Annotated in this window: 116 protein-coding genes, 1 tRNA gene and 2 pseudogenes (1 of these 119 running past the window's edge); 77 read left to right on the forward strand and 42 right to left on the reverse strand. The window is 43.0% G+C overall.

Annotated features, from left to right (window positions below):
- The coding region (locus ABTQ23_RS10665; RefSeq protein WP_408615903.1) for an IS3 family transposase at nt 1-118 on the forward strand (118 nt) is incomplete at its 5' end.
- Here the strand turns inward: ABTQ23_RS10665 and ABTQ23_RS10670 are convergent.
- The 5 genes from ABTQ23_RS10670 to rpsU form a co-directional block, all read right to left on the reverse strand.
- Nucleotides 79-507 (reverse strand): DEAD/DEAH box helicase family protein, encoded by a 429-nt coding sequence (locus ABTQ23_RS10670; protein ID WP_408615709.1) that lies wholly within the window; start codon nt 505-507, stop codon nt 79-81. The two genes, ABTQ23_RS10665 and ABTQ23_RS10670, sit on opposite strands and share 40 nt — an antisense overlap.
- Nucleotides 508-1996: 1489 nt before the next feature.
- Nucleotides 1997-3841 (reverse strand): RNA polymerase sigma factor RpoD, encoded by a 1845-nt coding sequence (rpoD, locus tag ABTQ23_RS10675; RefSeq protein WP_408615710.1) that lies wholly within the window; start codon nt 3839-3841, stop codon nt 1997-1999.
- A 133-nt stretch (nt 3842-3974) separates the two neighbouring features.
- Nucleotides 3975-5759 (reverse strand): DNA primase, encoded by a 1785-nt coding sequence (gene dnaG / locus ABTQ23_RS10680; protein WP_408615711.1) that lies wholly within the window; start codon nt 5757-5759, stop codon nt 3975-3977.
- A 106-nt stretch (nt 5760-5865) separates the two neighbouring features.
- Complete coding sequence (locus ABTQ23_RS10685) at nt 5866-6309, reverse strand: GatB/YqeY domain-containing protein (protein ID WP_408615712.1); 444 nt, start codon at nt 6307-6309, stop codon at nt 5866-5868.
- A gap of 54 nt (nt 6310-6363) precedes the next feature.
- Nucleotides 6364-6579 carry a 30S ribosomal protein S21 gene (gene rpsU / locus ABTQ23_RS10690; protein ID WP_131912597.1) on the reverse strand — a complete coding sequence of 72 codons (216 nt, stop codon included), beginning with the start codon at nt 6577-6579 and terminating at the stop codon, nt 6364-6366.
- 183 nt (nt 6580-6762) lie between these two features.
- On the opposite strand from rpsU, the gene tsaD reads away from it, so the two are divergent.
- Nucleotides 6763-7776 carry a tRNA (adenosine(37)-N6)-threonylcarbamoyltransferase complex transferase subunit TsaD gene (tsaD, locus tag ABTQ23_RS10695; RefSeq protein WP_408615713.1) on the forward strand — a complete coding sequence of 338 codons (1014 nt, stop codon included), beginning with the start codon at nt 6763-6765 and terminating at the stop codon, nt 7774-7776.
- Between the two features lie 167 nt (nt 7777-7943).
- Here tsaD and plsY read toward each other — a convergent pair whose 3' ends face one another.
- Nucleotides 7944-8543, reverse strand: coding sequence for a glycerol-3-phosphate 1-O-acyltransferase PlsY (gene plsY / locus ABTQ23_RS10700; RefSeq protein WP_408615714.1), 600 nt, complete (start codon nt 8541-8543; stop codon nt 7944-7946).
- A 156-nt stretch (nt 8544-8699) separates the two neighbouring features.
- On the opposite strand from plsY, the gene folB reads away from it, so the two are divergent.
- The 15 genes from folB (at nt 8700) to ABTQ23_RS10775 (ending at nt 20864) form a co-directional block, all read left to right on the forward strand.
- Nucleotides 8700-9059, forward strand: coding sequence for a dihydroneopterin aldolase (folB, locus tag ABTQ23_RS10705; protein ID WP_408615715.1), 360 nt, complete (start codon nt 8700-8702; stop codon nt 9057-9059).
- Complete coding sequence (gene folK, locus ABTQ23_RS10710; protein ID WP_408615716.1) at nt 9059-9613, forward strand: 2-amino-4-hydroxy-6-hydroxymethyldihydropteridine diphosphokinase; 555 nt, start codon at nt 9059-9061, stop codon at nt 9611-9613. The genes folB and folK overlap by 1 nt, the downstream gene beginning before the upstream one ends.
- Nucleotides 9564-10361, forward strand: a complete 798-nt coding sequence (locus tag ABTQ23_RS10715) for an undecaprenyl-diphosphate phosphatase (RefSeq protein ID WP_408615718.1) — start codon at nt 9564-9566, stop codon at nt 10359-10361. Before folK ends, ABTQ23_RS10715 begins: the two co-directional genes overlap by 50 nt.
- A gap of 272 nt (nt 10362-10633) precedes the next feature.
- The gene (locus ABTQ23_RS10720) at nt 10634-11020 is read left to right on the forward strand and encodes an SEN1984 family lipoprotein (RefSeq protein WP_408615719.1); all 387 of its coding nucleotides are present in this window, start codon (nt 10634-10636) and stop codon (nt 11018-11020) included.
- 809 nt (nt 11021-11829) lie between these two features.
- Nucleotides 11830-12918: a glycine cleavage system aminomethyltransferase GcvT gene (gene gcvT, locus ABTQ23_RS10725; RefSeq protein WP_408615720.1), complete on the forward strand. Its 1089-nt coding sequence runs from the start codon at nt 11830-11832 to the stop codon at nt 12916-12918.
- A 21-nt stretch (nt 12919-12939) separates the two neighbouring features.
- Nucleotides 12940-13335 (forward strand): glycine cleavage system protein GcvH, encoded by a 396-nt coding sequence (gene gcvH / locus ABTQ23_RS10730; protein ID WP_408615721.1) that lies wholly within the window; start codon nt 12940-12942, stop codon nt 13333-13335.
- A 96-nt stretch (nt 13336-13431) separates the two neighbouring features.
- Nucleotides 13432-16302 (forward strand): aminomethyl-transferring glycine dehydrogenase, encoded by a 2871-nt coding sequence (gene gcvP, locus ABTQ23_RS10735; RefSeq protein WP_408615722.1) that lies wholly within the window; start codon nt 13432-13434, stop codon nt 16300-16302.
- 505 nt (nt 16303-16807) lie between these two features.
- Complete coding sequence (locus ABTQ23_RS10740; RefSeq protein ID WP_408615723.1) at nt 16808-17137, forward strand: DUF2314 domain-containing protein; 330 nt, start codon at nt 16808-16810, stop codon at nt 17135-17137.
- A gap of 91 nt (nt 17138-17228) precedes the next feature.
- Entirely contained in the window at nt 17229-17498 is a 270-nt protein-coding gene (locus tag ABTQ23_RS10745; RefSeq protein ID WP_408615724.1) for a hypothetical protein, read from the forward strand.
- 473 nt (nt 17499-17971) lie between these two features.
- Nucleotides 17972-18376, forward strand: a complete 405-nt coding sequence (locus tag ABTQ23_RS10750) for a hypothetical protein (RefSeq protein ID WP_408615725.1) — start codon at nt 17972-17974, stop codon at nt 18374-18376.
- A 106-nt stretch (nt 18377-18482) separates the two neighbouring features.
- A complete protein-coding gene (locus ABTQ23_RS10755) occupies nt 18483-18812 on the forward strand; it encodes an SMI1/KNR4 family protein (protein ID WP_408615726.1) in 330 nt (109 codons plus the stop codon).
- 37 nt (nt 18813-18849) lie between these two features.
- A complete protein-coding gene (locus ABTQ23_RS10760; protein WP_408615727.1) occupies nt 18850-19365 on the forward strand; it encodes a hypothetical protein in 516 nt (171 codons plus the stop codon).
- An 82-nt stretch (nt 19366-19447) separates the two neighbouring features.
- Nucleotides 19448-19828: a nuclear transport factor 2 family protein gene (locus tag ABTQ23_RS10765; RefSeq protein ID WP_408615728.1), complete on the forward strand. Its 381-nt coding sequence runs from the start codon at nt 19448-19450 to the stop codon at nt 19826-19828.
- A 130-nt stretch (nt 19829-19958) separates the two neighbouring features.
- Nucleotides 19959-20318 (forward strand): hypothetical protein, encoded by a 360-nt coding sequence (locus tag ABTQ23_RS10770; RefSeq protein ID WP_408615729.1) that lies wholly within the window; start codon nt 19959-19961, stop codon nt 20316-20318.
- Between the two features lie 117 nt (nt 20319-20435).
- Nucleotides 20436-20864: an ester cyclase gene (locus ABTQ23_RS10775; RefSeq protein WP_408615730.1), complete on the forward strand. Its 429-nt coding sequence runs from the start codon at nt 20436-20438 to the stop codon at nt 20862-20864.
- Nucleotides 20865-20945: 81 nt separating this feature from the next.
- Here ABTQ23_RS10775 and ABTQ23_RS10780 read toward each other — a convergent pair whose 3' ends face one another.
- Entirely contained in the window at nt 20946-21440 is a 495-nt protein-coding gene (locus ABTQ23_RS10780) for a GNAT family N-acetyltransferase (protein ID WP_408615731.1), read from the reverse strand.
- The gene (locus tag ABTQ23_RS10785; RefSeq protein ID WP_408615732.1) at nt 21437-21712 is read right to left on the reverse strand and encodes a type II toxin-antitoxin system TacA family antitoxin; all 276 of its coding nucleotides are present in this window, start codon (nt 21710-21712) and stop codon (nt 21437-21439) included. Before ABTQ23_RS10785 ends, ABTQ23_RS10780 begins: the two co-directional genes overlap by 4 nt.
- Before the next feature lie 924 nt (nt 21713-22636).
- Between ABTQ23_RS10785 and gad the strand changes: the two genes are divergently transcribed.
- The 3 genes from gad to ABTQ23_RS10800 are packed head-to-tail and all read left to right on the forward strand — an operon-like array spanning nt 22637 to nt 26449.
- Entirely contained in the window at nt 22637-23878 is a 1242-nt protein-coding gene (gad, locus tag ABTQ23_RS10790) for a glutamate decarboxylase (protein ID WP_408615733.1), read from the forward strand.
- Nucleotides 23868-25313 (forward strand): PDC sensor domain-containing protein, encoded by a 1446-nt coding sequence (locus ABTQ23_RS10795; protein WP_408615734.1) that lies wholly within the window; start codon nt 23868-23870, stop codon nt 25311-25313. Before gad ends, ABTQ23_RS10795 begins: the two co-directional genes overlap by 11 nt.
- A complete protein-coding gene (locus ABTQ23_RS10800) occupies nt 25310-26449 on the forward strand; it encodes an MFS transporter (RefSeq protein ID WP_408615735.1) in 1140 nt (379 codons plus the stop codon). Before ABTQ23_RS10795 ends, ABTQ23_RS10800 begins: the two co-directional genes overlap by 4 nt.
- A 195-nt stretch (nt 26450-26644) precedes the next feature.
- Here the strand turns inward: ABTQ23_RS10800 and ABTQ23_RS10805 are convergent.
- Nucleotides 26645-26806: pseudogene (locus ABTQ23_RS10805) on the reverse strand (phage integrase N-terminal SAM-like domain-containing protein); the annotation flags it as partial.
- 318 nt (nt 26807-27124) lie between these two features.
- On the opposite strand from ABTQ23_RS10805, the gene ABTQ23_RS10810 reads away from it, so the two are divergent.
- From ABTQ23_RS10810 to ABTQ23_RS10825, 4 genes are all read left to right on the forward strand, one after another.
- Nucleotides 27125-27544 carry a hypothetical protein gene (locus tag ABTQ23_RS10810; RefSeq protein WP_408615736.1) on the forward strand — a complete coding sequence of 140 codons (420 nt, stop codon included), beginning with the start codon at nt 27125-27127 and terminating at the stop codon, nt 27542-27544.
- A gap of 109 nt (nt 27545-27653) precedes the next feature.
- A complete protein-coding gene (locus ABTQ23_RS10815; RefSeq protein ID WP_408615737.1) occupies nt 27654-28193 on the forward strand; it encodes an SMI1/KNR4 family protein in 540 nt (179 codons plus the stop codon).
- 514 nt (nt 28194-28707) lie between these two features.
- The gene (locus ABTQ23_RS10820; RefSeq protein WP_408615738.1) at nt 28708-29172 is read left to right on the forward strand and encodes a hypothetical protein; all 465 of its coding nucleotides are present in this window, start codon (nt 28708-28710) and stop codon (nt 29170-29172) included.
- Between the two features lie 125 nt (nt 29173-29297).
- Nucleotides 29298-29975 (forward strand): hypothetical protein, encoded by a 678-nt coding sequence (locus ABTQ23_RS10825; RefSeq protein ID WP_408615739.1) that lies wholly within the window; start codon nt 29298-29300, stop codon nt 29973-29975.
- Nucleotides 29976-30369: 394 nt separating this feature from the next.
- Here ABTQ23_RS10825 and ABTQ23_RS10830 read toward each other — a convergent pair whose 3' ends face one another.
- Nucleotides 30370-32400, reverse strand: coding sequence for a methyl-accepting chemotaxis protein (locus ABTQ23_RS10830; protein WP_408615740.1), 2031 nt, complete (start codon nt 32398-32400; stop codon nt 30370-30372).
- A 616-nt stretch (nt 32401-33016) separates the two neighbouring features.
- Here ABTQ23_RS10830 and ABTQ23_RS10835 point away from each other — a divergent pair.
- A complete protein-coding gene (locus tag ABTQ23_RS10835) occupies nt 33017-33637 on the forward strand; it encodes a hypothetical protein (protein ID WP_408615742.1) in 621 nt (206 codons plus the stop codon).
- A gap of 151 nt (nt 33638-33788) precedes the next feature.
- Nucleotides 33789-34253, forward strand: coding sequence for a hypothetical protein (locus ABTQ23_RS10840; RefSeq protein ID WP_408615743.1), 465 nt, complete (start codon nt 33789-33791; stop codon nt 34251-34253).
- 67 nt (nt 34254-34320) lie between these two features.
- Here ABTQ23_RS10840 and ABTQ23_RS10845 read toward each other — a convergent pair whose 3' ends face one another.
- Nucleotides 34321-34728 carry a winged helix-turn-helix transcriptional regulator gene (locus ABTQ23_RS10845; protein ID WP_408615744.1) on the reverse strand — a complete coding sequence of 136 codons (408 nt, stop codon included), beginning with the start codon at nt 34726-34728 and terminating at the stop codon, nt 34321-34323.
- Between the two features lie 175 nt (nt 34729-34903).
- Between ABTQ23_RS10845 and ABTQ23_RS10850 the strand changes: the two genes are divergently transcribed.
- From ABTQ23_RS10850 to ABTQ23_RS10885, 8 genes are all read left to right on the forward strand, one after another.
- On the forward strand, nt 34904-35860 hold the full coding sequence (locus ABTQ23_RS10850) for an MBL fold metallo-hydrolase (RefSeq protein WP_408615745.1): 957 nt from the start codon (nt 34904-34906) through the stop codon (nt 35858-35860).
- 60 nt (nt 35861-35920) lie between these two features.
- On the forward strand, nt 35921-37102 hold the full coding sequence (locus tag ABTQ23_RS10855; RefSeq protein WP_408615746.1) for a multidrug effflux MFS transporter: 1182 nt from the start codon (nt 35921-35923) through the stop codon (nt 37100-37102).
- Between the two features lie 352 nt (nt 37103-37454).
- Nucleotides 37455-38525, forward strand: coding sequence for a mannonate dehydratase (gene uxuA / locus ABTQ23_RS10860; protein ID WP_408615747.1), 1071 nt, complete (start codon nt 37455-37457; stop codon nt 38523-38525).
- 193 nt (nt 38526-38718) lie between these two features.
- The gene (locus tag ABTQ23_RS10865) at nt 38719-38940 is read left to right on the forward strand and encodes an FCD domain-containing protein (protein WP_408615904.1); all 222 of its coding nucleotides are present in this window, start codon (nt 38719-38721) and stop codon (nt 38938-38940) included.
- Between the two features lie 299 nt (nt 38941-39239).
- Entirely contained in the window at nt 39240-41156 is a 1917-nt protein-coding gene (locus ABTQ23_RS10870) for a methyl-accepting chemotaxis protein (protein WP_408615748.1), read from the forward strand.
- Between the two features lie 160 nt (nt 41157-41316).
- Entirely contained in the window at nt 41317-41754 is a 438-nt protein-coding gene (locus ABTQ23_RS10875; protein ID WP_408615749.1) for a hypothetical protein, read from the forward strand.
- A 35-nt stretch (nt 41755-41789) separates the two neighbouring features.
- Nucleotides 41790-42110, forward strand: coding sequence for a hypothetical protein (locus ABTQ23_RS10880; RefSeq protein WP_408615750.1), 321 nt, complete (start codon nt 41790-41792; stop codon nt 42108-42110).
- Between the two features lie 530 nt (nt 42111-42640).
- A complete protein-coding gene (locus ABTQ23_RS10885; RefSeq protein WP_408615751.1) occupies nt 42641-43078 on the forward strand; it encodes a GNAT family N-acetyltransferase in 438 nt (145 codons plus the stop codon).
- A gap of 281 nt (nt 43079-43359) precedes the next feature.
- Here ABTQ23_RS10885 and rtcR read toward each other — a convergent pair whose 3' ends face one another.
- Nucleotides 43360-44964 (reverse strand): RNA repair transcriptional activator RtcR, encoded by a 1605-nt coding sequence (rtcR, locus tag ABTQ23_RS10890; RefSeq protein ID WP_408615752.1) that lies wholly within the window; start codon nt 44962-44964, stop codon nt 43360-43362.
- A 310-nt stretch (nt 44965-45274) separates the two neighbouring features.
- On the opposite strand from rtcR, the gene ABTQ23_RS10895 reads away from it, so the two are divergent.
- The 6 genes from ABTQ23_RS10895 (at nt 45275) to ABTQ23_RS10920 (ending at nt 50762) form a co-directional block, all read left to right on the forward strand.
- Nucleotides 45275-45347 (forward strand) — tRNA-Cys (locus ABTQ23_RS10895).
- A 165-nt stretch (nt 45348-45512) separates the two neighbouring features.
- Nucleotides 45513-46667, forward strand: coding sequence for a slipin family protein (locus ABTQ23_RS10900; RefSeq protein ID WP_408615753.1), 1155 nt, complete (start codon nt 45513-45515; stop codon nt 46665-46667).
- Nucleotides 46668-46714: 47 nt separating this feature from the next.
- Nucleotides 46715-47941 carry an RtcB family protein gene (locus ABTQ23_RS10905; protein ID WP_408615754.1) on the forward strand — a complete coding sequence of 409 codons (1227 nt, stop codon included), beginning with the start codon at nt 46715-46717 and terminating at the stop codon, nt 47939-47941.
- 95 nt (nt 47942-48036) lie between these two features.
- Nucleotides 48037-48849: a nucleotidyltransferase domain-containing protein gene (locus ABTQ23_RS10910; protein WP_408615755.1), complete on the forward strand. Its 813-nt coding sequence runs from the start codon at nt 48037-48039 to the stop codon at nt 48847-48849.
- Between the two features lie 99 nt (nt 48850-48948).
- Nucleotides 48949-49542, forward strand: a complete 594-nt coding sequence (locus tag ABTQ23_RS10915) for a 3'-5' exonuclease (protein ID WP_408615756.1) — start codon at nt 48949-48951, stop codon at nt 49540-49542.
- A gap of 233 nt (nt 49543-49775) precedes the next feature.
- A complete protein-coding gene (locus ABTQ23_RS10920) occupies nt 49776-50762 on the forward strand; it encodes an L-lactate dehydrogenase (protein WP_408615757.1) in 987 nt (328 codons plus the stop codon).
- A 99-nt stretch (nt 50763-50861) separates the two neighbouring features.
- Here ABTQ23_RS10920 and ABTQ23_RS10925 read toward each other — a convergent pair whose 3' ends face one another.
- The gene (locus ABTQ23_RS10925; protein ID WP_408615758.1) at nt 50862-51866 is read right to left on the reverse strand and encodes an alpha/beta hydrolase family protein; all 1005 of its coding nucleotides are present in this window, start codon (nt 51864-51866) and stop codon (nt 50862-50864) included.
- A 175-nt stretch (nt 51867-52041) separates the two neighbouring features.
- Between ABTQ23_RS10925 and ABTQ23_RS10930 the strand changes: the two genes are divergently transcribed.
- From ABTQ23_RS10930 to ABTQ23_RS11000, 15 genes are all read left to right on the forward strand, one after another.
- Entirely contained in the window at nt 52042-52788 is a 747-nt protein-coding gene (locus ABTQ23_RS10930) for a metallophosphoesterase family protein (RefSeq protein WP_408615759.1), read from the forward strand.
- 169 nt (nt 52789-52957) lie between these two features.
- A complete protein-coding gene (locus ABTQ23_RS10935; RefSeq protein WP_408615760.1) occupies nt 52958-54085 on the forward strand; it encodes a 1-propanol dehydrogenase PduQ in 1128 nt (375 codons plus the stop codon).
- 105 nt (nt 54086-54190) lie between these two features.
- On the forward strand, nt 54191-54883 hold the full coding sequence (pduL, locus tag ABTQ23_RS10940) for a phosphate propanoyltransferase (RefSeq protein WP_408615761.1): 693 nt from the start codon (nt 54191-54193) through the stop codon (nt 54881-54883).
- Entirely contained in the window at nt 54876-55712 is an 837-nt protein-coding gene (eutJ, locus tag ABTQ23_RS10945) for an ethanolamine utilization protein EutJ (protein ID WP_408615762.1), read from the forward strand. Before pduL ends, eutJ begins: the two co-directional genes overlap by 8 nt.
- Nucleotides 55709-56398, forward strand: a complete 690-nt coding sequence (locus ABTQ23_RS10950; protein WP_408615763.1) for an HFCD family protein — start codon at nt 55709-55711, stop codon at nt 56396-56398. Before eutJ ends, ABTQ23_RS10950 begins: the two co-directional genes overlap by 4 nt.
- A 9-nt stretch (nt 56399-56407) precedes the next feature.
- Entirely contained in the window at nt 56408-56680 is a 273-nt protein-coding gene (locus tag ABTQ23_RS10955) for a EutN/CcmL family microcompartment protein (RefSeq protein ID WP_408615764.1), read from the forward strand.
- 33 nt (nt 56681-56713) lie between these two features.
- Nucleotides 56714-57232, forward strand: a complete 519-nt coding sequence (locus ABTQ23_RS10960; RefSeq protein WP_408615765.1) for a GlcG/HbpS family heme-binding protein — start codon at nt 56714-56716, stop codon at nt 57230-57232.
- A gap of 21 nt (nt 57233-57253) precedes the next feature.
- Nucleotides 57254-58462: an acetate/propionate family kinase gene (locus ABTQ23_RS10965; RefSeq protein WP_408615766.1), complete on the forward strand. Its 1209-nt coding sequence runs from the start codon at nt 57254-57256 to the stop codon at nt 58460-58462.
- A gap of 356 nt (nt 58463-58818) precedes the next feature.
- Nucleotides 58819-59100 (forward strand): propanediol utilization system shell hexameric protein GrpH, encoded by a 282-nt coding sequence (gene grpH, locus ABTQ23_RS10970; RefSeq protein WP_408615767.1) that lies wholly within the window; start codon nt 58819-58821, stop codon nt 59098-59100.
- Between the two features lie 21 nt (nt 59101-59121).
- Nucleotides 59122-59907 (forward strand): propanediol utilization microcompartment protein PduB, encoded by a 786-nt coding sequence (pduB, locus tag ABTQ23_RS10975; protein WP_408615768.1) that lies wholly within the window; start codon nt 59122-59124, stop codon nt 59905-59907.
- 46 nt (nt 59908-59953) lie between these two features.
- On the forward strand, nt 59954-61465 hold the full coding sequence (locus ABTQ23_RS10980; RefSeq protein ID WP_408615769.1) for an aldehyde dehydrogenase family protein: 1512 nt from the start codon (nt 59954-59956) through the stop codon (nt 61463-61465).
- Nucleotides 61466-61488: 23 nt separating this feature from the next.
- A complete protein-coding gene (locus ABTQ23_RS10985; protein WP_408615770.1) occupies nt 61489-61788 on the forward strand; it encodes a BMC domain-containing protein in 300 nt (99 codons plus the stop codon).
- An 8-nt stretch (nt 61789-61796) separates the two neighbouring features.
- Complete coding sequence (locus ABTQ23_RS10990) at nt 61797-62405, forward strand: DJ-1/PfpI family protein (protein ID WP_408615771.1); 609 nt, start codon at nt 61797-61799, stop codon at nt 62403-62405.
- Nucleotides 62406-62451: 46 nt separating this feature from the next.
- Nucleotides 62452-65001 carry a glycyl radical diol dehydratase GrpM gene (grpM, locus tag ABTQ23_RS10995; RefSeq protein WP_408615772.1) on the forward strand — a complete coding sequence of 850 codons (2550 nt, stop codon included), beginning with the start codon at nt 62452-62454 and terminating at the stop codon, nt 64999-65001.
- A gap of 63 nt (nt 65002-65064) precedes the next feature.
- Nucleotides 65065-65985, forward strand: a complete 921-nt coding sequence (locus tag ABTQ23_RS11000) for a glycyl-radical enzyme activating protein (RefSeq protein ID WP_408615773.1) — start codon at nt 65065-65067, stop codon at nt 65983-65985.
- Nucleotides 65986-66069: 84 nt separating this feature from the next.
- Here ABTQ23_RS11000 and ABTQ23_RS11005 read toward each other — a convergent pair whose 3' ends face one another.
- From ABTQ23_RS11005 to ABTQ23_RS11020, 4 genes are all read right to left on the reverse strand, one after another.
- The gene (locus tag ABTQ23_RS11005) at nt 66070-66636 is read right to left on the reverse strand and encodes a BMC domain-containing protein (protein ID WP_408615774.1); all 567 of its coding nucleotides are present in this window, start codon (nt 66634-66636) and stop codon (nt 66070-66072) included.
- Nucleotides 66637-66665: 29 nt separating this feature from the next.
- Nucleotides 66666-67832 (reverse strand): methionine adenosyltransferase, encoded by a 1167-nt coding sequence (gene metK, locus ABTQ23_RS11010; RefSeq protein ID WP_408615775.1) that lies wholly within the window; start codon nt 67830-67832, stop codon nt 66666-66668.
- 152 nt (nt 67833-67984) lie between these two features.
- Nucleotides 67985-69037, reverse strand: a complete 1053-nt coding sequence (locus ABTQ23_RS11015; RefSeq protein WP_408615776.1) for a response regulator transcription factor — start codon at nt 69035-69037, stop codon at nt 67985-67987.
- Between the two features lie 32 nt (nt 69038-69069).
- Complete coding sequence (locus ABTQ23_RS11020) at nt 69070-70302, reverse strand: PocR ligand-binding domain-containing protein (RefSeq protein ID WP_408615777.1); 1233 nt, start codon at nt 70300-70302, stop codon at nt 69070-69072.
- 385 nt (nt 70303-70687) lie between these two features.
- On the opposite strand from ABTQ23_RS11020, the gene ABTQ23_RS11025 reads away from it, so the two are divergent.
- The 3 genes from ABTQ23_RS11025 (at nt 70688) to ABTQ23_RS11035 (ending at nt 73030) form a co-directional block, all read left to right on the forward strand.
- The gene (locus ABTQ23_RS11025; RefSeq protein ID WP_408615778.1) at nt 70688-71161 is read left to right on the forward strand and encodes an ASCH domain-containing protein; all 474 of its coding nucleotides are present in this window, start codon (nt 70688-70690) and stop codon (nt 71159-71161) included.
- A 121-nt stretch (nt 71162-71282) separates the two neighbouring features.
- Complete coding sequence (locus ABTQ23_RS11030) at nt 71283-71894, forward strand: hypothetical protein (protein ID WP_408615779.1); 612 nt, start codon at nt 71283-71285, stop codon at nt 71892-71894.
- A gap of 233 nt (nt 71895-72127) precedes the next feature.
- Entirely contained in the window at nt 72128-73030 is a 903-nt protein-coding gene (locus ABTQ23_RS11035; protein ID WP_408615780.1) for a hypothetical protein, read from the forward strand.
- A 138-nt stretch (nt 73031-73168) separates the two neighbouring features.
- Here the strand turns inward: ABTQ23_RS11035 and ABTQ23_RS11040 are convergent, their stop codons facing one another.
- The 3 genes from ABTQ23_RS11040 to lpdA all read right to left on the reverse strand — a co-directional run bounded on the left by ABTQ23_RS11040 (nt 73169) and on the right by lpdA (nt 76012).
- Nucleotides 73169-73762 (reverse strand): TetR/AcrR family transcriptional regulator, encoded by a 594-nt coding sequence (locus ABTQ23_RS11040; protein WP_408615781.1) that lies wholly within the window; start codon nt 73760-73762, stop codon nt 73169-73171.
- An 89-nt stretch (nt 73763-73851) separates the two neighbouring features.
- A complete protein-coding gene (locus ABTQ23_RS11045) occupies nt 73852-74511 on the reverse strand; it encodes an ArsR/SmtB family transcription factor (protein ID WP_408615782.1) in 660 nt (219 codons plus the stop codon).
- 106 nt (nt 74512-74617) lie between these two features.
- On the reverse strand, nt 74618-76012 hold the full coding sequence (lpdA, locus tag ABTQ23_RS11050) for a dihydrolipoyl dehydrogenase (RefSeq protein ID WP_408615783.1): 1395 nt from the start codon (nt 76010-76012) through the stop codon (nt 74618-74620).
- Between the two features lie 249 nt (nt 76013-76261).
- On the opposite strand from lpdA, the gene ABTQ23_RS11055 reads away from it, so the two are divergent.
- Entirely contained in the window at nt 76262-76753 is a 492-nt protein-coding gene (locus ABTQ23_RS11055) for a DUF2938 family protein (RefSeq protein ID WP_408615784.1), read from the forward strand.
- A gap of 20 nt (nt 76754-76773) precedes the next feature.
- The gene (locus ABTQ23_RS11060; RefSeq protein WP_408615785.1) at nt 76774-77382 is read left to right on the forward strand and encodes a thiol:disulfide interchange protein DsbA/DsbL; all 609 of its coding nucleotides are present in this window, start codon (nt 76774-76776) and stop codon (nt 77380-77382) included.
- Between the two features lie 89 nt (nt 77383-77471).
- On the opposite strand, the gene trxB is transcribed toward ABTQ23_RS11060, so the two are convergent.
- The 4 genes from trxB to ABTQ23_RS11080 all read right to left on the reverse strand — a co-directional run bounded on the left by trxB (nt 77472) and on the right by ABTQ23_RS11080 (nt 80511).
- Nucleotides 77472-78416, reverse strand: a complete 945-nt coding sequence (trxB, locus tag ABTQ23_RS11065; RefSeq protein ID WP_408615786.1) for a thioredoxin-disulfide reductase — start codon at nt 78414-78416, stop codon at nt 77472-77474.
- Between the two features lie 25 nt (nt 78417-78441).
- The gene (locus ABTQ23_RS11070) at nt 78442-78765 is read right to left on the reverse strand and encodes a thioredoxin family protein (RefSeq protein ID WP_408615787.1); all 324 of its coding nucleotides are present in this window, start codon (nt 78763-78765) and stop codon (nt 78442-78444) included.
- Between the two features lie 100 nt (nt 78766-78865).
- Nucleotides 78866-79294 carry an OsmC family protein gene (locus tag ABTQ23_RS11075; RefSeq protein WP_408615788.1) on the reverse strand — a complete coding sequence of 143 codons (429 nt, stop codon included), beginning with the start codon at nt 79292-79294 and terminating at the stop codon, nt 78866-78868.
- Nucleotides 79295-79323: 29 nt separating this feature from the next.
- Nucleotides 79324-80511: an MFS transporter gene (locus ABTQ23_RS11080; protein WP_408615789.1), complete on the reverse strand. Its 1188-nt coding sequence runs from the start codon at nt 80509-80511 to the stop codon at nt 79324-79326.
- A gap of 328 nt (nt 80512-80839) precedes the next feature.
- Here ABTQ23_RS11080 and ABTQ23_RS11085 point away from each other — a divergent pair, with 328 nt between their 5' ends.
- Entirely contained in the window at nt 80840-82447 is a 1608-nt protein-coding gene (locus ABTQ23_RS11085; protein ID WP_408615790.1) for a phospholipase effector Tle1 domain-containing protein, read from the forward strand.
- Between the two features lie 40 nt (nt 82448-82487).
- Here ABTQ23_RS11085 and ABTQ23_RS11090 read toward each other — a convergent pair whose 3' ends face one another.
- Nucleotides 82488-82910 carry a MarR family winged helix-turn-helix transcriptional regulator gene (locus ABTQ23_RS11090; RefSeq protein ID WP_408615791.1) on the reverse strand — a complete coding sequence of 141 codons (423 nt, stop codon included), beginning with the start codon at nt 82908-82910 and terminating at the stop codon, nt 82488-82490.
- A 66-nt stretch (nt 82911-82976) separates the two neighbouring features.
- Between ABTQ23_RS11090 and ABTQ23_RS11095 the strand changes: the two genes are divergently transcribed.
- Both ABTQ23_RS11095 and cueO read left to right on the forward strand, forming a co-directional pair.
- Nucleotides 82977-83420: a DUF2798 domain-containing protein gene (locus ABTQ23_RS11095; RefSeq protein WP_408615792.1), complete on the forward strand. Its 444-nt coding sequence runs from the start codon at nt 82977-82979 to the stop codon at nt 83418-83420.
- Nucleotides 83421-83570: 150 nt separating this feature from the next.
- A complete protein-coding gene (gene cueO / locus ABTQ23_RS11100) occupies nt 83571-85106 on the forward strand; it encodes a multicopper oxidase CueO (RefSeq protein ID WP_408615793.1) in 1536 nt (511 codons plus the stop codon).
- A gap of 48 nt (nt 85107-85154) precedes the next feature.
- On the opposite strand, the gene ABTQ23_RS11105 is transcribed toward cueO, so the two are convergent.
- The 3 genes from ABTQ23_RS11105 to ABTQ23_RS11115 form a co-directional block, all read right to left on the reverse strand.
- Nucleotides 85155-85625 carry a DUF3237 domain-containing protein gene (locus ABTQ23_RS11105; RefSeq protein WP_408615794.1) on the reverse strand — a complete coding sequence of 157 codons (471 nt, stop codon included), beginning with the start codon at nt 85623-85625 and terminating at the stop codon, nt 85155-85157.
- A gap of 90 nt (nt 85626-85715) precedes the next feature.
- Nucleotides 85716-86702, reverse strand: coding sequence for a ketopantoate reductase family protein (locus tag ABTQ23_RS11110; RefSeq protein ID WP_408615795.1), 987 nt, complete (start codon nt 86700-86702; stop codon nt 85716-85718).
- A 293-nt stretch (nt 86703-86995) separates the two neighbouring features.
- A complete protein-coding gene (locus ABTQ23_RS11115; protein WP_408615797.1) occupies nt 86996-87895 on the reverse strand; it encodes a LysR substrate-binding domain-containing protein in 900 nt (299 codons plus the stop codon).
- Nucleotides 87896-87999: 104 nt separating this feature from the next.
- Between ABTQ23_RS11115 and ABTQ23_RS11120 the strand changes: the two genes are divergently transcribed.
- From ABTQ23_RS11120 to ABTQ23_RS11130, 3 genes are read left to right on the forward strand one after another with little or no spacing between them, the layout of a single operon-like run.
- Entirely contained in the window at nt 88000-88314 is a 315-nt protein-coding gene (locus ABTQ23_RS11120; RefSeq protein WP_408615798.1) for a carboxymuconolactone decarboxylase family protein, read from the forward strand.
- The gene (locus ABTQ23_RS11125; protein WP_408615799.1) at nt 88314-88706 is read left to right on the forward strand and encodes a tautomerase family protein; all 393 of its coding nucleotides are present in this window, start codon (nt 88314-88316) and stop codon (nt 88704-88706) included. The genes ABTQ23_RS11120 and ABTQ23_RS11125 overlap by 1 nt, the downstream gene beginning before the upstream one ends.
- Nucleotides 88703-89224 (forward strand): DUF4865 family protein, encoded by a 522-nt coding sequence (locus ABTQ23_RS11130; RefSeq protein ID WP_408615800.1) that lies wholly within the window; start codon nt 88703-88705, stop codon nt 89222-89224. The genes ABTQ23_RS11125 and ABTQ23_RS11130 overlap by 4 nt, the downstream gene beginning before the upstream one ends.
- A 46-nt stretch (nt 89225-89270) precedes the next feature.
- On the opposite strand, the gene ABTQ23_RS11135 is transcribed toward ABTQ23_RS11130, so the two are convergent.
- Complete coding sequence (locus tag ABTQ23_RS11135; RefSeq protein ID WP_408615801.1) at nt 89271-89498, reverse strand: hypothetical protein; 228 nt, start codon at nt 89496-89498, stop codon at nt 89271-89273.
- 265 nt (nt 89499-89763) lie between these two features.
- Here ABTQ23_RS11135 and ABTQ23_RS11140 point away from each other — a divergent pair, with 265 nt between their 5' ends.
- Nucleotides 89764-90693, forward strand: coding sequence for a 3-hydroxyacyl-CoA dehydrogenase NAD-binding domain-containing protein (locus ABTQ23_RS11140; RefSeq protein WP_408615802.1), 930 nt, complete (start codon nt 89764-89766; stop codon nt 90691-90693).
- Nucleotides 90694-90894: 201 nt separating this feature from the next.
- Nucleotides 90895-91827, forward strand: a complete 933-nt coding sequence (locus ABTQ23_RS11145; protein ID WP_408615803.1) for a LysR family transcriptional regulator — start codon at nt 90895-90897, stop codon at nt 91825-91827.
- A 349-nt stretch (nt 91828-92176) separates the two neighbouring features.
- Here the strand turns inward: ABTQ23_RS11145 and ABTQ23_RS11150 are convergent.
- Nucleotides 92177-92309, reverse strand: a pseudogene (locus ABTQ23_RS11150) (type II toxin-antitoxin system RelE/ParE family toxin); the annotation flags it as partial.
- Between the two features lie 264 nt (nt 92310-92573).
- On the opposite strand from ABTQ23_RS11150, the gene ABTQ23_RS11155 reads away from it, so the two are divergent.
- From ABTQ23_RS11155 to ABTQ23_RS11165, 3 genes are all read left to right on the forward strand, one after another.
- A complete protein-coding gene (locus tag ABTQ23_RS11155) occupies nt 92574-93044 on the forward strand; it encodes a hypothetical protein (RefSeq protein ID WP_408615804.1) in 471 nt (156 codons plus the stop codon).
- Between the two features lie 44 nt (nt 93045-93088).
- Nucleotides 93089-93346, forward strand: coding sequence for a hypothetical protein (locus ABTQ23_RS11160; RefSeq protein WP_408615805.1), 258 nt, complete (start codon nt 93089-93091; stop codon nt 93344-93346).
- A gap of 75 nt (nt 93347-93421) precedes the next feature.
- Entirely contained in the window at nt 93422-93757 is a 336-nt protein-coding gene (locus ABTQ23_RS11165) for a hypothetical protein (protein ID WP_408615806.1), read from the forward strand.
- Between the two features lie 132 nt (nt 93758-93889).
- Here ABTQ23_RS11165 and mdcH read toward each other — a convergent pair whose 3' ends face one another.
- The 9 genes from mdcH to acnA form a co-directional block, all read right to left on the reverse strand.
- Nucleotides 93890-94822 (reverse strand): malonate decarboxylase subunit epsilon, encoded by a 933-nt coding sequence (gene mdcH / locus ABTQ23_RS11170; protein ID WP_408615807.1) that lies wholly within the window; start codon nt 94820-94822, stop codon nt 93890-93892.
- Nucleotides 94822-95451 (reverse strand): malonate decarboxylase holo-ACP synthase, encoded by a 630-nt coding sequence (locus ABTQ23_RS11175; protein WP_408615808.1) that lies wholly within the window; start codon nt 95449-95451, stop codon nt 94822-94824. Before ABTQ23_RS11175 ends, mdcH begins: the two co-directional genes overlap by 1 nt.
- Before the next feature lie 18 nt (nt 95452-95469).
- Complete coding sequence (locus ABTQ23_RS11180) at nt 95470-96435, reverse strand: AEC family transporter (RefSeq protein ID WP_408615809.1); 966 nt, start codon at nt 96433-96435, stop codon at nt 95470-95472.
- A gap of 87 nt (nt 96436-96522) precedes the next feature.
- Entirely contained in the window at nt 96523-97329 is an 807-nt protein-coding gene (gene mdcE, locus ABTQ23_RS11185; protein WP_408615810.1) for a biotin-independent malonate decarboxylase subunit gamma, read from the reverse strand.
- Nucleotides 97330-97340: 11 nt separating this feature from the next.
- Entirely contained in the window at nt 97341-98159 is an 819-nt protein-coding gene (locus ABTQ23_RS11190; protein WP_408615811.1) for a biotin-independent malonate decarboxylase subunit beta, read from the reverse strand.
- Entirely contained in the window at nt 98152-98451 is a 300-nt protein-coding gene (gene mdcC / locus ABTQ23_RS11195) for a malonate decarboxylase acyl carrier protein (protein ID WP_408615812.1), read from the reverse strand. The genes ABTQ23_RS11190 and mdcC overlap by 8 nt, the downstream gene beginning before the upstream one ends.
- Nucleotides 98452-98458: 7 nt before the next feature.
- Nucleotides 98459-99331, reverse strand: a complete 873-nt coding sequence (locus ABTQ23_RS11200) for a triphosphoribosyl-dephospho-CoA synthase (protein ID WP_408615813.1) — start codon at nt 99329-99331, stop codon at nt 98459-98461.
- On the reverse strand, nt 99331-100992 hold the full coding sequence (gene mdcA / locus ABTQ23_RS11205) for a malonate decarboxylase subunit alpha (RefSeq protein ID WP_408615814.1): 1662 nt from the start codon (nt 100990-100992) through the stop codon (nt 99331-99333). Before mdcA ends, ABTQ23_RS11200 begins: the two co-directional genes overlap by 1 nt.
- Before the next feature lie 451 nt (nt 100993-101443).
- Nucleotides 101444-104140: an aconitate hydratase AcnA gene (gene acnA, locus ABTQ23_RS11210; protein WP_408615815.1), complete on the reverse strand. Its 2697-nt coding sequence runs from the start codon at nt 104138-104140 to the stop codon at nt 101444-101446.
- Nucleotides 104141-104279: 139 nt separating this feature from the next.
- Here acnA and ABTQ23_RS11215 point away from each other — a divergent pair, with 139 nt between their 5' ends.
- Nucleotides 104280-105503 (forward strand): MFS transporter, encoded by a 1224-nt coding sequence (locus ABTQ23_RS11215; protein ID WP_408615817.1) that lies wholly within the window; start codon nt 104280-104282, stop codon nt 105501-105503.
- A gap of 66 nt (nt 105504-105569) precedes the next feature.
- Here the strand turns inward: ABTQ23_RS11215 and ABTQ23_RS11220 are convergent, their stop codons facing one another.
- From ABTQ23_RS11220 to ABTQ23_RS11230, 3 genes are all read right to left on the reverse strand, one after another.
- Nucleotides 105570-107168: an APC family permease gene (locus ABTQ23_RS11220; protein WP_408615818.1), complete on the reverse strand. Its 1599-nt coding sequence runs from the start codon at nt 107166-107168 to the stop codon at nt 105570-105572.
- 292 nt (nt 107169-107460) lie between these two features.
- On the reverse strand, nt 107461-109527 hold the full coding sequence (locus ABTQ23_RS11225; RefSeq protein WP_408615819.1) for an EAL domain-containing protein: 2067 nt from the start codon (nt 109525-109527) through the stop codon (nt 107461-107463).
- A gap of 264 nt (nt 109528-109791) precedes the next feature.
- Nucleotides 109792-110292, reverse strand: coding sequence for a phenolic acid decarboxylase (locus ABTQ23_RS11230; RefSeq protein WP_408615820.1), 501 nt, complete (start codon nt 110290-110292; stop codon nt 109792-109794).
- A 193-nt stretch (nt 110293-110485) separates the two neighbouring features.
- Here ABTQ23_RS11230 and ABTQ23_RS11235 point away from each other — a divergent pair, with 193 nt between their 5' ends.
- The 5 genes from ABTQ23_RS11235 to ABTQ23_RS11255 form a co-directional block, all read left to right on the forward strand.
- Nucleotides 110486-111373, forward strand: coding sequence for a LysR family transcriptional regulator (locus tag ABTQ23_RS11235; RefSeq protein WP_408615821.1), 888 nt, complete (start codon nt 110486-110488; stop codon nt 111371-111373).
- Nucleotides 111374-111743: 370 nt separating this feature from the next.
- On the forward strand, nt 111744-112928 hold the full coding sequence (locus ABTQ23_RS11240; protein ID WP_408615822.1) for a methyl-accepting chemotaxis protein: 1185 nt from the start codon (nt 111744-111746) through the stop codon (nt 112926-112928).
- Nucleotides 112929-112941: 13 nt separating this feature from the next.
- Nucleotides 112942-113304 (forward strand): response regulator, encoded by a 363-nt coding sequence (locus ABTQ23_RS11245; protein ID WP_408615823.1) that lies wholly within the window; start codon nt 112942-112944, stop codon nt 113302-113304.
- Between the two features lie 13 nt (nt 113305-113317).
- The gene (locus ABTQ23_RS11250; protein WP_408615824.1) at nt 113318-113614 is read left to right on the forward strand and encodes an STAS domain-containing protein; all 297 of its coding nucleotides are present in this window, start codon (nt 113318-113320) and stop codon (nt 113612-113614) included.
- A protein-coding gene (locus ABTQ23_RS11255; RefSeq protein ID WP_408615825.1) for a chemotaxis protein CheA crosses the window boundary here: on the forward strand, nt 113607-115343 show its 5' portion. Its footprint extends 327 nt past the window's final position; 1737 of the gene's 2064 nt are visible here — the first part of the coding sequence; its start codon is at nt 113607-113609; its stop codon lies beyond the right edge, outside the window. Before ABTQ23_RS11250 ends, ABTQ23_RS11255 begins: the two co-directional genes overlap by 8 nt.

Below are 115343 nucleotides of genomic sequence, written 5' to 3' on the forward strand. Positions count from 1 at the left end.
TAATTATATTGAGATGTTTTATAACCCGAAACGACAACATAGTTCCAATAATGGGCTATCGCCGTTAGAGTATGAGCGTCAATATTTTAATGAGGCTAAAAGTCGTCTAGTGAAGTAGTGGCGATTCAGTTGTCTTAAAAGACCAAGCTGCACAAATTTATCTTTTGTTTGTTCCCGTAATGGATCTGAAGGTACAACTACTAGAGTTTTTTTGAAATGGCCAGCTACAACGATAGATAGAATTGTCTCCGTCTTTCCGGTTCCTGTTGGCATCACTAGAGTAGCAGCGCTACTGTCGTCCGATCTTTCGAAACCAAGAGCAGCAAAAACCCCACCTATCTGAGGTGGCCTCAATCCTTCAATGCCGTTAGCGACATTTTCTTCCCTAAATAGAAAGTTTGAATTACACCAAGACTCGTATATGTCTTCATGAGAAAGGTGCACATCATCTATCGGTAACCAAGTCAATGTGCTAGAGCCGATTTTGTGTTCGATTTTTTGTGCCACCTAAGCCTCTCAGTTAAAAGTGATTTTTGGGTCAATTTACCATCAATCATACTGTTGTGTTATTTGCACGGTGTTGTGGGGTGGTCCTCACGTTACCAAAGCATCACATGCTGATAGTGCCAACACATCGGTATTATTTACTGTACATCTAGTTCAGTCATCAAGATGTGATGGTGTTAGCAGCCGACAATTGGCTAAGAAAATCACAAATGCAGGCAGAGTTGTTCTGACGCATAATCGTAAACTAGGTACATAGTTAACCATTACCAAAAGTAGGTCAACTAATGACAACAGTATGGAGTCCATATTGTAGAGCTAAGCAACTTTGGGGCAAAAATGAGTCAGACATAATCATCATAAAACATCAAAAATGATCAAACTATATAACTTTGGTCAAATTTTATTATCTGACTCCACTTCTGGAGGGGCGTAAGCATCTTTCGAAACGAAAATTTTGATTGGCGGGGTATTTTCAGGTGATATTGAACTGAAGCCCCCAAATATGACTTTTATCAAATCTATCACCTCATGATGAATCATCAAACCATGATGAGTTTAATGAAAACTAACAACCATAAGAGTGAATATCTGCTTTGACGTACTGGTACTTCTTGCCAGATAGATTCACACCAGTTAATCGATAACTCTCCATTACAGCCCCAAAAAGGACTCATAATCTTCGATGTTATGCCTTTATTTGATATTTCAAATACAACCTTAAATTTGTTCGATTTAAGGAGAGGGGATCTTAATTTTGACCCTAAAAAATGTTGTATTTATATACAGATGTAACTCTGGTGAGGCTGTAATTGAAAGGAAATCAGCAGTTAAAAAAAAAGAAGCCGATAAGCTTCTTTTTCTTCCTAACCAACTGATTTAATTAGGATAAATGTGGTGGCCCCTGACAGACTTGAACTGTCGACCAAGCGATTCAGTCATTCCTATACTTTCGTAAAGGGCTGGACTATATCATCATCCTTGCAATGCAGTAGGATGTCGGACGCTAATGTCGTATTACACAGCAAGATCGTGCTGAACCAACTAGTCTCTGAACCTTCCCTTCACGCCTGAAGGGCTTGGCTGCTGATTGGCATGAGATAGTTATCTATCCTTTAGCTTTCCAGCAATTCATCCGATTTTTCCGTATGTTATTACTAACATAGGTCACAAATAATAATTTATGAGTCGCCTGCTCTAACCACTGAGCTAAGGGGCCATATTGTATTGCTAATACGCAAAAGCGAACTAGGCTTTTTGTCATCATATCAGCTTCTGCTGATAATGAAAAAATTCCATCAATTCGAAGTTCTAAATACAACCTCGAAACAACCCCCCAATAAGAACCAGTGACCAATCGATTATGAGTCGACTGCTCTAACCAACTGAGCTATAGGGCCATTTGATGGCGTTTTATAGAAAACAGGCTGGATTATAAGTAATCCAGCCTGCCGTGTCTATTGCCTAACGTACTGTTTGCGCAATAAATAACCTATTCATCGAGGAAACTGCGCAATTGTTCGCTACGACTTGGATGACGTAGTTTACGCAGCGCTTTGGCTTCAATCTGACGAATACGTTCACGCGTTACATCAAACTGTTTACCAACTTCTTCGAGGGTGTGATCGGTATTCATGCCAATACCAAAACGCATCCGCAATACCTTCGCTTCACGCGGTGTTAGACCTGCTAAGACTTCCTGTGTTGCAAATTTCAGGTTGTCGTTCGTTGCTGCATCAACTGGCAATGACAACGTGGTATCTTCGATAAAGTCCCCTAAGTGCGAATCTTCATCATCACCGATCGGTGTTTCCATCGAAATCGGCTCTTTAGCGATTTTCAGCACTTTACGGATTTTATCTTCAGGCATCATCATCCGTTCTGCCAGTTCATCAGGGTTTGGCTCACGGCCCATTTCCTGAAGCATCTGACGGCTAATCCGGTTCAGTTTGTTGATGGTTTCAATCATGTGTACCGGAATACGAATAGTACGAGCCTGGTCAGCAATTGAACGCGTAATTGCCTGACGGATCCACCATGTTGCATAGGTTGAGAATTTATAACCGCGCCGGTATTCAAATTTATCAACCGCTTTCATCAAGCCAATGTTCCCTTCCTGAATCAGGTCGAGGAACTGCAGGCCACGGTTGGTATATTTTTTGGCAATTGAAATAACCAAACGCAAGTTGGCTTCAACCATCTCTTTTTTCGCCCGGCGGGCTTTTGCTTCACCAATGCTCATTCGACGGTTGATGTCTTTAATGCTCTGGATAGTTAATCCAGTTTCTTCTTCAACCTGATGCAGTTTGCTAATGCTGCGGCGTACTTCTTCTTCCACTTCTTTAAGCGCAGGAGCGTACGATTTAGCAGACGCTAACTGTTCATCTAACCATGCTGCTGATGATTCGTTGCCAGCAAAAGCGTTCACAAATGCTTTTTTCGGCATTTTGCTTTGCTCAACACACATCTTCATGACTAGACGTTCTTGGGTACGAACGCGGTCCATCATTGAGCGCATGCGTGCAACGATTTTATCGAAGACTTTAGGTACCAGACGGAAAGTATGGAACACTTCACTTAACGCTTCGATACTTTCACGAGCTGCTTTGCTGTCACGACCTTTTTCGTTGATGGTGGCCAGAGACTGCTCATACACTTCACGCAGTGCGGTGAAGCGCTCTTTAGCGAGCTCTGGATCGATCCCTACATCTGAATCGTCATCTTCATCATCGTTGTCGTCATCATCGTCATCGTCGTCATCATCGTCGCGATCACTTTCAGCCAGTTCCGAGCCAATATGTGTGGCGGTCGGTGCGGCATCTTCAACTTCGCTCTCATCCAGAAAGCCGGATACAATATCACCAATACGCAGTTCTTCTGCCTGGTACTGGTCATACATATCTAATAACATCGCGATGGTGTCAGGGTATTCAGCAACTGAACACTGAACCTGATTAATCCCATCTTCGATCCGCTTGGCGATATCAATTTCGCCTTCGCGCGTTAACAGTTCCACGGTACCCATTTCGCGCATGTACATCCGCACTGGATCGGTTGTGCGGCCAATTTCCGACTCAACTGAGGCTAGCGCTTGAGCAGCTGCTTCAACCGCATCTTCGTCGGCGGCATTTTCTGCCAGCATCAGTTCATCGGCATCCGGCGCGTTTTCATAGACCGTGATACCCATGTCGTTGATCATTTGAATAATATCTTCAACCTGATCTGAATCGACAATGTCTTCAGGTAAATGATCGTTCACCTGTGAATAGGTGAGATAGCCTTGCTCTTTACCCTTTGCTAAAAGGACTTTGAGTTGTGACTGTGGGGTTGGCTCCATAGAGATCATCCGCTAGTTAAGTTACGCTTGCTACACATCGATAACGTTTCACTTCATTGAGTGAAACATCGTAATATAGCATAAATATGGGCTAAATTTGTGAGTTCAAGTCAAATTGATGAAAAAATATTCATCATCCTGGCTTACCGTCTTGCTTCAATTCAAGCACTAATTTCGACATTTCTAATTTCTCCTTTCGGGTTAAATGAACGCCGGGTTGCTGCGATTTATGCAGCAACTGGTCATAGCGCTGTTGCAGAAGCTGTTCGACAAAACTGGCGAGAATATCATTTAGTTCTTGAGTATAGCCGTTAATACCGATGAGCTCGTCGCCTTCCAGATCAAAACTGGCCATTTTGTTTAATGCGGCTGCCTCAGGTCTATCTCGCCATCGTTCCAGCAACTGTGCTGTGGTTATATCCGTTTTTTGTTGAATCTGTTCAATCAGTTCAACTAATAAATCACTCCCCTTAAGCGGCAAAGCTTTTAAAAAGTGCATGTTTGGTGCACTTAGCGCGGCCTGCGGATATTGCAGGACAATCGCAATGGCTCTGCGCATTGGGGTCAGCTTCACACTCGGAGCTGTATTTTTACGAGCCTGTTTGGGCTCGGAAAAAAATCGTTCAATACGCTGTTCATCCCAGCGCAGCCAACGGGCTAATGTGGTTTTTAACATATCTTGATAAAAACCTGCCTGGACTTGTGTAATCAGTGTCCTAGCTTCGTTCGCTAAGTGGCTTTTCCCGGCATCGGTGCGGGTGTCTATCTCATTGGATAGTTTGCTAAACATAAACTCTGAGAGCGGCTGTGCTTGATGCAAGCGCTGTTCAAAGCCTTCTTTGGCAATTTGGCGCACCAATGTGTCTGGGTCTTCGCCATCAGGTAAAAACATAAACTGCATTTCAATGCCATCGCGCAGCTGTGGCAGGGCGTTTTGAAGTGCTCGCCATGCCGCATCACGTCCAGCACGGTCTCCGTCATAACAGCAAATCACGCGATTGGTCGCGCGAAACAGCATTTGTAGCTGTTCAGATGTGGTCGATGTACCAAGGCTTGCTACAGCGTAATCAACACCAAACTGAGCCAGCGATACCACATCCATATAGCCTTCAACGACTAAGATCTGATCGATGTGTTTATGTTTTTGCCTGACTTCATAAAAGCCGTATAACTCTCGTCCTTTATGAAATATATCCGTTTCTGGAGAATTCAAGTATTTTGGTGTGCCTTCTCCTAAAACACGCCCCCCAAAGCCGATATGGCGGCCTCGGCGATCTCGAATCGGAAACATCAACCGGTCACGGAATCGGTCATAACGATGTTTTTTTTCGTTTTCGATCAACATACCGCAGCGCAGTAGTTGATCGCTTGTAGCGGTGCTTCGACCAAACTGTTTGGCGACACTATCCCATTCATCGGGGGAGTAGCCGATTCCGAATTCTTTAACGATTTCTCCGCTCAGGCCTCGTCCTTTAAGGTAATCGATCACCATCTCTTTGCGCGGGTTATGGCGCAGTTGATACTGATAAAAACGATTTACCTGAGTCATCAGTTCATAAAGGTCACGGCTTTTTGCTTGATTTTGATATGCGCTGTTGGTGTTTGAGTGACCGCTCTCTTCGCGCTCAACTTCAACACCGACCATGGCTGCGAGCTCTTCAACTGCTTCGACAAAATCAAAGCGTTCGTACTCCATTAAAAAGCCAATAGCATTACCATGTGCGCCACAACCAAAGCAGTGATAAAACTGTTTGTCAGGACTGACGGTAAAAGAGGGAGTTTTTTCGTTATGAAATGGACAACAAGCCTGATAGTTTTTGCCGGCTTTTTTTAAATGAACTCGCTGATCAATTAAACTGACGATATCTACTCGAGATAACAGATCATCAATAAATTGCTGCGAAATTCGACCAGCCATACACCCTCAGCTTTGCTTAAACGTTTGCCGATACTGCTTAGACAGAAACAGACAAGCCGCCCACTCAGCCGAGTGTGCGGCTTGTCCGAAAATCACAGGAGATTAATCAGTTTAATTTGCTTCGGACAAGCCCGCTGATTGCTCCCATGTCGGCACGGCCTTGGACCTGTGGTTTCAACACGCCCATTACCTTGCCCATGTCCCCCATGCCGCTAGCGCCTACTTTGTCGATTGCCTGAGTAATTAACTGGGCAACCTCTTCGTCGCTAAGCTGCTGCGGCAAGAATTCCTGTAATACAGGGATTTCTGCCAGTTCATGCTCTGCCAGGTCTTCTCGACCTGCGTCGTGAAACTGCTTAGCAGCATCCTGACGCTGTTTCACCATTTTGGTGATAATGGCAATAATGCGGTCATCGCTAACTTCAATGCGTTCATCAACTTCGAGCTGTTTGATTTCAGCCATGACCATACGCAACGTACTTAAGCGGGCTTTATCTTTGGCCCGCAGTGCGTCCTTCTGAGCGTTTTGCAATTGAACTTTCAGGGACATTTTACTTTAAACTCTTTTGTGAATTGTCTAACTAACTTAATCCAAATAAATCAATTAGTACAGACGAACGCGACGTGCGTTTTCACGAGCCAATTTTTTAGCATGACGTTTAACAGCTGCAGCTTTTGCACGTTTACGAGCAGCAGTTGGTTTTTCATAGAATTCACGACGGCGAACTTCAGAAAGAATACCTGCTTTTTCGCAAGAGCGTTTAAAGCGACGCAGTGCTACGTCAAATGGTTCGTTTTCACGTACTTTAACTACTGGCATATGCCGATCACCTCAGGGGTTTTAGTTAACGGCTGAGTTATTTCAGCCTGACTGTTTAAAAATGGTGCGAAATTTTAATCAAAAGGGGGGGCGCTTGTAAAGCTCAATTTTACTTCAATCTGGTTTCTGTGCGATAACACGAGTAAACTATGCGCCCATCTTGGAGCACTCGGAGCTAAAAACATGCGCGTTCTCGGTATCGAGACCTCTTGTGACGAAACTGGTATCGCTATTTACGATGACCAGTGTGAGTTATTATCTCACCAACTCTACTCACAGATCAAATTACACGCTGATTACGGTGGGGTTGTCCCTGAGCTTGCCTCACGCGATCACATTCGCAAAGTGATCCCGTTAATTGAGCAGGCCCTAAAAGATGCTGACTCAACTAAAGATGATATCGATGCGGTCGCTTACACTGCAGGCCCCGGTTTGGTAGGTGCATTATTAGTTGGTGCAACAACTGCTCGTTCGTTGGCGATGGCTTGGGGAAAACCTGCTGTTGCTGTTCATCATATGGAAGGGCATTTGCTTGCGCCAATGCTAGAAGAACCGGCTCCAGAATTTCCATTTTTAGCGCTTTTGGTCTCAGGTGGCCATACCATGATCGTGCGGGTCGATGGCATTGGTCAGTATCAAATTATGGGCGAGTCGATTGATGACGCTGCCGGTGAAGCCTTTGATAAAACCGCTAAACTAATGGGGCTTGATTACCCAGGCGGGCCGAGATTGTCAAAATTGGCCGAGCAGGGCGTTGCTGGGCGCTTTAAGTTTCCACGACCAATGACAGACCGTCCCGGGCTTGATATGAGCTTTTCTGGGCTTAAAACATTTGCAGCCAATACCATTGCTGACAGTGGTAATGATGAACAAACGCGTTGTGATATCGCTTTGGCTTTTGAGCAAGCGGTGGTTGATACGCTGATTATTAAATGTCGCCGAGCTCTGGATGAAACTGGTTTTAAACGATTAGTGATTGCCGGCGGCGTGAGTGCTAATAAACGACTGCGCGCTGATTTAGGCGATATGATGCATAAACGCGGTGGTGAAGTGTTTTATCCGCGCACTGAATTTTGTACCGATAATGGCGCAATGATAGCGTACGCTGGAATGCAGCGCTTTAAAGCCGGGCAAACGCAGCCACTGGCAATTAGTGCAACACCGCGTTGGCCGCTGGACCAGCTGGCACCGTTATAAAAGACAATCGATAAACTAAGCGTGAGTGATTGTTAGGGGCTGCTGACGTTTAGTGATTCGTTTTGCAGCCTGCTTATTTAGCCCAAAAAGCCACTCAGATTACACTGCATTCAATGTGTTTAATTGAATAAATCAACTACGAAAGGTTAACAGCGCTTTGGCATCACTCATTTTTTTTGGCGGCGATTGACGATTTTCGATTCAGTCTGATTCCACAACCTTAAAATATTGCTGTGGTGGCGCAAAATAATCAAACACGCCAACATTGATACAGGCAACGTATATTCGGGTTTAATCAACCAGGTGAATAGGGGCGCAAGTAATACGGTTAATAGCGCTGCTGCTGATGAATAGCCAGTGACCAACAGTACGATAAACCAAGTCACAATGAGTAGGCCGCCTAAATCAAGGCCAATCGGCAGCACAGCGCCAAATGCTGTGGCAACACCTTTGCCGCCTTCAAAGTGAAAGAATATAGGAAACATGTGGCCAAAACAGACGGCAATGGCAATGCCGCCTAAGATAATCGGTGGCAAGCCAGCGAAATAACCGCCCCAAACAGGAATGACCCCTTTGAGCATATCAAGTAACAGGACTAATACAGCAGGAAAGCGTCCACCAAGGCGATAGACATTTGTAGCTCCGGGGTTTTCAGAGCCGTTGTGGCGAGGGTCGGGTAAATGGAACAGGCGGCTAATGAGCACAGCACTTGAGATTGACCCGATTAGATAGGCCCCGATAATAAATATAAATCCAATAATTCCCATCTTAACCAATCCAATTGCATTCACTGATTCCTAAGTTAAGCGATTTGAGCTATCATCGCCCACTTAAATTACATTATTCACGCGATCACCTAGTAGGTAATCATACGTGGTTTATCCGCGCTACGCTATGGTGAACATCAAGTAGGTTTGACATTAATGGATAAAGTTTTTATTGAGAACCTGTCTATTTTGACCACGATTGGCGTATACGATTGGGAAAAACAAATAAAACAGCAGTTAGTTTTAGATTTGACCATGGATTGGGATAATCGACTGGCTGCATCAGAAGATGAACTCCGTCACGCTTTAAACTATGCTGCAGTGAGTGAAGCTGTCACTGCATTAGTTCAGGGCCAGCCATATGAGCTGATAGAAACCGTTGCTGAGGAAGTTGCGCAACTGATCTTGAATGAATTTGAGGTTTCTTGTGTGGAAGTAACCGTGCGTAAACCTAAGGCCGTTGCAAATGCAGGCTGCGTGGGTGTGAAAATAGTGCGGGAGTGGAGCGGCGCATAATGGCGCGAGTATATATAGGTATTGGTAGTAACTTAAATCGAGAACACTCATTATTAAGAGGCCTTGATTTAATCGAACAATTGGTTGGTCAGTTAACCCGCTCAGAAATCTATCGCTCTGAAGCGGTCGGTTTTAATGGGCCGGATTTTTATAATCTAGTGGCAGGTTTTAATACAACCCTTGAGTTGTCAGAGCTTTGCCAAAAGTTACGTGAGATAGAGTACCATTGTGGCCGACCACAAAATGCTAAAAAATGCTCGTCACGTACGCTTGATATTGATATTTTACTTTATGACCGAGTTGTTTGTGAGTCACCGTGTCTTTTACCTCGCCCTGAAATCTGTTTCAATGCGTTCGTTTTACGACCTCTCGCTGAGATTGCAGGGGCGTTAGTTCATCCGCATACAGGGTTATCACTGGAGCAAATGTGGCAACAATTGGCCGTGAATGCTATCCCTTTGACTCGTGTAGACGATAGTTTTTTGACCAATCTGAGTACTGTTTATGACTACAATGCATGTCATCTTTCTTTCCCTCATCCAGGGATTTACTGAATTTTTACCTATTTCTAGCTCTGCTCATTTAATTCTTCCTTCGCAATTATTCGGCTGGCCGGATCAAGGACCAGTATTTGATGTGACGGTTCATCTTGGTACGTTATTAGCGGTTTTAGTGTACTTTCGCCATGATGTCCGTCGGTTGTTAGTCGCTTGGTTTGCTTCGATTTTTAAACGCAAACACAGCAGTGATAGCAAACTGGCTTGGTTTATTATTCTGGCGACCATTCCGGCAGTTGTGTTTGGTGGATTGTGTAGTGACTGGATTGAAACCTACACTCGCTCGGCGGGTGTTATTGCGGCAACAACGCTGATTTTTGGACTGTTGTTGGGATGGGTTGATTTACAAATGCCGCAGCGCTTTGATAATTCCCATATGAGCTTTAAACATGCCTTATACATTGGGATTGCTCAAGCCATTGCTGTCATTCCTGGTACATCTCGCTCAGGGATCACTATGACCGCTGCCCGCCAATTAGGTTATACCCGTGAGGCTGCGGCTCGCTTCTCCTTTTTGTTGTCTATCCCGATTATTCTCGGTGCTGGCACATTGTTAGGTGTTGAAGTGGCGCACTCATCAGTCACGATGCCATGGCATCAGCTAGGGCTTGGGTTTGTCTTATCATTTGCCAGTGCGCTGGCTTGCATCTATTTCTTCTTAAAATGGATCACCAAGGTCGGGATGCTGCCATTTGTGATTTATCGTCTGCTGCTCGGTGTCGTTCTAGTGTGGATGACGATTTAGCTATCTAATCGATTAAAAATCTATTTTTATCTTTGATTAAACCCTCTTATAGAATATATGAAACTATTGGTTAAATAATGGTTTTATATATTCTACCTTTAGGTTACTTTTATGAAAAAAATGAGTTAAATGAAAAGTAATCTCTCATCTATGTCACTTTTTTATTGATATTCATATTAAGTTAATTTAATTTTCACTGTTGTTGTAATAATAAAAAATTAATTGGAACTTTGAGATAAATAATACATTTGTATGAGTAAAGGAATATATTAATGAAAAAATATATAATGACAGGATGTGTTCTTATTCTATTAGCTTTAACTGGATGTGCTTCTTCTGGAAATCAATCATTAAAAAATGAAACATCAGCGACGGTTCAATCAAAAATCACTAAAGGTGTAACGACTAAAAGTCAGGTTCGACAACTATTTGGTGATCCTGCTAAAACATCGTTTACAGACGCAGGGAACCTGATTTGGGAGTATGATTTAGCTGATGTATCAAGCGATGCGGTAAACTATATTCCGATTGTGAATTGGTTTGGATCATCTGCTTCTGGAACCAAAAAACAGCTTATCGTAATGTTCAAAAAAGATGTCGTTTTCCAATACTCCATGTCCAACTCCCCAGTATCTATTAAAACAGGCTTATATAAATAGTCTGATATAAGCACATAGAAATAAAGTAATTGAATGCCATATCAAATGATATGGCATTTTTATATTTAGTTAAAATAACTAAATTGTATTATGTAATTATAATACTTTTGTGTGAAAAATTAGTATTTAATTATGAGTGCTAGATTTTTATTATCTAGATAATAAAGAAGCTTATCTGCTTTTTAGTTCTAACTACTATTGAGTGTTCTTTTTTCGTTTAACAACGTTTGATCGCATTTTCTCTGTACATTAGAATTTATTGTTTATTTTGAAAATAAACGAGCATCTACCATCGTTCTTTAGTTTTACCTGCCTAAAATCAGCAAATAAAACTGTGTTATTTTTATACAATTGGTAAGTTGTTGAAACTTATGCGTTAGAGATTTATGACGCTTTTACGATCTTTTTCGATTGGTTCTAACAGCGGCCGAAGTCGTACTACACTTTTAGAAGCAATCAGCTCGGTGAGTATGATTTATTCTAATTTTACCAACCATTCGGATAATTAAAACTAATCCGAATGGTTGGGGCGGTTGCAAATGGATTATCTGTTTTATGATTATTTTTTGGTGAAATATTCCTAAATATAGAAAACCATATGATTTTTTCAGACTTATAGGGCTATATTTGTGTGTTTTCTCTGTTTATTTGATTATGTGATAAATGGGTAAGATTGATGGAATGATTATTTAAATTTGGGTTTTGGCGCTTTCATGTGCCTTAGCTCCATGTTTATAATCAGCGTATTCATTCGCCGTATCTGCCCCCAATTTGGATACGGTGAACAGCTATCAAGCAAGGGAAACAACATGGTAAAACAGACTGTGCTGTATGAGCAGCACCTTCGCGCTGGTGCCAAAATGGTCGATTTTCATGGTTGGCTAATGCCTATCCATTATGGCTCTCAGATTGAAGAACATCACAGTGTCAGACGTGATGCGGGAATGTTCGACGTTTCGCATATGACGATTGTGGATATCGAAGGTGCGCAGGCTCAAGCGTTCTTACAGAAGTTGCTCGCTAACAATGTCGGCCGGCTTAAAACACCGGGTAAAGCACTATACAGTGCAATGCTCACTCCTGATGCCGGTGTCATCGACGATCTCATTACCTACTTTTTTAGTGAAACCCACTATCGCATGGTTGTTAACTCAGCCACCCACGATAAAGATCTCGCCTGGTTGAATCAGCAAAGCGCAGCTTTCGATGTCACTGTGACTGAACGCCCTGAGCTTGCGATGATTGCAGTTCAAGGTCCAAATGCGATAGCTAAAACGCAGCAGCTTTTGTCGCCCGAGCAAGTTGCTCAGTTAGATGGAATGAAGCCATTTTTTGGTAAACAAGTCGATGACTTATTCATCGCCACCACCGGTTATACCGGTGAAGCTGGTTACGAAATCGTCGTGCACGAAGATAACGCCAGCCAGCTTTGGCAGCAGTTACTGGATGCTGGTGTCGCACCTTGTGGATTAGGCGCTCGCGATACGTTGCGCCTTGAAGCCGGCATGAATTTATATGGTCAGGATATGGATGAAAGTGTTTCGCCATTAGCTGCCAATATGGGTTGGACGATTGCTTGGGAACCGCAAGAGCGTGATTTTATCGGACGCCAAGCATTAACGGCCCAAAAAGAGCAGGGCACTGACAAGTTGGTCGGCTTAGTTATGGAGCAAAAAGGGGTTATGCGCCAGGGCCAAGAAGTTCTTCTTGAAGAAGGCTCAAATAGCGTGGGTGTGATTACCTCCGGTAGTTTTTCTCCGACATTAGGTTTAAGTATTGCATTGGCTCGCGTAAGCGCAGATGTTCAAGACAGTTGTGTTGTGCAAATGCGTAAAAAAGCCATTAAAGTTAAAGTGGTTCCACCTGTGTTTGTGCGCAATGGCAAACAGGTTTGCTGACAATTTTTAAAGGAATATCTGATGAGTGACATCCCTAGTGATTTAAAATTTACCACCTCGCATGAGTGGGTTCGTAAAGAAGGTGACGGTGTTTACACCATTGGCATTAGCGACCATGCTCAAGAATTATTGGGCGATATGGTTTTCGTTGACCTACCTGATGTTGATGACGAAGTCGCCGGTGGCGATGACTGCGCAGTAGCTGAATCAGTTAAAGCGGCATCTGACATTTATTCACCGTTAAGCGGCACAATTGTGGCGATTAACGAAGAGCTTGAAGACAGTCCAGAGCTTTTAAACTCAGACCCATACGGCGATGGCTGGTTATTCCAGATTAAATCATCTGATGTAGAAGAATATGAACAGTTGCTAAGTGCTGAAGAATATCAGAACTCTCTTGAAGAAGAAGAGGAATAAGCAACCAAATTGTCGCGCCCTGACACTTGTGTCGGGGCGCGTTTCATTATCGAAACGATAATCCCCCCCAAATAAGCAAACTTGCAGGAATTTGTCATGTTGGCGTTACACGAACTGACCCAAACAGAGGATTTTATCCGTCGCCATGTTGGTCCGGGCGAACAAGAGCAAAGTGAAATGCTCAAAGCATTATCACTAGACTCGCTGGATAATCTGATTCACGAAACGGTGCCAGAAGATATCCGTCTTGCGCAACCTTTAACTATTGGCGAGAGCAAACCTGAAGCTCAGGCTTTAAGTGAACTCAAAGCGATTGCTCGGCAAAATAAAGTTTATCGCTCTTATATTGGCATGGGCTATTACGGCACCCATATCCCGAACGTTATTTTACGTAATGTGTTGGAAAATCCTGGTTGGTACACTGCCTACACGCCATATCAGCCTGAAATTGCGCAGGGTCGTTTGGAAGCGCTATTAAACTTCCAGCAGATGACCATGGATTTAACGGGCATGGACTTGGCAAACGCATCATTGCTTGATGAAGCAACTGCCGCCGCGGAAGCCATGGCAATGGCTAAACGGGTTAGTAAAAATAAAAAGTCCAACCTATTTTTTATTGCCAACGACACGCATCCACAAACCATTGATGTGGTTTGCCAGCGTGCGGAATTCTTCGGGTTTGAAACCATTATTGGTGAGCCAGAACAGCTCAGTGAGTTAGATGTTTTTGGAGCACTGCTGCAGTATCCCGGAACAACAGGGCAAGTACGTGATTTAACGCCACTGATTGAAATGGTTCATGCTCGCAAAGGGATAGCCTGTGTTGGGGCAGACCTGATGTCGCTGGTGTTATTAAAAGCACCCGGTGAGATGGGCGCTGACGTAGTATTTGGTTCAACTCAGCGTTTTGGCGTGCCGATGGGCTACGGTGGTCCGCATGCGGCATTTTTTGCCACCCGTGATGCGTATAAACGCTCAACTCCGGGACGAATCATTGGGGTATCCAAAGATCGCCGTGGTAAAAACGCTTTGCGTATGGCGTTGCAGACCCGTGAGCAGCATATTCGCCGTGAAAAAGCTAACTCGAATATCTGTACCGCTCAGGTGCTTTTAGCCAACATCGCATCTTTTTATGCTGTCTTTCATGGCCCTCAAGGGTTAAAAACAATCGCTCAGCGTATTCATCGCATGGCTTCTATTGTTGCTGCCGCAGCGCATGCGCACGGTGTGAGTGTTCGCTTTGATCAGTTCTTTGATACCGTTACGCTTGATGGCATTGATAAAGAGCAAGTGCTTGCTCGTTCCCAGCAAGCTCAAATTAACGTACGCAGTGACCTAGATAATGCGGTTGCCGTAAGCCTTGATGAAACCACAACGGCAGCTGATTTAGCTATTTTGCTAGAAGTTTTATTTGGTAAAAGTGAGCAGATTTCAGTGGACGCGTTAGATGAACAAGTGCGCAGCCAGCCGAATATTGCCACAGAACTGCTGCGAGTGTCAGCGATTTTAACGCATCCAGTATTTCATCTGTATCGCAGTGAAACAGAAGTGCTGCGTTATATTCGCCGCTTGGAAGGACGCGATTTGGCGCTTAATCACTCTATGATTGCGCTAGGCTCGTGCACGATGAAATTAAACGCAACCGCGCAGATGATTCCAATTACTTGGCCAGAATTTGCTAATTTGCACCCATTCTGCCCTAAGGAGCAGGCAGCAGGTTATACCCGGCTTATCGCCCAATTAGAGAAATGGCTGGTTAATATCACCGGTTATGATGCGATTTGCATGCAGCCAAACTCGGGCGCGCAAGGTGAATACGCAGGATTATTGGCTATTCGCCATTATCAAGCGAGCATTAATCAGGCGCAGCGTGATATCTGTTTAATTCCAAGCTCGGCTCATGGGACTAACCCAGCATCAGCACACATGGCTGGCTTAAATGTAGTGGTTGTTGAGTGTGACAAAGCTGGCAACATCGATGTTGAAGATCTTAAAAGCAAAGCGCAAAAATATTCTGAGCAGCTTTCCTGCATCATGGTGACTTATCCTTCAACTCACGGTGTGTATGAACAGAGCATTCGTCAGATCTGCGAGATTATTCACCAATACGGTGGCCAAGTTTATTTAGACGGCGCCAATATGAACGCGCAGGTAGGGCTGACTTCTCCAGGCTTTATTGGTGCTGATGTATCGCATCTGAATCTGCATAAAACCTTTGCCATCCCTCATGGCGGTGGTGGCCCAGGTATGGGACCTATCGGCGTTAAAGCTCATTTGGCTCCGTTTGTTCCAGGCCACAGTGTGGTTAAAGGTGAATCAACCCAACGCGCTGTTTCAGCAGCACCATTTGGGAGTGCTTCGATTTTACCTATTTCTTGGATGTACATTGCGATGCTCGGCTCTAAAGGATTACGCCGCGCCAGTGAAGTTGCAATTTTAAATGCGAACTACATCGCTAAATCGCTTAGCGAGCATTATCCAATTTTGTATACAGGTAATAATGGTCGCGTGGCGCATGAATGTATTATCGATTTGCGGCCATTGAAAGAGCAAAGTGGTATTAGCGAACTAGATATTGCTAAACGCTTAAATGACTATGGTTTCCATGCGCCAACGATGAGTTTCCCAGTGGCTGGAACGTTGATGGTTGAGCCAACTGAAAGTGAGTCAAAAGCTGAATTGGATCGTTTTATCGAAGCGATGATAGCGATTCGTCATGAAGCAGACCAAGTGAGTGCAGGCCAATGGCCAAGTGATGATAATCCGCTGGTGAATGCGCCGCATACTTTGGATGACTTAATCGAAGAGAACTGGACGCATCCATATTCAAAAGATATTGCTGCCTATCCATCAATTGCGGTTCGCGCTAATAAATTCTGGCCTTATGTGAATCGTATTGACGATGTTTATGGCGACAGAAATCTCTTTTGTTCGTGTCTGCCACTTGATGCGTATCGTGAAGAATAAGTGTTTGTGAGGGCGAGGAATGAAGTTGGTTAACGATTTAATGAAGATGGTTATTTTAATTAAGTTGGTTAATCGATCATTCTAGTACTCTTTGATGAAGGCGAGCCGAGAGGTTCGCCTTTTTACTAAGTTGCCTTGCCTAAATTGTTCATGCCCATCAACGTGTCAGCTTGATCTTAGCTGGCACGAAAATGCTCCAAAACGAGTTAACTCGTTGTCTGAGGCGCAGTCAAAAACAGACGTTCTAGTCTAGAAATTTTCGTCCTAACTTCGTGCGCGTTTTCACATTCCAATATGAATAAATGTTCTTAAAATCATGTGATTATAAAATCTATGGGTTAGATAATAGGTGGAAAAACGCGCATACGCGTTTTTCCAGATGGTATATTTAATAGAATGCTGATAAGTTCTTTTTATACAGATAGTTAACTGTGCGCGTTTTTACTGGCCAAACAAGATAAATGCGCATGCGCACTAATAAAATGTTATGCGTACTAGGAAATAAATGGAATTACCTTCATACGAAAAAGATCATTATGAATTAGACAACGGAGAAGAAATTCACCGTGAATATCCTGATTCATTTTGGATCCCTGAGGCGGCCAAAAGAGAATCTCTAAAGCCTGGTGATATTGTTAAGCTTATTTTTCGCTTGGAAGAAACTAAAGGCTCGGATGAAATATCGGTTGAGCGCATGTGGGTGGAAGTAACAGAGGTAACCCCTCCTTTTTATAAAGGTACTTTAGACAATGACCCGATAGACAGTGATTGTGTAGTCTGCGGGCAGTCAGTTACTCTCAATCCATGCCATGTAATTGCAATTTATGAAGAATGAAACACATAACAAGGCAAGGCAGCATCACACCTTTGGTGTTGGACTCGCTAAAGCTCGCCGCTGCTTGCGGCGTTATGTCGCAAGGTGATTTATGGAATGGGCTCTTATCGAGGCTGAATTGATGGCAGCATTCGAATTACTGCCGAGCAATACAGTAGAGTCTGATAACGGCTACAGAAAAGATGATTTCTTAGACCATATCAATGCAAATGAACTGCTGTTAGCTATGGAAGAGCTAGATGGGGTAATCGAAGATAATCCAAGCCCTTCTAAGGAGTTTTGGCATCACTTAATTAGTGCCTCAAAGCTGATGGGCAATATTCATCTAATCAAATATGAGTCCGTATTAAATGCAACATAACAAGCCGCTCAAATTCGTTCCGGCCACAAAAAGCGTGGCCTCCACCGGACTCGCCAACGCTCGCTGTTTAGCGGGGCATTAGAGGTCTTATGGAGATCGTAGAATTTCATGGAGTAAGGTGTCTTGAAAAGCCGCTTGAGGATTGGCAGAAATTTGTATGCAAGCATCTTAAAGATATGGTTACCGACCCAGAGTGTGGAAAGCCATCGTCAGTAAATCGAGTGCTCCAAGATGGCAGTAGAACATCAGAGATTTTCTTAATAGTTAATGGTCCATTGCCAGACATTGAGTCGGGTACAAATTCACCTCTCATTAAAAAATCTGACCATATTGAGTGTGGCCAATGTTGGATTAACGTGTATGCATCAAAAAACCTCTAACAAAGCGTTGAAATCAGTCGCTGCGCTCCTTGGAACCTCCAAAAGCTACGCTTTTCCCGGCCCTTTAACACGGCGTTATATGTTGGAGAGTTAATGCCACAATTAGAACAAATATTGACGGAATGGCTTTCTAATAAATTAAGTGATTCAGAATATTATAAGTATCTTATTGACCATTGTAGTGAATGTGAAAGTAGATTCACACGAGGCAAGTTTTTACAGCTTAAACATTTTAATCGCGTAGTAGCTCGTGAAATTTTAGATGAGCTCGCACCTTGTGATTTTTGTAACAAGGAATTTACGATAGAGAAGCTTTTTTCATTACGCGATAATCCGAATTTTGAACTAATTAACAAACCAGATTTTGTTAATATTAGTTTTCCGTATTCAGGTGTAATGGGTCCAGAGCAATATGCTCGATGTAAAAAATGTGGAAGTATACTTTTGTTTATCGCACCAGAACGGGAATTTAAAGGTTGGTGGGGTAAGGTGGGGTAAAACATATAATAAATCGCTGCAATTGACAAAATAACTGTCACGAATTTTGGTTCCCAAAATGTAGCGCCAGCTATTTTGCAACTGAGCTCAGCGTTAGGGCTCAGATATGAATCGAGCATTTGGGAAAGTATTCAAAAGCGAAAATGGCATTGGGTACGGCGTAATCAGAAAAACCAAGGAGCCATTTCCTGAAGTTTTATCGGCTTCGGAGGTCCTGGCCGAAGACGATTGTGGTAACTATTTGGTTTTACTAAATGATGCCGTTTGCTTCTGGGATCACGAAACAAATGAGATCGAGGTTCTTTCTAATTCAATAGATGAATTCGTTTCAAGGTGCTCGACTCCAGAAGAAGTAGAACTAGAGCCAGGCCAAGTTGAATCGGCTTGGATAGACCCCAAGTTTGCGAAGAAATTCGGCATCACGAGCAAGTCCTAACAAACGCATTAAAGTGGGCGGAGCGTTATAACCCAAAATGATCATTGAGCAAGCGCTAGAATTCCTAGGCAAACATCAGCCTTTGCCATCGGATGAAGAAATATCAGAAGCTGAGATTGATACTTTCAACGAAGTAAGAAAGTTCCTGATTTCAAACCCTGACGAACGTGCAATTCCTCTTGTACTAAATGCGTTTGGCGATGAAGACGGATTTGGCGTCTACCAGGTTTGTGATGACATATTTAGACCATTTAAACCTGAGGTTGTTTTACCTCACTTAAAAAATGAATTGGCAAGTAAACATTACGGGGTTCGCTATTGGGCTGCCCAGTGGGCAATGGAAATCAATTCACTTGATATAGTTCCTGAAATAAACGCTATGCTAGCAACCCCGGAAGATACGGAGGCTCACTATTATTGTGTTGCCGCGCTCATGGATATATGGCAAAAGACAAAAAATCCGTTTGTGTCTAAGTCAATAATTGAATTAGGCGGTAAATCCAAGAATACAGATATCTCAGAGCTAATCGATGAACACAAAACACAAAAATAAGGTTATAACAAAGCAATGTTGCGGACTCGCTCTGCTCGCGCGCAAATTGTGGCGTTAGTTGTTAAAAAGTCCGGAGATATTAATGACGTCAAAAGAGGTAGTGATTTCATTTTGGGAAGCGATGAAATCCAATGATTTTACCAACGCTTGTGAATGGCTTTCCGAAGATTTTGAAGGTTTTTGGCCTCAGAGTTCCGAACTTATTGTTGGACGTAAAAATTTTACAGCAATAAACAGTTATTATCCTGCAAACGGAAAATGGTTATTTGACATCAATTCTATAGTTTGTGAGGACAAAACGGTTGTAACGGATATATCAATCACTGATGGTGAATTCAAAGCACGAGCAATAACATTTCACACAGTCGAAAATGATTTAATTAAGAAGCAAGTAGAATTTTGGCCAGAAGATTATCCAGCACCGGAGTGGCGCTCGAAATGGGTCAAAAGGGTAGAAGTGTGAAATACAACTAACAAAGCAAAACAATGGACGCTTAACGCTTCGGTGCTTGTTGTTTTAGGTTTTAAATGTGCTGTAACATTGGTGAAAGCGCCACTGTTTGCGGCGTTAAGTTTTTCTTGAGTTGAAGTAGATGAGCGAGCCATTTGATAGATCAATTCCTGGATACACAGAGCTGACGGATTGGCCTAAGCCACCGCTATATCCTGAAAAGATAACCGAAATATGTCTTTATCGAAATGGAGCGGTTGTTGTCGTAATACATGGAGGTTTGAGCTTCAATTTTGAGCCAAGTCTTGGGCGCCTCTGTTATGGTGAGAGTCATAGAGACGAAAATGCTGCCTTTATTAAAAAGGACTCACCATTCGAAGCGCAGCTATATGCTTATCTGGAAGCTGCGAGAAAGAAATTGAGTCATGAAGAGTTTTCTGTATCAGATATCAAGCTTTTCAATAATTGTTTTAGCAAAGCCAAGGTTTATTCTAGTGTGTAAAAACAGAACAATACAATCAATACCCGCCAGCAAGTTGGCTCGGATCTCTGTTCCGGCGCGTCGCTCCTTCACTACGGCCCGTTATTGTAGGCGTTAGCAGAATAGAAGGAATATTTGATGTCAGTGGAAGAAGTGGTTAGAGGTTTTATTGAACAAGTAAGGTCTGGGAAAAATCCAGACTTAGTCAGCAAGTATCTAGCCCCAGTAGTTGTAGCGCATCAGATTGTTTCTGGAGTCTCAGAAGCAATTGAAAGAACACCTGAAAACTATCGTGAACATGTAGAAGAATTTTTAGAAGTTTACGGTCATTTCGAGCTCTCAATCGAAGAGTTTTTGGTTCAAGGTCAAAAGGTTTATGTGCGTTGGCGTCAAGACGGTCACCATGAAGGTGTAATTTATGGTTACGAGCCGACAGGTCTAGAACTTTCTACAGTAGGAAGCGCTGTGTACCGAGTTAGTGAAAATCAAATAGTGGAATATTGGATTCAACAAGAGAATCAAGGTTTACGAGAGCAGTTGGAAACCAACCTTAAGAAATTCAGCTAACAAACGAGTATGTGTAGAGGCTTTTGTGTAGCGTCGTTACTCGCACAGTTAATTAGGTGTTAGCTTGCTCCCTTTGTGTAATTAGCTCAAGCTGGCCCGAACATCTGCAATCGTGATAAATAACTTGTTTTCAGCATGTTGAAATGCAGTGAAGCCGTATTTCTCGTAAAAGTGCAATGCGCCATCTTTTGCGTCAACGATAACGACTGGAAAGGCTACAGTGTCACTAGCTGTTAATAATTTACGAAGGGCATCAATGAGTAACCATTCGCCGAATCCTTGGCCTTTGTAGCGTTCATCAACGGCTAAACGGGCAATAAGTCCGCCAGACGTTGATGAATGGTGTTTTTTTTGAAGTTTGCTCGGTAAAGCTTTTAGATCAATTGGTGTCATGGTTAAGGTATAAAACCCAATAACTTTCGAGTTATCGGTTTCATCTTCCAGAACAAAGGTTCTGGTATTATCTTTTTTAGCTTGTTGACTGGCCATAACTTTCAGATAGTTATTGAGCGCGTTGATACCACAGTTGAATCGGTTTCTATCATGTTTAGCCTTGTCGAGAAGTACCGTATTCATTGTTGAGTTTTTCCTTCGTAGCGCTGGGCTGCCACTTTCAGTTTTGTATTCGCTTTTGCTGGTTGGTCGAGAGCATCCATCAGTAACATAGCGTCAATTCTGCTTAGTTTGAGGGTTTCTTCACGCTCGATAACCTGTTTAGCTTTTTCAATGGCAGCGTTCAGTACAAAAGAATTAATGCTAGACATACCGGTAATGGCAGCGGCTGTAGTCAGTAAATCTTGTGTATCAACATCTACTCTGGCAGTGATACGGGGTAATGTAGAGGCCATAGTTTTCTCCTTTGTGTCAAAGTGTCACACAAAACATTATGGTATTAAAGTCAAAATTAATCAATAAAAGTGTCACTTTGGCACATAAATAACAAGTTGTTAAACCGTAATTTGTAACGCGCGGTATTCTTGGTTTGCAGGTAATTTGGTTTTTATAAAGCTGTGTAGCAGCTTCTGTGTAGCGTCGTTACTCGCACAGTTAATTTGGCGTTATGCATAAAAAAGAATAACCAAAATGATTAATGGTATTTTGAAAATTTCAGAAAGCATTTATATCTTGCTTAAATTCAGAACGAGAATTAAAACTGCCTAGTGATATTTTAAAATAATTAATTATTTATAATTAGTACTTTGCTTACGTAAATAAATTCGTTGCTCTCACTTGAGCATTATGGGCAATCAATCAGTGTATTAGCTGATTGTTTTTTATTGATAACAACAATATTAGCAGGATATTTAGCCTGTTACTTCATGCCGTGAAACTATAATGATTCGCCATTTCTCTAATCTAATTCTGAGGGTTAACTCAATATTTATTTCGTGTTGGAAGCATCTAATAGTGGCTATGACAGTAAGCATGAAATACCTGTTGCCACAGCTTTGAAATGAAACTCTAAGCTATACGTAACCTGCCTGTTCGAAGAGGAAAAAAGTGGACAATCAGGAGTTTTAATTAGATTTATATTGATAGATTTGTCTGTATTTAAAGGTTGGCTAAAAAAGAATATAAGTAAAAAACTGCTGAAGATGTTTTTTTCTAGGAATTAGTTATGAACTGGGCAAATAAAGTCTGAATTAAAATTATAAAAGAAAGTATTTCATATAATTGTCTGCATCTGTATATTACACTAATTAGTAGCCAGTCTTGTCATTGTAATATATTATCGAGCTGATTTTTCGTAATGGACTATAACTGAGTTGTATATGGATGACGTTTTATCTTCTTGCCTAAATGCTGAAGGAATGTCAGCACAATGCGTTTATGACAAAATTAATCAAGAGCTAGAAACCGATGGTGATCGGTATAAGGATCTTGGTAGTTTTACTGCTGTACAAATGAATCCTCAAGCCCGTCAGTTGGTGATGGATAATATGGGTATCAACCTCATCAACCAAAACGAGTTTCCGCAAACAACTAAAATTCACCAGATCTTAGTAACCACATTAGCCACGCTACTGCATGCGCCAGATCAACAGCAAGTGACGGGATGTTCGACATCTGGATCGTCTGAAGCTTGTGCGATTGCCATGGTGGCCCATAAAGGTCGCTGGAAAGAACGTGCGGCATTGACGGATAGACCCAATATCGTTTTAGGTTCGAATGCGCATTTATGCTGGCGAAAATTTGCCACTTATTTCGATATTGAAGTTCGGGAAGTGGTATTTAAAGATTTTAATCAGTATCCACTCGAAGATATGTTATCCCTGGTGGACCAAAACACTATCTGTGTTGTTGCCGTTATGGGATCAACCTATACAGGGTTCTGTGAACCGATCAAGGCTATTAATGATGGACTAACTGAGCTTAATCAGCGTCATGGCTGGAATGTTGGTATTCATGTCGATGCTGCTACTGGCGGCTTTATCCGTCCGTTTATAGATGACTCATCTTTACCTGACTGGGATTTTACTTTACCGCTGGTCCAGTCTATTAATTTGTCCGGGCATAAATATGGTTTGGTTTATCCCGGTATAGGCTGGTTAATATTGCGGGACGAGACCATTTTGCCCGACAAAATGAATATGACCGCCAGTTATTTAACTGGGGAGACTCAGTCTTTTGCTATTACTTTTTCTCGTTCATCCGCTTTAGTTATTGCCCAATATTTTAATTTTCTCTTTTATGGCATCGCAGGTTATAAGGCTGTGATAGCAAATTGTCTAAAACATGCCAAACAACTAACGTCAGTGTTGAATAAATTAGATGGCATTAAAGTGATTAGCGAACAGACATTGCCAATAGTTGCTTTTTTACTAGAAGATGATACCGGTGAGTTGTCAGAGACATTTACCGCGCAACTTAAACAAAAAGGTTGGTTGATTCCCTGCTATATGATGCCAAGCAATATTAAACAGAAAGTAATGCGAATTGTCATTCGGGAAGATATGACAAATGCCCGTCTGGACGAATTAATTCAGGATATTTGTGAGGTACATGCCAGATGAATGTTGTTTTGTGTTTGACCAAAGGATTGGGAATTGGGGCATATTGGATATGAAGAGTAACAAAAAAACAAATATGGGAATATTTCGTCCCCACCCAAAAATCGAAGCTATATTGTTGTCTTGCGTAATTGTATCACTGGTCGGATGTTTGTCTTTTCTTATCTATAGTAAGTCCAGTTCGGTATTAAAAAATGAAATTAAATTAGGTTTATTGTCTAATGTTTCAGCTGCGGCAACAACGATTAACGGGGATTTGCACCGAACATTTAATAAAAATACTTCGCGGCAAGATCCTAATTATCTCGCCGTGGCAAACTCATTAGAGAAAATCAGGGAAGCCTCTCATAATGTTCGTTATATCTATACGAATATTTTAAAAGGGGGCAAGGTCTATTTTGTGGTAAATCCTAGTCCACAAAATGATAACGATGGCGATGGTGTACCCGATTTAGCTCCCGCGCTGATGGAACAGTATGAGAACCCTGCTCCGGAATTAGTTCAAGCCCTAAAAGACCATAAAAGTGTAGTGACCAGTCCATATCAGGATAGTTGGGGCCGATTTATCAGTGGTTATGCTCCTTTTTATGATTCTCAGGGGCGTTTTGTTGGCGTGCTGGGGATGGATTTGCAACTAAATGACTTTGATCAGCGGATGCACCCTATCACACTGATTTTTGAGAAAACCGCTATTATTGTCTTTTTTGTTGGCTTGATTGTTGGCCTACTGACTTGGTTTTCAAGACGTTATACGGGCTCTATTCTTTTAGATAATCAAAAACTTACCAGTAATCAAACCCACTTTGAACAGTATTTACAATCAGAAACGGGGCATTACCGTCAAGTCATAGAGGCAATTGGGCAAAAAGTGAAGTCAATGCCTTTAACAGAGACAACTCAGGTTCAAGATATCGAGCAATGGATATCAGCCTGGAATAACTATTTTCAATCTAGCCAAAGCAAGATATTCAGTGAGGACAATTTTCATCTGGATAGTATGCTCAACCATATTGCACTAGCAACGAGTGATGTCGTTGCGCTTGATATCAATCAAGAACCCTCGGTCCCCAATTATTTTTACGGCAGTTCTGCGCAATATGAGACGCTATTAAGCGAATTAGTGAAGGCTCTGCATATTCTTCATGTTGACCGGGAAGTGATGCAACTATTTGTCAGACTAGAAAATGAGCTGGTGGAGGAAGTCAGTTTAGCTATCTCTGTCTGTGTAGCAAAAGATGGGGTATCGAGCTGTCAGGCACCTGTCTTTACGCCCGATTTTTCTTTTGCTGAGACTTATAGTGTCCAGCAGATCCAGTTTTTCAGTACTGTTGCCAGGATAGAAGAATTGGGAGCAAGTATTGATTGGATTGATGACAAGACACAACAAGGATATCAGCTGACCTTTTCTGTCAGTAAATACAGGGAAGTCGAGCAATGAGGAAGATAGCCCCTTTTATTTTGGTACTAGCCGCATTTGGGATACAACTTTCTTCGGGGATCAACTACATCACTTTCCCGTTGATTCTGCAATCGCAAGGGGTGAACAATTCCATGATTGGTTTGATTATGTCCTGTGACATTTTCGCCCTGATCGTGTTTTCACAGCGAATTTCTGTGGTTGTAAAAAAGTTGGGAGTACTGAATTCCATCATTATTTGTTCGGTTGTTCGAAGTGTGGTGGTCTATTTCTTATCTGCAAATCATATGGTTATCGGCTGGGTTTTAGGAATGTTTGCTTATGGCCTGATGACCAATGCATTATTGGTGATAGTGCAAACCTGGCTAAATCTGATGTCTGCAGGAAAAATCAAAGGGCTGATCATGGGCCTGTTTTCATCTTGTTTATCTCTGGGCATTGCGATGGCACCTATTGCAATACGGTTTATCGATATGACCAGTCAACAACCATTTTACCTGAGTAGTGTGATATCGCTTCTGGTGTTAGTGGTGATGATCTCGGTTATCTCGACACGTCCCAGTTTTCATTCAGACAAAAAGGCTCGGATCGTATTTGTATTCAAACATTCAAAAATTATCATGTTATCGGCAGTGGTTGGTGGGTTCTGTTTTTTTGGATTACCGTCGTTTTTAACGATTTACGGGATAAAAAATGGTTTATCACCAGAAAATGCTGCGCTGTTACTGACCATGTTTATGTTGGGTAGTGTCACACTTGGTTTGTTGGTCAGTACATTGTCCGCGTTTATTAATCATTATCAGCTTATTTTTGTTTGTGTATGTTTATCTGTTGTATGTGCATCTTTTCTTTCTTTATCAATTTACGCCAATCTGGGTGTGGCTTTGGGATTGCTCTATCTGTGGGGCGGTTGTATGGGAGGAATATATGCGCTTGGACTTAATGTGGTGGGTGAGCAGTTTCGCCGTGAAGATCAAATGTCAGCCAACATGACTTACACCATGATGGATGCTATCGGTGGTGTGATTGGTTTGTGTATTATTGGCACCAGTATGGATTGGGTGGGTAGTGAAGGGCTTTCTTATACCATTGTTGTGGCATCCATGCTTTATCTGATTTTTGTTTTCCGCCAACTAGCTCAGCGATTTACTTATTAAGTCTGCAACGGTTAAAGAGCACTGCGTTTCAATATCGGTTTGTTGCAATTGGTGATAACTGTTTTAATAAAGCTTGAGTTTTTAATTAAAATTGTGACGGATTGAATAAACAAATTTAAATAAAAAAGCGAACCACATGGTTCGCTTTTTTATTTCGCTTGTCTCAATTTTATTTTTTGGCAAAAAAGTTAACTATTGTATAACATCTTTCGTTTGCATTGTTTCACAGTGATATTTATGGTGAAAGTGAATGAATACCTTAATCCAATATAGGTAGGTTTTTTCTGTTCTAATGCTGTAACCACGCATACGCATTTCTTCCTGAAGACCTTTCAGAAATGGGCTTTTTAGACTCATAATAACTCCTTACCTCATGATGCTGTATATATGCACAGTGTTATTTGAGATTCTCGGATATCAAGGGAAACAGTGAAAAATTTTTGCGCGTTTATACATGAACAAATTCATATTATTTATGTTTATTAACAAGTTATGTGTTTTCGATTTGAGATAATAGGTTCGGAAAACGCGCATGCGCGTTTTCCCAGATAGTATATTTAATAGAATGCTGATAAGTTCTTTTTATACAGATAGTTAACTGTGCGCGTTTTTACTGGTCCAACAAGATAAATGCGCATGCACACTAATAAAATGTTATGTTTCAGGAGAGTTTAAGTGACTCAACAAAAACCAGAAGATTTTGTGAGTGAATATAAAGATATAGATTTTGGGAAACTGAAGTTGTATCGGGTCGAAGGCGCAAATATAACTCCGCCTACGCCATCTAAAAATGTAATTTCAACTGCTCTTTACAGAGGTTATATAGCTGAATACAAACTAACTAAAGATGGGACACTTATCCTTTTGAGTTATAGTTATCCTACAAGCCGTAAAGAGTATAAAACGGATGCTGTAAATGAGATAGTGCATGGCGATTTTTCATTGGAGTTTAGAGAATCATTCTTTGGTACAAAAACCATTGTACCATTTCATAATGGCAAAATAGTTATTGATAAAAGCCAGTGGCGCATTATAGAAAAGTCTGGTTTAAACCCAGTTGAAATGATATTAAATAAATCAGAGAAAAAAACATAACAAATCGCTTCAATTGATAAAATAACTGTTACGAATTTTGCTTCGCAAAATATAGTGCCAGCTATTTTGCAACTGAGCTCAGCGTTAGAAGCAATAGATCAAAGTTAATATGAACTGGCTTGAATTTAAAAAAATATCAGAAAGAGAATTTAAATATATAGAGCTTGAAGGTGGACTTTTCGGATACCAGATGCAGCCTGGAACAAAGTGGAATAAAGGGTTATCTGATGATCAAATTAGAAAGCTAGAAGACAAATTTGGCTTTAAATTATCAAATGATTATCGAGATTTTATTAAAGTGATGAATGGAATTGATACTGAGCTTATATCAATTGATCCGTTTGAATTAGAAGATGATTCATATTCTCAGCTGTACTATGAATACCCGAAAGATTGCGAACGGATATCAGCGTTACTTGAAGAAATTGATAAATTTAAAGAATGTATAGATGAAGTGTTAACTGATGCGGGGTTTAGCGTTAGTGACATCGAGGGATATGTTCCAACTTATGCGCATAGGTCTCTCGTTGTCTTCAAGGACAAGTCGCTATCACCTGTGATTTCAGTTTGGGGTAGCGATGTCGTTGTGTTGGCGGAAAACTTAGAAGAATATTGGATTAAAGAATTGGGATTAGAATATTGTTTCTAACAAATCGCAGCAATTGACAAAAATACATGTCACGAATTTTGGTTCCCAAAATGTAGCGCCATATATTTTTGCAACGATGCTCAGCGTTATACTACTTAGGTAGGCTATGGGATCACAAATAAAAATCTATCACTTATTTGTACATGAAAAATCGGGCAAATATTTTTTGCTTGAAGAGGTCCGTCGTAGTTTCTCGAACGTAAATGAATCAGATTATGTTCGAGTTTGCGATGAGGTTGAAAATAAAGTTGCAAATTTTGTTTCTACTGAACACCTGATACGAGTTGGAATAATGGAATATTTGCCATTGGGCGAGTATTATATTCAGCAAAAAATGGAGATATTCTTGATATTTATTATTGCGTTAATTTGCTGGATGATCGGTACATTATTTTAGGAACAGGAAATAGCGAAAAATTGTTTCTAGAAGAAGCTCTAGAGGAGTATCCAGATGAGGTTGATGCAAAACATATTCACAAGATTTCAGTAGAATATGTGAAAAAGTGAGCATTCTATGACTCTTGATCTTGAAAAATTAATTCTTCTCTATGATGAAAATTTCATGGAGCTTAGTGTTAAAGGAGTGTTCAAAGAGTTCCTGGGTATCCCATTTGGAATAAATTTGAATAGTTGTAAAATTAGTTCATGTAAGTGTTTCACAGATTTTTTGCTTCCAACAATAAAATTCTCTAGATTTGATGAGTGGTTTGTGGATGAAAAAGCAGAGGAAGTTGAATACATCAAAAAGGCCTTATTATTCAACGCGCCTATATCTCTTGATAAAGACTCGATTCGTCTAGAAATAGAGAGTGTAAATCGATACTTGGAAGAAAATAAAATAGAACAAATTATCGAAATTGAAGGTTTTAATGAGTCACTTGAATATGGATATAAGTTCAATTTCAATTGGAACCACTGGTCAATGGTGGGAGTAAGTCAGAACTATTATTTGGCGTATCATTGGTATACAACAGAATAAAATATACGAGGCCATTAAAGTGACGGCTTTCCCGTCAGTTGTTCTGTGGCTTTAGCTACATCGATACAAAACAATCAACTCTAAAGCTGCGTGTTATAACGGCGTTAGGGCTACATGGGTAAGGTATGGATTTAGAAGCAGGTTTTTGGGTTAGAGATTTCGAGGTTGATCAAGTAGATTCGCAAATCATCCCGAAGGTAGGTGAACAGCGCATAGTTTATATTTCGCTAGACTCTGAACCGGAAAAAGGAAAAAAATATTACGTTTTATGGTTTCCTCCCTATTCAGCAATTAATGGCTGGGATGATAATCCCAATGAAATTAAGAGAACGCATGTCGTTGAATGCACATTAACCTACCTTGAAAGCTTCCCATTTACAGATGAACAAATTAATAGTTTCGTTGACAAGTGGATTATTGCTAAAGACAAAAGTAAGTATCAAGCAAATATCTTGAGTGTTACTCCATTTTTAGAATTCTGTGAAAATTACGAGGGGCATGATTATTTCTCCTTTCAGCGATGTGGTTATCCTGATGGGAGCACAAAAATGATATGGGAACTGTCTCGTGAATACCAAAAAGCTAAATTTGGTAGCAACCTTATATACATAACTGGTTGTGTTCCTGAGCAATTTTTCAGTGCTGTGATTGATGTCAGTGATAGCACAAAGTGTCGCGTTAAGTTTCATGAGCATTATGATCCCGGCATAGAACAATGCTTAGTTATTAACTATGAGCTAAAAGGAGATGAACTAAAGTTTTTTAAAGAGGCAATAGAAAATGCTATTGAGCTTAAGCCTTAGAAACATCCCTAATAAGAGTTTCTCGTAAATACCTACCGCGATGCGGCCGAGGTTTTGTGGTTTCGCAGCGCTCATATTAATACCCAAGTCGCTCGTGCTTGTTCGCTGGTGAGGCAGGCGTTATAACTTAGAAAATAATACGAAACTTCATGATTTAGAATATCCGCAACTAAAAGCAATCGTTCCGAAAATTTAGATATTGCCCTTGAGGCCAAGACATTAATTATATCGCAGCCTCGAAAGTTTGGTTAGGTGAAGGTGTCACTGTATCTGAAGCTGTCATTATCGAAGGTGCTTTCGAGTTCTGCTGTTGTATAATGGTCGTTAAAATGGCTCGCAAGCTGCTTTATGGTTTCGATTAAACTGTTTTAGATAAGCGTTACCGGTCAGGATTTCAGTCGATTCTGAATCGATCGATTTTCTCTTTCATCATTCGCATCACCTGCTCAAGTTGGTCTCCAGTATTTTCTAGTTGTCCGGAACGATTTGCCGTTTGAACGGATACATCACTGATGGTGTTCATATTCCTATCAATTTCATTAGCAACCACTCCTAGCTGTTCTGAGGCACTGGCAATTTGTTCATTCATCTGAGTAATGGTGCCTACGGCGGCTTTGATCCCGCTGAGAGATTCATCCACTAAACTGACTTTTTCAACGCTGTTCTGGGCTAATGTTGCGGTACGCCCAATGACATTGACCGCTTGGCTAGAGCCTTCTTGCAGTGCTGAAATAATGTTGTTGATCTGTTGGGTCGATTCCTGTGTTCGTTGCGCCAGAGAGCGTACTTCATCTGCTACAACGGCAAAGCCTCTGCCTTGTTCTCCGGCGCGAGCAGCTTCGATTGCGGCATTCAACGCCAATAGATTGGTTTGTTCAGCAATCGCTCGAATCACTTCTACTACCGAGCCAACCTGTTCACTTTGTCCGTTGAGTGTTTCGATTGCCTGATGGACGTGATTTACTTCATCTGCCAGATTTTGAATGGTATTCACGGTATCTTGAACCAGACGGCGCCCATTTTCTGTAAGGGTGTCGGCCTGTTCTGCTGCATTGGCAGCTTCCTGAGCATTTTGTGCCACATCGTTAACGGTACTGGACATTTCCGTCATAGCCGTTGCTGCTTGTGTCGTTTCAGATTTTTGCAGCTCAATATCCTTTTGTGTTTCTTTCGAAACGTTGATGATGTCAACTACTGCTGTTTGTGCCTGACGGTTAGAAACCGAAACATCGGCAATGAGTGTTTTCAGTTTCAAATTCATTTGATTGAGTGACTGACTGAGTTGACCAATTTCATCTTTACTATTGACGGTGATGACGGTGGTCAGATCCCCCTGAGACACGGTATTTGAAAACGTCAGTGCACGATTAATCTCCGCCACCATTCGTGAGGAAAGCCATATAGCAACCGAGATGCTAATGAGTGCCGAGATGGCGATGAGTATAGAAAGATTCATCATCGCGGAACTTCGCTTGTCATTAATTTCTTGCATAGCTTGCGCCATCGAGGTCTGCACATTGGTTTCCGCTTTATCGGCTTGACTGATAAAGCGCTCAAATGCAGTATCAAAGCCAGCATCGGAGTTGGCGGTATTAATTTTTTGTGTGTTGTAATTATTAAATCGTTTTTCGGTGACAGAAATGAAAGTGGTTATCTGGCGAATGAGTTCAGCTTTATTTATTTGAGAGGTCTCTTGCGCTGTTTGAATCGCTTGGGCTGCATCTTGAAAATTCTTCAGGATATTTTCAATGTGGTTCTCTTCATCACCGGAAAGTAATTCTTCCAAAAACAAATGACCATTTGCCAGCAGGTAACGTGCATTACCTAACTGTTCCAGATTGCGCATCAATCCTTGATTGAGCGATTGATTGGTCCAGGTCATCAGAGCAGACTGAAGCGTTTCATAAAGTTGATCAAACTTCTGATCTTCGCCGCTACCGGCGGACATTGAGTTAGCAAAATTCGAATAACGTTGTTCGGCCATTTGCTTAAACACATCGATATTTTTGATCACTTCGTTGAGGGAGTCTCTGACGTTGGGATCCTGACTGGCAAAAAAGATTCCTTCGTCATTTTTTCCGCCGTCAAGAACGGCTGTGGCATACCAGCGAGATTGTTTTAGTAATGACCAGACTTCATTAATATCTTCAGCTTTGTCGCCACTGACAATTTCTTCAAATTTCAGGTGTGCCTCTGTCGCCAGTAATTTTATTTCCATCGTTGCATCTACTTGTGGTGCAAACACGACACCGGCTTGCTTGCCTGCTTCACCTATTTGGTGAACATACTTTAATCCCCAGAATCCACAGTTCAGGGTCAGTAATACCATGAGCAAGGAGAATAAAAGGAATTTTGCGCGAAGCGAATGAAAGAACATTCCGCTAGAAGCGGAAGTGGAACTGCTGATTGTTGAAGAAGCCACCATAGAAATACCTGTTATGATTTACTCATTCCGACAGACAGTTTTGCCAATGCTGGCATCATACTGCTGTGTTTTCAGCTATTGCGTATGAGAGAGTATTCTCTGCTGTTTAGAAAGTGTAGACCAAAAAGATGGTGCGATAATGGTGCTTGGGAAATATGAAAGATTTGCTTAACAAAAAGGGCGTTTGAGAACATCCATTTTATGATGATAGTGGGTGCTGATTATTTGTATTCATCCGAATTCAAAGTCAGACATTATCGCCGGCATTAGTGATATTCACTTGTTGGCAATGATGAAAATTAAATACCTTCTTTAATTTTATGGATGTCTCTATTAGCAAAATTCTCCATTAAGCTTAGCTATTTTTAAAGCTGATATGACCTTGCTGGATAATCATATAATCTTCGCTATTGGTTTTTCTGGATATACATAACCTTTAAAAATAATTATGTTATTTGAAATTAGCACAAATCTCGGTTGCTAATGATTAAACGCTAATCGATATCCTTATAAGTCATGGCCATATCAATAGTTAATCGATGACTTTATATTGAACGATTAAAGTGATTGCAACTATCTATTTTTCAAACAGTTTTGTATAGAGTCAGAGGGTACAATGGAAGAGCAAAGTCAATATTTCACAGTTCATATTCCTCAAAAAGGGCCAATGGCTGGAATAGCTAATTGGAAACATTATTACTTTTTAGGGATAACAAGAGGTGAACTTGATTCTATTAACTTAAACTTTCAACAGGTTAGTGGCTTACTTAATATGATTGGTGTTAATTCATTCATCGCCACTGGTTTAGCGGTAGATCCTATTTATGCAATCAACCGGACTCAAGAGACGATAGCTACGCCTTGGCTCAACATGTATGCCGTGTTAGCTCATTATCAAAGCGATATCATTAACGTTGCATACCAAGAGAAAAAGCCACTGTTTCTACCTGAAGAATGGTCGCGAGGTTTATTCTCGAAAAATTCGGGCTGGCCTGAGTCTTTAACAAAAAAACACGATTATCAGCTTAATGGCTATCAAATGTTTATTCTCCCATTCCTTGTTCCTGACCATACAGAGCTTGTTGATCTGACCCAATCGATGAAAGCGCCAGACGGTTCTATGGAAGTGTTTTGGTTTAGCTACTTTGATACGACCAATCCTGAACGGTTACTTAGTGACTTGGTGTCACTTAAAAGTTTTATATTAGAACAAAGACAAGAACTGATCATACAGTAAACCTACTTTTTAGATTTACAGGCCGAGTGTTGTGTTTTTCTAACTGAGCTTGGTGTGATATCGAGATTGTGTTTGAATGCGCAAGTATTAAGAAATTATAAGAGTACCTAAAGCCTAGGCTAGCTAGTTTATTTTTTGATGAAGAGATCTTATGACCTTGCAAGAAGAGTACTGTGAACTAGTATTGAACCATCTTAATCGCCTAAATAATAAGTTTGAAGCTCAGTTATCTGAGTTTGTAAACCAAGCGTTTAGTGATGATGTAAAGCACCTTACTATCGAATACTATTCACCTTGTTTTAGCGATGAGTTTTCAGTTTATTTTTATGCCCTGGATAAATCTGCAAATCGAGTTGGCGATATTCATAAGTTTTTAGAGCATTGTGCAGTGGTTGTCCCTGCTGAGATCTTTGACGATGAAAAATACGAGGACATAGACCCTTGGAGTACTGCCTCAGAGATTTTAGTGTCATGGCTTAGAGAACGTTGGCAAAATGTCGGAAGCCAGCAATATCCGGCATTTGTGGCTCATCATGACAGCCATTTCTTACGAAATCTGGCTGATGGCTCTCGGACTAACTGGGATGAATTAGCCAATGCAATGGCTAAACTTTAAAGTGTTGTCGCTGTGATATAAATGATAGCAGTGACGCTCTTAACCACTTAAAAGTGAGCTGACTTGTTTAGTCTTTCTCTTTATCAAAACCCTGACGTGCTTTTTTAATCTCTGACCAGTTTGAAGCTATCCAATCCACTAAACTTTGCATTGGCACTAAAATACTTAAACCTAAATCGGTTAGCTCATATTCCACTCGGGGAGGCACTTCAGGAAAAACAGTGCGCGTGACAAATCCATCTCGCTCTAAGTAGCGCAGTGTGGTGGTTAGCATTCTTTGCGAAATGCCATTGATCATCCTTTGTAATTCAGAAAATCGAGCCTTGTGATTGTAGGAGCGTGCTATGGTTACAATGACTAAAATGCTCCATTTATCACCAATTTTTGCAAGAAATTCACGAACCACTTTCGCATCATCGCTTGTACAAAGTAGTCCTTCAGGCCCAAACATGTTCTCTTGTGTCTTTTCTTTCATATCAGTTACCTCAACCTCACTCCCTGATTTTAAAGTGCCTTCTTGTTTTATACAAGCTAACTATTCATACTTTTAGTATACAAAAGTAACCATTGTCGTCACAAAGCATGAGTCAAGTTGAGAGTGCCAACTGACAACACAGTAATGAGCTTTTAAACGAAAGGGTAGGATAAATATGACAGTTAAAACCGAATTTACTTTGACAAATACTTCTTCTTTAAATGAGCCGTCCCAAGTAACGACCGGTAGTAACCTCGGATACTGCCGTTATAGTGTGGGCGATTTTGTAGTGACAACTATTTCTGATGGAAGCGTTACGTTCGATATCAGTCAATTATTGCTAAATATTACGTCTGAAGAGCTCGACAAAATTCTTAAAAAGAATGCGCTAAGTAAAAATTTTAACATGCAGGTGAATCAATTTTTGATTCAGACCCAAGAAAAATTAATCCTCGTCGATACTGGGTTAGGGCGCGGCATCTTGCCAACAACTGGGTATCTTATCGACAATCTAGCTGCAGCTGGATATCAACCTGAGCAGGTCGATGCCTTGCTACTCACCCATATGCATGGCGATCACATTGGTGGGCTTAGTGTTAATGGGATTGCTACTTTTCCCAATGCGTCACTTTATATTAATGAAAAAGAGCTTAATTATTGGTTGGATAAGACAAATTTAGCCAATGAGAGTGATGCGAATAATCAACGTCTATTTGAATATGCCCCTAGTATGATTGAACCCTACAAACGCTCCGAAAAGTTGCATTTATTTGTCGCTGGTGAGCAGATAGTCCCAGGCATCCGCTCGTGTGATTCTTCTGGTCACACTTTAGGTCATACCAGTTATCTGGTTGAAAGTCAGGGAGAAAAACTCTGCATCATTGGAGATATTATCAATGTTGGCCCCGTTCAATTTGAAAATGTCCGTGCGCGAATGAAAGGTTTTGATAGTGACCCTAAGAGCGCTGAAAAAACGAGAATAAAAACGTTTCATGAGGTATCGCAAGATGGAACATTGATCGCAGCCACTCATCTTGATTTTCCCGGTGTCGGTTATTTACGCCAAGAGCACGATATTTTTGTTTTCACACCTTTAACAAATAAAAGTGATGATTCGGTTATCACGCTCTGATAGCCGATAAACACAACTGAAATACTTGCAGTGAACTCCCATCAAACGATAGGCACTTTCGTGAATAGTCAGATAAATAAAGATAATAAAACTGGATTGAAATTTATATTAGTTTTGGGGGCGTTGATGGCTTTCACTTCTTTTTCAACGGATATTTATCTTCCTGCAATGCCACAAATGTCAAAAGATTTAAATGGTGATGCAGAATTAACAATTACCGGGTTCTTAATTGGCTTTGCTATTTCTCAACTTATTTGGGGGCCAATTAGCGACAGGTTTGGTCGTAAACTGCCGTTATTCCTAGGTGTGATTGTATTTATCATCGGATCAATAGGTTGTGCTCTGTCTGATAACATCACTGAAATTGTTTTTTGGCGAGTATTTCAAGCTATTGGCGCGTGTACCGGACCAATGCTTTCGCGAGCAATGATTCGTGATTTATATACTCGCAAACAAGCGGCTCATATGTTGTCGACATTGATGATTATTATGGCAATAGCCCCTATTGTTGGACCACTGTTAGGAGGGCAAATCATCAAGGTCACCTCGTGGAAGGCTATTTTTTGGCTACTGAGCGCTATTGGTGTGGTAATGTCTTTGGCATTATTCACACTGCCTGAAACGTTACAAAAACATCAAAGGAATCACTACTCTATTATTCAGTCTTTCGCAAATTATATAAAGTTGTTGGGTAATTGGAAGTTTATGCGTTTTACACTATGCATTACTTTTTATTATATCGCAGCTTATGCCTTTATTACTGGCTCGCCATTTGTCTATATTAGTTATTATAAAATTTCTCCACAAAATTATGGATGGTTATTTGCTATTAATGTAATTGGTGTGGTTGGCTTGAGCTTTATCAATAGATTCTTAGTGGTTCGTTATAAACTAGAATCATTGTTATTAGTCGCATCTTCCATTGCCATGGTGGCTGTAGTGATTTTAGCCATATCCGTCAGAGTTGATTTTGGCGGTATTTATCTAATGATTGCGACAATCTTTGTCTTTTTCTCAATGAACGGAATTATTGCTGCGACCTCAACGGTGGCAGCATTAGATGATGTTCCTGAGCTTGCGGGGGCTGCATCTGCGCTAATTGGAGCAATGCAGTATGGCAGTGGGATTGTATCGTCTTTGTTTTTGGCATGGTTTTGCGATGGTACGCCATGGACGATGGCATGGATTATCGCGCTTTTTACCATGCTCAGTACGCTGATGATTTATCTTAAAAGTAGATAAATTATGTATAGTTAGATGCCTATTTGCGCCAATTTAGTTAGATGGTGTATTCCTCTTGGGATAATTTCATTATTTCCTGTGTCATGATTGAGTTGGAAAATGGGATCTTCCAGCGCTGGTCAGCGAAATGGGCCTGATACCTTTGTTTATCGTGAAGAAAGTACTCATGGAAGTAAGTAGTCACAAGCTTCGGTACATGAGGGAGTAAATGCGTAAAACGTTACCTTAGAACTGTCTCATTAATGGGGAAGTGGATAGTCATACCAATATTAAAAATTTTATGTCATAACTCTGTTTTTACATGTGATAGGCTAGTATGGTAGATGTAAATGGATAAATGAGACGAAAAATTATGCAAATGACAATGCGCTGGTTTGGTCCAGTAGAAGATAAAATTTCTTTAAAAGATATTAGGCAAGTGCCCGGTGTTACCGGTGTCGTTGGCGCACTGTATGATGTGCCCGTGGGTGAGGTATGGCCGCAAGACAAAATAGATGCATTGGTTAATCAGGTCCATGCTGCGGGTCTAAAGATGGAGGTCGTTGAAAGTGTCAACATTCATGATGACATTAAAATTGGACTCTCTAGCCGAGATAAACTGATAGAGAATTACAAGCAAACGATTCGAAATTTAGCAAAAGTTGGTGTGAAAGTTATTTGCTACAATTTCATGCCGGTTTTTGACTGGATCAAAACTGATATGAACTATGTTCTTGATGATGGTTCATTGACCATGGCATTTGAAAAAAAGGATATCGATAAAACACCAGAAGAAATTTTACACGAAGTTTTAGATAATTCTAATGGCTTTGCTCTTCCGGGATGGGAACCTGAACGTTTAGAGAAAATTCAAGAATTATTTACTAAATATAAAGATGTTGATGAACAAAAACTTCGCGAAAATTTAGTCTATTTTTTAGAGAAAATCGTACCCGTATGTGAAGAAGTCGGAATAAAAATGGCTATTCATCCTGATGATCCACCATATTCTATTTTTGGCTTACCACGTATTGTTAAAAATCGTAGTGATCTTGATTGGATATGTAATGCTGTTAATTCTGAAGCAAATGGTATTACTTTGTGTGTAGGTTCTATAGCTGAAGATCCTCAAAATAATGTCTATGAAATCTTAGCTGAATTCACTGCGCGCAAACGTATTCATTTTGCCCATGTTCGAAATATTAAATTAATTCAAGATAAAGATTTTTATGAATGTGCACACCCGTCGCAATACGGCTCTTTAAATATGTATGAAATAATGAAGGCCCTTCATGAAAATAAATTTAATGGTTATATCCGCCCGGATCATGGCCGTTCTATCTGGAATGAGACAGGTCGTCCTGGATATGGTCTTTATGATAGAGCTCTAGGCGTAACATATCTATTGGGATTATGGGAAGCGTTAGAAAACAGCAAGTCATAAACGGGGATTTTGCTTGATTAACAAATTAGAGATGACCGTTTTATCACAGAGCAAAGGCAGTTTTTGACCTAGGGATTCATTTTAGTTCAGGGGCTTTATAGCAGCGGCAAAGGTCGTTGTAGGTAAAGCTCCTTTTCACTAAGGTGATGTCTATTGGCGAGTCTATGATAGTTGCTCGCTTGCCTGGGAAACTATCGAGACGGTAAAAGCCGTGATGGATCGGGTTCGTTATCTTGATTTAACTCGGGAACTGACAATGGAACAGGTTTTAGTTGAACATCAGACAATTATCGATGCGCTAGCTGATAAAAATGCCCATCTAGCAAGAACTTTGTTGCAGCAACATTTAACTGATTACCCACAAGTTATTGAATCGATTCGTCAGCGCTATCCTGATTGGTTTGCTGAACAGTAAAGTTGAACCAGAGCTCAGTTATAGACTTAGTGTGTGCCTTACCCATGTTAATTTAGCTAGATAATTAGAAAATTTTACGACCGATAACAGAGTGTTTTAGTTGTTATGATGCGTATCAGACACAGCTTTTTTATTGGGTTGTTTTGTGAGCCTGACTCAACTGAATTTTTAAGATTAAGGGCGAGTACTTGCTATATTTGTCTCGATAGTTTCTGCTTTTTTAAGTTGTTGGCTGGATTTTATAGAGGAGCAGTCGATACTTATTAGCGAACACAAACTTATCGCAAAAGGAAGTAAATGTGAGAGCACTGGGTTTAAAGTCAGTACTTATTATATCAATACTCTCATTAGTCGGTGTATCGGTTGCCATTTCTAACTATCTCTCTTATGCCAGGCAAAAAAGTAACTTGTCTGCACAAATTATTCAGGCTCATCAGCGGCTGGTGGCCGACCAGTCTCATTTAGTTGAACAGTTTATCAGTGAAAAAATCCAAGGTTTAAAAGGGTTAGGCGAAAAATATAAAGCAGCTTTGCTACCGGCTCATAATGCTCAAGAATATGTCGAACTAAGCCAACTGTTTGCGACGACTTTAAATACCGGAAGTTCCTTTATTGGTCTAGAAAAATCAGGTGATGCGTATTGGAATTTAACCAGTTCTAGCTGGCCTGATCATAAATTTGAAGGTGATATTCGCAAGATGCAATATTACCAAGATGGTCGTAAGGCCATAACCCCGTTAATTACTGCACCATATCCAGATGAAGCTGACCCAAAAATTTACTGGATTAGTATGGTGCAGCGTATTGAGCAGGGGATGATTGGTGCTGATATGAAACTCGGGTTTTTAAATAAGCTGGTGGTGGATGTCGCTAAAGAGCAAAAAGCGGTCGCATTGATCCTTAATCAAGACTCCATGGTGCTAGCATCATCTGAACCTGATGCCATCAAACCGGGCGAAAAAGCTCTGAATGTCGCTTGGTTAAAACCTTCCGTTGAGAGTGTGGTTCAAAACACTCAAACAACTTATGAGCTTAAGCGTAAGGCGGGAGAGTTACTCTTTTCTCACCGAATCAATGTCGCTAATCAACATTGGTATTTTGCCATTATCGTTGATAAATCAGATGTTTTTGCAAGTCTTGTTGCTGCCCGTCATGCTGCCATGATTACGACTGTCATTCTTATCTTAGTGAGCATTGTGGTGGCCTTTTTGGTGATACAGCTTGTTTATCGGCCTATCTTGTCGCTTAAATCAATGGTGAGTGGGTTATCCAGTGGGGATGCTGATTTAACGCAGCGACTAACGGTCTCGACCAACGATGATTTAGGCCAGATAGCTCAGAGTGTGAATTTGTTTGTCGATAAATTGCAATCGATGATGAAAGATATTCGCCGAGCAACGTTAACGCTTGCGGATAATATCGAACAGATGGAGCAGTTTTCTAAAGATAACTCAGCAATGCTCAACCACCACGTGACCGAGACGGAGCAGGTTGTTACAGCGATTGACCAAATGAGTGCAACTGCCAGTGCCATGGCTAATGACATTGCTAATGCTGCTGATTTGGCGCAGCGTACCAATGAAGAAAGTTTTGAATCTAGCAAGCTGGTAGCTAAATCGCAGAACAATATTGCTTCATTGATTAATGGTGTCGATAACGCCTCAGAACGCGTGAATGGCATGAATGAAGAAACTAAAAATATCAATACGATATTAAAAGTCATCGGGGAAATTTCAGAGCAAACTAATCTATTGGCGCTTAATGCCGCGATAGAAGCTGCTCGTGCTGGTGACCAAGGACGTGGGTTTGCTGTGGTCGCTGATGAAGTTCGCCAACTGGCGATGCGCACTCAGCAGAGTACGAAGGAGATTGAAGAAGTTCTAAATCGCCTTGTGTTGGGAAGCCAAGATATTGTAACTGCGATGGAGCAGACGAAAAATCAGTGCGAACAGACAGCGCAAGAGGCGCAAGGTGTTGCGACTGGGTTAGAGGTTGTTATTCAGTCGGTTGCTGAAATTAACGATTTGAGCCAACAGATAGCCACCGCAGCTGAAGAACAAACGAGTGTTACAGAGCATGTGAGTATGAATATGAATGCACTGAATGAAATTGTCAGTAATTTAGCGAGTAATGGCGAAAAAACGCATTCAGGCATGAAAGCTGTAGCATCGGTGAATCAACAGCTGACTGAGATTGTTGAGCGTTTTAAAGTTTAATCATGCAAAATGCGCTAGCCTCGTGCAAGAGGGCAAATAATATCAATGCCGACTTACTGGCTGATTATCCTAAATAGATACAAACATATGGCCCAAAAGGGCATATGTTTGATAGGCTCGTTCAAATAATAGATAAGCCAGAAACAGCCGTAAGATAAAAATGTTAGGTAAATGTGTGATTGCTGAATATTTTGATGATGGCGAAGTAAGAGAAGAGTTTTGCCTTGAATTCATCTCACTATGGGATGGCTGGTTAGGCCCTGAGCATTACCATAAACTAGATGAAGTAACGCCATCGCAATGGCAGCGGTTTCATCATCTTATTGCGTTGTTATTTGCAAAATATGATTTATACGCCGTTGATTTAGAGAACTATTCGGCAGAAAAACTCACTCAATTCGATAACTTCTTACCCTCTTATGAGCAAGATTTAAATCGTGGGGCGAGTGAGTTCACAATGCTTATTATTCCTTCTCTTCACGCATTGCTTGTTGAAACATGGGATTACACTTATATCCTTTATCATCAAAATAATGGCGCGGTTGAAGCGCTCAGTCCATTCGTTGGGCAAAGCCAACTCTTTCACTTTAGTGATTAATTTAAGTTTTTTATGGCAATATCGCAGAGATAAGTATGATAACTTTAACCAACCATCTGCTGGGGGCGTATATTGACGTAGCGCGATACCCTAAGTTGAGTGAAGTAATTCCTGATAAGAAGCTTGAGATTGTCGAGCTGATTGAACCTGATGAAATCGTGTTAGTCGCCGCTCGCTATCAGCCCTTTTTAGAGGGGATTGAAGCAGCTCCACTGGCGGTAACACTTGGTGATGAAATGTTGTTTATAGGAACAAGCGAAGATAATTCTGGGTTTATTTACTACGTGGATATTGAGTTCGGAGTATTCTTACTTGAGCAATCACTGAAGGATTTTGTCAGTGCTCTTGAGCGCTAGATTCAATAATGGCCAATTTCCTTGCCCATTATAATGCCAAGCATCTTTTGAAATCTGCGATTTGTTATAGCAGTGTTTATATTCTTTAGTGGTTTGGTTATTCAGTGATTTATGAGATCGTTTTTTGGATGTTCTCGCAACCATCTATCTGTGATTTTCCTGACTTTATTCAGATTCCTGAATAAACAAAATCTAGTATTTCCGTTCGATGTTTCCGATTAAATTGTGTTCAAATCTTTAGTCTTAAGTTATCTCATTAAAAATGATAGACAAATCTACAAATAACATATAAGTATGGTAAATACATGTATTCTATTTACATGTAAATGATTTCATTTGACTCATTAATACGATAGCGTGGAAAGGGGATACATCATGCTCTATGAATAGGTCATTGAGGTAATTGCAGAGGAAGTTCTTCCTCTGTGTAATAGTCTTTTGGCCAGAGCTTTACTTTGAACCAACTGAAGCTTCAAATACCGTTTTTAGGTGAAGTGAAATCCTATATTGAGACGAATAAGGAAACGATCATGAAATGGCAAAAAGACGCACTAGAGATAGATACCAACACCGAGAGGTTAAATGTTTCTCTAATCCACCAGTTTCTATGTGAACAATCAAGATGGGCCAAAGGTATTCCTCTCGAAACGGTCGAAAAATCGCTATTACGCTCTATCAACTTTGGCATCTATAGTCAGAGTCAACAAATTGGCTTTGCCAGATTGATCTCTGACTGTGCAACGTTTGCAAATTTAGTTGATGTTTTTGTGTTACCTGACTACCGCCATCAAGGTGTTGCTACGTGGTTGCTGAACTGCATCGTTGAACACCCGGATTTGCAAGGGTTAAGACGATGGACTCTGGCTGCCACACCTGAAGGTAAAAACCTGTATCGAAAAATAGGGTTCACTGAACTTGCTAAACCCGAGATTTTTATGGAGCGTTTTTCCCCTTCAATTTATCGGTAACGGAGCGTTTGAGATAGGTAACTTCTTCTCTAGTAAACTTTTGTGTAGTTCAAAACATTGAAGAAAGCCATTCATAACAAACCATGCTGCCCTCATGCATATAATTAACTGTGGCCAATTTTTGTTGACCACTACAATGAATCATCAATCCCAATTTTTGAAATGGCCGAGTAAGTTTTAATTTAATGAATTCTCTAATATAAATAATAGCTTATCGACTTAAATGATAGATGCTTATTGCAGTGCTGTTTCTATTAAAGAACGCCGCTTTATTACGGGATTTAATTTGCCAATCTTTGCACTTGTTCCCAACGAATTCCAAATTTAGCTAAATACTTTTGCAAACGAGATGAGTCGTTATGGCTGGCTTTGCGGGTGCGGCTCACATCGAATAAGGCTCGTCCAGCTGATGCAAGTGAGCTTTGGTTCGCGCAGACACTTAGCACATATTCAAGTTGGTGGCGATCAAAGCTATCTAGCGATGCAAGCGTTTCATCGCTTAGTAACTGCACCGCTAAGGATACTGATTTTGTAGTATTTGGTTGCCAGTCAGCGCTCAGGCGTTGGGTTTCTTCATGCACATCACTTAGCGCAATTCGTGACGAATCAGCCAATGTGCAAAGCCGAGTAATGGATGAGCCTAAATCGCGAAAATTTCCGCGCCAAGTCGCATTAGCTGAATAGGCAAAGTTAAGGTAGGCGGTGCGAGCTTCTTTATTAAAGCGAATTTTGTTGCCATGTTTTTGGCTAAATTTTTGTAATTCAAATTCAATATTGGCTTCAATATCTTCTTTTCTGTCTTTAAGCCCCGGCAGTTCATAACTCCACAGATTAATTCGGGCGAGTAAATCTTCGCGAAACTCACCCTTATTCACTGCTAATTTCAAGTCACGATTGGTTCCGGCAATTAGCTGAAAATTACTTTGAATTTCTTTATCGCTGCCCACTGGATGAAATGACTTATTCTCAATCGCTCGCAGCAACATTGCTTGCTCTTCAAGGCCTAATTCTCCAACCTCATCTAAAAATAATAAGCCATTATCAGCTGCTTTTAAGAAACCTCCGCGAGCAGTGGCAGCTCCTGTAAACGCACCTTTGGTGTGTCCGAATAATGCCGCCATCGCGTTTTCACCTTTTAAGGTGGCGCAGTTTACGGTAATTAACTCGCCTGTAAGGGCGGCGCGTTTTTTCTTCAGTTGATAAATACGTCCAGCTAGCTGACTTTTCCCGGCACCCGTTGGCCCCGTGAGTAAAATAGGGGCGTCAGAGCGAATCGCCACTTTTTCGATCTGGGCAATCATGGTGTTAAACGCCGCACTTCGAGTAGCAATCCCACCTTTTAGAAAGTCGGTGCCGTGTTCGTGTTCAGCATCAAAACGGGTTGCTAGCTGATCGTATTTAGATAGATCCAGATCGATGATCTGAGTCCGCCCTTTGGCTTTGTCTTCTTGTGAGCTATCTGGCGATGTTTGAATTAATCGCCCCGGGAAATGGTGGCTTTCAGTGAGCAAAAAGCAGCAAATCTGAGCCACATGAGTCCCAGTGGTGATATGAAACAGGTAGTCATTTCGGTCAATATCAAACTCCAGGACCGAGCAAAAGTCATATAACTTGGCATAGACTTCACCAAAATCCCAAGGGTCTGCAAAATCAATGCAGTGCAGTGTGACTTTTGTTTGTGCTGAGATGGTCTCAATATCCACCGCAACATTATTGGCTAGGTGCCAGCTTGCATCAGGATAAATCAGATGTAACTCGTCAATCATAAGCGAGTCTTGGCTGACCAGAGAAATATTGGGACGCCATCTTTGCCAGCGTTTTTTGCCTCGTCCAACCGAATCAAGTTGAGTCCCTAACAGACTCACCACCACCGTTTTTTTAACCAATTCAATCTATCCAAATAGATATATTTATATCTTTATTTCATCATTTAACTGTTTTTTCTGCAATTAAAAAATAGCCTTAGAAATTAAATTTAAAAAAATAACCAAATAAAAACAAATTGTTAAAAATAAATTTTAATTTTTCATCTGCGTTTGGCACGTCACTTGTAATAGTTAAATTGTTGTAATTGTTCGGAGTGTTTCGAAATAGCACCCTGGTGCGATAGGCTCTGCCTAAATCGTATGCCAGATTACAGCGTGATTTTAAGTCTCGGTCGGCGAGATGTTTGGGTTCGATTCCCAACTTAAAAACCAATGGATAGCTCAATGGTAGAGCAACGAACAGCAAATTCGTGTGTCGTGGGTTCAACTCCCACTCCGCTTAATAGAAAAATCGGTGTGAAAGTCGTTATTACCGCTGGTTGGATATCGCTTTTTAATAGCGGGTTATGGCAAGCAGGATAGCTCCCCATAACACAAGTTAATCAGCCATTTTCAATCAAGTCATTAACATTTCACACCATCCCGTTTGGGATAATGAGGAAAATAAGATGTTTAAGAAAAAAATTACAGTTGCAGATAACGAACGAGTATTGGTCTTCAAAGCAAATCAGCTTTGTGAAGTGTTGATGCCTGGTGAATATAAATTCAAAGGCTTCTCTCAAGAACCAGAGCTTAAAACTTACGATATTGGCAAGCTCTATTTTGCCGAAGAAAATACGGTTCGTTGGTTTAAAAAATACCCAATTTTAGCTGAGCATATTGACCATTATTACGTCGAAGATAGCCAAACAGCGTTGCTGTATCTTGACGACCAACTTCAAGGGGTGGTGAGCCCTGGCTGCCATCTATATTTGTGGCGCGATGCTGGTGATATCCGTTTGGATATTATCGATATCAGCGAGCAATTGCAGTTGGATGAAGCGGTGTTAAATGCCATTCGTAAAGTGGGTGCAAATGCCGGGAGCAAGCTGTTAAAAAGCAGCCGTACTCAGGCTATTACGCCAGTTAAAGAGTTTTTAATTCCTCTGGAACATGCCGCTTTATTGTATGTAGATGGTTGTTATCAACGCCAGTTACCACCAGGGCGCTACGGCTTTTGGATGTTTCATAAAAATGTCGATGTGAAAACTATCGATGTGCGTAACAAAATGTTGGAAGTGTCGGGTCAGGAAATTTTAAGCAAAGATCGGGTTAGCTTGCGCATCAACCTCAACGCGAATGTGAAAGTGGTCGATGCTGAATTGGCGCTGTTAAGTACGGAAACCGTGATGACGTATGTCTATAACACTTTGCAGTTAGCTTTGCGTGAGGCGGTTGGTGTGAAGACTCTCGATGAGTTGCTGCTTGATAAGCTCTATGTCAATGAAACCGTCAAAGAGCTGGTGGTGGAACCTCTCAAAGCGGTCGGTGTTGAGCTGTTAAGTGTCGGGATGAAAGACATCATTTTACCAGGTGATATGAAAGCGATTTTAAATCAGGTAGTTGAAGCGCAAAAAGCAGCCGAAGCGAATGTGATTAAACGCCGTGAAGAAACCGCGGCTACGCGTAGCTTGAACAATACCGCGAAGATGATGGAGAACAACCCAACGTTGCTGCGTCTTAAAGAGCTGGAGTCGCTAGAAAAAATCTCCGAAAAAATCGAAAACCTGACCGTTTACGGTGGGTTAGAAGGGTTGATGAATGGCGTTGTAAAAATCGCCTAAAGTAAGTTTAAGAAACGGTGGCCTTTGGCCGCCGCTAAGGAATAAAGATGTGTGAACAGCATTACAACATATTAACTGGCGAGAATCGCGTGGCGATTAAAGCGTGGACCAAAGGCGTGCCGTTTGAACCTGATGCGTTAGCGCAGCTGAGTAATATTGCCGCGATGGATATTGTTCATTCGCATATTGCTGTGATGCCAGATGTGCATGTGGGCAAAGGGGCAACGATTGGCAGTGTTATTCCATCGACTAAAGCCATCATCCCATCAGCGGTGGGAGTGGATATTGGGTGTGGTATGGTTGCGTTAAAAACCAGTTTAACGGCCAGCCAGCTGCCTGATAATTTATCAGCTATTCGTAGTGCATTTGAAGCTGCTGTGCCACATGGTAGAACCTCAGGACGAGGTAAAAATGACCGTGGGTCTTGGGGTAATATCCCTGATCTTGTGGCTCTTGAATGGGTAAAGTTAGAAGCTCAGTTTGAGCGTATCTGTGAAAAACACCCGTCGATTCGAAGCAGCAACAATGTTCACCATTTGGGTACGATGGGCACCGGAAATCACTTTTTAGAGCTGTGCGTGGACGAAAATGAACATATTTGGCTCATGCTGCACTCCGGCAGTCGTGGGGTCGGTAACCGGATTGGTTCATATTTTATTCAACTGGCTCGTAAAGAGATGGAACGTCATCAGAGCCAATTGCCAGATATGGATTTAGCGTATCTGCAAGAGGGAAGCGAATATTTTGATGATTATGTTGAAGCGGTGCAGTGGGCACAGGATTTCGCTGCTAAAAATCGTGAAATCATGATGATCAATGCTCTCAATGCGCTGCGCCAACAGATCCCAGTTAAGTTTGAAACGGCGAGTATCGCAGTGAATTGTCACCATAACTACGTATCGCGGGAACACCATTTTGGTAAAGACTGCTATGTGACTCGAAAAGGTGCGGTGCGCGCTGAAAAAGGCGAGTTAGGGATTATTCCCGGTAGCATGGGCGCAAAATCGTTTATCGTGCGGGGGCTTGGTAATGCACAAAGCTTTAATAGCTGTAGCCATGGTGCCGGTCGAGTGATGTCTCGGACCAAAGCTAAAAAAGTCTTTAGCATAAAAGATCAGATTGCGGCGACCCAAGGGGTTGAGTGTCGTAAAGATGCGGCTGTAATTGATGAGATCCCGCATGCTTATAAAGATATTGAGCAGGTGATGGCGGCACAAAAAGACTTAGTAGAAGTTGTGCATACTCTTAAACAGGTCGTATGCGTTAAAGGATGAGAGTAGTCAATATAAGTGGTGGCGAGTTGGCAAGCCATTAGTCGGTAATGAAAGTTGAGTTGTTGGCAATTCGCCATGATGATAGGGGTTGTATTATGAAAGTTGTCACAAGCCAAGTGTTGCAAAATGCGGTTGCGGAGAATGTACGCCAAGAAATTGTTGCGCGCATCGCTCAAGCAGAAGCAGAGCATCAGGTTAAAGTCTTGTATGCTGTTGAATCAGGTAGCCGAGCCTGGGGGTTTGCATCAACCAATAGCGATTATGATGTGCGATTTATCTATGCGCACGAAGCTGACTGGTATCTGAGCATGGATGTTGAGGACCAGCGTGATGTGATTGAATATCCGATTGTCGATGAGATAGACATCAATGGGTGGGATGTGCGAAAAGCGCTTCGATTATTTCGCAAGTCAAATCCAGCGATGGTCGAGTGGTTAAGTTCGGCTCTGATTTATGCTGATGATGGCGTCTTCGCTCGTGAATTGAGGCCACTTCTTAAAACGAGTTATTCGTTAAATAAGGGAATATTTCATTATTTAAATATGGCGCGAACAAACTATCGCGGTTATCTCAAAAGCCAGGAAGTACGTGTTAAAAAGTACTTTTATGTATTGCGCCCGCTACTGGCAATTCGTTGGTTGCTGAAATATCAAAGCGTTGCGCCCATTGAGTTCGAAAAACTATTAACGCTGCTTGATGAAGCGGATGTTCGAGAGCAGGTTGAGCGCTTATTAGTGCTCAAGCGTAATGGACAAGAGCTCGATAGTGGGCCGCAGATTGTGCTCATCAATCAGTTTATTGAACAAGAGCTAAATCGCTATGAAACGCTCAAGCCACTACCTAATGACTCGATGGCTGACAGCGCGACACTCAATCGAGTTTTTAGATGTGTGCTCAACAGCCTCTAGCTTTTCTGATATGTTTGGCTGCTCAAACGGGCAGCCCTTTTTTAGTTGGGGCGTTGGTTAAGCCCTAATCGGTGAGTTAGATGAAGGTTGGCAGACGTTGTGATAAATCCATATACACCCAGTTCAATCGCCGCTATGTTAGATAGCTATCAGTATCTAGTGATTATCGATATTGAACATACCTGCACGGCTGATGGTTCGATTGTGGCTGATGAGCGCGAAATTATTGAAATCGGCGCGGTCATTGTCGATTCTCAAAATTTTGCACCGGTTGCGACGTTTGGCCGTTTTGTAAAGCCCGTACAGCATCCGATATTGGATGATTTTTGTGTTACGTTAACGGGTATTCAACGCGCTGATGTTGCCAGTGGTGAAGGTTTCAAAGAGGTTCTTAGTGCTTTTAACCAATGGCGAAAAACTTATCGAGATTATTTGCTCTGTTCCTGGGGCAGTTATGATCAGGTGCAACTTGATTTAGACTGCCGCTATTATGCTCTGGCGCCTATTTCTGCTGAGCCTTTTTTCAATCTCAAAAAAGCCTTTGCTAAAGTGCAGCGGCTCAAATCGCAAGTCGGAATGAAGCGCGCCATGGCGCATGTTGGCCTAGCTCAACAAGGCGCTCATCACCGAGCGTTAAGCGATGCGCAAAATATTGCTCGATTGCTGCCGTTTATATTTTTAAAAGATAAGTAGCCCCTAAAGATAGATTGCGGGTGGTCAGTTAAGTGTTATCGCCCATGAAATCGAATTTTTGGCCGATATCAGCTTAAATTCCCTCAAACTCATATCATGGTATGATTCAATTAATTTAAAAGCCAAAATCATCTGATTTAACGCCTTTGCTCACTTAAATTGAGTAAAAGTGCTTTTTTGTGTCTTTTTCCACATCTGCTCGGAATTATCAGAACAAATTAGGAGTAAACAAAATGAGTTTAAGCCAAAGTAAATTGGCCATTATTGGGATGGGCCATGTTGGTTGTGCGTTAGCTCACCATCTAACTATCGGCAACTTTTGTGATGAACTTGTTCTGATAAATCGGCGCAAAGAAAAAGCTTGGGCTGAGGCTGAAGATTTAAAACACTCCTTAGGTTTTTCTGAAAGTCGGATGCGCATTTATGCCGGTGATTACACCGATTGCGGCGATGCCGATATCGTCGTGCTAGCCGTGGCCGCGCCTTATCAAGAGGGCAATACTCGCCTTGATATGCTCGATAAAGCCAGCCAGATTGTCAGTGAAATCGTGCCACAAGTCATGCAAAGTGGCTTTGCGGGGATATTCATTGTGATTACCAACCCAGTTGATGCGATTAGCTACTTGGTCCATAAGATTTCTGGTATCCCTTCACATCGGGTCATCGGCACAGGCACCTCACTTGATTCAGCTCGGCTGAGATATTTTTTGGCAGAAACGATGGATGTCGACCCACGCAGTGTCGAAGCCCTATGCATGGGCGAGCATGGCGATTCTCAGATGATCCCATGGAGTCAGGTGACAGTTGGCGCTAAAAGCTTTACTCAAATTTTGCACGATAATCCAGAACGACTCGAAGGCATTGATATTCACAAGGTTCAGCAAGAAATTAGTCAAATCGCCTATCAGGTGGTGAAGGCTAAAAGTGCAACCGATTATGGTATCGCTGCTGTTGCGGCGCGTATGATTAAAGCAATTGTTCGAGATGGCAATATTGTGATGCCTGCCTCTGTGATGTTAAACGGTGAGTATGCACAAAATGATGTGTATGCCGGCGTCCCGGCAGTGATTACCCGAAATGGGATTAAAGAGTTGGTGACCTATCATCTAACTGATTCTGAAATTAGCGCATTTAAACAGTCAATCGCTGTGTTAAAAGATGCCAACCGCCAGATGCTAAGTGCACTTGGCTTGGAAACTCATGCGGGAAAATCAGAGTAATTAGCGTTTTTCGAGCAGTGTTTAGTTGCCGATAAGTCAGAATAAATTAAACGCTAACTGCTCGATATATTGGTTTAATATGGCCATCAATCCAGCGCATCAATGGGATAAAAATTGAGTGATAGCGCTAATGATTTGCTGGTGAATCAGCATACGCTGTGCCATTGAATCTGGGCAAAGCTTTTGCAGCGCTGGAATCTTCTTTTTACTCATTTTGCAGCGGTTAAACCCATCAAACAGACTCGCTTGGGGAATATTAAGTTGGGTGCTGTTGGGTTGGGTCATGGTTATCTGCTTTTTACCTAAAGTGATCACAAGCGCTTTGAGGTAAGTCTGATTGGCTTTTGCGCTAAGAACACCAAGGTATTCAGGTGCAATAGCCACAACGGAGTGAATCCGTTTGTCTAAATATGATTCCAAGAGCTTGGTTTGATTGGCTTCATTAAGCGTGATTTGGTGGGATTTAAACCACTGACAATCAATTTTTTTTGCTGTGTTCCCATCACATAAATGCTGATAAGCCGAGCGGTTAATCGCCGAACCTGCCAGCATCAATCCAGTGGTTGCGCCAAAGGCAAAGCCAACAAAATGAATTTTTGTGGAATCGATGTGTTTGCGCCATTTATTATCGGCTAATAATGCTGTTAAAACGGTTTGGGCAAGCTGTGGTCGCTGCCAGATAAAATTGACCGCATCCTTGGGACTCATTGCTCTGGGTGGATTAATTTCAGCTACGATAAATCCTTTTGTTGCAAGAGCTGAACTGAGCCATGCACCTGAGTTATCCGCACTTCGAAGCCCACCATGAAGCAGAATAACGAGTGGATGAAGGCCGGCTTTGACAGTTTGGCTAGCGACGGCTTTTTCTCCTTGAAAGAGTGCATTTGAGCCGATTTCAATTGTTGTTGGGGGCGCTATATATTTTGCGCCATCGGGGTACCAAAGCGTCACGCTGCTTTTAAAAGCATCTTTGTCTAAATGATATTGCACCGTTGCAGGCAGAGCCGCCGATGCTTCCATCGCGTGCGCTGCAAAAATAGTAAGTGAGAGTGTAACGACTGCGAAAATACGATAAATAAAGAGTGATAATCCATATCTTGTCATAAATAAGTCCCAGAGATGCACTTTGCTAAAGGCCTACCAAAAGTGAAATTACAATATCCTGTAAAGCTTAAGATAGCGAGCAAATAACTTAGTATGATTATTGGGTTCTGATTAGTATTGTAATGAGCTAATTGATATGAGTGCTGAATAGAAAAATTCGTAACACGGAGGTTTAATGACTAAATACGCTGTGCTCAGTGATATTCACAGTAATATTTATGCACTGCAAGCTGTTGTGGCTGATGCAAGAGAGCAGAATGTTAATGGATTTATTAACTTAGGCGATATCCTTTATGGCCCAATTGCGCCTCGAGCAACATATGATTATTTACAAGAGTTAGGGGCAATTACGATTTCTGGCAATCAAGACCGACAGATATATTGCTCTAGTGCCGATGAAATCGCGAATAATCCAACAATGCAATTTATTTTGGCTGATCTTGGGCCGCAGCCACTCGCGTGGATGAAGGCTTTGCCTTTTGATTTGCACATCAACGAGCAAATTTATGCTTGTCATGGGACGCCGCAAAGTGATTTAGTCTATCTATTAGAAAATGTCTGTGAAGGTTTTCCAAAGCTTAAGTCGGATGGTGAAATTCTTGCTCAGTTAAATGGTATTTCTTCAGCGCTTATTTTATGTGGACATACGCATATTCCCCGTTGTGTCGAACTCTCAACTGGGCAGCTTGTGATAAATCCAGGCAGCGTTGGCTTGCCAGCTTATCGAGATGATGATCCTTGTCATCATGCTATGGAAACATTTTCATCGCGAGCATCGTATGTGATTATCGAGCAGCAATTAGAGCAAAACTGGCAGGTTGCCTTTCGCAAAGTCAGCTACGATGCTTCCCTTGCCGCTCAAAAAGCCCAAAACCAAGGCCGGCTAGATTGGTACCAAGCGTTGACCACAGGGCGCTGCTAATCATTGATTGGCCATAAAGGTGTATTTTTTTGTCGCGCGCTAAAGTCATTTGGCAATATTTTCTCTGACTTGTACAAATTCGGCTGTTCATCGTATTTAGAGCCGTGTGCTAGCTTAATTCCATGTCGTTTTTATCTTTTAAACGAGCAAGTATGGAATAAAGAGCGCTATGGCAACTGCATTTTTTTCTATTCCAGATATCTATTTCGGCGATCATTCGCTTCGCTTCTTAGCCAAACTATCTCAGCATAAAGTCGCTATTGTGACGGATGCTTTTATGGCTTCTTCGGGTAAAACTCAAGAATTAATTCAAGCAATGCCTGATGCCCGTGTTGCGGTATTTTCTGAGGTGACACCGGACCCGAGTGTTGATGTTTTAAAAGCGGGCGTGAAGCAATTGCAACATTTTCATCCAGATACAATCATTGCGCTGGGCGGTGGCTCATCACTTGATGCGGCAAAAGGCATCAAAGTGACTCTAGAAGATTATGATCAAAGCCAGAAAATTGAATTAATTGCGATACCGACAACCAGTGGTTCTGGTTCAGAAGTAACTTCGTATGCGATTATCTCAGACCCTGCAAATGGGCATAAATACCCACTCATTTCCAAAGAGTTAGTCCCTGATTGCGCAATTCTCGATCCGCAATTAGTTATGAGTGTGCCAACGCATGTCTCGATGGATACGGGCATGGATGTGTTAACCCACGCCATTGAAGCCATTGTATCAACCGGTGCTAATGACTTTAGTGATGCACTTGCGCAAAAGGCTATCGCTTTGACCACCATGAATTTACCACTGATTTTTCAAAACCCACAAGATATCGTTGCGCGTGAACATATGCACAACGCGTCATGCATGGCGGGGATGGCATTTAATAGTGCCGGCCTTGGACTGGTGCATGCGATGGCCCACGCGATTGGCGGAATGTTACACATTGCCCATGGCCGAGCTAATGCCATGTTATTGGCGTTAGTCATTGAGTTTAATGCCAAAGATAACAATGCGAAAACCCTCGCAAATTATCATCGTTGTGCCCAGATGATGGGGATTAAAGAAGACAGTGATACAGCGGCCATTGCTGCAATGGTTCGCATGATTCGTTTCTTTAATCAACGCTTTGGTATTGCTAATACCTTGATCGAAATGGGCAAAAATAGCGCTGAGCTTGAAGCGTTGCGCCCATCTATCGTGGCGGCTGCGCAAAATGACCGCTGCCTTGCTAGCAATCCTCGTTCAGTTGGTGAGAGCGAGCTTAGCGAGTTGTTTAATCGCGTTGCCGGGCTATCTGGATAAGATTGTCTTGCGCTTTCAAGCTGGTAAAAAAAGTGCAGCGTAAAGGCAAAAACAATAAATCCAAACCTCATAGTCTAATAGTATCGATTGTTTTGGGGAGCAGTTATGAATGATGTCCAAGTGCAGGCCGCTCTAATTACCCGGCAAATTATGCAGGAGTTAGTAAAAAAAGAGGCCGTTGCCGTTAACTCTTGTACCCAATTATCAACAAAACTTGCGGTTCCTGTTGGAATATCGAATCGGCATGTGCATTTAAGCCGCGAAGATATGGACGTCTTATTTGGCAGTGGCGTTGAGCTAACTCGTTATAAAGCGGTCAAGCAGCCCGGCCAATATGCAGCTGATCAGACTGTGGTTTTGCGCGGCCCAAAAGGGGAGATTCAACGAGTCCGTATTCTTGGGCCGTTAAGAAGCGCCACTCAGATAGAGATTTCAATTGCAGATAGCTTCACCTTGGGAGTTAAAGCGCCACTTAGGATGTCTGGAGAGTTAGATAATTCCGCTGGTATTGAGATAGTGGGGCCTCGGGGCGTGGTGAAAAAAGATCATGGTGCAATCGTTGCCTGGCGACATATCCATATTTCACCTCAGGATGCTGAGCATTTTCAGCTCAGTGATGGTATGCAAATTGATGTTCAAACCCAAGGTGCTAGAGGCGGAATCTTGCAGCATGTGGTCGTTCGCGTGAGCTCTGATGCGGTGCTTGAAATGCATCTTGATGTTGAAGAAGCCAATGCACTAGGGCTTAAAAATGGTGATTTAGTTTATGGCTTAAGCAAGGCTTGCTCCCATGGCTAAAGCCCATACGCGAAGGCTTAAAGAGTTGGCAGCGCTGATGCGCCATCATGCGTGTCATCGTCGCCACGGGCCTTATAAAGTTGGAGTCGATTTAGGAACGGCGAATATTGCGCTAGTCGTGGTTGATTACGCCAATCAACCGGTGACAGGCATTAGTTATCCATCAACGGTTGTGAAAGATGGTGTTGTGGTGGATTACCTAAAAGCGAGCGAAGTCGTATCTATGCTCAAAGCTCAGTTAGAAGAGCGCCTTGGTGAGCCTTTGAAATATGCTGCCACAGCGATTCCTCCGGGAATTTCCTCAGGTGACACGAAAGTAATTGTTAACGTAGTTGAAGCGGCTGGATTTACGGTTACCAATGTGATGGATGAGCCAGTTGCAGCAGCAGTTGCCTTAAACATCACCGATGGTGCCGTCGTAGATGTTGGTGGTGGCACAACTGGGATGAGTGTGTTTTGCAATAACCAAGTTATCTTTAGCGCCGATGAGCCAACTGGCGGCACACATATGACATTGGTCGTTGCTGGCGCTTTGAATCTTCAATACGAGCAAGCAGAAGCGTTAAAAATTGCAAAAGAGAATGAAGCGCAAGTCTTTGAGCTGATTCGGCCAGTTGTTGAAAAAATGGCGACGTTAGTTTGTGGATGGCTGGGGCAGTATCCAGTTAAAAAATTATGGCTGGTGGGCGGGGCAAGTAGTTTCTCGCAGTTTGCCGATGTATTTAGTGGTGTGACGAATGTTCCCAGTGTTGTGGCCCCTGAGCCGCTATTAGTAACGCCATTGGGAATTGCTATCAAGGCAAAAGAGGTGGCATCTGTTCATTTATGAAAAATCCATCGTTTGAGCACAAACTTGATGCAATGATTTTTGCAATCCTTGAGCAAAAACGCTTAAAAGCCAAGTTGCTGCGAGTGGTTATCACCGGTTCTGATATGCGCTCATTAGAGCGGATCTTTGCCTGTATCGATGCGTTATATCATCGTGGTTACGCCATTGCGATATCGTTTTCATATTCAGCTTTTAACTCGATGCTCGCCCAAGTTTGTCAGCGTTGGATAGAGGTGAAAAAGCTTAATATCACAACAGATAACTGTGGCCCTCATTTACCAAAAGATGACTATTACGGCGTTTTTTTCCCGGCATTGTCGATGAATAGCTTGGCTAAAATAGCTCAGTGTCTGAATGATAATATTGCCTGTGAATGGGCATTTGATGCGCTTGCATGCCGGCGCCCTGTCTATGTCACACTCAGCGTCGATGAGGACGAAAGTCATTTTTCCAGCACAATGCGCCAATGCCTGAGCGATTACGTCAAAGCTCTTAAAGGCCTTGGGGTACACGTGCTCACCCAAGCTTGCCCAGCGGCTCATAACCGCCGACAGCTAATCACTGTTGCCGACGTTCGTAAGATGCAAAAGCTGACATCTTTGTCTGTCGAGGCTGATGCGCTAATTACCCCAGCGGCACGGGATGAAATCAATCGTTTACAACTTGTTCTGAATAGAAAAAGTTAGGAGGAACATATGTATCTGGCCAAAGTGACTGGTGCAATTGTATCAACCACCAAGCATGAATCTTTAATTGGAACCAAGTTATTGGTTGTGAGCCGCATGGATGCGAATCATCAGATAACTGGCTATCCAGAAATTGCTGTTGATTGCGTTGGTGCGGGCAATGGTGAAGTGGTGATCGTTGCTGTGGGTAGTTCGGCTCGTAAAAGTCGCGAGCAGGTAAACTCAGTGATTGATGCTGCTGTGGTGGGAATTGTTGACTCTCTCGAAGTGAATGATGATTAGGCGATAAAAACTCGATGATTTAAGGCCACTATTATGAGCGTCAATCAAACCCGCGAAAGTCGAAGTCTTGATCATCTCATTGATCAGGCAATTGACCAATACGCTTATGAGCCAGTGACAACGCTAAGCTTAAACGATGCGATGACACTGGGGCGATTGGCCCACGAACAAGCGCATCAAATAGGTGTTGCAATCGTCTTTAGCATGCTCGATTCAATGGGCTATCAACGTTACTTTTTCAGCATGGATAATGCACTGCTAGTCAGCCACCAATTGGCGTATCGCAAGGCTTGGAGCGCGGTTGCTTTAAAAATGCCAACGCATGAGCTAGCAAGCCTTTGTCAACCCGGGCAAAGCTTGTATGGGCTGTTGAATCACCCAGATATCTGTTGTGTTGGGGGCGGGCTACCTTGTTGGCATAAAGGACAACTGTTAGGTGCAATTGGCATTAGTGGCGGAAGTGTCGAGCAGGATATGTCGGTTGCCAGCAATACTTTGTTTAAATTTAGCCAGTCTCGTTATTTACTGACGTCGTCACCATTGGCGGTGTAAGCCAAATCAGCCGAGGTTGTTATGCCATCATCTGAGCGCGGCATTTTAGTCATTAATTGTGGTTCATCATCGCTGAAATTTTCAGTGTTGCCGCAGGATAAGGATACTCCACTTTTTTATGGTATCGCGCAAAAGCTGGGGTTATCCGATGCCGAGATCACCTTTCATGATGAGCAAGGACAAACTTGTTGTTACCCACTTAAACGCAGCTCTCACCAATGTGCGTTAGAAACATTGTTTGCCTATATGCGCCAGCATTCAATGCTAGGGTCGTTATGTGCGATTGGTCATCGCGTGGCGCATGGCGGGAACCTCTTTAGCCATTCGGTATTGATTAATGATGAAGTGATTGCTCAAATCCGAGGGCTTTGTGCGCTTGCTCCGCTGCATAATCCAGCGAATTTAATTGGTATTCGCAGCGCCTTGGAATTATTACCTGATATTCCCCAAGTCGCTGTATTTGATACCGCTTTTCATCAAACTATCCCCGCCAAAGCATATACTTATGCAATCCCTTTGGAATATCGCGAATTGTATCAGGTGCGCCGATATGGCTTTCATGGCAGCTCGCATCGCTACATTACCGCAGAAACTATTCATCGGTTGGGGTTAAATCCGGCGCAATGTGGGATTGTGATTGCTCATTTAGGCAATGGCTCATCGGTTTGTGCGGTAAAAAATGCGCAAAGCGTGGATACCTCGATGGGAATGACGCCGCTCGAAGGCCTAGTCATGGGAACTCGTTGTGGCGACCTAGATTGCGGAGTCCTCGCATATTTAGCACGGTGCACTAAACAGTCGATTGAGTCGTTATATGAGTTAATGAACAATCAGTCCGGTTTACTTGGCTTATCTGGTATATCGAGTGATTTTCGCGCTTTACAAAGCGAAAGACTATCGGGAAACCCCCAAGCAACACTTGCCATCGATGTCATGATCCATCGTCTGGCGCGTCATATTGGGGGGCATATGGCTTCGTTAGAGCATTTGGATGCATTAGTGTTTACCGGTGGAATCGGTGAAAATTCGCCGCTGGTTCGAGAGTTGACCGTTAAAAGTCTGGCGGTTTTTGGTTTTCGTTTGGATGAGCGGCAAAATAACGCAATGTGCTGCGGTGAAAGCGGCATTATTTCGCAACCTAACACCCCTGTGGTAATGGTTATTCCAACCAATGAAGAAAAAATGATAGCCAAAGATGCAGCCGATATTGCACAGGGTATTGCATTGTAATTATTAGCTCTACCAAGGCATTTATGTGGGTTATCTTATCCATTTCATCGCTATTTATATCTGCTGTTTTTAGTTTTTATCCCCCTCGTTGGCAGCGTCTGCGTTCGCTTGTTTTCTCTTTTGAATAAACCTGCAATTTATTGCATCTATCTAAGCGATGACCGCAAAAGAATCCCCCTAGGGGGCAAAACATTTTTCGGTAATCTTCATATGATGAAGATGCTAGGGAGGGTTGATCTTTGGTAGTTGCAAAACTAATCACAAAAGGTCCACTCCTCTAGTTAAAACGCATCAAGGTGAGCCGGGAGCGCTTAAGCCTTTTTGCTTTAATTATCATCGAAATTGCCGAGGTAGATATGCAACAAGAAGCATTAGGTATGGTTGAAACAAAAGGGTTGGTTTCTGCCATTGAAGCCGCCGATACCATGGTTAAGTCTGCCAATGTGACACTGGTTGGTTACGAAAAAATTGGTTCAGGATTAGTCACTGTTATGGTCCGCGGTGATGTCGGAGCGGTAAAAGCTGCCACCGATGCAGGATCCTCTGCTGCGGCGAAAGTTGGCGAATTGGTTTCTGTCCACGTCATTCCTCGTCCACATGTCGAAGTCGAAAAAATTCTACCCAAAACGCTTGAGTAATCCATTTAGAGGGGCGTGACAATGAAAGAGAATCTTGTTGAGCAGATTATTTCTGAGGTAATGAATAATCAAAGTCATGTCGGTGAGCCAAGCCAAACTACGAAAAGCGGCCCATGTGGGTTAACTGAGTTTGTGGGTAGTTCTGAACTTGGTCATACCATCGGTTTAGTGATAGCAAGCGTCGATAGCCAGCTGCACGAAGTGATGAATATCGATACTAAATATCGCTCCATCGGTATTTTGGGCGCTCGCACAGGTGCCGGCCCACACATTTTTGCAGCCGATGAAGCGGTTAAAGCCACGAACAGTGAAATTGTCGCCATTGAGCTGTGCCGAGACACTGAAGGTGGTGGCGGCCATGGCTCTTTAATTATCTTTGGCGCTGAAGACGTATCAGATGTGCGCCGCGCGGTGGAAGTTGCTCTGTCCGAGCTCAAACGCACTATGGGCGATGTTTATGGCTCACCCGCTGGCCATTTGGAATTTCAATACACAGCTCGGGCCAGCTATGCGCTTAATAAAGCGTTTGGTGCGCCAATTGGCCGCTCATTCGGTATGACTTGTGCCGCTCCTGCCGCTATTGGGGTTGTGATCGCAGATACTGCTGCCAAAGCTGCGGTAATTGAGCCTGTTGCCTATTCGAGCCCGCAAAAGGGAACTTGTTTTAGCAACGAAGCCATATTTACTTTTGCGGGGGATTCTGGCGCCGTTCGCCAGGCCATTGTAGCGGCTCGAGAAGTTGGGTTGCAGTTACTCTCAACGATGGACTCAGCGCCAATTAAATCAACGACAACTCCATATATTTAAGTTCATTGGTGCGCGTTTAAGTGGCGTGTAGTAAGGAATGGCTAGTATGAATGATACTGAAATTACTCAGGCGGTCGCGCATGTTTTGAGTAAATATACCCAAACAAACCCGCCTGAAGAGCATACCTGTCAGAGCGAAAATTCAAGCTTTGAGTTGGATAGAATCGTTGCTAAGGCTTTGGCCGAGAAGTTTTCAACCGCTGCCGTTGAGCCGCTATCTGCTCCAACGATTGACTCTCATGCAGGTGTCTTTGCAGCGATGGATGAAGCAATTGGTGCAGCTTTACAGGCTCAGATCCAATATCGGCATTGTTCAATGCGTGATAGAGAAAGCTTTATCAGTGGGATCCGCAGCATTTTTATTCAGGAGTCAATTCTTGAAAAAATTTCGCGGATGACAGTCGATGAAACAGGCATGGGCAATTACGATGATAAATTGATTAAAAATCGAATTGCTGCCACTAAAACCCCTGGTACCGAAGATCTCACAACGTTTGCGTTATCTGGTGATGATGGCCTTTCATTGATGGAATATTCGGCTTATGGGGTGATTGGCTCGATTACCCCAACCACCAATCCAACCGAAACCATTATCAACAATACTATTGGCATGTTGGCTGCTGGAAATACCGTGGTATTTAGCCCACATCCGCGCTCAACCAAAGTATCGCTCTATACCATCGATTTAATTAACCGCAAACTTGCTGAGCTTGGCGCACCTAACAACTTAGTTGTCACAGTTGCCAAGCCATCGATTGAGAATACCAATGCGTTAATGAATGACCCGCGGGTCAACATGCTGGTTGCAACGGGTGGGCCTTCGATAGTGCGCGCCATTATGTCGACCGGGAAAAAGGCAATTGGTGCTGGAGCCGGGAACCCGCCTGTGGTCGTGGATGAAACGGCCAATGTGGAAAAAGCCGCTCAAGACATCATCAACGGCTGTGCCTTTGATAATAATCTGCCGTGCATCGCCGAAAAAGAGCTGATTGTCGTTAATGAAGTGGCTGACTATTTGATTCATTGCATGAAAAAATGCGGCGGTTATTTATTGTGCGATCCCAAATTAGCTCATCAGCTGCAGAATCTGGTCATCAATGCCAAAGGCACTGGCCCTAAAACTGAGTTTGTCGGTAAGAACGCCCGTTATCTTTTGGAACAGTTGGGAATTGACGCGCCAGCTGACATAAAAGTGATTCTCATTGAAACAGAACGAGACGACCCATTTGTTGTGAATGAGTTGATGATGCCGATTTTGCCAATTGTGCGCGTGGGCAACGTCGATGAAGCGATTGATTTGGCAGTAAAAGTTGAGCATGGCAACCGTCATACCGCGATGATGCATTCGATGAATGTAGAAAAATTAACCAAAATGGCCCGTTTAATCCAGACCACTATTTTTGTCAAAAATGGGCCATCGTATGCCGGAATTGGTGTGGGTGGCGAAGGCCATACCACCTTTACGATTGCAGGCCCTACCGGTGAAGGGCTGACTTCGGCCCGCTCGTTTGCCCGGCATCGGCGCTGCGTGATGGTCGAAGCGTTGAATGTTCGCTAGTTCGTTTTAAGGTGGAGCTGAGCATGAAAGTTCGAATTATCAATGCGCCAGGGGCCGATGTTTTAGCCATGCTAAAACGGCGAATTTCACCCGAGCTAAGACAAAGCATCGATTTGGTCTGCACCGATGCAATTGGGTTAGTGCTATTGCCGATTCCTGATCTGTATTTTTATGCAGATAAAGTCAGCAAAAGGGCCAATGTCACAGTCACTGAGATCTGTGGAACTTGTCCTCAGCATGTCACCACCCTTGGCATTTTTGGCGAGCTTTCCGCAGTAAGAGACGCGGTTCAAGTGATAGAGGAGGACTCAGAGAGTTTCTGAGTGAACCGATGAATAAGCTCCTCATCTTAGCCGGTGATTTTTCAGAAGATTATGAAGTAATGGTGCCTTTTCAGGCGCTAAAAATGCTCGGATTTGATGTTGATGTGGTATGCCCGGGAAAGTTAAGTGGTGAATGTATAAAAACAGCGATTCACGATTTTGAAGGGGATCAGACTTACAGCGAAAAACCTGGCCATTTGTTTGTATTAAATGCCTCGTTTCGCGATCTCAACCTTGCTGAATATAGCGGTTTATATATCACCGGTGGGCGTTCATCAGAGTATTTAAGACTGGATGCAAGGGTGTTGCATGTTGTGGATTATGCCATTCACTTTGCGCTTCCCATGGCAGCGATTTGCCATGGAGTCCAGATCTTGGTTGCAGCTAATGTGCTTAAAGGAAGAAAAGTAACAGGGTATCCGAGTGTGAAACCTGAAGTCGAACTTGCGGGTGGGCAATGGGTTAGCGCTTGTGATGATGGGGCAGTAACCGATGGCAATTTGGTGACGGCTCCCACTTGGAAAGCGCATCCGGAACTGTTACGTGCGTTTATTCATTTGCTTGGGATTCGCTTCATGCAGAAGGCATCAGGCTCTGTCGCAAGGCTAAATAATTAAGGTGTGATCTCGCTGTCTCGCCTTATCATATTTCGGGAGTAATTCTATGTTAGAGAAAGGTTTTTCTAATCCGACCGATCGTGTTGTAAGACTCAAAACCATGATTCTGCAAGCTAAACCTTATGTAGAATCCGAACGAGCCGTGCTAGCAACCGAGGCCCATAAAGAGAATCAACATTTGCCTGCTGTTATGCGCCGGGCAAAAATGGTTGAAAAAATATTCAATGAATTGCCGGTGACTATTCGCCCTGATGAGCTGATTGTTGGGTCGGTAACCAAGCATCCGCGTTCGACTGAAATCTGCCCTGAGTTTTCATTCGATTGGGTAGAAAAAGAGTTCGAGACGATGGCTTCGCGAATGGCTGACCCATTTATTATTGAAAAACAAACCGCTCAGCAATTACATGATGCATTTTTGTATTGGCCGGGTAAAACCACCAGTGAGCTGGCTTCGTCATATATGTCCCAGTCAACGCATGACAGTATGGATAATGGCGTCTTTACGGTGGGTAACTACTATTTTGGCGGTGTTGGGCATGTTTGTGTCGATTATGGCAAAATTCTGAAAATTGGTTTTCAAGGAATTATCGACGAAGTCACAAGTGCGCTGGAAAATTTAGACAGAACTAAACCTGATTACATTAAAAAAGAACAGTTCTACCATGCAGTATTGATTAGCTATCAAGCTGCGATTAATTATGCGCATCGTTATGCCGACGAAGCGGCGCGACTTGCTCAGCAAGAGCATAATCCGCAGCGAAAACAAGAACTCCAGCAGATCTCCAAAAACTGTCGCAGAGTCCCTGAATTTGGCGCAACTACCTTCTGGGAAGCCTGCCAAACATTCTGGTTTTTGCAAAGTATGTTGCAAATCGAATCCAGTGGCCATTCCATTTCACCGGGACGTTTTGACCAGTACATGTATCCATATTTAGCGGGCGATCATGCAATATCTGATGAGTTTGCCCAAGAGCTGGTGGATTGCTGCTGGATAAAACTCAACGATATCAATAAAACGCGTGATGAGGTCTCAGCTCAAGCATTTGCCGGTTACGCAGTGTTTCAAAATTTATGTGTTGGTGGCCAAAATGAACAAGGTTTAGATGCAACCAACCGTTTGAGTTATATGTGTATGGAAGCCTGCGCTCACGTTAGTTTGCCGCAGCCGTCATTTTCTATTCGAGTTTGGCAAGGCACGCCAGATGAATTTTTGTTCCGAGCTTCAGAAGTGGTTCGCTTAGGGCTCGGTGTGCCAGCGATGTATAACGATGAGGTGATTATTCCAGCGCTGCAAAACCGTGGTGTGTCACTTAAAGATGCTCGAAATTATTGCATTATTGGCTGCGTTGAACCGCAATGCCCGAATAAAACAGAAGGTTGGCACGATGCAGCATTCTTTAATGTGGCAAAAGTGCTCGAAATTACCCTGCACAATGGCCGGGTTGGCAATAAACAGCTAGGGCCAGTGACGGGTGAAATGACCCAATGGCATAGTATCGAAGACTTTTATAGCGCATTTGAAAAACAGATGGCGCATTTTGTCCATAACTTGGTTGAAGCGTGTAATAGCGTCGATATGGCACATGCCGAACGCTGTCCTCTGCCATTTTTATCCGCCATGGTTGATGATTGCATTGGTCGAGGAAAATCTTTGCAAGAGGGCGGTGCTATCTATAACTTCACGGGCCCGCAAGCTTTCGGGATTGCCGACAGTGGCGACTCTGTTTACGCAATGCAAAAACACGTGTTCGATGAAGGAAAAATCTCGCTTGAAGAGCTAAAAGGCGCATTGGATGCAAACTTTGGCCATGGGGTCGGTGAGAAAGTTGCAAGTAATACATCAAACTCTTATGCCGAACAAGATGTCTATGCCGTGGTTAAACGAATTATCGATCAAAATAGTTCGTTATCTCCGGCGGCAATTAAAGACGAGGTCTATCGTCAGTTAAATACAGTTTCTAACTCTGCGGTTGTGAGCACTGGCAATCTGTCTCGCTATGAAGAGCTACGCCATCTTTTGGAAAATACCCCGTGTTTTGGCAACGATATTGATGATGTTGACTACGTTGCTCGTCGGTGTGCTCTGGTTTATTGCAAAGAAGTTGAAAAATATACAAATCCTCGTGGCGGCCAGTTCCAGGCCGGTATTTATCCGGTGTCGGCTAATGTGCTCTTTGGTAAAGATGTTGCCGCTTTACCTGATGGACGATTGGCAAAAGAGCCGCTCGCCGATGGGGTTTCACCTCGTCAGGGTAAAGATACCCAAGGGCCAACCGCTGCTGCTAACTCAGTGGCGAAACTTGATCACTTTATCGCATCAAATGGCACGCTATATAACCAGAAGTTTTTGCCATCAGCCTTAAAAGGTGAAAATGGTATTCGTAACTTTAGTGGTTTGGTTCGCAGTTACTTTGATAAAAAAGGGATGCATGTGCAATTTAATGTGGTCGACAGAGACACCCTTATTGAGGCACAAAAACATCCTCAGGAGCATCAGGATTTAGTGGTTCGAGTGGCGGGGTATAGTGCGCAATTTATTGTACTGGCTAAAGAAGTTCAGGACGATATTATCAGCCGAACTGAGCAGCATTTTTAAATCGCATCGAACAGGCCGTTCGATGAGCGGCCTGCAGTCTTTTCAAGATTAAAGAGCAGTGCTATGAATAACGACGTTGATTATAATGCGCAGGGTGTTCTTTTTAATATTCAGCGATATTCGCTCCATGATGGTCCGGGGATCCGCACGATTCCTTTTTTTAAAGGTTGTCCACTTTCATGTAAATGGTGCAGCAATCCAGAGTCTCAGAATCCACATCCAGAAATCGTTTATAACCAGATAAGTTGTGTGCATTGTGGTAAATGTCTCGCAGCTTGTCCTGAGCATGCAATTGCTCTGAGTAATCCATTTTTCATTGACCGGGATAAATGTATTAACTGTGGTCATTGTGCGGATGTTTGCCCAACTGGGGCGCTTGAGATCAAAGGTAAAACGATGTCGGTTGAGCAGGTGTTGCTTGAGCTTAAAAAAGAGGAAAATCTGTTTCGACGATCTGGTGGTGGTGTGACACTCTCCGGGGGTGAACCGCTCCAGCAACCGGTATTTGCTCGAGAACTACTCAAAGGGTGTAAAGAAAAAGGCTGGCATACGGCGATGGAAACCACTGGATGTGCGCCCAAAGAGGTGATTGAAGATGTGTTTCCATGGGTTGATTTGGCATTAACTGATATTAAAGCGCTGAATCCCAAGATTCATAGAGAAAATACCGGTGTGGACAACACGCTGATTTTAGAGAATTTGATGCGTATTTCGTTTATCACGAAAGTAGTGGTGCGGATCCCGGTGATTCCTGGTGTAAACGATAATCCAGATGAAATTCGCGCAATTGGGGAATTTGCCAGATTACTCTCCAATGTGGATACCATTCATCTATTGCCTTATCACACCTATGGCCAAAATAAATATTCTCTGCTGGGGCGAATTTATCCCATGGGAGATACACCTGTTATGGCCGATGAACAAGTTGAGCCTTTACGTGACGTGATAGAATCACTTGGCTTTCAGTGTCACATTGGTGGCTAGCTTTTGTAACCCTTAGCTGTTTGATAAGCCATACATTGATTTGTGTGGCTTTATTTTTATCTGCTTAGTCGCAATGGTTCATTGTTATTGGCCACTTTTGTCGGAGTCTGCTTTGGGAGCTGCTTTTTTAGTCGTTTTTCGTGGGGCTCGTCGGGTTCTCGTTGTCGCAGTTTTACTGGTAGGTTTGGTGGCTGGTTTAACAGGCGTTGATTCTGGCCGTTGTATTAAAGCTGTCGTTTGGTGAGGGGCATTAAGCGTGCTCTGCGTTGGTTTTTTATCTGATGTCGCAACTTGTTTTAAGCTTTTTGATGCTTCAGTGTCATTGGGCGCAGGTGTTTTTTGGGTAGTCGGTGCAGGTGGCGCTTTAACCGTTTCGGCAGTATTTATCAGAGCATCTAGTCCGTTGGCCGTGCGTGCAATCACGCGATGCGCCCAGACTTTTCCCATTCGGTTGGCGGCAGCTACGCCAGAGGCAACCGCGGCGTTAATTGCGCCGACATCACCTTCGAGTTTTACTGTGACCAAGCCATTGCCTTTGGTTAGCTCATAGCCGATTAGTGTGACATTGGCTGATTTTACAGCAGCATCAGCAGCCTCTATCGCGGCGGTTAAGCCAACGGTTTCGATTAAACCTAAACTATGGTTAGACATACTGTTCTCCTAATCGAATTTTCATGATGTTATGCCGCGCAGTTTGCTCGATGAGCGTCTTCTCGTAATTGCTCCGCTTTATCTATTTTTTCCCAGGGGAAGATATTGCGACCAAAATGGCCGTAGCAAGCTGTTTTTCGATAACGCGGAGTGAGTAAATCCAAGTGTTGGATAATTTGATAAACACTTAGCTCAAAATGTTCTTGGATTAAGCCGAGTATTTTTTCTTTGGCAATGGTTTCGCTACCAAATGTTTGAATATCTATAGAAATTGGGGCAGGGACCCCAATGGCCCAAGCCAGCTGAATTTCACATTGTGATGCAAGCCCTGCGGCGACAATATTTTTAGCGATATAGCGGGCGACATACGCGCCAGAGCGGTCCACTTTGGATGGGTCTTTACCTGAAAAAGCGCCACCTCCGTGGTGAGCAGCACCACCATAGGTATCAACAATAATTTTTCTGCCTGTTAGTCCACAATCGGCGGCGGGGCCCCCGATGACAAATGGTCCGGCTGGATTAACGAGCAGTTGTGTATCATGTTTTAGCCATGCGTTTGGCAATACTGGTTTAATAATCTCTTCAATCACCGCTTCTTGTAACTGTTTTTGGCTGATATCGATGTGGTGCTGAGTGGATAGCACGACTGTTTGAGCTTGTATTACGTGGCGCTGGTTAAATCGCAAACTCACCTGAGACTTAGCATCAGGCAATAGAAAATCTAGCGTATGACTTTTACGAACGAAGGCATGTCGCTGCATTAATCGATGAGCAAACAGCAGTGCCGCAGGCATATATTCGGGCGTTTCATCGCAGGCATATCCATAGGTGATGCCTTGATCGCCAGCCCCTTGTTCTTGATTATCTTTGGCTCGAATAGCATCGCTGATATTCAATGACTGTTGGCCAAGTAAGTTAATCAGCCGGCAATGTTTGGCATCGAATCCTTTGTCGGCACTGTCATAACCTATCTCTTCGATGGTGCGATGGACAACTTGCTCAATATCAAATGTGGCCGATGAGCTAATTTCACCGGCTAAAACGATAGCATCAGATTTTAGAAGGCATTCACAGGCAACTTTTGCGCTTGGATCGCGAAGCAAAAAGCCATCTAGAATGGCATCACTGATTTGATCTGCCATTTTATCTGGATGTCCTTCACCGACTGATTCTGATGTGAACAGATGACTATCCATTGCCCGCCAGTGTGATGATTCATTTCTTGTTAAGAATAAAAGAGCGATGGGCTAAGCGACATACACTATCTTGCGTGAATAGGGGAATTTTTTGCGCTGTTGATAAACTTTGAGCAGATTCATCATCTGTGGGGGATTGATTTTTTACAAGCTCAAAGTGTATCCACTTGCATACGCCGATACTCGGATGGCGCTTCGCCTGTTTCTTTTTTAAAGATACGACAAAAATAATTCGAGTCTTGCCATGATAACTCCAGCGCAATGGCGTTGATTTTTAATTCACTAAAGATAAGCAGTGAGCGAGCAATTGCTATTTTTCGCCCTGTGACATAATTAGAAAAACCGACACCGGTATGTTTCTTAAAGGCTCGACTGAGATAACAGGAGCTAACATACGATTTTTCGGCAATGCTATCTAATGTGACGTTAGTGAGAATATCATGCTCAATGTGAAATTTCGCGCGGCGTAAAAAATCCATATTATTACTCATGTTTTTAAAGGCGTGAGTAAATAATTTTTGAGATATTTTCATGAGTTGAAAAATTAACTGAGAATAGATGAGCTTATTTAAACTACTTTGGTGTACCTTTTGAGAAAGCATATTTAAGCTGTCTAATTCAACCTGATAGTTATCATCGGCTGATTCTAAATAAAGGTGAATAGTATCTAATAGCGTTAAAATAGCGCATTTAGCGGTTTGCAGCTCTTGATGAGAATCTAAGAATGCCTGATTGATATGGTTAAATATGAAGTCATGCCAGAGCGGATAATCGCAGCTTTCAAGCATTTTGTTTAAGTCTTTTTTCAGCGTGCGAGTTGCGGCTATATCGTTATCATTGCAGCCGAGATTTTTTTTGATTGTTTCGACTAATGTTGTTTTTTTGACCGGTTTAAGCAGATAGTCCTCTACTTTAAGATTGATCATGGCGCGCAGCAGATCGAAGTCGTCATTCGCGGTGGTCACGATAACTTTGGTATCTCGGTTTTTAGCTTTGAGGTATTCAATCACCTCTTTACCATTGGGTAACGGGATATTGATATCAACAAACATCATGTCGATCTGTGTTAGTTTATCAATCAGATCAATTGCTTTTCGGCCTGTTGATGCTTCATGAAGAACCGCATTATCCACACATTCTGAAATGATCCGATGCAAAGATTCAAGTTCAATAGGCTCATCTTCAACAACAATAATATTGTACATAATGTATCTCGCTACATGTTGTTCATCTAAATTTATTGTTTGTACTGGATTGGAAATGTCAGTGTAATAGTCGTGCCACCCATTGGTTTAAATGGGCTAGCAATTTCCAATTTTGATTGCTCTCCAAATAAAAGTTGTAAACGGTTAATGATATTATTAATGCCAATCCCTCCTTTTTGGCGGTTTTGGTTCCCGGAAAGAATGTGTTCAATATCGTCAGGTGATATGCCATTGCCATTATCTGATAGGGTAATAATGACATTTTCACCATCATCTTTAGCATAGATATCTAATTGGCTTTTTGTTTCTCTTGGTTCGACAACATAATTAAAGAAATTTTCTACTAAAGGCTGCATAATTAAAAATGGGCAGATAATTTCTAGATATTTTGGGGCAATGTCACAGGTGTAATCAAATCTATCTCCCATTCTTACTTTTTGGATAGACATATAATTTTGCACATATTTTACTTCGTGGCCTAAAGTAATTAAGCCGCGGCTATTTTTACGCAATAAATAACGCATCATATCTGAAAATTCATGCACCATGGTTTCGGTGCGTTGGGCATCTTCAAGATAAGCCAAGCGGCCAATCGTATTGAGGACATTAAATAAAAAATGAGGATTCACCTGATACGACAATGCTTTAAATTCAGCCTCATGAAGGGAGCGTTCGATTTCCATGCGTTTACGCAGTTCATCGGTTAATTCAAGCTCTTTTTGGTGGAGTTCACGTTGAATTGTATTGGTGTATGCTTGCTCAACCAGATAAGAAACTAGATTAAACAGTGCATAAGAGATAGCCGAAAAGCGCTCATAAGGCATGGTTTGAATCGTCGAATCTTGAGATACATTGAGTTGCAACTCATCGCGCAGATGGTTTTGCTCAAGAATATACTCAATAGCCTGCTCGTTGTCTTTCTCAACGTGGACCTGGCCTGAGATAAATGCGCCCAGATAGTGGCCATTAATCATAATCGGTACGGCACATTCGATGAATCCGCAATCACAGCGATAGACAACCGGTTTTTGTGCTTTCATCGCGGCCCTTCCGCCAGCATCATCGTTGTCGTAACAAATTTTGGCAAGTTCAGGGTTATTGCGAAAGTGAATGCATCTAGCGCAAAAGCCACTGGGGTGGGTTACCGGTACGCCATTCTCATCAACAATCACAAGCGCAACCATCATGGACTTACTGAAGTTATCTTGTAAGGTTTGCAGGCGTGCGACATCGATATATTCAGTAAGTTTATAATGAGAAGCCATGATGGATACCTTCAAAAAATCTACATTACAAAATATATAAAAAGGTAAAAATTAATTAATTGAGAATGTTCACAGGTAAAAGATTTTAAGATTCACCACCGAACAATGGCGCAAGAATTGTGACTTAATAAATCATCTTTTTGTGGGTAATGTGATGCAAAGTGTCCAATTGTCATATTTTTAATATATCTTTGTCGCGAAGTTTTATTGGCTAAACAAGCCATTTTATAAAAGGGCTTTATAAAACGAATAGAGACAGAGTTTATGTTTATCCTTTAAGCTATAGCGGTGATGATGTAAGTAAAGGTGTAAGCGTTATTACCTTGTTTATTAATAGGTTGCATGTAACAATGGCTATGAATTTTGAGCGTTATAATAGGATTTTATGCAAGAGCACTGTCGGGAATATCTTGAGCATTATTTAAATTCGTTACCCAAAGAGATTGCTCAGCAATATCAATCTTTTAGTGCAGATTACTTTTGCGCCAGTCAACACAGTGCCGACTTATGTGCCAAGCTCATTTTTTGTGGTGAAAAACGCGCAACTTGTAGCATGGATTATTGGTATCGCCACGCGGGTGAAACAAGACCTATGCCTGGTCATTTGCAGGTTGTGACCACATTTTCTGGCGAGCCTGTCTGTGTCATTGAAACCCTAAGCGTAACAACCTGTCGATATTGTGATGTCACTGCAGAATTTGCCTTTGCTGAAGGCGAGGGCGATAAAACCCTTAAATGGTGGCAAAAAGCGCATTGGGATTTTTTCTCAAAAGAATGTGCTGAATTAGGCATTGAGCCAAATGAGCAAATGTTGTTAGTGTTAGAGCACTTTAAAGTGGTTTATCCACGTAGTGTCTAATATTCAAAAAGATGATTTAAATGGCTGAAGTTAGTTTACAAGGACATCACTCTGTTGTTATTTAACATATTGAATACACAGGTTACTTTTAGTGAAATATACAATTTAGCGAGAGCACTAAATGGCATTTTTGGTCGATAATTTATACAGTTTTTGCCAGCAAGAGATAAAAAATTTTATTAAAGCGCATCCAAGTGAAACATTTTATGCGTTCGCTATTGATGCCAACCTATTGTGTTTTAATAGTGAAGAGCAGTTTCAAAAGACATTAGCTCAATATCATGCAGTATGGCAGCGCAAAGCGCGGATGATCTCAAGCTGGGATGATTTATCAGAACAAGATTTAAAAGATGTTGAACATCTTTTGGGTATTTATGAAAAGTATCAAGGACTCGACAGAACTGATACCAAACAGTGCCTAGCAATTATTAATAAACAAAGAGAAAAACTGCAGGGACAAGAAAATCCATATAACAGCCAAGCAGAAATTGAATCACTGAAAGCCAATACGGGCGATTGGGCTTATCAGGGATTTAGTGAAATGGCTGAGCAAGATGGCTTTGATTTTGAACTCTATGATGTTCATTACGAATTGGATGAACAAGACCAGAGCTCAAGTGATTACGCGAATGCTATGGATGAGCTGATAAAACGGCTAACAGCAAGTGATACTTTTGCAGGTCTTAAAACTACAACAGATTTTTCAATTCATCGTGTGGAACATGATGATTAACATTTAAACTAATTGAACGTTAAATAGATAAAGCTCCGTGAGCTCAACTTAAAAGTGCAACACTTGCCAATATCAGCCAGCCAATGGCTTTTCTGTAAAGATAATCGCTGAGCTTGCTGGCTTAAGCAATTTAGCTTGCATAACTTACATTTGTCCATAGGATCTCTGTATACCCCAAGGTTGTCGCAAAGTGTATTTCGTTGCACTTTGCTTTTTTTGCGATAGGAAAACAGATGCCAAGCATTTCTACTGATACCAATACCTGGATCCCTAAGAAGGGGCAGCCACTTAGTTTTAGCCAATCCCATGATATAAACCCTGTCATTTTGCCCGATGAACACTCTGTTGGTTTGGCGATGTTTAATCAGCTGCAAGAGGTTGCTAACAACAAACAAGGCGATATCAATATTGCTTTGTTAGGGGGCAGAGGCGCGCAGGCATTGCATAAACATTTAGGTGAATTAGCCAAAGGTTCTTCTATTGATGCTCTGTTAGCACGGCTCAATGTCTTCACCCAAGATGCGCTTGCCCCAATGCATATGGATAATGGCCTTAGCTTTGTGCGTGATTTTGAGCGCTTATTAGGTGATGATTTTTTCAAAAAAATTAAATCATTCACTCCGATGCAAACTCAAACGGACGACATTCTTCATGAGATGGACAAGTATCTAGATAAAATGAATGCGCTCGGTGGGTTGGATGTGTTCTTTTTAGGGCATGGCCCGGAAGCGCAAGGCGCATCGCATCTGGCTTACATTAAACCGGGATCTGGCGCTGATATTAACGATATCGCGGGTATTATTCCTATTTCAAACACAATTTTAGAGCACCATATCAGCAAATTTAAAGCAGGCGGAAGCTCTGTTAGCGCTGAAGATGAAGCAGAATGTCGCAGCGCTAAATATATTTTAACACTGGGCCCTGCTGCTATTTTAAGTGCGAAAAAAATTGTGCAATCAGTGGTGGATGCCGATTCTGCTCCGGCTAAAAAAATCACCTATAAAAATGTTCTCAATACCACTTTGGCAACTGAGCATGACGCAATACTCGCTCAGCTTGATAAAAACCCTGGGCTTTGGGTTCGTTTTCATCCCAATGTTGTTAGCTATGTCTTGCCAAACGTGTTGCAAGATTAATCGATGAGAGTCGTCCTAAAAACTGTCAACCTATTTTAGGACGGCTCAAAAGCAGCAGATAAGACGATGAAGAGTATGCTTGCAGTCAATAGGTTAAACAGTTGCAAAGCCGCTTAATTTAAGCTTGGCGACTTAACGTTATTGATCCCAAAGTGAAAGAATATGCTCGCTAGCAGCAAAAAGTGCTTGGGCTGATGCGCCATCACGGGCCTGAATTGAAATTCCTTTTATGAAGGTATCAATGGCCATCGTAAATGTGTCGATATTAGTGGTTGCTGGTAATTCGCCTTCATCAACTGCGCGTTTTACACATTCTTTGAGTGCTTGATAAGATTTTTGTCGAGCGTGACGCGTTAGCTCTTCCACTGCCTTATTTTCTTCGCCGCAGTTTAATCCTGATAGTACCGCCATACATCCAGAAGGCGAGGTTTTGGATGTTTGGACACTAATGGTCTTATGGAGCATATTTTTTAGAGCTTGTTTGGCACAAACGTCTTGGTTTTTTAACTCTGAAATAAACTCGCCACAAGTTTGTGAGTAGTGGCGAAAGCACTCTTCGTACAGAGATTGTTTTGAGCCAAAGGCGGCATAAAAACTCGCTGAAGAAAGACCCAGCGTTTTGCGAAGTTCGGCTAGAGATGTGCTCTCAAAGCCATTTTCCCAAAAAAGATTCATGGCTTGTTCAATAGCATTGTCTCTATCAAACTCTCTTGGGCGTCCAGTTCTGGCCATTGATTTGTCCTCTTTTTCGGGGAAATTTATATGTGAAGTATTTTACTTATGGATTGATAGGTCCACAACCATGTTGAGGCAAATTTGCGTTAGCGAACTTTAGTTTTCGATGGTGATGCTTCGATATCAAATCCTGCATTTATCCATTCAAATAGGCCATTTTGATAAACTTTTAATTCAATGTCATGGCTTAAAAGATGTTTCATTGCACTGATGGCTTGAATGCAATAAATACCTTCGCAGTAAATCACAATGGTTTGCTCGCTCTGGGGAGAAAACTGAGCGCTCCATTGCTCAAATTGTTCAACCGCAATATTTATGGCACCAGGAATATGACCTTTTTGATATTCCAGCTCAGAGCGTACATCAATGATCAATAAGTCATCTTGGCGACTCAGCTTTTCAAGAAGTTCTCTAAGGTTGATTTTTAGCGAGTTCTCGGCGATTAACGTAGTCAATGGTGTGTTCGATTGTGTTAACTCTTTGACATACTGATAAAGCGTTAATACCTCATCATTGTAGAGCCTATAGTAGACACGAATACCTTGTTTACGAAAGCTCACCAGATGCTGCTGGCGCATCACTTTAAGGTGAGCCGAGATTGATTTTATGGAAATATGCATGGTTGATGCTAAATCTTCGACGCAATACTCCCCAAAACTGAGTAGCTCTATCAGTTGGAGTCGCGTTTCGTTGCCCAAGGCCTTGGCTAGCGCAGCAGCATTTTCAAAAAATTGTTTCTCAAACAAAGAACAAACCCAGAGATGCTAGTGAAAGCGTGATTATATCATATAGATGGGCGTAGTCCTTGCCCAGTTGCCAAGGACTCGCCCTAGAGGGTTGGGGAAAAAGAGTTTATTGATAAAGCTTGTAAATTGCGTTTTGGTTTAGATCTTCGGCCGCCTCATGGATCCCCTCGGAGATAGTTGGGTGCGCATGAATGGTTCCAAGAATATCATCGTAGGTTGCATTTAAAGTTAAACTCAACGCGCCTTCATGGATCATATCGCTCGCGCGAGGGCCTAAAATATGTAAGCCGACAATTCGGGCCGTCTGTGCATCCACAATCCATTTGACCAGGCCAGTCTGGTTATGAATCACGGTTTTGGCGTTATCACCAAGTGATGAAAGGCCAACTTTGATGGTTTTATATTGTTTTTTCGCGGCTTCTTCGGTTAAGCCTACGCTGGCAAATTCGGGTTGTGTGTAGACACAGGCAGGAACCGTTTTTGAGCTATAGTCACTTTGTTGACCGGCAATATTCTCAGCCGCCACAATCCCTTGTGCTGATGCTACATGCGCTAACATATAGCCACCGGTACAATCGCCAATTGCATAGATGTGTTCGATGTTCGTTTGCATCTGTTCATTTACATCAATGGCTCCTCGGCTGATGGCAACCTGTGTGTTTTCTAAGCCAAATCCATGAGTTAGTGGTTTGCGACCGACTGCCATTAGCACTTGCGTTGCTTCTAAATGAAGTGGTTGGCCTTGATTATCAACACTGACTGTTAGTTTGCCATCATCTAAGGCTTGAATCTCTTGGACCTTCGCATTGGTGTAAATTGAAATGCCTTCGCGCTCTAAGAGCGTCGCCAGTTCTTGGGTTAATTGCTGGTCCATATGCGGCAGAATTTTGGGGGCTGCTTCAATAATGGTCACTTTTGCGCCGAATCGATTCAGCATCTGTGCAAATTCAATTCCGATGACACCGCCGCCAATAATGACCATCTCTTTGGGAACAGATTCAAGACACAGGGCTTCATCGCTGGTGATCACCCCTTTTAAATGAGCACCTGGAATATTAACAATGGCGGGCTCTGAACCGGTGGCTAAAATGAGTTGTTCAAATTCGATGTGTTGCTCAGTGCCATCGGGGTAAAGAAGCAATGCTTCTTTTTCATTAATCAGTGAGGCATTGGCTCGAATCAATTCAACGCCTTTTGCTGGAATGAGTTGGTCAAGATTAGTCGTGATGTTGTTAATAATTTGATTTTTTCGGGCTTGGAGTTTGTGCATATCGACGCTGATGTGCTCGACATTTAATCCAATTGTCTCGGCATGCGAGCATTCAGCTAATAATTCTGATGTATACAGCATAGTTTTGGTTGGAATACACCCTTGATGTAGACAGGTTCCTCCTAATTTATATTTCTCAACAACCGTTACTTTTTTGCCTAATTCAGCCAGTTTAATTGCCGCTACATGGCCACCTGGGCCACCACCGATGACGAGTACATTCGTTTTCATATTTTCCTCATTTTCCTATTATTCTATCTTTCTATAGATTAATGGAATAATGTCTTGTTCTTCGGTATCATTATTTGATTCAAATCAAATTTGACGAACTCTTTCCACTAGGAGGAATGTTTTGTTCACTCATTATTGTGAGGGTGGATGAATTAATGTGAAGTTTTGTTTTGATGTGCATTATTGGTGAAATATAGATTTATATTCTATTTTTCTATCTATCTTAAAATAATATTTTAGAGAAAAACGATGAGTCATATTGTGATGTTCTGCCTTTTTGTTGGGATAGGCTCCACCATTGTCTTAGATGTTTGGGTTGAAATTGTTAAAAAGGTAACGGGTATTCCGCCGACCAACTGGGGCGCGGTTGGGCGCTGGGTTAGTCGGATTCCAAAGGGGCTGTTATTTCTCGATACCAGCGATACACGAGATTTTAGTTCGTTTGAAAAAACGCTTGGCTGGTGTTTCCACTACATCATTGGTGTGGCTTATGCGGTGTTATTGCTTTTATTAGGTGGCGTTTCATTTATCGCGCATCCAACGCTTATGCCTATTTTCCTGATTGGGGTTTGTTTGAGTTCGTTGGCAGGATTAATGATTTTGATGCCATGCTTAGGCGGTGGATTCTTCGCTCGCAAGGTTCCCAATCCATTCACGATTATCGTTTATATTATCATTGCTCATATTCTTTTCGCTCTGGGTCAATACGTCTTTTCCATCATGTATAACGTCATCTTTTAGATAAAATCTGGTCGTATTCAATGAAAATCCAAACCATTGGATTGTATATTTGTTTAGTTCTTTTAGCTCCGTTCAGTTACGCGCAGGACCATTTTCAAGAAGGTGTTAACTATCAAGTAGTGGCTCAACCCGCGACTAAACAGCCACAAATTATGGAGTTTTTCTCCTATGGTTGCCCACATTGCTTTGCACTTGAGCCGATTATGCTTTCCCTTAGAAAGCAGGTTCCCGCTAATGTTCAGTTTAAGCGCACTCATGTGGCATTTGTTGGTGGAGATAGTGGCCCTTTGTTACAGCGCGCGTATGCAATCAGTGATGTGTTGGGCGTTGAGAAAAAATTCACGCCCATCTTCTTTTTCCATATCATGCGATTGCACCATTTTATCGACTCAACGCAGGCGCTTCGTCAAATCTTTATCGATAATGGTGTGTCGGCCAGTGATTTTGATGGCAGTGTGAATAGTTTTTTTGTGAACAATATGATCGCGCAAATGGATGCACGAACACAGGCTTATCATATTCGAGGTGTTCCGACCGTAGTGATTAATGGCCGCTATCAAATTGTGCCTTCATCGATCAAATCGGTTCAGCAATATATTAATTTAGTGAATTTTCTGCTGAAGAAGTAACGTTCAAAAGTCTGACATGCCCATTGGCTGGTAGCACTCTCAAGTGCTACCAGCCAATGGGCATGTCAGAACAACCCTAAAGACTGGAATTATTCTAATCCTGCCAAATATTTTTCAGCATCCAATGCGGCCATACAACCGCTGCCAGCTGAGGTGATTGCTTGCCGATAGTGGCTGTCACAGACATCGCCTGCAGCAAATACACCTGCCACACTAGTGGCTGTCGCATTTCCTTGAGAGCCACTGTGAATAGCCAAATAGCCATTTTCCATCGCTAGCTGCTCTGAAAATAGTGTGGTATTAGGCTGATGACCAATAGCAATGAATACGCCATCGACATCCAACAGATGCGATGAGCCATCTAGCGTCGATTGCACCTGAACGCCAGTGACGCCCATGTCATCGCCTTTCACTTGCTCAACGGTGGCATTCCACTCAATCGTCACTTTGCCCTGCATCACTTTGTCAAACAGACGTTTTTGCATCACTTTTTCTGCTGAAAGCGCATCACGCCGATGAATTAAGGTGACATGCGAGGCGATATTCGCAAGATAAAGCGCCTCTTCAACTGCCGTATTCCCGCCGCCAACTACCGCAACTGGTTTATCTCTATAGAAAAAGCCATCGCAGGTGGCACAGGCTGAAACGCCTCGGCCCCGAAAGCGTTGTTCACTCTCTAATCCTAGGTATTTAGCAGATGCCCCTGTGGCGATAATAAGCGCATCACAGGTGTAGGTTTGCTCTCCCTTTAAGGTGAAAGGGCGAGCGCTTAAATCAACCTGCGTGATATAGTCATGGGCCATTTGCGTTTTAAACTTAAGCGCATGGTCTTTCATCTGCATCATAAGCTCAGGCCCTTGGATCCCTTCGGGATAGCCAGGCCAGTTTTCAACATCCGTTGTGGTAATTAACTGCCCGCCGACTTCTACTCCGGTAATCAGCAATGGGGACAGGTTGGCTCTGGCTGCATAGATTGCAGCCGTATAACCAGCAGGTCCTGAACCGAGGATAATCAATTGATGATGATTTTCCATTGTCATTCTCCTGAGATTGTCAACATTAAGCTGAAAAGATGAGCTCTTCTAACTGCGGTGCCATCATCATGCCCGCTGAACGAGTCACTTCCTGGCCATTTTTAAAGACAACAACTGTTGGAATGCTGCGCACGCCCAGTTGGTTGGCAATCAATGGGAAATTATCGATATCCACTTCGCCAAAAATCAGATTATCTGAGCTGAGTTTTTGTGCGACTTCCTTAAAAATAGGGGCCATCATTCGGCATGGCATACACCATGGTGCCCATAGGCGTACTACAAAAGTGGTATCTTTTTTAAGGTTTTGTTGGTAGCTATTGTCATCCAATGTGATGATTGATTGTGTCATTCTCTGCTCCTTTATGGATTAATTAGTCCATAAATAATCGTGATTTTTGTAAAATTCTATCTTTAGCGCTTAGCCTCGCTTGGGCTAAGCGCGTCTGTTTTTAGTCCGCGATGGTAATATCAGCGTCCGCGCTTACCTGAACACCTGCTTTACGGGCTAAGTTGCCAACGGCACAAATTTTGTCTGCGGTTGCAACGTGGGCTTTGGCCTTTTCTTTATCGTCATCGGTGGCTGATGCGGTTAATACCACATGCGCAATATGGCTGATGGCAAAGTCGTCTTTATCTTCATGGGCTGTGGTTTCAACCGATAAAGACTTAAGTGGCAGTTTTTTATTTTGCGCAATAGCCGTCAGGGTCGAGATGAAACAGGCAGCAGTTGAGGCAACATAGAGCTCTTTGGGATTGCTATCTGTTCCCGCACCACCATAAACAGCAGGGATACTGATTTTAGTGTTTAACCCTTCACCTTCGATGTGGCCAGAGCCTTGCATTCCGCCTTGCCATGATAGATTTAAATGAATATCCATTGTCTTCTCCTCATTAATTACTTTTTAAATTAATAGTTTGATGCTTTTAGTTTTTTATTATCCCGAGACTCTAAAAGAGCACTGAATAGGATAAGTAAGATACTGATAGCAACCACTGCAGCGGATGCTGGCGCGGTCGCTAACAAACCAAAGTGCGCAACCACAATGCCGCCGACTGATGCGCCAATCGCGATGCCTAAGTTAAAGGCGGCGATGTTCATACTCGATGAGGCGTTAATGGCTTGTGGAAAATGTTTTTTCGCTTGTTGCACCACATACAATTGCAACACCGGGACACTGCCAAATGCAGCGGCTCCCCAAATCATAATCAGTGGAATGACGACGAATTTGTTGGTGGCAAAAAAGCCAAATAGCAACAAAGTGACGGCCAGAGCGATAAATATGCCAGCTGAGGCTTTAAGTGGCCCTTGTTTATCTGCCCATTTAGAGGCGTAGAAATTGCCGAATGTCACAGCCACCCCATAGAAGATTAAAATGGTGCCGATAGCTGAGATGGAAAAACCGGTGATTTTTCCAAGAATTTCTGACATATAGGTATAAGCGATAAATGAACCGCCATAGCCGATACCGGTAATCAGAAACACTAACAATAAGCGCGGCACACCAATGACCGATAGCTGACGCCAGACACTAACTGGCTCAGGTTGTTTTAAGTCTTTGGGCAGGAAAATAAACAGAGCCACCATACTTAGCAGACCAAGAATAGTGATGAGTGCAAACGCTGCGCGCCAATTGAGCCATTTGGTGACAAATGCACCCGCTGGTACGCCGATCACCAAGGCAATTGTCATTCCGGCAAAGACAAGTCCAATGGCTCGCCCTGATTTATCTTTACTCACCAAATCTGCGGCAATAACCGTTGCGATTGAATAAAACACCCCTTGCACAACTCCGGAGAGAATACGCCCGAACAATAGCAACGAATAACTAGGTGCAAGGGTGGTCAGAACATTGGCTAAAACAAACAACAACATCAGCCCAACGGTGAGATAACGCCGGTCTATCTTACCTGTGAGCGCCGTTAATATTGGCGCAGCAATAGCAACCCCCAGCGCGTAATAAGACACCAGTTCTCCAGCGGTAGGGATATCAACATTCATGTGTACAGCAATGGTCGGCAGAATACCGACCACAACAAATTCAGCCATTCCGATGGCAAAAGCCGCCGCTGCAAGCGCATAGAGGGCAATAGGCATATTGGGTTACTCTTAATTATGGAACAATTGATCCATATATTAAGGAAGCTCTCTGATGTTTGTCAATTTATTTATGGAATGAGTGTTCTAATAGTTGTTGGTGAGATAGCTCGTATTTAATTAACGATATGATTTAAATAGTAAAAAATTTTATATGGCGATCTTGTGATGAATTTTTCATGAAAAGCTGCGGGAGGCGGAGGACGGTTGAGCTTTGGCGATTGAATTTTGTTCAAATTTAACCACCAAAGATTAACAGTCCCTAACTAATATTAAAAAGTGAACTTTATGCTTGTGAATAAAGCTTATCGCTTCATTAGGGAGAACCATGATGGAAGAACACAATGATCAGTTTATGACGCTGCGGGTTGGTATCTTTTTCGATGGTACAGATGACAACACATACAGTGCAAAGTGGGGTAAGCAGCAACTCGATAAATATGAATCAACCTGGCAGCAGCTTTATCAAAAGGATGAACATTGTCCAGGCGATTATAGTCAGGCTCAAGTTAATAAATTTAAAGTCAAAGAGCTCTCGACGAGCTGTTTTGAACGGCCTGATGATGTCCAAGGGAGCAGCGCAAATAATGAAATTACTAACATTGAGAAGCTGTATGAGTTGTATCCAAACATGCAAGTAAATGATGAGCTAAGTACTTACTATTTAAGTGAATATATTACCGGTATCGGAACTGGTAATAGCCAGCAAATTGAAAAAGCGGACGAATATCTCGTTTCAAAATCATTTGGTGAAGGGCGTTTTGGCGTGACGGATAAAGCAACATACGCTCTCGGGCAACTGGCAAGTGACTGCCGAGAAATAGCCGAGCAGTTTGCCAATATGAGCGTTAAAAGCTTTAACTGCATTCAATTGGATGTGTTTGGTTTTAGCCGGGGCGCAGCGGCTGCTCGACACCTGATTAATCAGCTTTGTGCCGCTGGAGATAACGAATTAAAAACGCAATTTACACAACTATTCGAAAGCCTTAATCACGAATTTAATCAGCCATTTGATTTTGATTTAAGCAATCCATCAAGCGTGCAAATCACTTTTGCCGGATTGTTTGACACGGTTGCGGCTATTGTGGATCTGAAGGATTTTGATTTTAGTGCTCATAACAACGATAACGGTAATATTAAGCTTTGGCTTAACCCTGAGCGCGTGTTGTGTGCTGTGCACTTAACGGCCAATGATCACATTGAGTATCGCAATAATTTTAGCTTGAACCGATTAAATGATTGCGAGCACTTTTATGAGTTTATTGGTCCGGGTGCTCATTCTGATATTGGTGGCGGTTATTTTTCGCTTTGCTCTTATGCCAATCCCAACTATTTGTTACCGCGCATGGAAAAACAGCTGATTAAGCGAATCGATGAGCAGGTTTCAGAAGATATTGCTGAGATTCAAAAACAGCGCATTGCAGAGAAATTGGCGAAGGTTCTTGTCGATGAGCAAGAGATGGGGTGGAATGAGCTCGATTATGAGCAACAGGTTGAGCAGAAAAAATTAGCTGATGGTAAACAGCACTTTATCGGCGAGCTCTCGATTAACCGAGTTGTAGAGGGAGATCTATCCCGATTATATCTGCGAATTATGTTCGGCTTAGCGTGCTGCTATGGTGTGCCGTTATCTGAAATAAAAGATGACCAAATAGTTTGGGAGCTTTCAGATTATCAGGTTTGCGATAACTTAATGACCCGCGATGGTAGTGGCACCGGCAATTCATTTAAGTCGCTGTGTGATGAATTACTAACGCTTGCTAAAGCCGGAGACAGGCAATCACTACAAGCGCAGCTTGAATCGGATGAGCTTAAGGCGCAATTGATGGCGCTGGCCCTGATTCATCATTCATCAAGTAATAGCCCTGCGAACCAGCCGCATATACAGCGTGATGACTACCAACGTAGCCGTTATACAACTTCAATGGCGCAGTAGCTTAATTGCAGTCCGTTGCCAGAGCAACGGACTGTTTTTCCTAAGACAGATTGTTTTGCATCGTGATTAGTAGTTCCCCGAGTTGTTGCTGCAGCTCTTTTGATATCCCGTGGGTCATTTTTTCCGATATCTCTTGGCGCGTTTGCAAAATCAGTTGCGCACAATGTTGGCCTTGTTCTGTGAGCAATAAAATTGACTCGCGTTTATCGCGCTCATTTTTCTTACGAATCACCAATTCTTTTTTGATAAGTTCATTGATTAACCGGGTGATCTGCGCTTTATCTTTTTTGGTCGCGATCACTACATCGTGCGATGTGCATGGTGAGTCTTGAGCAATGCGTTGCAAAACCAGACTTTGAAAAAAGCTCAGTGTAATGCCTTTGTCTTGCAGTGCACTAAAGATGCTTTCTCGAATGCATTGACTTAAAAGAGCAACGTGACTTTCTAAAGGTGTACTTTTCATATGGTTGATAATGTCAACGGTCTTGGGTTATAGTTGATAATATCAACCAATAACCAAAGATACAAAATGAATTTAAAGAAGTTAGCTATTACTCTGCCGGCACCGATTATGATTGTCGGATGTATTTCACTATTTATTACGTTTATTAATCATGGGCTAAGCGATGACTTTTTTAGTCAGTGGTTGAGAGTGCTGATTATTTCTCTGGTTATTATTTTGCCAACAGCGGGTTTGTTAATTATGAAACTGTCTGTTTGGGTGCAGCGCGCTTTACCTAAATTGAATCCGCTTTATCAAAAACTCATTTTATGCGCGCTGATTGCGATAAGCCTTGAGTCAATCATGAGCTTAATCTCGACGATTTCGATGGCGCATGCGCACAATGCAGCGCAGTTTGTAAGCTTCTGGTTTATCACGTTATTAAAATCACTGCCGCTGGGATATGTCCTAGGTATGATGATGGTGTTTATTGTCAAACCCAAAATTCAGCGCGCCTTAGCCAGCGCTTGAATCGTATCATCTGGCGGTATTCTTAGCTGTTAATCAATATGTTATTAGCTTGACCTTCAAGTCAGAGGAAGGTTTATATTCCCTTTATTATCATCACTCGGTTGTAAAAAGCGTTTATCCTAAGCGTGATGAATCATAAAGGGATGTGATATGAACCGTCGGGATTTTCTTAAGAACTCAGCAGCACTCAGTGCTTTATCGCTACTTGCTAGCCCAATTCAACATGCTTTGGCAGCGAACAAGTCAAGCATTGCCTTACCAATACCTGAGCAGTTAAAACCAGATAGTCAGGGATATTTAAATCTTAAAGTTCAAAAAGGGCATTGGTCTTGGAAAAATCAGTTTAGTGGGCACACATTTGGTGTCAATGGCCCGATACTGGGACCGACGATTCGAGCAGTTAAAGATCAGACGGTGAAACTGCGGGTTACGAATGAGCTTGAGCAAATCACTACCATGCATTGGCATGGTTTAACGATTGCTGGAGAGCATGACGGTGGCCCGCAACAAGTCATTGCCCCTGGAGCGACTTGGCAAACGCAATTTAATATCAGCCAAAATGCTGCGACCTGTTGGTATCATCCTCATCCACATTATTTGACAGCCTATCAGGTTGCGATGGGCATCGGCGGTTTTTTTCTAATTGATGATGAACCTAGCTCGAAGTTAGGACTACCTAGCCGTTATGGCGTTGATGATATCCCGGTGGTGATTCAGGACAAACGCTTAACAGCGCAGGGGGAAGTTGATTATCAACTGGATGCAATTGGTGCCGCTGTCGGTTGGTTTGGAAATACAATGCTCACCAATGGCGTTATTCAGCCCTATCAAAAAGTGCCTAGAGGTTGGATTCGCTTGCGCTTGCTTAATGGCTGTAATGCGCGCGTATTGATGCTCACCACCTCTGATAGTCGTCCCATGTATGTGATTGGCAGTGATGGTGGATTGTTATCTGAGCCTGTTAAAGTAACGACTCTTGCGATGATGATGGGTGAGCGATTTGAGGTGATGATTGACACCCGTAATGCTCAACCATTTGAGCTTATCTCTTTGCCAACGGATCAAATGGCTATGGCGCTACCGCCATTTGATAAGCCTATGAGTGTGTTGCAAATTCGCCCTGAACTGGCGGCCAATCAGGCGCAGCTGCCTGACTCGTTAGTATCGTTGCCAGCGCTAAGTGTCGCTGACAATCTGACTACTCGTTTTATACGTCTTGAGAGCGACCATCAAATGCATATGTATGCGATGGCTCAGCTTAGAGAAAAATATGGCGTGCAAGCGATGGGTGGAATGGGAATGATGGGCTCGATGATGCATTCATTTTCATCAGCGCCAACTCGTGAACAATTGCTCAATAGTAATGCAATTAATGGCCAGCCATTTACGATGGGGCAGATAGCCTTTGACGTGCCTAAATCGCAATATGAGATTTGGCGAATATCAGGGATGATGCTACATCCTTTTCATATTCATGGGACTCAGTTTCGTATTTTACGTGAAAATGGTCAGCCTCCATTAGCGCATCGCCAAGGATTTAAAGATACCGTATTGGTTAATAGCTCTGAAAGCGATGTGTTGGTTAAGTTCGATCACCTCGCGAGTGCCAGTCACGCCTATATGGCACATTGTCATCTACTTGAGCATGAAGACACCGGCATGATGATGTCATTTACGGTTAGTTAATTTTTTAAGGTGAAAAGTATAAGCAGACGAGCCCGTCTGCTTAAGTTTTTAGCATACTTGATAAAAATCTAAAAAGACGCCTGAAGAGGTGCGCTGTGCGCTGCAAATAAAGATGCTCTCGTTAAGCCAGCGCAGGTTGTCACTATAGACCTCAAAACTTGGAACCGCTTTGAAGTAGATATTTTCTTGATCTATTTCGTCGAAAAAGCTCATATCATCGCCAAAAAGCTTGGCTCGATAGGGTTCAGGAATGCGTCGAATCCCATTGTTTTCGATATAAAAGCTCTCGCCTTCATCGGTCAAAATGGCATAACGCGCCGATAGGTTACATAAACCATCGGGTTGAATATGTTGGCTGTCGATGCCGCCGGATAAAACCTTACCGTTGACATCACCGTGAACTTTGCCTTCAACAATAGGGATTAACTGCCGTTTTCCATATTTTTTATCGTTGCTCACAACCACAGGTTGACTCACGCGAATATCAATTCGAAATGAAAATTTTAATTGAGGTTCCATCGCTATTACCCCCTTGATTAAAACCGCCCATACTAACCGAATGGGTATCCTATTTGTACTATAGCTAGACTATCGATAAAGTGCTCAGAGCTAGCTGAGCATCTTTTTTGCTGCAAAATGGGCAAGCGCTGCAACATGTTGCGTATTCGGCATATCAATCCCAACTCGCTCGGCCAGTTCGATCACCGCATCGACAATGGTCGCAAGCTCTGGAGGGCGACCCGCTTCGTAATCTTGGAGCATGGATGTTTTAAAATCGCCCATTTCAGCGCCCATTTGCATAAATAGCGGTGGGTTAAAAGGCACGCGGGCACCATAAGCTGCTGCCACTAATAGCGCTTCATCAAGCACTTTACGTGTCAGCGGGGCAAGCTCGGGGGAGCTATAGATCTGTTTTAATGTGGCTTGGGTGACAATCGACAGCGGATTTGACGTGATATTGGCGATAATTTTGGTCCAAAGCGGATCGCGGATACTATCACTGGCGCGAGCCTCAATTCCTGCATCTGCCACTAATTGACGCACTTTTTCTAAACGCTCACTCATTCGGTTATCAAGCTCGCCAAAAGTTAACAGGTGTGGATTGGTCGATTTTACCTGTCCAGGCGCAACGACATGGGCGGTCATAAATGTGACCGCACCGATAACCTGTGATGGCTGAATATAACTGTCTATTTCAGCGTTCGGATCCACGCAATTTAATGGTGGGTGTTCACAGCCATCATTGATGCCATGGAAATACCACCAAGGTACGCCGTTGACTAATGGGATGACGATGGTGTTTTCATCGATCATCGGCTGCATTGTGGCAAGGATCCCGGCAATCGCATGCGCTTTGGTACAGATAAATATTAACTGCTGAACCCCCAACTGATTCGGGTCATCGCTGGCATTCACGTTTACTTGATGTTGACCTTCTAAATCCTCAAGCATGACACCGCGGGCATTAAGATTCGCTAGGGTTTCCCCTCTTGCCAAAATATTCGGTGTAAGCCCTGTTTTAGCCAGTCGTGCGGCTAATGTACAGCCAATGGCACCGGCACCAGCGATGCATACCTGAGTAAATTGAGACGACATTGATTCTGTTCCTGTTCTATACGCTCAGAACGATTACATCCACTTGTTGAGCAGCGGCTAATAGATTGCCATTAAGTTTATATGTTAAATATTAAATGTGCAAAAATAGATAATTAAACGGTTATTTTAATCATTAAAATAAATTAAATAGTTTAAGTGATTAAATTAAAGTTATTTTTCGGGTGATTTGTTTTTGTGATTTATTGCTTTGTGAAGAGAGGATTTAGAAAATAGGCCAAGTCGCTAGTGAGCGTAAGCTTGGCTTTGAAAATTCTTGATTAGCTCTATTTTGATTAGTTCTCGTTGGTTGATTGGTAGGGGGCTAATTGTAAGGATAATTTTGTGACGAGCTGATCGCGAAAGCGCTGGGCAACGTCGGTTAAGGTGTTGCTGGCACTGTCTAATCGCAGCCCAATATGGCCTAATTCACCAAGTGTTGTGGTGCTAATGGGTTTGACATCGTCAGGCATCGCGTAAGGCGTGCGAACTGTCATGCCAAGCCCTTGTCCTACCGCTTTCCAGATGCTACTTAAATTGGAGCTTTCAAAAACGATACGCCAAGGGATCCCGGCATTATCTAATGTTTGAGTGGCTTTTTGACGCATCAGGCAGGGGCTTTCAAACATCACTAGTGGCAAAGGTCGGGTATTGAGCAATTGGTTTTGACGGGTAAGTTCGCTGGTGGCTATCCAACATAGCGGCAGTTTGCCTAATGGTTCGCTATAAGGCGGGGTCTGTTCACCAACCCAACTTAGTGAAAAGTCCAGTTCGTTTTGCTGGATTTGCTTTAGCAATTTTTTGTTTCGTCCCACATGAACGGACAATTGCACTTGTGGATGCGTTCGGGAAAATTGTGCCAAGATATCAGGGACAAAGGCTTCACTAAAATCTTCTTGCATGCCAAATCGCAGTTTTCCTGGCAGTTGCCGTGCGCCGATGGCAAGGGTTGCTTCATCATTTAAAGCCAATAACCGCTTGGCGTAACTCAGTAGTAGTTCGCCTTCTGCGGTGGGTTCTAAATGCCGACCCACCTTACTCACCAGTTTGACGTCACAAGCTATTTCTAGCTTTTTCAGTTGGGCACTGGCCGCTGATGTTGAGCGATGGAGCTGTTTAGCGGCCAGAGCAAAGCTTCCCAGTTCAATACCCAGGACAAAGCAGCGCAGCGCGTCTAAATCAAAATGACGAAGCATTATTAATTATCCATAAATTCAGGATGAATGGTTGAAAATATATTGATTTTATAAACTATCTAACTATCGCATGATGATCCTATCGTGATCAACCGGAGTTAACCATGAGTGATATTCTCGATAAGTTAAAATCAATTTCCCCTTGTTATGTCGAACTGAGTGAAACCGTCTTATTTGGTCAAATGTGGCATCGAAATGTCCTTTCGACTCGCGAGCGAAGTTTAATCACCGTTGCGGCATTAACTGTTTTAAACCGCTTAGAGCAATTGCCATTTCATCTTGAACTTGCTCGTAAAAATGGTCTATCTGTTGAACAGCTTTCAGAGCTTATCACGCATTTAGCGTTTTATGGCGGATGGCCGGTCGCCGCCAGTGCGCTCGAGCGTTTAGCTCTCATGGCGGATAAGGAGCTGCGCTAATGCCTCTGACTCATATTCATTTATCGACTCAATATACACATGGTGAACGAGCTCAAATCAGCCGGATTTTGCAAGACGTATTAATCACCAGCTTTGATGTTCCAAAGTATGATTGTTTCCAGCTTTTTCATCGCTATCAAAAGGATGATTGGGTCATTGACTCAAACTATTTAAGTGCTGGCCGCACTGAGCGATTCATCTTATTTGAAATAACCGCAGGTAAACCGAGAAGCTATGAGCTGCAGCAAAATTTTATGCAACAGCTTGCAGCGCATCTTGCGCAAAACTTAGCCATTGCACCATCAGATGTGATGGTTGTTATTCACTATAACAGGGCTCAAGATTGGTCGTTTGCCAGTGGTAAGTTATTTAAACTGGAGGATATCCAATGATTGCGATGCAATATCGATTCGTTTTACCGGGTGACTATGACATGGATCTCATCGAGCAGCGCATCCATAACAATGCTCATCTGCTCAATGGATTTTCTGAATTGGTGATGAAGTTTTACCTTTATGCTCGACGCGACGATAAGCTTTGCCAAAGTAGCCACAATATCTATGCGCCGCTTTATCTGTTTGCAAAGAGCTCTGGCATCAATGAGTTTTTAGCGAGCAGTGGTTTTGCGAATTTATGCCAGCATTTTTCTCGGCCATCGATTGCTCTTTATTTGGTCGAACACTCGGATGTAAATGCTCTGGAACGATTAGAGCAATTTAGCATTGCTCTATCGGATTATGCCGCGCCTAAGAGCGCTGATGAAACTGCGCCAATTTTGGCCGCGCACAATTACGAGCGTTGGCAAACATTACAAGTAATGGCTGATGATTGCTCTGAAGTCTCGGATATGGTGCAACATTACCGCGTTGGATATGTAGCGAAGGGCAGTGCGTATCGAGCATCATTATAGATAAAGATTCTAGGCCTTTGTTGTGAATAAGGCCTAGAGGCAATCTCTATTTTTGCTCGGTGCTTTTATCTTTGAAAAACGCTAAACAAATTCCACCCCAGATAAAAACAACCGCGATAAATGAGGTAATCATAACCGGCTGGGCTTGTCGCAAGGACATGTCTTTGATGCCAATGATATAAAGCAATATCAGAATATCGATGGCTATTTGGCCAAAAATATAAGCGAGTTTCCCTTTTTTAGTCAGATACCTTGTAAAAAGAATGTCCAGCATAGCAATTCCATATAAAAAAAGAATTCATCCTACCTTTGCTGATAATTAAGTAAATAAATGTTTTCCTTTATAAAAAGCGAGCGTTAATTGTTCAATATGCAAATGGGCTTAAAAAGGTATAAAAGTCTCTGTGTATTTGTGAGCGAGGTCTATTTACAGCCATTTTTAATGGCGCTAGCGTCAAAGTAATATTCATCGCAGAATGCTTTTATCTGGCGAGCTGGCCACATCTGTCGTTCTGCTTTAGTTCAATGCGAGGCATACCGTGGAAAATCATCAGAGTGTTGCCGTTATTGGTGCAGGTGTCATTGGGTTATGTTGGAGCGCATTATTTGCCGCAAAAGGATACCACGTTCGAATTTTCGACCCGCGAGCTGATCTTGATAACCAGCTGACGGAGGTATTACCTAGCTATATTAAACAGTTACCGAATCTTACCGAAGATATCGCAGCGATTTGCCATCGAGTCAGTGCCGCGCCAGACATCAGAAAAGCTGTGCAAAGTGCTCAATTCGTTCAGGAATCGGGGCCAGAAAAAGTCGATTTTAAACAAGATCTCTGGGCTCTGATTGAGTCGTTTGCCCCTGCATCAACACTGTTTTTATCATCAAGTTCTGGAATCGTCGCCAGTGTTCAGGGCGCTAAAATGCACCACGGGGAGCGCATTGTGATTGGTCACCCATTCAACCCGCCGCATATTTTGCCGCTGGTAGAAGTTTGTGCCGATGCGAAAACCCCCAAAGCGTTAGTGCAACAAGCCATTGGTTTTTATAAACGCATTGGTAAAACACCCGTACAATTGAACCATGAAAAACCAGCATTTGTGGCAAACCGGCTGCAAATGGCGCTTGTATTAGAAGCTATCAAATTGGTTGATGAAGGTGTGGTTGGTGTGCATGAGCTTGATGAAATCGTGACGCACTCATTGGGAATTCGCTGGGCGAGTGTTGGCCCGCTGTTGGCTTTTCACCTAGGTGGCGGTGAAGGTGGACTCGAAAATCTGCTGACTCATATTGGCGAAGGTTTAGCCGCTGCGATTGATCAAAAAGATGTACTTGATGAAGCGCTGATTGCTCGAATCGGTGAAAAAGCTCGCCAAGCTTATCCACCGCAAAAACTAAGCGCTCTTAAGCAAGAGCGTGACCGCCGACAGCAACTTATTATTGATGACCAATTGGCCCATCACGAACCTTAAGATGGCGCTTATCTGTGCTGCACTGCTTTTAAAGTGGTGCAGCAGATGGTGTTTCACTCTTATTAAAGCCGCTGTGCCACTTGCGTAAGACTATAAAATAGTTCGGTCAAATGCGCTATGTGATAGAAAATCTATGGTTACCCCGGGAGGAAAATTTCTCTACAATAGAAGCAGTTACTCAAAGCGCATAAGGACAATGTCATGATTGATGCGGAGATCACCTTCCGTAAGCTGGAAATCTTCCTCTGCTATATGCAAGAGGAAACCATTAGCCGCGCCGCCAATCAGTTAGGCATTAGTAGTGTCAGTGTGCATCGGGCGTTGCACTCACTTGAAGAAGGAATGCGTTGTCCGCTCTTTACCCATAAAGGGCGAAATTTGGTGCCGTTGCCTCAAGCCTATCGTTTAGCCGATCATGCCAAAGAAGTGTTGAGTAAAATGCATCAGGGCATCGATGAAACCCGCCAATTAGCCGGAATCGGGCAGGGACGAATCCGCATTGGAACCTTATATTCATTAACGCTTGATACTGTTCCCCAGCTACTGATGGGCCTTAAATTGCGCCGCTCAGAGCTGGAAGTTGATTTAACGATGGGCTCGAACAACGACTTGCTTCATCAGCTCGAACATCAGAAGTTGCATGCTATTTTGATTTCAGTGACAGACTCGGATGTCGATTTGCATCAATATGAAGTGCTGCCATTGTTTGAAGATGAAATTTTTCTGGCAGCCCCAAAACAGTCAACATTATCAGACCGACGCAGCGTTGATTTGCGAAGCTTAAAAAATGAGCACTTTGTGTCTTTAAATGAAGGCTTTGCAACCTATCATGGTTTTCAAGAAGCGTTTAAAATCGCTGGGTTTGCACCGAAAATCGTGACACGAGTGAATGATATTTTCTCGATGGTCAACCTCGTTCAGGCTGGCGTTGGATACACCTTATTGCCTGGTCGTTTAATTCGAGCCTATCGTGATTCTATTCGAATTTTACCTTTAAGTGATGATTATCAGATGCGCCAGACTATCGCACTGGTGTATGCGCATAATCAGGAACTTGACCCTAACTTGTTGGCATTGGTTGCCGAAGGGCGCATGTATGCCCGTCGGCGTGCTGAAGAAATTAGCGGAGAGTGATCTTTTGTGATTGATTGTGCAACAATCTGAGGCTGATTTAGGCCAGATAAACGTTTTGCCTTGTAGTTATTCTGTACAAAAAACGTTTAACGCAGGTGTATAGCTCTAATAAAGTTTGATAATTTCTGGCAAAAGCTCGCATTCTCATCTTATCGAGCATTTGCACCCAAACCTCCAACATTCAATTCCTGACCGCTTTCTTAAGTCCGTTCTTTACCTACTTTTTAATGGCAGACTCTGAATCTAGTTGAGCGCTCAAGACTATATAGACATTGTCTGCTGAAAAGATGCTATGAGTTGACTAATCAGCATCATCGTCTTCAAAATGAAAAAGTCAGAGGCGAGTTCATTATGAATGTAGATGTTTCTGTGGAAGTTGGGATTGCCCCCAGTACTGCAACGATGAGGATAAAACCATCTTCTTTGGTATAGTAAGCGTTGTGCTTACCCACATGAAAGTAGAAGCTGTTGTGGTAGATGTTACGATTATGATGCACTTTACCTCATCCGGGCTTTAAGCCTCTTCCACCAGATGAACATCAGAAAAAATAGATCGAGATTTTATGACTGCCTTGGTTTGGAAAGAGAGGATGTACAGTGTAAAAACGAAGCATGCTAAAGAGGTGCCATAAAAGGCAGTGTGTTTTGTAAAATTCACCACTTTGAAATGATTCAGAAGAAACCGTGTCCATTCACAGATTAGGGGTAGAGCCTAATAAAATGATAGGCCTCTTTGAGAGATAGGGATGTTATCGAAGTTATTTGGCGAAAAAGATCAAGGCATTATTGGGTACATTTATGTCGCAGATAGCGACGAAGGCATATTAAAAAATGCCCTTGAAGGCCAAACCATCAAGAACAAGAAAAAGGGTCCGCCTTGGATAGTGGTGGATCACGGATTCGAAAATATGACTATTGCTAAGTGGCCAGGCTCGCTTTGGCGAGCAGAAGTCATAGATGAGGCAAAGAATACTGGTCTTCGTCAAAACGCAAAATATACACGGGCCAATGGCGTAAAGATTATTGAGAAGCTACCTCTTAGCATTCTATTTGGGGGCTATGGGGCTGGGGTTTTAAAAGTCATCGAATCAACAAGTGACATTGATCTTGATAAAGCAAAGAAATTGGCAGGCACCTTCCCTGATCAAGCTTTGGAACTTTATTCAAAAGGTTGGAATATTTTTGGTGGTACTAAGGACGATCAGCCTCCATTTTAAGGAAGAAACCATCAAAATACTATCGCGATGCCCGGAGATGAAGGTTGTTCACCTATAATAATGTATTCAAAATAATCTATTCTCAAGTATTTGAAAAAGCCAACGAGATTACTGGTGGTCAAGCCATACTATCTGATGATGAAGGCAACCTATCACTAGATGATGAGTGGTCAAAAACATGTAACAGCTATTTGTGCGCTGTTATGGCCATCGCCTATCAGGAAAAATACTCAAGTGAAGAGATAGCTTTATTATCTAAAGCGTGGGGAACAGTTTATGGTAATTTGCCAATCAAGGCCTAACAAGCGCATGTTGTTGGACTGGTTTTCCGCTGCGCTTCAAACTAGCCGCAAATGCGGGCGTTATATGAAAAAACCATGACTCTAGCATCGGAAGCAAAAGAACTAGCAGAAACGTTACAGGCCATTGTCGAAGGGCTTGAGGGCTATGATTTGGATTCCCGTAGAGAGTACTCATCCAAAATGGCTGACAGACTCAAGCCTTTAGTGAATTCGTTCAGGGAACTGGTATTGGTCGAGAAGTCCAGAGATTCAGCAAAGCTACAGCTTGATGGAATCAAAGAGCTAATGCACAACGTCAATGGCGCCGCTACTAAAGGCGAAATCAACTTTGTATCTGGTAGTACCCTAAACCGCTACTGGGAGCTGAGCACAATTTTTCAAGAGACAAAGTATGTGCATGAATCACTGTAATCGTATAACAAGGCAAAATCGGTCCCAATCCTTTTATTTTTAACAAACTTTATGATGGCCAACAGCAAGCAGAGCGCATTTAAAATGCGTTTAATTTGAACAAAATTCAACCGCTAAAGGTCAAGCCGCCAACTAATAGCGTGCCTGATGGGTGCGCTCAGCCAGTCTTATAATGGTTTGTAGCGGTGTTTGCGAAACGCTTAGAGCCTCGCCATCGGTCATGACGGGTTTGGTCAATCGAGTGAGTACCGAGCCTGGCGGACATTCTATCGCCAGGCGAATATCGCGCTGATAAGCACTGACCATCGCTTCATTCCACTTCACTTGGCGGGCCATATTCATGGCTAAATCATCTCTGATTTTATCGCCTTGCCATAATACGCGGCCTGTGGAACCACTTAAATAGGCACATTTTGGTCGATTAAATTGGACCTGTTGCATGGCGCCGGTAAGTTTTTGTGCCGGTTCATTGAGCAGCTCACAGTGCGAGGGCACACTCACTTGCAGCCGTGTTCCGCCCCCACCTTGAGCATTGGCAAGCTCAATGGCATTTGCCATGGCTTCTTCGTTGCCGGCGACAACTAACTGTTGCTCAGAGTTAATATTGGCTAAATACAATGGTGTTTCAGGGCTATTAATCTGTTGAACAATCGCTTCTACCTGATTAATAAATAATCCTTTAATCGCTGTGAGTCCATATCCTTGCGGGTAAGCATCCTGCATCAGTCGGCCTCGCAGTGCGACAATTGATAGTGCATCACTAAAATCAAGAGCCCCACACACAACTCCGGCAGCAAAGGCACCGATGGATAAACCGCAGGTCATATCTGGGGTAATACCGTGCGAGATCATCACTTCACTGTGAATAACACCGCTGATTAACAGGCATAACTGAACAGCTCTGGTATCTTTCAGTGCTTGTTCGGTATCTAGTGCTAAGACATCTTCATTGAGGATTTCGCTGGCTTGGTTAAGGCGCGATTGGGTGATTTCATGCTGAGGAAGGTCATCGAGCATATCAATATACTGGGGTCCTTGACCTGGAAAAGTGAAGATGACTTTCATTACGCCTCCGGTTGCGTTTGTGACCATGGATCTGAGCTTAAATAGGGGCCAGTATTACTTTTTACTAAAACATGTTCAGGGTGTTTGAGCCAATCATTTAAAGCAACGCCACCTGATGGTGTTTCTAGCTGAATATCTACACGTACCGGTAGATTTTCAATCGCTTTTAAAATGAGCTTAAAATCATCCGGTTCAGGGCGATTGAAGGATATGACTTGCAGGTCTAAGTCGCTCTGGGCCCGCATCGCCATATGGCCGGTAGCAAGTGAATAGCCACAGCTACCGGTGACGCCCCATGATTGTGGCCAATTAATTTCGGCTAGCTGGATGAGGCTTTTAACGACTGGTAAATGGTTCCAGTCATAATGTTGCCAGTATTGCGCGTCGATGATGTCGTGTGGCTGAACGACTTTAATAATATGGTCTGTTTCAACCCAGCAAGCTTGGCGCTCACTGCGCAACTTTCCGCGAATACCAGCAGCAATTAACCCCTCACGTTTTTGGTCCCGACGGACAACAACGGGTAAGTTGTGTCGGTAGGTTTGTTTGACCCACTCAGGCATCGCATCACTAAGGTGCAGTGCATCGAGTGTATCAATCCAGACTAAATCATGAGGCGTTAATTGCATGGTTATATCCTTAGCTGATTAGTGCATCATGCCGGATGTCAGTGACAAGAACAGTGGCAGTGTCACGATACATAAAGCAGAGCTTAATAACAGTGTTGCTTCAGCATCCGGTGATTGAACACCAAATCGGTTACCAAATACGACACCAAAGAAACCTGCAGACAGTGCAATCATTAAGATAGCTGTTACAGCAACTTGTGGCTGGATACCGAAGATAACAATCAAGCCCCAAGCGATAAATGGCTGGATTAAGTTTTTGATTAAGAATGAAACAATAACTGCTTTGTTGATAGTCAGTTTACGTGCAGAAAGGATAACACCAGTTAAGAATAATGCAGCACCAGTTGCGGCAATTCCAAGTGGTTTAATTGCATGCAGCACGATGTGTGGCATATGCAGGCCAATCGCTGAAAGAACAACACCTAACAGTGGACCTAACACAATTGGTTTTTTAAATGAACGCCACATTAAAACAGGCAACATTGATAATGTTGAACCCTGAGCCGTTCCTGCGGCACGTGATTTTTCACGTTCCAGGATAAGCAGACAAAATGGTGTCATTAATACTGAACCACAGGCAATCGATACAGCAACTGCCAGTGATGTTGCAGAACTACCACCGAAGACACTTCCTAAGATTGGCAAACCTAAAGCTGCGTAGTTAGGCAGTGCAACAGTCAGTGTTAATACTGCTGAGTCTTGTGGTGATTTTTTAAAGCCTTTAGTGGCAATAAAGTACATGGCTGCGTAAGCAATCCACATCGATAATGTCAGAATCACAATCAGTGATCCCTGATGAACAATGCCTGACCAAGGGGTTTTAACTGTTGCACTAAACAATGCAGCAGGCAGAGCAAAGTCCATCACAAAAATGTTTAAAAGTGATACGTTTTGGTTATCAACCATCTTCGCTTTACCGGCCCAAAAGCCCAGGATCATGATGACAAAGATTGGTGTCAGTGCGTTAATAATTACATAAGTCATTTTTTTCAACTCATAAAAATTTAATTTATAAAGGCCAGCCGAAACCGGCCTTCTATTATTAATAGGCTGTTGTTGTTAGTTTTTTAGTTAAGCCCACTGCTGACGCATTAGCTCACGAACAGTGCTAGAGCTTTTACGATTCTCAGCGCCTAAACGATTTTCTAACGACGAGCCGTTTGCCCGAGCTTGGCTAATCTGATGAACAATACTGTTGGTCACAGCGCTTAGCGCTGTTTCATCAGGCTGGTCAGCATTTGCAACATTGACCAGTTCATCGAGAATGCCGAGGCTGGCATAGTTTTTAATGTCATAAGCCATTGGTGGAATGGTTGACGCCAGTTTTTCTAATGACTCTACGCTTCGAAGCGTGATACGAGCCGCTGAGTCTTTACCCATTGCATGAACTTCGACATAACTATCATCAATAGCAATCAAGCGGTTTGCTTGATAACCATGTGCCAAGAAGGCACCAGACATGGCTTTACCTACGATCAAACCGATGACTGGATGGCCTGCCAAGCGAGCTTTGGCATAGGCACCTGCTGCACCTGCCAATGCTTGGTGAATACCAAAGCCTTCTTCGCGGCGGCCATATGCCTGACTTGGCACATCAATCACTGCAATGATTGGACGTTTTACGTCTTTATCGCTGTCAGCAATTACCGCTTCAGTAACGGCTTTAGCTAGATTCCAGCCTTCTAAGATGCCAACCTGGCCACCTTTTGCGCGTGGAAATTTGTTATTTTCATCTGCAACGACTGCAATAAAGCGAGCGGTTTGTTCGCCGATAGTTGCATCGCTAACCTGAACTGATGGACAAAAACCTTCAGCCAGAGGTGCGTTATTAGTCAGCTGTTTGAACCAGGTGGCTCCGCGAGTTAATTGTATAGACATAAAATTTCCTCCTATTTAAACAGCTGTTTAGCAGTTTGCGCGTCGATCTGCTGGCCGTCGTAGCTGGCAAATTTGCTCAGATACTCGTCATAGCGATCAGAGCGGTTTGACGCTGGAACACCTTCGGCGATAAGTGCTTTAACCGCTGAGCAAACTTCATCTTGTGAATCGTTTACGAACTTATCGGCAAAGCCTGTTGCTGCGCGAACTTCGCCGCCAGTCATGCTCCAGATAAATGGACGATTACGTGAATCGTATTCATCGATGCCGGCTTCTTGTTCGATAACCTGTGGTCCGTTTAGGCCTAAACGCGCTTCGCGGGTTACAATGAGTTTTGAACACAGACCAGCGGCGATTGACATCCCACCGAAACAACCAACGGTACCGGTGATAATTCCGATTACGGGAACGTAGCGGCGTGCATCAACGATAGCCGCGTGAATATCAGCAATAGCAGCAAGACCTAAGTTGGCTTCTTGCAGACGAACACCACCCGTTTCAAGAGACAATACGACCTGAGTCTCTTTGCCCTGACGGTTATCTTCAGCGGCAAGTTCAATGGCACAGGCCATTTTTGCACCTGAAACTTCGCCCATACTGCCGCCTTGGAAGCTTCCTTCGATAGCAACAACAACACTTGGTTTACCATCGATGGTGCCTTTGGCTACGACCATGCCATCGTCAGACTGCGGCGTAATCCCTTGCGGTTCTAACCAAGGAGATTCGATATCATCAAAAGGCCCTAAAATTTCCCGAAATGAGCCGTCATCAAGTATCAGACGCGCACGTTTGCGAGCATTCAGTTCAATAAAGCTGGCACGATTAAGCATCACGAGCCTCCTCTAACGCTTGTTCAATTCTCAGCCGTGCAACACCCGGAGTCGCTCCTGAGTCGTGCAACGTTAACTCACCAGCTGGTAAGTCGATTGCTGCGCTGATGCGCTCAAACAGGTTTTTCCACAAGCTTTGACTGTTTTCTTGTGAAGTGACGATCGCGATAGCGAGTTGGTCACCTTCGCCAGGTTTGTACAGTGCTTCAAGATCACCTGAAGCAACGACACCGACCTGTGCGGCATTAGGCAACGATTGGGTTGCCGGTAAAGTAAATTTGATATGCTCCATAACACCCTCAGTTTGGGTTGGATGTTGGCTCTGGTGCTAACCAGTCCAACAACAAAGTTGCTGATAACAGATCCGCAGCTCCACCAGGGGAGACAAACAGTTGCATGGCGTCGCTATCGAGCTTGGCAAACCGTTGTTGCCCAGCTGATGTGGCCATGCCGCCAGCAGCTAACACGTCTTGAGCACCCTGATGAATTGTATTCAAGGCTGTTAATCCGCCTCGGGATAAAACACAGGTGTCGGTGAGAGTTGCCATCATGGCCAGCAGAGCATCCACGCGAGCGTGTGTTTCATTAGCGCCGTTTTGGCGGCTTTCACGAAGCCTTGGTAAACCAAGTTGCATCACATGCGGGAATCCTTGTTGAGCCTGTTCTTTAGCTCCAGGAATGCGATAGCGCATGCTGGCGTGTTTGCCTTTACTAAACTGTTGTTTCTGGCGTGGATCATGGATGCGCGCCAGAGTTGCGGCTGTTTGTGTGAGTTGGTAAAGACTCTTACATTGACCTTTATGCATAGCAGCAGCGCTGACGATAAGTCCTAATGCCCAGATAGCGCCGCGATGGGTATTCACTCCATCTGTTGCTTCGAGCATGACTTTTTCACCCAAGCGTCCCAAATGGCCGATTTCGGCTCGCAATGAGACATCCGCTGGGCTGTCATAGCTGGCCTTGGCGATGGCATAGAATGTGTCAGTCAAGCTATTGGCTGAGCGTTCCATCAGCTCAAGAGTTAAATCGCTATGGGCGCCATTACTGCGCATGTCAACTAACCCAGGTTTGGGGGTCAGGCGTACTTCATCAAGTAGTGCCTGAGTTGCCAGTTGGGACAGTTGCTGGGCGAGTTGCTGTGCACTTTTTTGATCAACTAAGAGATTTAGCATTACCAGCTCCGGAATTTACCTGGTGGTTGATAGAGACCGCCTGACCATTCAACGAGGTCTGCGACACTACCGGCTGCCAGCATTGAACGAGTTGCATCGGCGCGGCGAATTCCCAAATCTTCAGGGAATACTACTTTGCCTTCTTGACGCAATTTGCTGACTTTTTCGCGAGTAATGCTCATACCGATATCAGTGATACCAGCAACGGCTGCGATCATGTCACGACGTTCCTGATCGGATTTAGCCATGTACAGATAGGCAATCCCTTCTTCGGTCAACAGGTGAGTCATGTCATCGCCGTAAATCATGACAGGTGCCAGTGGCATGCCTGATTGTTTAGCAACTTCAACCGCATCAAGTTCGTTGACGAAAGTTGGTTTGTTACCCGCTTGGAAGGTTTCAACCGCTTGGACGACCAGTTTGCGTCCGCGAGCGACTGGATTTGGTTCAGTAATCAAGTCCAACCATGCTTTGGTTGCGTGACGACGACCGTGTGGATCGTGACCCATGTTTGGCGCACCACCGAAACCAGAGATACGACCGCGAGTCACTGTTGATGAGTTACCGTCAGCATCGCTTTGCAGTGTCGAACCGATGAACATGTCTGCGGCATATTGACCTGCCAGCTGACACATGGTCCGGTTAGAGCGCATTGAGCCATCGCTACCAGTAAAGAACACATCAGGACGGTGACGGATATATTCTTCCATCCCCAGTTCACCACCAAAGCTGTGAACGGTTTCAACCCAGCCACTTTCGATGGCAGGTATCAATGTTGGATGTGGGTTCAATGTCCAGTGTTTACAGATTTTGCCTTTAAGGCCTAACTGTTCACCATAGGTTGGCAATAGCAGTTCAATGGCTGCGGTATTAAAGCCAATACCGTGGTTAAGCGATTGGATTTCATGTTTTGCATAAATCCCTTTAATCGCCATCATCCCCATCAGAATGTGAACAGGTTTAATCAGTCGAGGGTCACGAGTGAACAACGGTTCGATAAAGAACGGCTGGTCAGCAACAACCACAAAATCAATCCAAGAGCCTGGGATATCAACACGTGGCAGGTCTTCTTCGTCATCGACGATTTCGTTAACTTGCGCAATTACGATCCCATCTTTAAATGCAGCGGCTTCAACCAGTGCTGGGGTATCTTCTGTACTTGGACCGGTATAAAGATTCCCTTTACGGTCTGCTTTATAGCCAGCGACTAAAGCAACGTTAGGGATTAAGTCGACATACAAGCGAGAGTACAGCTCAATATAGGTATGGATTGCGCCGATATCGAGTTGACCGTCTTCAACCAATTGTGCGATACGCAGACTCTGTGGGCCTGAGAATGCAAAATCTAGTTTTTGAGCGATCCCTTTTTCAAATAAATCTAAGTGTTCAGAGCGACCGACACTTGGCATAAGCATATGCAAGTCATGCAAAACATCGGGGTTTACTGATGCCAAAGAGCGTGACAAAAAGTCAGCTTGTTTTTGGTTGTTCCCTTCTAAAATTACCCGGTCGTGTGGGGCAATTAATTTTTCTAGGGCAGGAATAATATCGTCAGTGGCAAGGACTTTCCCATTGCTCATTGAAGCAACGGATGCAATTCGACGTTGTTTTTCTTCTCGCCGAGTATTCCACTTACGCTCCGACGTAGTACTTTGCGGCATTTGAAGCCTCCTCATTAGATGAACTACTGCGTTCTGCTGGGTTTTAAAAGCCATCCAGAACGTGCATAAGATGGTATAAAGTTTAAGCTTTAGGTAATTATCATCAATAAACACATTGCTAATTTAGTTACTCTATTAGTAATAATTGACAGCATGTTCGTTTTTATCGTTTTTGTTGTTAATTAATTAAATTGTTTTATTTCAATTAGTTAAATTTTTAATATGATGTTTTTTATCTTTGTTTTATGAAGTAACTGTATTTTAAGTTTAACATTAGATTAATTTAATTTTGATCTAGATCATTAAATCTTGATCCTTCTTTTGTGTTTTATCTAATAAATTAGAAATATGAGATGACGCTCACATAAAGGTTTGAAATGAAATAAGGATAGGAAATCGAAACGGGCAGGCTAAGCTAAAAAGCCTAGCCTGATGATGGGGTAGCGATGACTTAGTGGGTTAAATTACGTAACACGTAGTGCAAAATTCCGCCGTGACGATAATAGTCCCACTCAGCAGGAGTATCGATACGCACCAAAACGTCAAATTGAGTTGTTTTGTGTGAAGTTGGTGATTTGGCGCGAACCGTTAAGGTTTTAGGAGAATTTGCAACTGACTCAAAGCTAAAGAGCTCATCCCCTTGAAGACCGAGTGTGTCTGCACTCTCACCATCTTTAAACTGCAGCGGTAAAATGCCAAAACCAACGAGATTAGAGCGATGAATCCGCTCATAACTTTGGGCTATAACCACTTCGACACCCAATAATTTGGGACCTTTAGCCGCCCAATCCCGACTCGAACCGGTGCCGTACTCTTTGCCTGCGAGAACAATCAGTGGCGTTTGCTCTTTTTTATATTTCATCGCAGCGCTGTAGATATCGGTAATTTCAGAGCTTGGAAAATAGCAGGTAAAACTGCCCTCAGTTCCAGGTGCAAGTTGGTTTTTTAGCCGAACATTGGCGAATGTCCCACGCATCATGACCTCGTGGTTTCCGCGGCGACTTCCTAAGCTATTAAAGTCTTTAGGTGCAACATTCTCACTGATTAGGTATTTCCCTGCTGGACTATCGGCCTTGATGCTTCCAGCCGGTGAGATGTGATCCGTGGTGATGGAATCACCCACTTTGACTAAACAGCGCGCGTTCGTTATCTCTTTAAGTGGCGGCGGCGTTTGGCTCATATGCTCAAAATAAGGGGGATTTTTGACATAGGTTGAATCAGGCCAATTGTAGGTTTGCGAGGTTGGCGTCGGTAAGTCTTGCCATTGCTGACTGCCTTTAAATACGTCCTGATAATATTTGTGATAGAGCTTCGCATCGATGCATTGGCTGATGAGGGTAGCAATCTCTTGCTGGGTTGGCCAGATATCTTTAAGGTAAACGGCTCTGCCCTTGGCTGTCATAGCGATGGGGTCGTGATAGAGATCGACTCTCATCGACCCCGCTAGTGCGTATGCTACAACCAGTGGCGGAGAGGCTAAGTAGTTCATTTTCACTTCGCTGTGAATCCGCCCTTCAAAATTGCGATTGCCACTTAATACCGATGCCACTACCAAGTCATCTTTGACTATCGCTTGACTGATATTCTCTGGCAGAGGCCCTGAGTTACCAATACAGGTGGTACAACCAAACCCAACGACTTCAAATCCCAATTGATTGAGAGACTCGGATAATCCGGCTTTATCTAAATAAGCGGGCACAACCTGAGAGCCAGGTGCTAGCGAGGTTTTTACCCATGGTTTGGTTTTAAGGCCTAATTCTGCGGCCTTTTTAGCGACTAATCCAGCGGCTATCATAACCGCCGGATTAGAGGTGTTGGTGCACGAGGTAATGGCGGCGATGACCACATCACCATGTTGCAGAGATCTTGTTTCATCGTGCAAATTGTAGCTGGCAATTTGTTCATCATTTCCGCCGCCACCTTCATCATCAAAGCGTGATAGAGAGTGGCCATAAAGTGATAACTGCTGTTCAAAGGCACTACTTGCTTGAGAAAGAGGAACTCGATCTTGGGGCCGTTTGGGGCCTGCTAAGCTAGGTTCAACACCACTTAAATCAAGAGTAAGTGCAGTGGTGCTATATTGAGCGGGCGTGGCGCCCGGTTCTCGCCATAATCCTTGCGCTTTGGCGTAAGTTTTTATGAGCTGTATTTGTTTATCGTCTCGACCACTTAGGCGTAAATAGTCAATGGTTTGCTCATCGATTGGAAAAATACCGCATGTTGCGCCATATTCCGGTGCCATATTGGCGATGGTTGCACGGTCGGCCAGCGGTAGGTTTGCCAGTCCATCTCCGAAAAATTCGACGAACTGACCAACGACACCACGCTCGCGTAACATTTGGGTTACTTTAAGCACTAAATCAGTGGCTGTTGCGCCTTCAGGAAGCTCACCTGTTAATTCAAAACCAACGACCTGTGGCAGTAACATACTGACTGGCTGGCCGAGCATCGCGGCTTCTGCTTCAATACCACCAACGCCCCAGCCTAAAACGCCAAGGCCGTTGACCATCGTTGTGTGTGAGTCGGTGCCGACCAATGTGTCTGGATAGGCAAGTGTTTGTCCATCTTCAGTTTTAGTTATGACGCATTGGGCCAGATATTCAAGATTGACCTGATGGACAATCCCGGTGCCAGGTGGCACGACTCGAAAATTACTAAATGCCTGCTGGCCCCAACGCAGAAACTGATAGCGTCCGCGGTTGCGCTCAAACTCAATGCTGATGTTTTTATTAAGTGCTTGCTTTGAGCCAAAATGGTCGACCATGACCGAGTGATCGATGACTAAGTCGACCATTTCTAGTGGATTTATCTGCTCAGGTTTCCCGCCTAGCTTCACAATCGCATCGCGCATTGCCGCTAAATCCACCACCGCTGGAACGCCGGTAAAATCTTGCAATATCACTCGAGCTGGGGTAAAAGCAATTTGGTCGGTTGCTATTTTATCCGGCTGCCAGTCAATGATGGCCTGAATATCCTCCGGATGAACGAGATGTCCATCTTCTTTGCGTAGTAAATTTTCAAGTAACACTTTTAGACAATAGGGTAGGCGGCGTACTTGCTCCCATTGGGGAAGTTGGTCAAGACGATAGATGGTATAACTTGCGCCATCAACATCCAGTTGCGTCTTAGTATTGAAACTATTCATCAAGGTCTCCCTTTTCTTTGAAATGGTGACTCACTCTTGATTGTAGTTAGTAGTTGAGTGTGGATTTTATCATAATTGTAACGTAAATGTTATCGCATGCGAGATGACAATGCGAAAGGGAGCATCACATTATGAGGAATTTATGAACAATAACGAGGGGCCTTCATCTTCGCTTTTGCAACAAAAGGGATTTCTCTGGTTTTGGCTGACTCGGCTAGCGTCTGGATTTGGTTTTCAGATGCTCTCAGTGGCCGTGGGGTGGCAGATTTATGCCCTAACTGGGAATGCTTTGGATCTTGGTTTCATTGGTTTAGCCCAATTTTTACCTTCACTGGTATTAGCGTTGCCAGCTGGACATGTGGCGGATATCTTTGCGCGTCGACAGATTATTGTGGTGACTCGCATCAGTGAGCTGATTGCGATTACTGTTCTGGCGTTGATGAGCTTTTATCAAATAGTCGATAAATGGATAATTTTTGGACTATTGGTGTGGATTGGCACCTTTAAGGCGTTTGAATTTCCGGCCATGCAATCCATTGTGCCAAGTTTGGTGCCTGAGAAGCTTTTGCCAAGAGCCCTTGCTCTGAATAGTTCCGCCAGTGAAATGGCCTCGATTGTTGGGCCAGCTCTGGGAGGCTTTCTTTATATTGCAGGTGCTGATGTCGTTTATATCACCACTGCACTGCTGTATTTTCTAGCGGTAGTCTGCATGTTTCATGTGCCTTTGCCTGCCATTAAACGGCCTCGCAGCGCTGCCTCCTTTGCAACTGTATTTGCTGGTGTGAGCTTTATTCGTAAGCGCCCAGTTATTTTAGGCGTTATCTCACTAGACTTATTTGCCGTGCTTTTGGGCGGAGCGACCGCTTTGCTCCCTATCTTTGCTCGAGACATTCTGCATACTGGGCCGTGGGGGCTTGGATTATTGCGCGGTGCACCTGCTGTGGGGGCATTATTGATGTCATTTTGGTTGGCTAAGCACGTTATTAGTCGCCATGTTGGGATGATTATGTTTGCCTCAGTGGCCGCCTTTGGTGTGGCAACCTTGGTCTTTTCTTTTTCCCAGTGGCTTTGGTTATCACTGCTGGCTTTAGCTCTGTTAGGTGCATTCGATATGGTAAGTATGGTGATTCGAGGGGCGCTGGTGCAGCTTGAAACGCCAGATGAGATGCGCGGCCGGGTTAGTGCGGTTAATTCAATTTTTATTAATACTTCCAATCAGCTCGGTGAATTTGAATCCGGCGTACTGGCAAGTTTAGTTGGCGCTGTTGGTGCGGTAGCGATTGGTGGGGTTGGCACTTTGGTGGTTGTGGGGTTGTGGATGTGGTGGTTCCCAGAGCTTAGAAAACGGCAAAAGTTAACGAATTAATCACTTTCTTCAACAGAGAAGATAAAGCCACCTTAAGCGGTGGCTTTATCATGCAATGGCTAAATATTATGAGTGAACTGATGCCATATTGCTTTCAAAATCCAGTTGGTATTCATCGTTTTCATCTGGAATCACGGGTTTTTCATAAGCGCAGCTAACGCCCCAGTAATAAACCACCAGAGACAGTACAACCAAGACTACGATAGCGCTGATTGAACCTAACGTGCCTGTACCACCAAAGGTACCTAATGCGGAGATGATATACAGACCCACATAGTAAACGAGTAACCACAGGCTTCGTTTAATTTCATCTGCCATGCCGTTTTCTTTTTTACCCAACAGCGCATAACCAATCCACGCGATGGCAAATACTGGTAATAGCAATTCGTTAACCGCCCAACCACTCCAGTAAACAAGCAAAGTACTGGCAATGAACGCAAGCGGGCTAATGATGGCAAATGCTGGCAGTTTAAACGGACGTTTAATATCCGGACGGCGAGCACGAAATACTGCAGCGCTGACAGGGCCTGGCATATAGGTAAATACGGTCGCAGAAGTAACTGCCGCAATTAAGCCGCCCCATACTTGGAACTGTGATGGTAATGTCCAACCAATGGCTAGGACAAGAGACAGCCATAATGCGCCCCGAGGAACACCTGATTTTTCATCAACCTGACCAAAGACTTTAAACAGATGGCCGTTTTTAGCCCAAGCAAACAGTACTCGGCTAGCCCCTGCTAGGTAGATGTTACCGGTTCCAGCTGGTGAAATAACCGCATCAATCAGGATTAAGTTAATCAGCCAAGCAATCCCTAATGAACGCGCTAAATCAGCGTAAGGTGATTGGAACAATGCAGTTAGACCGTGCCAACCGTTTTTGTGTAACAGATCAGATGGCACTGCACCCATAAATGCAAATTGCAGCAACATATAGATGATAAAGCTGGCGACCATTGCCAAGATAATTGCTAATGGCACATTACGCTGTGGATTTTTCGCTTCACTGGCAAAATCGACTGCTTGGCGAAAACCTAAGTACGCAAAAACAATCCCAGCACCAGTTAATGATTCAAAGATGCCATGGGTACCACCAGGATGAGTTGATGGAACGTCCATATTGGAGCTTTTGAAATAACCAAAGAAGGTAACAATTGCAATAATAGGTACAATGAATTTAATGGCGGTGACAATCGTGTTGATGCGACCAAAGAAGTTAACACTCCAATAGTTAAGCAAGAAGAAGAAAATCAACAGCGCAATTTGCATGATAAAGCCCAAATCAGTTGGACTTCCGTCTTTATGACCCAGAGCTGGCCACCAATACATGGCATACTGGCGAACGGCTTCAACTTCAACGCCAGCAGTACTGGTATAAGCAAGTAATGCGCTAATCCCGATAACAAATCCGACCAGGTTGCCGTGCGTGAAGTTTGGATAACGCACAAACCCACCTGCGCGTGGAATACTGGCTGAAAGCTCAGCAAACACAAGCCCGATCATCAATACAATGACAGCCCCAAGTGCCCATGAGTAACCACTTAAAGGCCCTGCGTAACCTGCACTATTTAAGGCGGCATAAAGCCAACCTGAACCGATCATCGAACCAATCCCTAATAAGGTTAGATCGAGTAATCCTAATTTTTGTTTTAATGCTCCACCAGCCATGCTTGACTCCTTCTATCAATTCCTAAGCGAATGCGTGGCATCACGTTTTTCATCATTTCAGACAAAACAAACGCAAGAAATATTCCAACTAAGAGATTGCTTGAATCATTAGGCTAAAAATTAGTCCGATTTAAGATTTTTATTCCGAAATGTCAAATTACGTAAGTTTGTGTCAGTATATTCGTATTACTTTTTACGTTTTAATGATTGAATTTTTGATAGTAGGCGGGGTATAAACCAAAGTTATAGGCGATTCGCACTAATATGATTCAACATCACTATATTGGTGCAATTAAATCGCTTGTGATTCGCTGGTATAGGGTGTTGGATTGATTTGATTTAAATGAACAAACTTCATCAACTCTTCAGGTTTTAACGGTTTTGCGAATAAAAATCCCTGACCTTGCTCACATCCTAGTGTTTGTAAAAGCTCCATTTGTTGAGTTGTTTCAATTCCTTCGGCAATGATCACTTTATTGAGTGAATGCCCCATATCAATAATGGCGGCAACCAGCTGCGCATCTTTATGGTCGTGGGGGGCATTTGAAACGAAACTGCGGTCAATTTTTAGATATTTCACAGGAAGATTACGCAGCCTAGCAAGGCTTGAATGACCCGTCCCAAAATCGTCAATCGCGAGTTCAAACCCAAATTTTTCCAGCATTTTTAACTCGTTAATAATTTGAGTGAGGTTCTCCATCATATGATCTTCGGTAATCTCAATTTGCACCATCGCTGGGTTTATTCGAGTGCGTCCAGCCATGGCGATAATCGATTGGCTGATATTCTCTTTTAGCAGTTGCTTGACCGAAATGTTCACCGCAACTTTAATGGCTAGATTTTGACTTTGCCATTTAGCCATCTGTTTAAAGGCCTGAATGAGTACCCATTCACCCACTTCAAGAATCAGACCTGAGCTTTCAGCAACTGGAATAAACTCAGCGGGTGATAATGGCCCTTCTTCAGGATGATTCCAGCGCAATAGCGCCTCAACTCCCATCAGTTGATAGGTTTGCAGATCAACTTTAGGCTGGTAGACCAGTTGCAGTTGCCCCTGTTCATGTAGCGCATGGCGCAGGTGTTGCTCAATCCAGCTTCGCCGTGATATTTGCGATGTCATGGTTGGTGAGAAAATTCTGAAGTTTTCTCCACCTTCTGTTTTGGCTGTGCGCATGGCTTGGTTGGCGTGCAGCATTAACTCATAAGGGGTTTGGCCATCATCGGGGTAAAATGCCAAGCCAAATGATGCTGAGAGCTGGACATCTTGAGTCTGTGGGCCGGGCAATGAAATGGGCATATGAATCAAAGCGGACAATTGGCGCAATAACTGCGGAATTTCAGCTGAGCTTTTTGATATATCAATCGCCATCGCAAATTCATCTGCGACAATTCGTCCGACAAAGCCATAACACTTTTGATCGACAAATTGATTCAAACGGTTGGCCAACTCAATAAGTAACCGATCGCCATTCTCATGGCCAAGGCTTTCGTTAATGCTACTAAAGCGATTTAGACTAATTGCAATCACCACTAAGTGAGTTCGATTGTGTTTGACGAGTTGAATACAAGTTTGGACTCGCTCTAGCATGGCGAGTCGATTCGGTAGTTTCGTTAAATAATCATTAAAGACCTGAAAGCGAACATGATCGGCAATTTCCTGCTCTTTTTGCTTGAGCAGTGCGACGTATTGCTTTTCTCTGCGGTAGAGATTGAGCAGCAATGGCCTAAAGATAAAAACAGCTTCGAGTAATAATGTTAAAAGCATTCCACCGAGTGAAATTCGGTTATAAAACTGCAACTGCTTTATCGCAATTTCACTCTCTTTTTGATATCGAAAAACTAACGTATCAAGTGATTGCAACATTTCATGATAGGCGCTGAGCTTAAGCTGATTAAACAGTTCGCGTTGACGCTCCGCGCTCATGTTATCGCTGGTTAAGGTGCTGGCAAGATGTAAAAAATGAGTCACTTTTTGGTCAAGATTGACCGGCGGTTTTAAAAAGATATCTAGAATTGAGCGTGAAGTCGGGGCTGGGATTTGCAATTTTTTCGAGCCATTGAGTAAAGCCTCATGAACTTGCGTCATTTGTTCAATCGATTGTTGATACTCATTGGCCAACTTATAACTATTTTCTTTGTTATTAGTAATATCGCCAGCAAACAGCGTAATTCGCTGTGACAGCATCCGTTGCCGACCAGCCAAATTCACTATTCGAGCGGTTGCTTCTTGTTGGGTGACTATGCCTTGAACTAAATAATGCGAACAAACCGCTAATAATGCGATAAGTGCTAACGCAGCTAGGTAGGTGTATGTTCCATGTCGCCAGTGGTAATGGATATTTTGTGATGTATTTGCCATTCGCAACTCATGCTGGTTTATTCCCACAATAAGGTCGTTATCGGTTGATACAGACCCGCGTTGTCATTTTTTAGGCAACTATTTTCAGTCTAGTCACTAATTAGATAGGGGGAAATTTTTTTGCCAAGCCCAGCTGATAGATAGCACGAATGAAAGCCTAACACTATAAATTATAAAAGTTATTTATGATTTTATGAGGTTCAATTGACAAAAAAAGCTCGCGCTAAAAGGGCGCGAGCTTAAAAGATTATGCTTTAAAAAATCTTATTTTAGATTTTCAGGGAAGTTTGCAGGCAGTTCACTAGGTGGACAGTTAATTACTGACTCATTGTTTTCACCGCAATCTTGTACGACCGTAATCGTTGCAAATTCATCAATTACTTCAGTTGGATAAGCGGGGCCTTCGGCGCGATACGCTTCCATTTTTGGAATGAAGTCATTCTGGAAACAAACGGTTTTTTCTGGATTGTTCATAACCCAACGAGGGAAGAAAATAGTTCCGTGGAACACTTTGTCTGCTAAGTTAGCAATAAGGCTAACGTCAGTTCCAGTTGGTTCAGTCCAAGAGACTTTATAAACATCAGCTGCAACGCGTACCAGATAGACTTTCTGATCTTTTACCCAACGACCACCAACAATGCCGCTGTGAATACGATAGTCAGCTGTGGTAGCATTTTTGAAATAGAACTCATAGTTCCAGCCATTGTCATAGGTGTAAACTAAGTGTTTGCCTAAGATGCCGCTTAAATCGTTTTGATCAAACATAAATACGTCTCCTTTGATTTGGAATTATGTAGGCGGTGCGATGCACTAAAAATCATTTTCCGCTGGATAATGTATTATCGAAGATTCGAAAAATAGCAAATGAAGCACCGTGAACCCTATGCGAACTACTATATATCTTTCCTTTTTTTATAAAAAACGCTATTTTTGAATTAAACACCTCAAAAATTTTTATATGTTTTCAAGCACACTCGAACAATGGTTGTTATTACGCTCCGTCGTAGAGCTTGGCAGTATTGCTAAAGCTGCAGATGCCTATCATCGCAGTCAGCCCTCAGTAAGCTACCAGTTAAACCAACTCCAAGAGCGCCTAGGACTCAAATTGTTGACCCTTGAAGGGCGACATTTAGTGTTAACCAGCGAGGGGCGCTCTTTATTAGAACAAGCGTCATTGCTACTTGATGACTGGAACGATCTGGAGCATCGGGCACAGGCTTATCACAGTGGTGAACGCTCTGTGCTGAGCTTAGTGATTGATAGCCTGTTGCCTAAAGAGGAATTATTTGAAGCGCTTAAGTTGTTTAACCAGCGTTATCCTAATACGCAAGTGCATGTCAAAGAGGTGGTGCGTGATGAGGGAGCGCTTGAAGTACAAAATGCCAGTGGCGATTTATATATAGTCGCAATGGGTGAGCAATCAAAGCTTGATCAGCAATTTGTGTTAAAACTGCGCTTAACACTGGTGATGGCAAGTGAACATCCTTTGTTTGAAGTGCCAGAGACTTTCCGAATGCAGCAGCTGAGTCGTTATCCATTGATTCAAATTGTCGATAAGAGCAGTCAGCAGACTCATCAGTCGAAATTTCGTGAGTCGTGGTATTTTACCTCGGTTGATTCAGCAACTCAGGCGGTACTTAATCAATTGGGATATGGTTGGCTGCCATATCGACATGTCAAAGCAATGCTCGAAAGTGGCCAAATGCGCCAAGTCGACCCAGTTCATTATCCTGATCATTTCACCTCGTTATATATGGTCACCAGTCCTGATGTTCGCCACGACCCATGTGTGGATACGCTTAAATCTATTTTTTTAGACTTGGCTGACAAACGAGAGCAACTATAACGATAGCAGGCTGAGCACACTGATGTAGGGCTGTTTGGAGCGGTTTTAACGTAATGTCATCCGTTTTAATCAAAGCAACACATCCAATCAAGTGCTTGAAGGTTAGATGATGGCGCATTTATGCAGAGATAAATCAATCTGCACGACATCTTTAAATTTATGCCGGTAAAAAGATAACTTCAAAAAATAATCATTATGTTAAATTTACTTAATATCCATATAAATTTTATGGAAATTAAGCAAAAATCCCCCATTTTGTAGCCTATTTCTTCATCTGATCGTTTTTGTTAAATCATTCAATAACATCGTCAGCATTTTTTTAAATGCCTGCTAGTCTTAAATAAGTTTAATGATTTTTGGGGAAATATTTGTGAGCGATGGGGGCGGCGTGTTGCAAAAAGCAATTTCTCGAGTTCTTCGTTATCAATTTTTCGCATGGGTGTTGATGAGTGTTCTTTGGCTTGTTATCAGCTCACTAAAATTGAGTCTCTGGTTTGTACTTTTGCCCGTGTTAATCGCTGGAGCAAGTTATTGGATATCACAAAAATTACTTTCTAAAAGTGTTGAGCAGCAAGTTATTGATACCACCGATAACTCCCATAGCTCGGTTGATGAATTAGCTCTGCTTGCAAAGAACTTACAATCGATGCTTCCCAAGCTTAAAAGTGTTTTAGAAAGCTCTAGGGAAGATATGGAAAACTCGGTTAATACGGTAAGCGCGCAGTTTGAACAGATCGTGAACGACTTGGATGCGGTTGTGGCAACCGATGAAGAGCAAGAGTTAGACCAACGTTCGCTGTTAGCTCGTAAAGTGAGCGAGATGGCTCGTGAAGCATTTGAAGGGCAAAAGCAGACGTTGATTGAATCCGATCAAAGAGATCAACAGACCGTTAAAGCGATTTCGTCATTACATGAGCAGATGGATGGCATTGAAAAGGCTTCGCAGGAAGTTCAAAAAATTGCTGATCAAATCAACTTATTGGCTCTTAATGCGGCAATTGAAGCGGCTCGCGCTGGAGAGCATGGCCGCGGCTTTGCTGTGGTTGCTGATGAAGTTCGAACGCTTGCTTCTCGCTCGGCGCAAACCGGAGACAAAATCAGTCAAACAATCGATTCATTTAGTCGAGATATGGATAAGTTAGCAAATCGAGTCGAAAACGCTTTTAGCGATGTCCACCATCAGCGCGAAGAACATGAAGCGACCATCAGTGAGACGCTGGGTCAACTCGATGAGCATATGCAAACCATTACCGATGATGCTAAAGACCTGATTCGCCAGCGTACTGACATCAGTGCTCGTATTTCAGAAGTGATTGTTCGCCTGCAGTTTCAGGACCGGTTATGTCAGATCCTCGATCATGCAGAGCAGAACCTTGAAGAGTTATTAAGTATCGTCAGCAAACCTGTTACGGATGCGGATAGTTTTGCCAGTGAACTTGAGCAATTACTTGAACATATGAAAAACCGATCTACAACTGATATTGAAAGAACTATTTATGGTGCAGCGAAGCATCATAAACCTGCCACCGATGATGACGAGCTGATTTTTTTCTAGAGGGGGGATGCGTATGTCGAAAAATATTTTGATCATTGATGACTCAGCGTCTGTACGTCAGGTTGTCGGCATGGCTTTACGCGGTGCCGGTCACCAAGTCGTAGAAGCTGTCGATGGCAAAGATGGATTAGCCAAACTGAATGGCCAAAAATTTCATCTGATCGTTTGCGATGTAAATATGCCCAATATGGATGGCATTAGTTTTTTAAAAGCGGCTAAGCAAAAACCGGATTATAAGTTTACGCCAATCTTGATGTTAACCACCGAATCAGGGGCGGATAAAAAGCAAGAAGGTAAAGCTGCAGGAGCGAAAGCGTGGTTGGTCAAACCATTTAAACCAGAAGTCCTGCTCAGCGCTGTGACTAAATTAACTTAATGTAAGGTCGGATATGAGTGAGTCAGTTGTTGTTAGCCAACTGCCTGAGTCGTTGACCATCTATGAAGTTCAGGAACTGGCAGCCAAATGGCTTGACCCAGAGCAATGGAGCGTCAGTTGGCAGATGGACGCCAGCCAAACCCGCGAAATTGACAGCTGTGGGATTCAGCTATTGTTATTTTTGCAGCGAGGCCTTTTGGAGCAGGGCCAGAGCTTGAGTGTGGTTAATGCTGATGAGTCGATAAGTCACTCGTTAGCCTTAATTGATGCGAGCCTTTGGGCCCAAGGCAAGGGAGATGCCGATGAGTGAAGCGGTAGACATTTTTCGCCAAGAAGCTCTTGAGCATCTCGATACGCTTGAGGCGGCATTGCTTGAGCTTGAAGAACATCCCGATGATGAACAGATCAATTTAGCCTTTCGTGCCATGCATACCATTAAAGGTGCAGCTGGCATGGTCGGGTTTGATCATCTTTCGCATTTTACGCACCATTTAGAATCATTTTTTGATAGAGCCCGTAATGGTGAGTTTGAGCTCTCTGGGCCCATGATTAGCCTTATTCTTAAATGTCGAGACCATATCCAACAGCTTTTAGAGCAAAGTGAACCAACCGCACAGATGATTGAGCTGAGCGATATGCTGACGCAACAAATTCAAGACTTTGCGCCGCAAGCTGCCAGTCGCTCGCCAGTATCAGATACCAACTCTCAAACATTGATCGCACCAACAGAGGCATCTTGCGACGTTATTTTATGGCGCATTGAGATAAAACCAAATGAGCTAGCGTTTCAAGATGGGTTTGATTTGTTGCCTCTGTTAAGAGAGTTGGAAGGCTTGGGGCAGATGGCATCTTTTTATCAGCTTGAGCCAATCGCTTATGATCAACTCGATCCGCAAAATTGCTACCTGAGTGTATTGGTTTTACTGGAAGCTGCGGATAACAAAAATGCCATTGAAGATGTCTTTATTTTTGTGTGCGATGATTGGCAAATTCAAATCGATAGCCTCGGTGCGCTCGATTTTGCGAGTTGTTCACAAGCATTAGCAGAGCAAGGCTGGCTTGATTGTGCGCAGCTCTCAGCGCTTGGCCCAAAAGCTGACCTTAGCTTATCTCAGGCGAGTAAACCTACAACTGAGAGCAAACAAGTTCTAAGCGCAAATAAAAAGCCGACGGCTAAAGTTGCCGCTGAGGGGCAAATTGTCAAAGTACCCTCGACGAAGCTCGATATGCTGATGAATCTCATTGGCGAGCTGGTGATTGTGCAAGCGCGTCTCAATGAGGTCGCTCGGGTTGAACATAATGAGCAACTGGATGCATTGGCTGAGGAGCTTTCTTTATTAGGAACGGAGCTTCGTGACACCGCCTTTGATATTCGCATGTTACCTATCGGCTCGACTTTTGCGCGGTTTCGGCGGTTAGTGCGTGATTTAGGTAATGAACTTAATAAAGATGTGCAGCTTAAAACCGAAGGTGCTGAAACCGAGCTCGATAAGATGGTTTTAGATCATCTAGGCGATCCACTGGTTCATCTATTGCGCAATAGCATGGACCACGGTATTGAGCATCCTCAGCAGCGTATTGATGCAGGCAAAGACCCTAAAGGAACCATTTTATTAAGTGCTTTTCATCATGACGGCCAAATTCTTATCAAGATTGAAGATGATGGCGCAGGGCTTGATAGTAAAAAAATCTTATCTAAAGCACGCCAAAGAGGATTAGTCGGGGCGCATCAGGAACTAGACCCGAGCCAAATCTACCAACTTATTTTTGAACCAGGATTTTCAACCGCAGATAAAGTGTCGGATGTTTCAGGCCGTGGTGTAGGAATGGATGTGGTTCGAACATCCATTGAATCATTACAAGGTCGGGTTGAAATTGATAGCTATCCAGGCAAAGGCACTATCACGACTATCTATTTGCCAATGACGCTCGCCATTATTGAAGGGTTAATGGTCAGAGTTGGCTGTGAACATTTCATCATTCCGCTCTCAGTCGTTGAAGAGTGCATTGAAACATTTGCTAAAGAGCAATCTAGTGCT

Source organism: Celerinatantimonas sediminis, assembly GCF_046054195.1.
In the GTDB taxonomy this organism is placed as follows: Bacteria; Pseudomonadota; Gammaproteobacteria; order Enterobacterales; family Celerinatantimonadaceae; genus Celerinatantimonas.

Coding starts and splice junctions, on each gene's coding strand:
- ABTQ23_RS11200 (WP_408615813.1), bottom strand. CDS start 99,331: ATGCTAAATCTCTTAGTTGATCAAAAAAGTGCACAGCAACTCGCCCAG.
- ABTQ23_RS11145 (WP_408615803.1), top strand. CDS start 90,895: ATGATTGATGCGGAGATCACCTTCCGTAAGCTGGAAATCTTCCTCTGC.
- rpsU (WP_131912597.1), bottom strand. CDS start 6,579: ATGCCAGTAGTTAAAGTACGTGAAAACGAACCATTTGACGTAGCACTG.
- ABTQ23_RS10815 (WP_408615737.1), top strand. CDS start 27,654: ATGAACTGGCTTGAATTTAAAAAAATATCAGAAAGAGAATTTAAATAT.
- grpH (WP_408615767.1), top strand. CDS start 58,819: ATGCAACAAGAAGCATTAGGTATGGTTGAAACAAAAGGGTTGGTTTCT.
- folK (WP_408615716.1), top strand. CDS start 9,059: ATGGCGCGAGTATATATAGGTATTGGTAGTAACTTAAATCGAGAACAC.
- ABTQ23_RS11025 (WP_408615778.1), top strand. CDS start 70,688: ATGCAAGAGCACTGTCGGGAATATCTTGAGCATTATTTAAATTCGTTA.
- ABTQ23_RS10765 (WP_408615728.1), top strand. CDS start 19,448: ATGACGTCAAAAGAGGTAGTGATTTCATTTTGGGAAGCGATGAAATCC.
- ABTQ23_RS10825 (WP_408615739.1), top strand. CDS start 29,298: ATGGATTTAGAAGCAGGTTTTTGGGTTAGAGATTTCGAGGTTGATCAA.
- ABTQ23_RS11130 (WP_408615800.1), top strand. CDS start 88,703: ATGATTGCGATGCAATATCGATTCGTTTTACCGGGTGACTATGACATG.
- mdcA (WP_408615814.1), bottom strand. CDS start 100,992: ATGCCGCAAAGTACTACGTCGGAGCGTAAGTGGAATACTCGGCGAGAA.
- ABTQ23_RS10795 (WP_408615734.1), top strand. CDS start 23,868: ATGCCAGATGAATGTTGTTTTGTGTTTGACCAAAGGATTGGGAATTGG.
- ABTQ23_RS11085 (WP_408615790.1), top strand. CDS start 80,840: ATGATGGAAGAACACAATGATCAGTTTATGACGCTGCGGGTTGGTATC.
- ABTQ23_RS10750 (WP_408615725.1), top strand. CDS start 17,972: ATGCCACAATTAGAACAAATATTGACGGAATGGCTTTCTAATAAATTA.
- ABTQ23_RS10925 (WP_408615758.1), bottom strand. CDS start 51,866: ATGACAAGATATGGATTATCACTCTTTATTTATCGTATTTTCGCAGTC.
- ABTQ23_RS10850 (WP_408615745.1), top strand. CDS start 34,904: ATGACAGTTAAAACCGAATTTACTTTGACAAATACTTCTTCTTTAAAT.
- ABTQ23_RS10835 (WP_408615742.1), top strand. CDS start 33,017: ATGGAAGAGCAAAGTCAATATTTCACAGTTCATATTCCTCAAAAAGGG.
- ABTQ23_RS10740 (WP_408615723.1), top strand. CDS start 16,808: ATGGAATTACCTTCATACGAAAAAGATCATTATGAATTAGACAACGGA.
- ABTQ23_RS10985 (WP_408615770.1), top strand. CDS start 61,489: ATGAAAGTTCGAATTATCAATGCGCCAGGGGCCGATGTTTTAGCCATG.
- ABTQ23_RS11230 (WP_408615820.1), bottom strand. CDS start 110,292: ATGTTTGATCAAAACGATTTAAGCGGCATCTTAGGCAAACACTTAGTT.
- ABTQ23_RS10775 (WP_408615730.1), top strand. CDS start 20,436: ATGTCAGTGGAAGAAGTGGTTAGAGGTTTTATTGAACAAGTAAGGTCT.
- ABTQ23_RS11060 (WP_408615785.1), top strand. CDS start 76,774: ATGAAAATCCAAACCATTGGATTGTATATTTGTTTAGTTCTTTTAGCT.
- trxB (WP_408615786.1), bottom strand. CDS start 78,416: ATGGAAAATCATCATCAATTGATTATCCTCGGTTCAGGACCTGCTGGT.
- ABTQ23_RS10930 (WP_408615759.1), top strand. CDS start 52,042: ATGACTAAATACGCTGTGCTCAGTGATATTCACAGTAATATTTATGCA.
- ABTQ23_RS10830 (WP_408615740.1), bottom strand. CDS start 32,400: ATGGTGGCTTCTTCAACAATCAGCAGTTCCACTTCCGCTTCTAGCGGA.
- ABTQ23_RS11235 (WP_408615821.1), top strand. CDS start 110,486: ATGTTTTCAAGCACACTCGAACAATGGTTGTTATTACGCTCCGTCGTA.
- ABTQ23_RS10840 (WP_408615743.1), top strand. CDS start 33,789: ATGACCTTGCAAGAAGAGTACTGTGAACTAGTATTGAACCATCTTAAT.
- ABTQ23_RS10900 (WP_408615753.1), top strand. CDS start 45,513: ATGTTTAAGAAAAAAATTACAGTTGCAGATAACGAACGAGTATTGGTC.
- ABTQ23_RS11070 (WP_408615787.1), bottom strand. CDS start 78,765: ATGACACAATCAATCATCACATTGGATGACAATAGCTACCAACAAAAC.
- ABTQ23_RS11165 (WP_408615806.1), top strand. CDS start 93,422: ATGACTCTAGCATCGGAAGCAAAAGAACTAGCAGAAACGTTACAGGCC.
- gcvT (WP_408615720.1), top strand. CDS start 11,830: ATGGTAAAACAGACTGTGCTGTATGAGCAGCACCTTCGCGCTGGTGCC.
- ABTQ23_RS11225 (WP_408615819.1), bottom strand. CDS start 109,527: ATGGCAAATACATCACAAAATATCCATTACCACTGGCGACATGGAACA.
- ABTQ23_RS10910 (WP_408615755.1), top strand. CDS start 48,037: ATGAAAGTTGTCACAAGCCAAGTGTTGCAAAATGCGGTTGCGGAGAAT.
- ABTQ23_RS11015 (WP_408615776.1), bottom strand. CDS start 69,037: ATGTACAATATTATTGTTGTTGAAGATGAGCCTATTGAACTTGAATCT.
- ABTQ23_RS10785 (WP_408615732.1), bottom strand. CDS start 21,712: ATGGCCTCTACATTACCCCGTATCACTGCCAGAGTAGATGTTGATACA.
- grpM (WP_408615772.1), top strand. CDS start 62,452: ATGTTAGAGAAAGGTTTTTCTAATCCGACCGATCGTGTTGTAAGACTC.
- pduB (WP_408615768.1), top strand. CDS start 59,122: ATGAAAGAGAATCTTGTTGAGCAGATTATTTCTGAGGTAATGAATAAT.
- cueO (WP_408615793.1), top strand. CDS start 83,571: ATGAACCGTCGGGATTTTCTTAAGAACTCAGCAGCACTCAGTGCTTTA.
- ABTQ23_RS10950 (WP_408615763.1), top strand. CDS start 55,709: ATGAAAAATCCATCGTTTGAGCACAAACTTGATGCAATGATTTTTGCA.
- pduL (WP_408615761.1), top strand. CDS start 54,191: ATGAATGATGTCCAAGTGCAGGCCGCTCTAATTACCCGGCAAATTATG.
- ABTQ23_RS11120 (WP_408615798.1), top strand. CDS start 88,000: ATGAGTGATATTCTCGATAAGTTAAAATCAATTTCCCCTTGTTATGTC.
- ABTQ23_RS11155 (WP_408615804.1), top strand. CDS start 92,574: ATGTTATCGAAGTTATTTGGCGAAAAAGATCAAGGCATTATTGGGTAC.
- ABTQ23_RS10960 (WP_408615765.1), top strand. CDS start 56,714: ATGAGCGTCAATCAAACCCGCGAAAGTCGAAGTCTTGATCATCTCATT.
- ABTQ23_RS11095 (WP_408615792.1), top strand. CDS start 82,977: ATGAATTTAAAGAAGTTAGCTATTACTCTGCCGGCACCGATTATGATT.
- ABTQ23_RS10715 (WP_408615718.1), top strand. CDS start 9,564: ATGACTACAATGCATGTCATCTTTCTTTCCCTCATCCAGGGATTTACT.
- dnaG (WP_408615711.1), bottom strand. CDS start 5,759: ATGGCTGGTCGAATTTCGCAGCAATTTATTGATGATCTGTTATCTCGA.
- ABTQ23_RS10755 (WP_408615726.1), top strand. CDS start 18,483: ATGAATCGAGCATTTGGGAAAGTATTCAAAAGCGAAAATGGCATTGGG.
- ABTQ23_RS10920 (WP_408615757.1), top strand. CDS start 49,776: ATGAGTTTAAGCCAAAGTAAATTGGCCATTATTGGGATGGGCCATGTT.
- metK (WP_408615775.1), bottom strand. CDS start 67,832: ATGGATAGTCATCTGTTCACATCAGAATCAGTCGGTGAAGGACATCCA.
- ABTQ23_RS11090 (WP_408615791.1), bottom strand. CDS start 82,910: ATGAAAAGTACACCTTTAGAAAGTCACGTTGCTCTTTTAAGTCAATGC.
- folB (WP_408615715.1), top strand. CDS start 8,700: ATGGATAAAGTTTTTATTGAGAACCTGTCTATTTTGACCACGATTGGC.
- ABTQ23_RS10980 (WP_408615769.1), top strand. CDS start 59,954: ATGAATGATACTGAAATTACTCAGGCGGTCGCGCATGTTTTGAGTAAA.
- uxuA (WP_408615747.1), top strand. CDS start 37,455: ATGCAAATGACAATGCGCTGGTTTGGTCCAGTAGAAGATAAAATTTCT.
- ABTQ23_RS10935 (WP_408615760.1), top strand. CDS start 52,958: ATGGCAACTGCATTTTTTTCTATTCCAGATATCTATTTCGGCGATCAT.
- ABTQ23_RS11245 (WP_408615823.1), top strand. CDS start 112,942: ATGTCGAAAAATATTTTGATCATTGATGACTCAGCGTCTGTACGTCAG.
- mdcE (WP_408615810.1), bottom strand. CDS start 97,329: ATGTCTATACAATTAACTCGCGGAGCCACCTGGTTCAAACAGCTGACT.
- ABTQ23_RS11075 (WP_408615788.1), bottom strand. CDS start 79,294: ATGGATATTCATTTAAATCTATCATGGCAAGGCGGAATGCAAGGCTCT.
- ABTQ23_RS11035 (WP_408615780.1), top strand. CDS start 72,128: ATGCCAAGCATTTCTACTGATACCAATACCTGGATCCCTAAGAAGGGG.
- ABTQ23_RS10760 (WP_408615727.1), top strand. CDS start 18,850: ATGATCATTGAGCAAGCGCTAGAATTCCTAGGCAAACATCAGCCTTTG.
- lpdA (WP_408615783.1), bottom strand. CDS start 76,012: ATGAAAACGAATGTACTCGTCATCGGTGGTGGCCCAGGTGGCCATGTA.
- eutJ (WP_408615762.1), top strand. CDS start 54,876: ATGGCTAAAGCCCATACGCGAAGGCTTAAAGAGTTGGCAGCGCTGATG.
- ABTQ23_RS10955 (WP_408615764.1), top strand. CDS start 56,408: ATGTATCTGGCCAAAGTGACTGGTGCAATTGTATCAACCACCAAGCAT.
- ABTQ23_RS10720 (WP_408615719.1), top strand. CDS start 10,634: ATGAAAAAATATATAATGACAGGATGTGTTCTTATTCTATTAGCTTTA.
- ABTQ23_RS11135 (WP_408615801.1), bottom strand. CDS start 89,498: ATGCTGGACATTCTTTTTACAAGGTATCTGACTAAAAAAGGGAAACTC.
- ABTQ23_RS10965 (WP_408615766.1), top strand. CDS start 57,254: ATGCCATCATCTGAGCGCGGCATTTTAGTCATTAATTGTGGTTCATCA.
- ABTQ23_RS11190 (WP_408615811.1), bottom strand. CDS start 98,159: ATGCTTAATCGTGCCAGCTTTATTGAACTGAATGCTCGCAAACGTGCG.
- ABTQ23_RS11125 (WP_408615799.1), top strand. CDS start 88,314: ATGCCTCTGACTCATATTCATTTATCGACTCAATATACACATGGTGAA.
- gad (WP_408615733.1), top strand. CDS start 22,637: ATGGATGACGTTTTATCTTCTTGCCTAAATGCTGAAGGAATGTCAGCA.
- ABTQ23_RS11110 (WP_408615795.1), bottom strand. CDS start 86,702: ATGTCGTCTCAATTTACTCAGGTATGCATCGCTGGTGCCGGTGCCATT.
- ABTQ23_RS11175 (WP_408615808.1), bottom strand. CDS start 95,451: ATGCAATTAACGCCTCATGATTTAGTCTGGATTGATACACTCGATGCA.
- ABTQ23_RS11080 (WP_408615789.1), bottom strand. CDS start 80,511: ATGCCTATTGCCCTCTATGCGCTTGCAGCGGCGGCTTTTGCCATCGGA.
- ABTQ23_RS11115 (WP_408615797.1), bottom strand. CDS start 87,895: ATGCTTCGTCATTTTGATTTAGACGCGCTGCGCTGCTTTGTCCTGGGT.
- ABTQ23_RS10905 (WP_408615754.1), top strand. CDS start 46,715: ATGTGTGAACAGCATTACAACATATTAACTGGCGAGAATCGCGTGGCG.
- ABTQ23_RS10875 (WP_408615749.1), top strand. CDS start 41,317: ATGTTAGGTAAATGTGTGATTGCTGAATATTTTGATGATGGCGAAGTA.
- tsaD (WP_408615713.1), top strand. CDS start 6,763: ATGCGCGTTCTCGGTATCGAGACCTCTTGTGACGAAACTGGTATCGCT.
- ABTQ23_RS10990 (WP_408615771.1), top strand. CDS start 61,797: ATGAATAAGCTCCTCATCTTAGCCGGTGATTTTTCAGAAGATTATGAA.
- ABTQ23_RS10800 (WP_408615735.1), top strand. CDS start 25,310: ATGAGGAAGATAGCCCCTTTTATTTTGGTACTAGCCGCATTTGGGATA.
- ABTQ23_RS10745 (WP_408615724.1), top strand. CDS start 17,229: ATGGAATGGGCTCTTATCGAGGCTGAATTGATGGCAGCATTCGAATTA.
- rpoD (WP_408615710.1), bottom strand. CDS start 3,841: ATGGAGCCAACCCCACAGTCACAACTCAAAGTCCTTTTAGCAAAGGGT.
- ABTQ23_RS10880 (WP_408615750.1), top strand. CDS start 41,790: ATGATAACTTTAACCAACCATCTGCTGGGGGCGTATATTGACGTAGCG.
- ABTQ23_RS10770 (WP_408615729.1), top strand. CDS start 19,959: ATGAGCGAGCCATTTGATAGATCAATTCCTGGATACACAGAGCTGACG.
- mdcH (WP_408615807.1), bottom strand. CDS start 94,822: ATGAAAGTCATCTTCACTTTTCCAGGTCAAGGACCCCAGTATATTGAT.
- ABTQ23_RS11030 (WP_408615779.1), top strand. CDS start 71,283: ATGGCATTTTTGGTCGATAATTTATACAGTTTTTGCCAGCAAGAGATA.
- ABTQ23_RS10820 (WP_408615738.1), top strand. CDS start 28,708: ATGACTCTTGATCTTGAAAAATTAATTCTTCTCTATGATGAAAATTTC.
- ABTQ23_RS11250 (WP_408615824.1), top strand. CDS start 113,318: ATGAGTGAGTCAGTTGTTGTTAGCCAACTGCCTGAGTCGTTGACCATC.
- plsY (WP_408615714.1), bottom strand. CDS start 8,543: ATGGGAATTATTGGATTTATATTTATTATCGGGGCCTATCTAATCGGG.
- ABTQ23_RS11005 (WP_408615774.1), bottom strand. CDS start 66,636: ATGTCTAACCATAGTTTAGGTTTAATCGAAACCGTTGGCTTAACCGCC.
- ABTQ23_RS11000 (WP_408615773.1), top strand. CDS start 65,065: ATGAATAACGACGTTGATTATAATGCGCAGGGTGTTCTTTTTAATATT.
- ABTQ23_RS10780 (WP_408615731.1), bottom strand. CDS start 21,440: ATGAATACGGTACTTCTCGACAAGGCTAAACATGATAGAAACCGATTC.
- gcvH (WP_408615721.1), top strand. CDS start 12,940: ATGAGTGACATCCCTAGTGATTTAAAATTTACCACCTCGCATGAGTGG.
- ABTQ23_RS11105 (WP_408615794.1), bottom strand. CDS start 85,625: ATGGAACCTCAATTAAAATTTTCATTTCGAATTGATATTCGCGTGAGT.
- ABTQ23_RS10685 (WP_408615712.1), bottom strand. CDS start 6,309: ATGTCCCTGAAAGTTCAATTGCAAAACGCTCAGAAGGACGCACTGCGG.
- ABTQ23_RS11055 (WP_408615784.1), top strand. CDS start 76,262: ATGAGTCATATTGTGATGTTCTGCCTTTTTGTTGGGATAGGCTCCACC.
- ABTQ23_RS11220 (WP_408615818.1), bottom strand. CDS start 107,168: ATGGCTGGTGGAGCATTAAAACAAAAATTAGGATTACTCGATCTAACC.
- ABTQ23_RS11040 (WP_408615781.1), bottom strand. CDS start 73,762: ATGGCCAGAACTGGACGCCCAAGAGAGTTTGATAGAGACAATGCTATT.
- mdcC (WP_408615812.1), bottom strand. CDS start 98,451: ATGGAGCATATCAAATTTACTTTACCGGCAACCCAATCGTTGCCTAAT.
- ABTQ23_RS11215 (WP_408615817.1), top strand. CDS start 104,280: ATGAACAATAACGAGGGGCCTTCATCTTCGCTTTTGCAACAAAAGGGA.
- ABTQ23_RS11020 (WP_408615777.1), bottom strand. CDS start 70,302: ATGGCTTCTCATTATAAACTTACTGAATATATCGATGTCGCACGCCTG.
- ABTQ23_RS10885 (WP_408615751.1), top strand. CDS start 42,641: ATGAAATGGCAAAAAGACGCACTAGAGATAGATACCAACACCGAGAGG.
- gcvP (WP_408615722.1), top strand. CDS start 13,432: ATGTTGGCGTTACACGAACTGACCCAAACAGAGGATTTTATCCGTCGC.
- ABTQ23_RS10845 (WP_408615744.1), bottom strand. CDS start 34,728: ATGAAAGAAAAGACACAAGAGAACATGTTTGGGCCTGAAGGACTACTT.
- ABTQ23_RS11180 (WP_408615809.1), bottom strand. CDS start 96,435: ATGACTTATGTAATTATTAACGCACTGACACCAATCTTTGTCATCATG.